The organism is Kitasatospora sp. NPDC051164 (assembly GCF_044455625.1).
Classification (GTDB): domain Bacteria; phylum Actinomycetota; class Actinomycetes; order Streptomycetales; family Streptomycetaceae; genus Kitasatospora.
Genome location: NZ_JBITFB010000009.1, coordinates 54647 through 167061, shown reverse-complemented (window position 1 = coordinate 167061; position 112415 = coordinate 54647). Strand labels below are relative to the sequence as shown.

The following is a 112415-nucleotide window of genomic DNA, read 5'->3' as shown; positions in this document are numbered from 1 at the left end:
GGGCGGCGGCCGCCGTGCTGGCCGATCCGGAGGCGTACGCGGAGGCGGTCCGCGAGGACGAGACGACGGCGAGCGCGATGGGGGCGACGGGCGTGCCGTTCTTCGTCCTGGACCGGCGGCTGGGCGTCTCGGGCGCGCAGCCTGCAGAAACGTTCACCCGCGCCCTGGAGCAGGCCTGGGAGAGCCGGGTCACCGTGCCACTGATGCCGCTCCCCTCGAAGGGGTGAGGTGCGGTGGAGCAGGAAGTCGGACATGCCGACTTCCTGCTCACTCGGCGCTCCAGTCGTGGGCGTAGGAGATGTGCAGACTGCCCGGAACGCCCCTGGCCGCACGGCCTGAGCCCCAGCCCCCATGGGTGAGCGTGAGGCAGTGGTGCCCATCGGGCCGCCGACCGGGCGCCTCCCGACCGAGCGCGTGGAGCCGGGAGCCCGTCCAGCGGAAGGCGGTCGGGCTGCCGGTGACCACCAGCGTGTGGGCGGCACCGGCGAAGCGGAGTTCGTCGCGCCAGCCCGCGAAGTGGTGGCGGTCGTAGTCGATGGCCTCCTCGGGCGGGAAGTCGCCGGCCGGGAGGTCGACGGTGTGCGGGACCCCGGCGCCCAGGCGGGCGCGGACCTCCTTCCAGCGGGACGGCGGGAAGCCGAGGCTGTGATGGACGAGCAGGAGGTCCAGTCGGTCCTCGGACGGGACGGGCCACAGGTCGGCCGGCCCGGTGTTGGCACGCAACGGCAGGTGGATCAGCGAGCGCCGGGAGCGGGCGGCCAGGGCCCAGAGGGTGGCGAGGTCCTCGGCCCCCTGCCGGTCGAGGTGCAGCTCCGTGGACCAGGCGTACGGGTCCGCGTAGAGGAAAGCGCCGGTGGCCTGCCGCTCCGGGGTGATCACCCGGTACTCGTCCCGGCCGAGTCGGACCCGGTGGATCCTCGTTCTCAGTCTCACGGGCTTGTCGTACCGGAGGGCGGGGTGGGCCGTCCTGCGGCGATCGGGGCGGCGTGGAGCAGGAAGTCGGGCGGGCCGACTTCCTGTGCAAGGGGGGTTGCAAGGGGAGTGGGGTGGTCGAGGGACACGAGGAACTCCGGCCGCAGCCGCCAGGGGCTGCCGTCCTCGGTCCGGACGTAGTAGACGGGCCCGACACGGCCGCCGTCCCGGTCGTCGGCCACGATGACGCATTCGAGGACCACACCCCGGGTGCCCACGATCTCCGCGCCCAGATGGCCGAGTTCGGCGCGCGGCGGGTCCGGAGTCGTCAGTTCGACCCGCTCGCCGCAGGCAAACGTGGCTTCGTCGGGCCAGGGATTCGTCACACCGGAAGGCTACGGGGCAGGTTTCAGTCGTAGAAGAACTGGCGGAGGTCCTCGACCGAGCCCGGGCCGGTGACGAAGGCCTCGAACCCGACGACCGCGCGGAGCGGCGGCGGCCCGTCGACGGGGAGCCGCCGCAGCCAGACCTCGCCCTGCTCACCCACCGCGTAGACGGCGGACAGCAGTTCGGCCATCCCCGCCGGTCGCGGCGGCGCCACTCCGACGACCGGCACGAGTTCCCAGCCGCCCGCCCGGGCGGCGAGCCGCAGCGCGCCCGCCCAGCAAGCGATGCGGCCGAGCCGGGTGTGCCAGGAGTCCGCGTCGGACGGGTACGGGTGTCCGACGGTCGCGGCGGCGAGATCGTCCATCACCCGCCGTTCGACGGCGGTGCGGACCCAACGGCCCTCCTGGGCGTCCTCGATGGCGGCGTCCCACCACTCCCAGGCGCCGTGCAGGCGGGTCGCGAACTCGTCCATCCGGCCAGGCTACGGACCTACGGGCCGCGCGGGTTGAGGCGGGTCGCGAGCCAGGGGGAGTTACGGCCGGCCGCCTCGCGGTAGGCGATGCGCTGGACGGCGAAGAGCAGCCGGTAGAGGTTGAGGGCGGCGTCGGAGTCGTCGGCGGCGAAGCCCAGGTTGAAGACGAACGATTCGAGGTCGGGCCAGTCGAAGTCGTCGGGCACCGGCGGGGTGACGGGATCGGTGGCGAGCGCGTTGAACGCGGCGGCGACGGCGTACTGCGTCGCGGCGAGGGCGTTCGCGAGCGGGTCGGGCATGTCAGGGCTCCTCTTCGTCGGGCCTTGCAACGTTGAGTGCAGTGATGACGCCCAGGGCGACGGTGGCCATCGCCAGGGCGAGGAGGGTAAGGAGAGCGGCGGCGATCAGGAACCGCACGAGCGCTCGCGGTTGCGGTCGCGGTCGGCATCGAGGAGGAGGGTCAGGAGGTTGAGGAGAGTCGAGGCGGGGGCGGTGTTGAAGCAGACCAGGACCCGGCCGTCGAGATTGCGGTCGATCGTGGCAGAGGGGAAGACCAGACCGAACTTCTTGCCACGCTCGTGGAGTTCGGCGAGGAGCGTGCGGACGTGGGCATCGGTGTAGGCCCGGATCCGGGGATCGGCGGGCTGCATCGGTCGACGGTTCACGCGGCGGCCTCCAGTTCGAACCAGACGACCTTGCCCAGCTTCCGGGGGTCGGCGCCGAAACGGTGGGTGAGAGCGCGGACGAGGAACAGACCACGACCGGAGAGGGCGAGCGGGTCGACGGGGACGCAGGGCTCGCTGGGAAGGACGGGGCTGTCGTCGCAGACCGAGACCCGGAGGCAGCGGCTGGAGAGGACGAGGGTGACGAGGGGAGCCGGGCTGCCGGCATGCCGCCAGGCGTTCACGAAGAGCTCGTGAAGGGCGAGTTCGGCATCGCCGATGAGAGAGGGCGACCACCCGGCGGTGGTGAGGAGGTCAGAGAGCTCGGCCCTAGCGGTGGACCAGTCGGGAGGGTTGCAGGCACGCATGAGAGACCCCAGGGAAGGGAGAAGGGGAATCGACGAAGGATGACACTCCGTCATGTGATCGGTGCAACACTGAGAGTAGGGTCAAGCTTGACAAGGTTGCAAGCCGATCGAGGAGACTCACTCGTTAGTGGCATCCCACATGGGTTGTGCGCGAGACTGCGCCGACAGGGAAGGGACGATCGTGGGGTACAAGGGACCAATCAGCCAGCGACAGCGCCGATTCGGCGAGGAACTTCAGCGCCTTCGCGCGGCCGCCGGGTTGTCCGCGCCCCAGGCCGGGGCGCTGGTCGGAATGAAAGGTCCGGCGGTGAGCCACACCGAAGCTGGCCGGATCACCTTGAATCCCGAACGGCTTGAGATCTGGCTTGACGCCTACGGCTGCACGGATCCGGCATACCGCAGGGGCCTGGCCGAGATGGGTCAGAGCAACGGCAAGGGCTGGTGGAGCGAGTACGAGGGCAAGGTCCCAATGCTGGCCCTGGACCTCGCGGAAGCAGAAGACCGATCTGAGTCCTTCTCCGTCTTTGATGCGCTGTACATCCCAGGGACGCTACAGATTCCAGGCTACGTCGAGGCCATCTACAAGAACGCCTACACGGATGGCCGCTGGGATACCGCGACGGCCATCGACTTCCGACTGCAACGTCAACGCATCATGACCGACAGCAAGCAACGGCAGTTCCACATCGTTATTCACGAGGCGGCCCTTCGAATGCAGTTCGCCGGCAAGTCCGTGATGCGGGACCAGCTCCTTCACATCGTTGACATGGCAGAACTTCCCAACGTCACAATCGAGATCCTGCCATTCGATTCCCCCGAGAAGGTTCCCCACTCGGGCGCGTTCCTGATCTGCAACCCCGGGTGCAGCGCCCTCTCAACCATCATCCTGGATGGACCGAAGCGTGCTATTCACCTCGGCGACCCTTCGGACGTGATCACCTATCACCAAAAGTTCCAAGAGGCCCGCGATCTCGCACTACCCGCCGTCGACACGAAGAAGCCCCGACGTGACACACTCGCTCGCGATTCATGGGGGATCCTCCAGCACATCCTCTACGGACTCCAGACCTGAAAGGCGCCCGATGTCCCACCTGGCATGGCAGAAGTCCTCGTTCAGCGATGCCGACGGCGGCAGCACCTGCCTTGAGGTGGCCGCTGGCGCCGACGACCTTCGCCTCCTCCGTGAGTCGGACGACCCTTCCGTCACCATCTCCACCTCGACCGCCACGCTCCGCGCCCTCATCCTCGGAGCCAAGGTCGGCGAGTTCGACCACCTCATCTGACCCGCACTCCTTCCCTCCCCGCCCGCCCGCTCGCCGCTTCGGCGGGCGGGCGGGGCGCTCCAACGATCTGTTTATCGTTTGTCTACCGCCATCGCCCACGATCGTCTCCACAGGGCACCCGACGCGATCGCGGGCGCCGACGCTGGAGAGAGGTAGTACGGGGCATGAAGGCGACGAAGACGTTGCGGCGCGCAGCAATCGGCATGGCTGCCGGGGTGATGGCGCTGGTCGGGACGATGGCGTCGGCAGGAACCGCGCAGGCCGCCACCGGGTATGGCGCGTCGCTGAGCGAGCCGGGGATCCTCTACCAGGCCGACTACCTCAGCAACGGCGACACCCGGCTGATCATGCAGGGCGACGGCAACCTCGTCCTGTACCGGGGCTACCCGTCGGCCCCGTACCCGGTGTGGTCCGCTCCGGGGTCCCTGGGCTGCGGCCAGAAGACGATCATGCAGGGCGACGGGAACGTCGTCGTCTACGGCGCCAACAACCGGGTCTGCTGGGCCAGCAACACGTTCAAGGACAACCCGAACGAGCTCGCCACCCTGGGGGTCGCCGACAGGGGCGGGCTCGTGGTCACCTTCGTCCAGCCCCCTCTGTCAGGCATCATCACGGCCACGCTCCGCAGCTCCGACCCGTACTAGGCCGCCCTCAGCCGCGCTCGGTGTACCACCTGACCAGGTCGGCCACCGACCACCGCGGCCGGGCCGCGAGCCGTTCCGCGGCCGCCCTCAGCAGGACCGGCAGGTTTCCGCAGAGGGCGGCCAGCTCGGCGACCGCGTCCGGCTCCTGCCGGATCCGCTCCGTGCCCGCGATCCGGGCCAGCAGCTCGTAGGCGTCGTGCGGCTCCAGCGGTCCCACCGCCAGCCGTACGACGTCGTTCCCGGGCAGCGCGCCCGGTTCCGCGCCTGCCACGACCGCCGCGCAGCCCGGCACTTCGGGCAGCAGCCGCGCGGGGTCGGGCACCCCGTCGAGCAGCACCAGCACCCGGCGTCCGGCGAGCGCCCCGCGGTAGCGCGCGGTCAGCTCGTCGAGGCCGGACGAGGAGCCGGGCCGCTCACCCAATGCGCGCAGGAACCCGGCGAGCACCACGTCCGCCTCGCCGCCGCTCGCGTACAGCTGCCCGTCCGGGAAGGCGTCCTGGACGACGTGCGCGATGTGCACCGCCAGCGCCGACGACCCGCTGCCGGCGGGGCCCGCCAGCCCGAGCACCGGTGCCCCGCCTGCCCGCAGCGCCTGCTCCCCCGCCCGGATCAGCGCCGCCCGGCCGACCAGGTCCGGGATGTCCGAGGGCAGTTGACACGGGCGTGGCAGCCGTCGCAGCAGCACGGGGGCCTCCCCGCGCCGGATCTTCTCGGCCAGCTCCACGACGGCCGGGGCCGGTTCGAGACCCAGTTCCCGGTCCAGCCGTTCCCGCAGGGCCTCGTACCCGGCCAGTGCCTCGGCCGTGCGGCCGCAGCGGTGCAGCGCCAGCAGGTGCAGCCGGTGCACCTCCTCGTCCTGCGGGTGGGCGGCCGCGAGTTCGGCCAGCGCCTCCACCGCGCCGGCGTGCCGCCCGAGTGTCAGGTCGAGGTCGAGCAGGGCCTTCACGGCCGCGAAGCGACCGGCCGCCAGCCGTTCCCGGGTTCGTTCGGCGAAGGCGCCCGGCGCGCCGTCCAGCGCGCGGTCCCCTTCCCACGACCCGAGCGCCGCCACCAGCAACTCCCTCGCCCGGACCGGGTCCTGGTGACGCAGCGCGACGGCTTCGGCCACCGTGCCCTCGTAGCGGAAGAGGTCCACGGCCTCGCGGGGCACCGCCAGCCGGTAGCCGCCGGCCGCCGCGACGAGCAGCCCGGACTCGCCGAGGGCACGGCGCAGCCGGTGCACATGGGTGCCGATCTGCCCGGCCGGATCCTTCGGCCAGCGGGTGTCGTCCTCCCCCCACAGGCCTTCGACCAGCCGCTCCGTCGGAACCAGCTGCCCCGGGGCGAGCAGCAGCGCGGCGAGCACGGCCCGCTGCTGCGGTCGGCCGAGGTCGATCTCACGGCCGTCGCACCGCGCGCGCAGCGGCCCCAGCACGTGGAATTCGAGCCGCACAGCCCACCTCTCGAATCCCAGAATCCGGTGCACAATCTGTGACAGAGCATAGGCCGCCAGGGATGGGGGCGCCGCTGTCCGGACGGAAGTGGCGAAATCCCGGCGCGGAACGACATTCGGGGACGGGACATGGATGACATCGGGGGATCCGGGCTGCGGTTCGGAATGCTGGGGCCGCTGCGGGCCTGGTACCAGGACCAGGAGCTGGAGTTGGGCCGGCCGCAGCAGCGGGCGGTGCTCGCCGTGCTGCTGGCCGCCGCCGGGCGGACGGTGGCCGTTCCGGTCCTGGTCGAGGGGGTGTGGGGCGGGGCCGAGCCCGCCGAACCGCGCAAGGCCGTCCAGCTCGCCGTCTCCCGGCTGCGCAGCGCGTTCCGGCCGTACACCGGGGACGATCCGGAGCGGCTGCCGCTGGTGCGGGTCGGCGACGGCTACGCGCTCAGGGTGCCCGGGGCCGAGGTGGACGCGGCCGCCTGGGAGGCGCTGCTGGCCGAGGCCGAACGGCTGCGCGACCGGCAGGCCCCGCCCCGGGAGGTCCGGGAGGTGGTGCGGAGCGCCCAGCGGCTGTGGGTCGGCGAGCCGCTCGCCGGGCTGCCCGGGCCGCACGCCGAAGCCGTCCGGGCCCGCCTCACCGAGCAGCGGATCTCGGCCAAGGAGACCCAGCTGGAGCTGGACGCCGAACTCGGCGACCGCACCGACCTGACGGCGGAGGCCGAGGCGCTCGCCCTGGAGCACACCGGGCGGCCCCGGCTCACCGCCGTCCTGATGCGCGCCCTCTACCAGTCGGGCCGCAAGGCCGAAGCGCTCGCTGTGTTCGAGGACGCCCGTCCGTCGCTGCCGCCGGACGAACGGGGCCCGGCCGAGATCCAGCTGCGCATCCTGCGCGAGGACGCCACCCTGCTGCCGGCCGGAGCCGTCCCCGAGCCCGCCGCCGGCGCCGGCCCCGACGCCTGGCAGGCGCCCGACCAACTCCCCTCCGGCCTGCCCGACTTCACCGGACGCGTCGAAGAAGTGGAATCCCTCGCGGACCGCCTCTCCGGCGCCGGCGGGCGCGCCGTCGTGGTCTCCGCCCTGGACGGCATGGGCGGCGTCGGCAAGACCACCCTCGCCGTGCACGTCGCCCGGCACATGCGCGAGCACTTCCCCGACGGGCAGCTCTTCGCCGACCTGCGCGGCGCCGACCGCACCCCGCCCGACCCGGGCACCGTGCTCGCCGGATTCCTGCGCGCCCTCGGCGTCGACCCCGCCGACATCCCACCGGACAGCGGCGAACGCAGCGCCCTCTACCGTTCGGCGCTGGCCGGGCGGCGCGTCCTGGTCGTCCTCGACAACGCCGCCGAGTCAGGCCACGTCGAACCGCTGCTGCCCGGCTCGGCCGGCTGCGCCGTCCTCATCACCAGCCGCCACCGGCTGGCCGGTCTCGCCGGGGCCCACCAGATGCGCCTGGACACCCTGTCGCCGGAGCAGGCGCTGGAACTGCTCGTCCGCATCGTCGGCGCCGAACGCGTCGCCGCCGAACCCGAAGCCGCCGAGGACGTCGTCCAGGCCTGCGGGCTGCTGCCGCTCGCCGTCCGCATCGTCGCCTCCCGGCTCGCCGCCGACCCCGCGCTCACCCTCGCGGCACTCGCCGACGGGCTGCGCCACGAGCACCGGCTGGCCGAACTCAGCGACGGCGAACGGACGGTGGAAGCCACCTTCGCGCTCTCCTACCACCGCCTGGACCCGGAACTCGCGCGCGCCTTCCGCCTGCTGTCCCTGCCCGACGCCCCCGACCTGCCGCTGCCCTGCGCCGCCGCCCTGCTCGGCCGCACCGAGGACGAGGCCGACCGGCTCCTCGAAGAACTCGTCGACCTCAACCTGCTGCACTCCCCCCGGTTCGGCCGCTACGGCTACCACGACCTCGTCCGCGCCTACGCCCGCGACCGCCTCGCCGACGAGGACACCCCCGCCGACCGCACCGCCGCCACCGACCGGCTGCTCGACTTCTGCCTCGCCACCGCCCGCAACGCCGACCTCGCCGCCCGCAAGGCCGAACCGGCCGAACTCAGCCTGCTCGGCGCGGCCGTGGCCTCCCCCGGCCGCACCATCGCCGACGGCGCGGAAGCCGTGCGCTGGATGCGCGACCAGGCCGAGGTGCACGCCGCCGCCATCGCGCTCGGCTGCGACGACCCGGCCCTGCCGCTCGACCGCGCCGCCGAACTCGCCGACCGGATGGGCGCCGTGCTCCCCGAACGCACCCAGACCGGCGTCATCGTCGACCTCGCCGAACGCATCGCCCGACAGGCCGCCGACCGAGGCGAGCACGGACCGCTCGCCCTCGCCCGCTACCTGCGCGGCAGCATGCTCTGGCACATCAACCGCTACGCCGAATCCCAGGAGGAGATCCGCCGGGCCGTCGCCCTGTCCGAGCGGGAGGAGAGAACCGAACGCGTCCTCGCCAAGGCCCTGATCACCCTCGGCAGCAACGCCCGCATGCACGGCCGCTACGCCGAGGCCGCCGAGCACGCCGGCCGCGCCGCCGACCTGTTCCACCGCCTCGGCGCCCAGCGCGCCGAGGGCAGCGCGCTCGGCGAGTTCGCGTTCAGCGCCGCCCAGACCGGGCGCCTCGACGAGGCCCGGGACGCCGCCGAACGCAGCGCCCGCCTGATGAGCGCCTCCGGCCCGGTCTCCGCCGCGATCGGCCGCTACTACCTCGCCCGGGTGCTGCGCCTGTGCGGCGACCCGGAGGCGGCCCTCGACCACGCCGTCGGCGCCCGCGAGGAGTTCACCGCCCTCCAGGTCACCGTCTTCGCCGCCGCGGCCGGCGACCTCGCCGCCCGCATCCACGCCGAGGCCGGCCGCTGGCTGCTCGCCGTCGACGCCGCCGAAGCCGTCCTCCCCCTCGCCCGCCGCACCAGCGCCGCCCTGGAAGCCGCCCTGCTGCGCACCCTCGGCACCGCGCTCACCGGCCTCGGCCGCCCGCGCCAGGCCCGGGCATGCCTGACGGACTCCCTGGAGGTGTACGAGCGGCTGGGGCTGGAGGAGGAGGCAGCGCAGGTCAGGGGGCTACTGACGGAGTAGGTACGGCATCGACACGACCACCGGCTACGCGCGTTGACCGGCCGTCTACCGCGTCCCCGGAACATCTCTCCCGTCAGGCCCCGGGCCGCCGCCGCAACGGTCGCGGCCCGGGGCGACACCACCGACGAGAGGCACGACACATGCCCACGCTCGTACGGAACGGCCAGGTGTGGACGCTCCGGTCGGCGAACGGAACGGTCGCCGACCTGCACTCCGGCCGCACCGACCCGGGCGCTCCGATCCAGTCCCGGGAGCGCAACGGCACCACCACCCAGGGCTGGGTCTTCTGGTCCATGGACGGCAACTGGGTGGTGGAGACCCAGCTGACCCGGGGACGGTACGCCCCCGGCCAGGCCATGGTCATGCACTACGACCACACCAGCCGCCGGACCTCACTGGCCGACCTGGACGGTCGGCCCGACCAGCGCTGGTGCCTGGAAGTCGTCGGCGACGACTGGCTCCGCATCCGCACGCTGAACACCGACGAGGGCGACCTCTTCCTCACCGCGTCCACCCCCGGCTCCCCGCTCACCCTGGCCCGGCAGAACCACACCGACCCGGCGCAGCGCTGGCAGCTCATCCCCGCCGGCCGGACCGCCGGCGGCCGGTGGCGGACGGCGCGGCGGCCCCAGCCCGCCGACGGTGACGTCCACACCGAGATGCTGACCGTCGTCAACACCGAACGCGCCCGCGCCGGTGCCCAGCCGCTCTGCCTGGACGAGCGGTTGAACGCCGCCGCCCAACGCCACGCCGACGACATGACGGCGCACGACCTCACCCAGGACCACGGCACCGACGGCAGCACACCGTGGCGCCGGGTGCGCGCCGCCGGCTTCGCCTTCCGCTTCTCCGCGGAGAACGTCGCCGCGGCCGACAACGTCCCGGAAGCGATGCGGATGTGGATGAACAGCCCCCACCACCGCGACACCATCCTCGACCCGCGCTTCAACCACATCGGTGTCGGCTCCGCGGTTCGCCAGCACGGCACCCGAGGGCGCTACGTCCAGACCTTCGGCCAGGTCTGACCCGCCCACCGGGCCCGGTCCCCGTCGGGAGGGCCGGGCCCGGAACCCCTTGGGGAGGCACCGACCACCTGGGCCTCAACGTCCGCACCGACAACGCCCCGGCGATCCGGCTCTACGAGCGGCTCGGCTTCGCCACCGTCGCCACCCACAACGAGCTGGTGCTCAACGCTTCCTGACCGCCCTGGTCGGAACACTCAGACGGTGCGCTCGATGGTGCCGTGCCAGGTGCGGCGGTAGCCCTCCGAGAGCGGGCCGCCGACCAGGTCGAGGACCTGCCGGGCCGCCTGCGCCAGCGGCTGCGGATCGCCGTCCCTGCACAGGCGCAGATGGCCGTCGACCAGGGCGGGGCCGAGCACCGGGTCGGCCTCCCGGAGGCGGCGCGGCAGCCACTTGCCGGCGCCGGTCCAGGCCCGGCAGTGGTCCCAGAGCAGGTCGGCGGCGGCGGTGAGCACCTCTCCGGCGATGGCCAGGCGCTCGGCGGCGCCCCCGGTGCCACGGGCGTCACGGGCATCCCCCACGTCACGGGCGTCCCCGGCGTCGGCCAGGTCGGCGAGGAGGTCGGTCAGGCCGTACCGCCGGGTCTCCACGGTCTCCGGGGCCAGTGCGGGCGGGCCCTGGCGCAGGTCGGCCTCGGCGCGCTCGCGGGCGCGGGCGCCGTGGCCGTCGGGGTCGGTCAGCAGGAGGCCGGTGGCGTACATGTTCTGGAGGACGGCCCGGCGGGAGGCGGCGTCGACGGCGAACAGTTCGGCGAGGCCGGTCCCGGTGTGGACGAAGAGCTCGACGACGCGGCCCTCGTGGCGGACCGTCTCCCGGTAGGTCCCGCCGCCGTCCGCGACCAGGACCGCGAGGTCGAGGTCGCTGGTGGCGGTGGCGGTGGCGGTCCCGGCCGCCGCGGACCCGGCCAGCAGCGCGGCGAGCGCGTCCGGGAATCGGTCGGCCACCAGCCGACGGGCCTGATCGATCATCCGTTCACTCATGCGGGCAAGAATCGCAGGTCACCGGCCCCGGCTCCGGATCCGAACGGAAAACCGAAGGCGCCCACCGCCCGCCCCTGGTAGACAATGTGACATGCTACAAGGCTCCCGTGTCACCCTCCGCGCCCGGCTGCAGAGCGACATACCCGTTCTCCAGGCCGAGTTGTACGACGACGTCGCCACCCGCACCCGAGCCGACAACCGCCCCTGGCGGCCTCTCCCGCCCGACTCCCCGCACTCCCCCTACCTCGTCGGCGCGCCCGCCGACGACGCCGCCTGCTTCTCCGTCGTCGAGCGGGACACCGGCGAACTCGCGGGCGAGGCCCTGGTCTGGGGCATCGACTCCCACAACCGCAGCGGCCACCTCGGCATCGCCCTGCGCCCCGGACACCGCGGCCGGGGGCTCGCCACCGACACCCTGCGCACGCTCTGCCGCTACGGCTTCCGCACGCTCGGCCTCCAACGGCTGCAGATGGAGACGCTCGCCGACAACGAGCCGATGCTGGGCGCCGCCCGACGCGCCGGATTCACCGTCGAGGGCACCCTGCGCGCCGGCCACTGGGCCGACGGGGCGTTCGTCGACCAGACCGTCCTCGGCCTGCTCGCCGGCGAATGGACACCGTGATCCGACGGCCCACTGCGGCTCCCCGCCCGCCGCTCCCCGACGGCCTGCCCTGCCCCGCCCGACCCCGCCCGGCCGATCACGACTCGATATCCCTTGTCACGGACCCGCGAGAGACTCGTCACAGACCGGTCAAAGGGAGGCCAAAGTCATGGCACCCGACCTCCGGACTGCGCTATGAACATCCCTCAGGAGGACCGCCGACGGCGGTCCGCAATGACGGGGGACGTCACATGAAGCCCATCCGCAGCAGTCGCCGCGCCCTCGCCCTGGCCGCGCTGACCGCGGTCGGCGCGCTGACCATGACCGCCTGCAACGACGACGCGTCGTCGTCCGACACCGCGACGACCCCGCCGGCTGCGCCGTCCGCACCGGCCGCGTCGTCCGCGCCGGGCACCGTCGCCCCGTCGCCGGGTGGCGGCGCCATCACCCCGGCCGCCCCGACCTCCGCCCCGGCGGGCGGCGCGGCCTCCGCTTCGGCTGCCGCGCCCGCACCGGCGGGCGGCACCCCGGCCGGCGGCACCACGGTCAAGGTCGGCAACGCCGTCACGATCCCGTTCAGCTCGGGCAGCACCAAGGGCACCATCGCGCTCGCGGTCACCTCGATCGAGAAGGGCGATCCGGCCGACCTCACCTCGCTCAACCTGGGCGACAAGGCCAAGGGCCTGGTGCCGTACTACATCCACTACAGCGTCACCAACGCCGGCAGCACCGACCTGTCCTTCACCAGCGTCGACCACATGAAGGGCCTGCTGGCGGACGGCACCGAGGCGCAGGACCTGATGATCATCGGGGCCTTCGCCAAGTGCAAGAGCGAGTCGCTGCCGAAGGGCTTCACCAACGGCCAGTCGGCCACCTCCTGCGCGGTGGCGTTGTCCCCGGAGGCCTCCAAGGTCGCGGGCGCCGAGTACTGGGGCGACCCGTACACCCTCGGTAAGGGCGTCAACTGGAAGTGATCCGTACGGACTCCGGGCGGGGGCGGCACTGTGCCGCCCCCGCCCGGGGTTCGGCCCCGCCCGGGATTCAGCCCCGGGCCGCCGGGCCGCCGTGGATCCGCAGGAAGGCGTCGACGCCGACCGCCGCGATCCGCTCGACCTCCTCGTCCGCCACCGGGACGGCGCCCCAGAAGGAGCGCTCGGCGATGCCGTGGAAGGTCAGCAGCGTGTACTGCTCGGCGGCCAGCGCGGCGTCCTCGACGGCCAGCAGTCCGCGCTCCGAGAGCGCCTCGAAGTGCGTCGCGAGGTCGCGCAGCGAGGCGATCGGGCCGGCCTCCAGCCAGGCCTCCAGAACGTCCGCCGGGATGTTGGCCACCTCGGCGCGGATCGCCCGGCCGAGCGCCCCGTGCTCCCCGGCGGACAGCACCGCGCGTGCCCGCTCGACCGCGAAGTCGACCAGGTCCTGGCGCAGGTCCACCACCCGGTCGAGGTACTTCGCCATCAAGTCCCGGATCTTCTCGGTCAGTTCCGCGGAGTTCTGCAGCGCCACCGACAGGAAGAGGGTCTCCTTGTCGGCGAAGTGGTTGTAGACCGTGCGCTTGGACACCCCGGCCTCGGCCGCGATCGCGTCCATGCTGGCCCGCACGTAGCCCTCGCGCCCGAACACCACCGTTGCGGCCTGCGTGATCGCCCTGCGCTTCTCCGGCCGTCCCGGTCCACCCGTCGTCGCCACGGTCCGCTCCTCCACTGCTCCGCCTGCGTAAATAAACTACTCGGTGCAGTGTATTCGCCTCACACCGAGCCGGGCCCGCCATCGAACACGCGCGCGCCACGCCGAGTAAGATCTACACCCGTGTAGACGCATTGCGTAAGTACCCGGCCCCGATCACGGGCTCCGCGGCCACGCACGGGAACCGGCCGACCGGCTCCAGCGTCCAGAAATGGCAGCGCCACGAACGAACGAACGTACGGACAGGCAACCGGCGCGGGCGCCGACGTGGCGCACGGAACACGGGAACACCGGGGGTGGGTGCGTGGCGGGGCAGCGAGGACGGTCGCCGGACCGGGGGCGGGCAGCCGACCAGGGGCGGGCAGCCGACCGGGGACGGTCGCCCGACGGGGGACGGGCAGCCGACCAGGGTGCACGGCGACGGGCGGCGGACAGGCCGGCGGACGGGTCGACCGTCAGACCGACCGACAGACCGACCGGCCGACAGACCGACAGGCCCGCGGCCCGACCGAAGCGCCCTTTCTCCGGCGGGCCCGCCCTGCCGGCGGTGGCCGCGGTCGGGCTGCCGGTGGTGGGCGCGGCGATCAGCGAACTCTCCGGCCCGGGCATGGGACTGGCGTTCTCGCTGACCGCGGTGCTGGGCACCGGCCTGGCCGCCGCACTGAGCACCCGCAACGGCTGGTGGTGGGTGCTCGCGGCCTCCCCGCCGGTCATCCTGGGCGTGACGGCCGCCGCCGAGCTGGCCGCCAACCGCGAGCTCTACCAGGGCAGGGGGCTGGCCACCGGCGCCGCGAAATGGGTGGTGCACGGCTTTCCCGTGATGGCTGAGGCCGCGGCAGCGGCTCTCCTGGTGATCGTGGTCCGGGTGGTCCGGGACCGGAGGAGGCACCGTGGCTGAGAACAGCGAGCAGCAGGAGGGCGGCCGCGCCGCCGCCCGCCGGGCCGCCGGAGCCCCGGCCCGCACCCGGTCCCCGCTGCTGATCGCGGGCCGGGTGGTGGCCTGCACCGTCGGACTGGCGGTGTTCGCCGCCAGCGGGGTGGTCTGGTACGAGTACAAGCAGCTCACCGACGGGATGACCACCTCCAACGTCATCGCCGAGACGAAGAAGGACGCTCCCAAGCACCTCGACAACTCGGTCAACCTGCTGCTGATCGGCCTGGACAGCCGCAAGAACATGGACGGCTCGGACCTGCCCCCGCAGTTCGTCCAGGACGAGCTGCACGCAGGCCACAGCTCCGACATCGGCGGCTACAACACCAACTCGCTGATCCTGCTGCACATCCCCGCGAACGGCGGCAAGGTGCAGGCCGTCTCCATACCGCGCGACGACTACGTCATGACCTACAACGCCGACGGCTCCCAGCTGGGCATGGCCAAGATCAAGGAGGCCTACGGCGCGGCCAAGGACAAGGCCGATCCGGGCCTGCGGGCCAAGGGCCTCAAGGGCGCCGACCTGGAGAAGGCGGGCCGCGACATCGGCCGTGCGGCCACCATCCGCACCGTGCAGAAGTTCCTCGACCAGCCCATCGACCACATCGCCGAGGTCAACCTGATGGGCTTCTACGACATCGCCAAGGCGGTCGAGCCGATCCAGGTCTGCCTCACCCACGACACCAAGGACCCGGCCATGGAGGGCCAGGGCTCCGGCGCCGACTTCAAGAAGGGCATCAACACCCTCAACGCCTCCCAGGCGCTCTCCTTCGTCCGCCAGCGCCACAACCTCGACGGCCCCGACGGCAACTCCGGCGACTTCGCCCGAACCCACCGCCAGCAGGCCTTCATCTCCGCCGTCGTGCACAACCTGAAGCAAAAGGGCATCGTCGGCGACCTCGGCAAGATGCAGGAGCTGATGGGCGTCATACAGAAGGACCTCGTCATCGACAACCAGTGGAACATCCTCGACTTCGCCCAGCAGGCCCCGGCCCTGACCGGCGGCAACGTCGAGTTCAACACCCTGACCTTCGACGGCTTCGGCACCCGGAACGGCCAGGACGTCAACCTGGTGACCCCGGCGAAGGTCCAGAAGGTGGTCAAGCAGCTGTTCGGTTACGCCGACGCCGCTGCCGCCCCCGTCGCCCCGGCCGACCCGGCCGGCGCCACCCCCGCGCCCACGGCCACCCAGCCGACCGCGAGCCCGACGCCGACGCCGACCGCCGCCAAGGCCGTCACCGTGGACGTCTTCAACGCCTCCTCGGCCACCGGGGTCTCCTCCACCGCCGAGTCCAAGGCCCTGGTCGCGATGGGCTTCAAGGAGGGCCGGACCGGCCCGGCGGGCACCAAGCCGAAGACCACCACCGTCACCTACGGCAAGGGCGCCAAGGACGCCGCCGACCAGATCGCCGCCCGCTACGGCGTGACCGCCACCGAGTCCGCCTCCGCCGGCGCGGACCACGTCGTGGTCACCCTCGGCACCGGCTTCACCGGCGTCGACGCCGACAAGCCCGCCGCCCCGACCGGCTCCGCGTCCGACCCGGCCGCCAACCTGCCGATGCAGGGCCCCGGCGTCGACGCCCAGTCCGACGGCGGCATCCCCTGCGTCTACTGACCCGCCCCGCCAGTCGTCCGGTGCCCCGCCGACCCCGGCGGGGCACCGCTCAGGACCACTCGAAGTACAGCGCGGGCCGCACCGGCCGCGGGCCGCGGGGTGCGAAGACGAACACCAGGTTCACCGTCGGTCCGGACGGCTCCTCCAGCCGCGGACCGCGGATGCTCAACCCGAACTCGTTGATCGGCCGCCCGGCCGCCAGCCCCGCCCGCACCTCGCGGTACCAGCCCTCCAGCGGCTCGACCGGCAGCTCCCAGTACAGTGCCAGCTCGCCCGACAACCGGTAGGCGTCATCCACCGTGGCGGCCGGGAAGGTCACGCTGACCAGGTCGAGCACCTCGCTCTCCGCGGTGGCCAACAGCTCGACCCTGCCGGTGAACCAGCGCCCGCCCGGCAGCGCGATGGTCGCGGCCACGGTGGGGATGCGCCAGCGGCGCCGCACGTTCTCGGGCCAGCCGACATCGCTGCGGCCATGGCTGCTGCGGAGGTTCCAGGTGACGGCCGTCGGCTGAACGGGCTGCTCGTACGACAACAGGGCCTCCGGGTCAGGGCGCGGTCGGGGTGGCGGACTGGGTGGCCTGGTCCTGGAGCGTGAGTCTCAGGTTCTCACCCCAGGCGAACTCGACATTGATGGTCGCCGGCTGACCGCTGTTGATGGTCTCGTACTTGAGACTGACGCCCACGAGCGGGCCCTGCGGAGTCAGCAGCTTGAAATCCGTCCCACCGTGCTCGCTTCCAAGACGCACCCGGTCGCCGTTTGCCAGGTCATCGAGGACACTCCGGTGGAACTCCTCGATCCTGTCGGTCTTCAGCCCGAACTGTCGGCAGAGTTCCAGGGACTTCCGGTAGGCCTTGTCGAGCGGCATTTCGGGGTACCAACCGACGAGTTCGTCCATATTCTCGGCGTCGTCGCGGGTGACCGCCACCATGAGCATCATCTCGTCAGCGTGGAAGCGCTGACCACCCGGCAGATCGATGTCCACCGGACCGAGGTTCTCGAAGTCGTGGCCGCTGTGCGGATTGAGCTGGACCCCCAGATCGGCGCCCCGGTGCGAGTTCCGGAGGTCCCAGTGGACGGCACGCTTCCTCCCGCCCACCAGGTAGCACCCGGCCGCCAGCAGAACCAGACAGAGCAGAGCTCCGAGGATCCGAATCCGCCACGCCCGCGTCACGGCAGAATCTCGTACTCATCGGCCCGGTCGAGTAGCGGGGTGTCAATGATCTTCTTCGCCTCCAACGGATTCGCCAGGAGCTGCTGGTACTTGGGCAGCATGTCCTTGCGGATCCAGTCCATCCGGTCGTTCGTGTCGGTCACGTACCGGTCGTCCCACCAGGTCGACCACTCGCCACCGTAGTAGCCGTTGAAGGACTTGCCGCCAGGAATCGGTGACTCGGTCATGGCCGACAGCACTTGGGCGAACGTGTCCCCGACCGGGCCGTGGTAGTTCTCCACCTCGCGGTACGACTTGGGAAGCACAACGGTCTGCTCACGTTCCAGCAGCGCGGCGTTCCCCGCTGCGACTCGTTTGGGGTCGCCCGAGTCGATGTCCCGCCAGGAATCGATCAGCTCCTTCGGGTACCTCTTCGAGTCCTGTTGCTGCAACGCCTCGATGCCGGCCATGCCGTACTGCTGGTACGCGGCGTGCATGGAGCCGACATCGGCGAAGATGTCCTTCTGCATGTTCAGGAACTTGTTCTGGAACCACTGCACTTCGTCCGTACTCATGGTGGACAACAACCCCACCCCCGGAATGGGGGTGACCAGCCCGCCGACATTCGCGCCCTTGATGAACTCGTTGAGGTCATGGATCCCCCCGTACACCGGTGCGCCGGCCAGCTTGGCCATTCCGGCCCACTGGAAATCCGGGTTCTCGTCCCACAGCTTCTGGTACCAGGCGTAGACCTTCTGCACGGTCTCGTCGTTGAAGTCCAGGCCCTTCTCGGGATCCCATTTCGACGGGTCGATCCCAGCTTTCCTCAGGGCGAGTTGCTTGTAGTACTCCTCCAACGTCGGCACACCGGGCAGGCCCTGGACCTTCCACGGCGCCGCGTCCAGGAACAGGTTCCGCTGGTCCGGCGACAGCCCACTCCACCAGGCGGCCCGGGCGGCCGGGTCCGCGGGGACGGCGTCCCCCTCGACGGTCCCGGCGAGCCGGGTGGCTTCGCCGAGGTCCTTGGCGGCGAGCTGGACCGCGCCCGCCAGGCCGGAGCGCCCGCTACCGTCCAGGAGCTTGGACTCCCCTGCCAGCTTGCCGAGTTCGGCCGCGCACTTGGCGTCCGCCTGGGTGGCGGCCTGGACGGCGGCGGCGATGTCGGCGGTGAGGGTCGCGGCGTAGGCGACCTCGGCCCGGTAGGAGTCGGCGGCCTCCTGGCGGAGCGCCGCGTTCTTGGGCAGTTGGTCCACCGGCGTCGGCGTCGCGGTGACCGTGCCGCTCGCGTCGACGGTGAGGCTGCGCCTGCTCGCCTCGGTGAGCGCGTACTGCAGTTCCTGCTGGGCGGTGGTCACCGCCTGGACGAAACCGTCCAACACCTTTTGGACCGCCTGGAGTTCCAGGGCGGCCACCTGCAGCTGCAGCTCCTGTTGGCCGAAGGAGTGCCGGGCGCCGGTCGCGGCGGGGCCGGTCCAGGTCCCGAGCGGCTTGAGCACCGACTCCTCGATGTGCTGCCGCGCTTGGTCGAACGCCTTGGCGACAGCCTGCCAGTCCTTGCCGGTCTCCGTCACCGACTCCAGTTTCACGTCGCGCAGGCGCGTGAAATCCACCACGGGAGCCCCCCCTTCCCCTGTTGTGCTACTGGAGCGCCCCGGCGTTCCCGTTGTCGGTCTTGCCGTAGTTGTCGGCCGCTTGGCGGAGCGACTCCTCGTCCGTGCCGAGCGCGCTGCGGATCTTCTCCACGCCCTGGGTCCACGCGGTCACCACGGCGGCCAGTTGCCCTGCCACCTGCCAGCCGCCCAAGGCTGTCTCGGCAGCCCCCGAGGCGGTTCCGGCGGTCTGGACCGGTGTTGCCAGACCGGCGGCGATGGACGAAGCGTTGGCCGCCGAGGACCTCAACTGCTCCGGCGAGACCTCGAATCCGGCTCCCGACATCGGATCGACCCCCCAATGCTCGATGCGATGTCCCGACCCTAACGGGACCGGGCGGTTCGCCGCCGGACTTTCTCGAACATGGACGCGATCAGTAGGCACGTCCCTGGCGCGATTCTCCGTACTATGTATAGTGTACTGCGTACGGGGTAATCGTACGGATGCCTCAGAAGTCGACGAGAGGGTTCCCGCCTTGCAGATCACCGCCACCACCGTCGCCCTGACCGTCGAGGACGTCACCGCCTCCGCCGCGTTCCTCCGGGAGCACTTCGGCTACGGCGAGGAGATGTCGGCCGACGGCTTCGTCTCGCTCAATCACCCGGGCGGCGGGGTCAACGTCGTCTACCTGCGGCGCGGCCTGGAGGTCCTGCCGGAGGAGCAGCGCCATCGGGTCGCGGACGGCGTGATCCTGGCGTTCGTCGTCGAGGACATCGCCGCCGAAGAGCGGCGGCTGCGCGAGGAGGGGGTCGCGATCACCCTGCCGCTGCGTGAGGAGCCGTGGGGCGAGAAGCTGTTCCAGGTCGCCGACCCGAACGGGGTCGTGATCGAACTGGTCGAGTGGGCCAAGCAGTAACCGCGAAACAACGGGCGCCCCTCGTCCCGGCCGGGACGAGGGGCGCCGACGCGCACGGGGACGGTCAGTCCACCGTCCAGGTGTCGTTGCCCGCCAGCAGCGTGGCCAGGTCGCCCGGGCCGCGGTGGGCGGCGGCGGTGGCCAGCTGGCTCGCCATCAACTCGTCGTAGACGGGCCGCTCGACGCTGCGCAGCACGCCGATCGGCGTGTGGTGCAGGGTGTCCGCGTCGGCGATCCGGGAGAGCGCGAAGGCGGTGGCCGGGCCGGCCGCGTGCGCGTCGTGGACCAGCACGTCCGTCTCGTTCGCCGCCGTGACCGGCGCGGTGAACAGTTCGCCGTCCGGGCCCCGGAACACGCCGTTGGCGCCCTCCGCGCCGAAGCGGATCGGCTGCCCGTGCTCCAGCCGGATCAGCGCCTCGTCCCGGGTGCCGGGCTCCTTCAGCACCTCGAAGGCGCCGTCGTTGAAGATGTTGCAGTTCTGGTAGATCTCGACCAGCGCCGTGCCCTCGTGCTCGGCCGCCGCCCGCAGCACCGACTGCAGGTGCCGGCGGTCGGAGTCGATGGTGCGCGCGACGAAGGTGGCCTCGGCGCCGAGCGCCAGCGACAGCGGGTTGAACGGCGCGTCCAGCGAGCCCATCGGCGTGGACTTGGTGATCTTGCCGAGTTCGCTGGTCGGCGAGTACTGGCCCTTGGTGAGGCCGTAGATCCGGTTGTTGAACAACAGGATCTTCAGATTGACGTTCCGCCGCAGGGCGTGGATCAGGTGGTTGCCGCCGATCGACAGCGCGTCACCGTCACCCGTCACCACCCACACGCTGAGGTCCTGGCGCGCGGTGGCCAGCCCGGTCGCGATGGCCGGCGCCCGCCCGTGGATCGAGTGCACCCCATAGGTGTTCATGTAGTACGGGAAACGCGAGGAGCAGCCGATGCCCGAGACGAAGACCGTGTTCTCCCGTCTGATGCCGAGCTCCGGCATGAAGGCCTGCACCGCCGCCAGGATCGCGTAGTCCCCGCAGCCGGGGCACCAGCGCACCTCCTGGTCGGTCTTGAAGTCCCGTGCGCTCTGCGGCGCTTCGTCCTTGGGCACCAGCCGCAGGGACGGGAAGCCTCGCTCGCTCCGCTCGCTCATCGGTGGTCCTCCTCGTCCAGGGTGCCGATCGCGGCCCACAGCACGTCCGCCAACTGGGCCGCCTTGAAGGGCAGTCCGCGCACCTGGTTGTAGGACTCGGCGTCCACCAGGTACTTCGCCCGCAGCAGCAGGGCGAGCTGCCCGAGGTTCATCTCGGGCACGATGACCTTCTCGTAACTCCTCAGCACCGCGCCCAGGTTGGCCGGGAAAGGGTTGAGGTTGCGCAGGTGCGCCTGGGCGACCTCGCCGCCGTCCGCACGCACCCGGCGCACCGCCGCGGTGATCGGCCCGTACGTCGAGCCCCAGCCGAGGACCAGCACCCGGGCGTCGCCGGTCGGGTCGTCCACCTCGACCGGCTTGACGGTGATGCCGTCGACCTTGGCCTGCCGGGTGCGGACCATGAAGTCGTGGTTGGCCGGGTCGTAGGAGATGTTCCCGGTGCCGTCCTGCTTCTCGATGCCGCCGATCCGGTGCTCCAGGCCGGGCGTGCCGGGCAGGGCCCAGGGCCGGGCCAGCGTCCGCGGGTCCCGCAGGTACGGCCAGAAGGCGCCGTCCTCGCGGTTCGGGCCGGTCGCGAACTGCGGGTCGATCTCAGGCAGTTCGTCGACGTCGGGGATCCGCCAGGGCTCCGAGCCGTTGGCCAGGTAGCCGTCGGAGAGCAGGAAGACCGGGGTGCGGTAGGTGACCGCGATCCGGGCCGCCTCCAGCGCCGCGTCGAAGCACTCCGCGGGCGTGGCCGGGGCGACGATCGGCACCGGCGCCTCGCCGTTGCGGCCGAACATGGCCTGCAGCAGGTCCGCCTGCTCGGTCTTGGTCGGCAGACCGGTGGACGGGCCGCCGCGCTGGATGTCCACGACCAGCAGCGGCAGTTCGAGCGAGACCGCCAGGCCGATCGTCTCGCTCTTGAGCGCCACGCCGGGCCCGGAGGTGGTGGTCACGCCGAGCGCCCCGCCGAAGGCGGCGCCGAGCGCGGCACCGATCCCGGCGATCTCGTCCTCCGCCTGGAAGGTGCGCACCCCGAAGTTCTTGTGCTTGCTCAGCTCGTGCAGGATGTCCGAGGCCGGGGTGATCGGGTACGAGCCCAGGTAAAGCGGCAGGCCCGAGCGCCGTCCGGCGGCGATCAGCCCGTAGGACAGGGCGAGGTTGCCGGAGATGTTCCGGTAGCGCCCGGCCGGGAGCTTGGCCGGCGACACCTCGTAGGAGACCGCGAAGGTCTCGGTGGTCTCGCCGAAGTTCCAGCCGGCCCGGAAGGCGTGGATGTTCGCCTCGGCGATCTGCGGCTTCTTCGCGAACTTGCTGCGCAGGAACGACTCGGTGCCGTGCGTGGGCCGGTGGTACATCCAGGACAGCAGGCCCAGGGCGAACATGTTCTTCGCCCGCTCCGCGTCCTTGCGCGCCAGACCGCTGTCCTTGAGCGCCTCCACGGTCAGCGTGGTCAGCGGCACCTTGTGCAGGTGGAAGCCGTCCAGCGACCCGTCGGTGAGCGGGTCGGCCGGGTAACCGACCTTCGCCAGCGCGCGCTTGGTGAACTCGTCGGTGTTGACGATGATCTCCGCGCCGCGCGGCAGGTCCGGCAGGTTCGCCTTCAGCGCGGCCGGGTTCATCGCGACCAGCACGTTCGGGGCGTCGCCCGGGGTCAGGATGTCGTGGTCGGCGAAGTGCAGCTGGAAGGACGACACGCCCGGGAGCGTGCCGGCGGGGGCACGGATCTCGGCGGGGAAGTTCGGCAGCGTGGACAGGTCGTTGCCGAAGGACGCCGTCTCCGAGGTGAACCGGTCACCGGTGAGCTGCATGCCGTCCCCGGAGTCGCCGGCGAAACGGATGATCACCCGGTCGAGTCTGCGGATCGGCTTGGCTCGGCCGGGTGCCGGGCCGCCCGAGGCGGGTGGGCCGGCGGGCACGCTCGGGCCGGGGCGCGCCTCGCCGCTCCCGGCACGAGCCTCGTCGCCGTCCGAGCCGTCCACTGCCTCTGACTGATCGACCTGACTGGTCACTGCCGCGGACCTCCTAGGGCACACCACCCGCGGGCGCGGCCCCGTGCCCCGTCCGCCTGGTGCACCTCCCGCATCCTATGCGGGTGGAGTCGGCCAAGGACGGAACTCCCGCGTGCGGCGGGAAATCACCGACCCGCGTCCGTACCGCACACGAGCAAGAACGTCCGACCGCCGGAGATCATTCCGAATCCGGCGGCCGTTCCCGGCGCTCCGGCGGCAGTCGGGGCTCCCGGCTAGGAGTTGAGGTACGTCAGTACGGCCAGTACCCGGCGGTGGTCCTCCGGGCTCTGGGCCAGGCCCAACTTGAGGAAGATGTTGCTGACGTGCTTCTCCACGGCTCCGTCGGAGACCACCAGCTGCTTGGCCACCGCGGCGTTGGTGCGGCCCTCGGCCATCAGTCCGAGCACCTCGCGCTCGCGCGGCGTGAGGTTGGCCAGCACATCGCCCTTGCGGCTGCGGCTGAGCAGTTGCTGCACCACCTCGGGGTCCAGCGCGGTGCCGCCCTCGGCGACCCGGACCACGGCGTCGGCGAACTCGCGCACCTCGGCGACCCGGTCCTTCAGCAGGTAGCCGACACCCCGGGTGGATCCGGCCAGCAGCTCCGAGGCGTAACGTTCCTCCACGAACTGCGACAGCACGAGCACGTTCAGCTGCGGGTAGCGGCCGCGCAGCTCGACACAGGCGCGCAGGCCCTCGTCGGTGTGGCTCGGAGGCATCCGCACGTCGGAGACCACGACGTCGGGCAGCGCGTCGGCCGCGGCCAGGTCGTGGATGGTCTTCACCAGGGCCTCGCCGTCCCCGACACCCGCGACCACCTCCAGACCGCGATCGGTGAGCAGCCGGGTCAGTCCCTCCCGCAGCAGTACGGAGTCCTCGGCGATGACGACGCGACGCATGGCGACCTTCCGGCTGGGTGAGCTGACACAGGCCAGTCTCCCCCATCCCGGGGGCCGGTCGTGCCCGGCCCGGAAACCCGGTCGCGCCCCTCCCGGAAGCCGGTTGTACCCAGCGCGGAAGCCGGTCGCGCCCGGCCCGGAAACCCGATCGGCCCGGCCCGCGGCTTCCGCCGAGGACCGGGCCGATGATGCCGGGAAGCCGCGTCACATGGTGCGGATGGCCACCGCGTCGCAGAGCCCTTCCAGGGCCGCCTTCGCCGGGCAGTCCGGCAGCGGGGCGAGCAGCGCCCGGGCCTCCTCGGCCCGGCGCAGCGTCTCGGCGCGGGCGCGCTCCAGCGCGGGGTGGGCCCGCATCAGGCGCAGCGCCTCGGCGTGAGGCTCGTCGTCCGAGAGGTCCTGGGTGAGCAGTTCACGCAGCCGGGTGTCGTCCGGGTCCGCCGGGTCGGCCGGCATCTGCTGCAGCAGCAGGGTCGGCAGGGTCGGCACGCCCTCGCGCAGGTCGATGCCGGGGGTCTTGCCGGACTCGTGGCCGTCGCTGGAGATGTCGAGCACGTCGTCGGCCAGTTGGAAGGCGATGCCGATCCGCTCGCCGAACTCGCCGAGGGTGTCCACCAGCGCGGGCTCGGCGCCGGCCATCAGCGCTCCTATCCGGCAGGAGACGGCGATCAGGGAGCCGGTCTTGCCCTCCAGCACGTCCAGGTAGTGCAGCAGGGGGTCCATCTCCGGGCCGGGGCCGCGGGTCTCCAGGATCTGGCCGGTGACCAGCCGCTCGAAGGCCTCGGCCTGCATCCGCACGGCCTCCGGGCCGAGGTCGGCCAGCACCTGGGAGGCGCGGGAGAACAGGAAGTCGCCGGTGAGGATGGCGACCGAGTTGTCCCAGCGGGAGTTGGCGCTGGGGGCGCCGCGGCGCACCGGGGCCTCGTCCATGACGTCGTCGTGGTACAGCGTGGCCAGGTGGGTCAGCTCGACGACGACGGCGGCCGGTACCACGCCGGGTGCGCCCGGGTCGCCGAACTGGGCGGCCAGCAGGAGGAGCAGCGGACGGAAGCGCTTGCCGCCGGCCTCGAGGAGGTGACTGGCGGTGACGGTGATGAAGGGGACGTCGCTCTTGACGGCCTCGCCGAGCGCCGCCTCCACCGCGTCCAGGCCGACCTGGATGTCCCGGGTCAGGTCGCGGTCCTGCACGCTGAGCCCGAAGGGTTCCACGACGGTCACGAAGACCACTCCTCTGTCCCTGGTCGATCTAGCGGCCTGGTCCCTGAGTGCCGCCGCTGGCCATACAGGCAGGGTATCCGGTCGCGAGTGGATCACTGCACGGGCGTGCGGATCCTGTCAGGATCGGGCCGGATGCCCTGGTCAGGGCGGCTGTGCGGGCCGTGCGGCGGTGGGGGTGAATTCGGGTGGAAATAAAAGGCGGGAGAGTCGCCGGGGCCGCTCCGGCGCCGGCGGGCGACAAAGACCCGTCCGGGCCGCGCGGGCGGGGCGCGGTCCGGACGGGCCCTGGTCGGGAGCGGTGGGCTCGGAAGGTCAGCGCACGAACAGTGAGGCCTTCGACGCGAGGTCGAGGAAGTACTGCGGCAGCAGACCGAGGCCCAGCGTGACCACGACCCCCATCCCGATCGCGGTCGCCGTGAAGGCGCTCGGGATCGCCACCGTGGGCCCGCCGGGCTGCGGGTCCGAGAAGAACATCAGCACGATGACCCGGATGTAGAAGAACGCGGCCACCGCCGAGCTCAGCACACCGACGATCACCAGCGGTGTCGCCCCGCCGCTCGCCGCGGCCTGGAAGACCGCGAACTTCCCGGTGAAGCCGGAGGTCAGCGGGATCCCGGCGAAGGCCAGCAGGAACAGCGCGAACACCGCGGCCACCAGCGGCGAGCGCCGCCCCAGCCCGGCCCAGCTGGACAGGTGGGTCGCCTCGCCCTTGGAGTCGCGCACCAGGGTGACCACCGCGAACGCGCCGAGCGTCACGAAGGAGTACGCCAGCAGGTAGAACAACACCGAGGAGATGCCCTGCTTGTTGACGGCGATCACACCGGTCAGGATGAAGCCGGCGTGCGCGATCGAGGAGTACGCCAGCAGCCGCTTCACGTCCTGCTGGGTCACCGCCAGCACCGCGCCCACCACCATGGTGAGGATGGCCACGCCCCACATCACCGGCCGCCAGTCCAGCCGCAGGCCCGGGAAGGCCACGTAGAACAGCCGTAGGAAGGCCCCGAAGGCCGCGACCTTGGTGGCCGCCGCCATGAAGCCGGTCACCGGGGTCGGCGCGCCCTGGTAGACGTCCGGGGTCCAGGAGTGGAAGGGCACCGCGGCGACCTTGAACAGCAGGCCGACCGCCAGCATCGCCAGGCCGGTCAGCACCAGCACGTCGCTCTGGGTGCTGCTCAGCTGCGCGGGGGTGGTCATCGCCTTGCCGGAGATGACGTCCCCGATGTCGCCGAGCTTCACGCTGCCGGCGTAGCCGTACAGCAGCGCGGTGCCGAACAGGAAGAACGCCGAGGCGAAGGAGCCGAGCAGGAAGTACTTGACCGCCGCCTCCTGGGAGAGCAGCCGGCGGCGCCGGGCCAGGGCGCACAGCAGGTACAGCGGCAGGGAGAAGACCTCCAGCGCCACGAACATGGTCAGCAGGTCGTTCGCGGCGGGGAACAGCAGCATGCCGCCGACCGCGAACATGGTGAGCGGGAAGACCTCGCTGGTGGCGAAGCCGGCCCGGACCGCCGCCCGCTCCTGCTCGCCGCCGGGGGTGGCGGCGGCCTGGGCGGCGAAGGCGTCGGCGGGCAGGCCGCCGGCCTTGGGCTCCAGCTTCCGCTCGGCGTAGGTGAGCACCGCGACCACCGAGGCCAGCAGGATCACGCCCTGGAGGAACAGTGCCGGGCCGTCCAGCGCGACCGACTCCATGGCCAGCAGGTCGATCCGGGTGAAGCCGTGGCTCTGCACGGCCAGCACCACCACGGCGACGAAGGCGCCGACCAGCCCGGCCAGCGCGAGCGTCACCTGCGTCCAGTGCCGGTACCGGCGGGGCACGAAGGCCTCCACCAGGATGCCGGCCACGGCGGCACCGAACACCACGAGCATCGGGGAGAGTTGACCGTACTCGATGTGCGGCGCCGGGATGCTGGGGGTGTTGCCGCCGGCGGCGGCGAGCACTGCGGTGGCGTTCACTTCTGCTCACCTCCTGGGGTGGCGGCGACCGGGTGGGCCGGTGCCGGGTCGGTCTCGTGGACCTGCGAGAGCGTCGCGTTCACCGAGGGGTTGACCAGGTCGGTGAGCGGCTTGGGGTAGACGCCGAACAGGACGGTCAGCGCCACCAGCGGGGCGACCACGGCGAGTTCGCGGGCCTTGAGGTCGGGGATCGCCCGCACGCCCTCCTTCACCGGGCCGGTCATGGTGCGCTGGTACAGCAGCAGGGCGTACAGCGCGGCCAGCACGATGCCGAAGGTCGCGATGATCCCGATCACCGGGTAGCGGGTGAAGGTGCCCACCAGCACCAGGAACTCGCTGACGAACGGGGCCAGGCCGGGCAGCGACAGGGTGGCCAGGCTGCCGATCAGGAAGGTCCCGGCGAGCACCGGGGCGACTTTCTGCACACCGCCGTAGTCGGCGATCAGCCGCGAGCCGCGGCGGGAGATCAGGAAACCGGCCACCAGCATCCACGCCGCCGTGGAGAGGCCGTGGTTGACCATGTAGAGGGTCGCGCCGCTCTGACCCTGGCTGGTCAGGGCGAAGATGCCCATGATGATGAAGCCGAAGTGCGAGATCGAGGCGTAGGCGACCAGCCGCTTGATGTCCTTCTGGCCGACCGCCAGCAGCGCGCCGTAGACGATCCCGATCAGCGCGAGGACCAGGATCGCCGGAGCGAAGGTCTTCGAGGCGTGCGGGAACAGCCCGAGGCAGAAGCGCAGCATCGCGAAGGTGCCGACCTTGTCCACCACCGCGGTGATCAGCACCGCGGTGCCGGCGGTGCTCTCGCCCATCGCGTTCGGCAGCCAGGTGTGCAGCGGCCACAGCGGGGCCTTCACTGCGAAGGCGAAGAAGAAGCCCAGGAACAGCCCCTTCTCGGCGGTGCCGGACAGCTGCAGCCTCCCGTCGGCGATCGCCGAGGTGAGGGTCTGCAGGTCGAAGGTGCCGAAGCCCTGGTCCTGCGCGATCACGTACAGGCCGATCACGGCGGCCAGCATCACCAGGCCGCCGAGCAGGTTGTAGAGCAGGAACTTCACGGCCGCGTACGAGCGCTGACGCGACGAATCGGGGCCGCCGGCCCGGTCGCCGAAGCCGCCGATCAGGAAGTACATCGGGATCAGCATGGCTTCGAAGAACACGTAGAACACGAAGACGTCGGTGGCGTAGAAGGAGACGATCACCATCGCCTCCACCGCCAGGATCAGGGCGAAGAAGGCCTGGGTGCGGCGCCTGTTCTCGAAGGTGCCGTCGGGCTTGGCCGGTCCCGGGTCGGCGTCGTGCCAGGAGGCGAGCATCACCATCGGCACCAGGACCGCGGTGAGCAGGGCGAGGACGGCGCCGATGCCGTCCACGCCGAGCGAGAAGGTGATGCCGAAGGAACGGATCCAGCTGTACGACTCGGTCAGCTGGTAGCGGTCGCCGTGCGGGTCGAACCGGGTCGCCGCCACGGCGGCCAGCACCAGGGTGACGGCCGAGACGCCCAGGGCGACGGCCTTGGTGGTCTTGCGCCGGGCCTCGGTCGACCCGGCGGGCAGGGCCGCGGTCAGCACCGCCCCGGCTGCCGGGACGGCACAGGTGGCACTCAACAACACGCTCATGACGGGACCCCCCAACGAGTATCAGGACGAGTCATTACACGGACCTCATCAGGAGAGTCATGGCGACCAGCACCAGCGTGCCGCCGAACATGGAGAGCGCGTACGAGCGGACGTAGCCGTTCTGGACCCGCCGCAGCCGGCCGGACAGGCCGCCGATCGTGGCGGCCAGGCCGTTGACGAGGCCGTCCAGGCCGCGGCTGTCGAAGAAGACCAGGGTCGCGGCGAGAGCCGAGCCCGGCCGTACCAGCACGGCGTGGTTGAAGTCGTCCTGCAGCAGGTCGCGGCGGGCGGCCCGGGTGAGCGGGGAGCCGACCGGCGGCACCACCGGGACCGGCGCGCGCCCGTACATCAGGTACGCGAGGGCGACGCCGGCCAGCATGCAGGCCGTGGTCAGCAGGGTGACGGTCAGCGGAGTGAGCGGCGAGTTGCCCTCCGCGTATCCGGTGACCGGCTCCAGCCACTTCAGGAACGAGTCGTTGTAGGCGAACAGCCCGCCCGCGAAGACCGAGCCGAAGGCCAGCAGGATCATCGGGATGGTCATGGTCTTCGGCGACTCGTGCGGGTGCGGGGCGTTGCCGTCCTCGTCCGGCTGCCAGCGCTTCTCGCCGAAGAAGGTCAGCACCATCACCCGGGTCATGTAGAACGCGGTGACGGCGGCGCCGACCAGGGTGCACAGGCCGAGGATCCAGCCCTCGGTGCCGCCCTTGGCGAAGGCCGCCTCGATGATCTTGTCCTTGGAGAAGAACCCGGACAGGCCCGGGAAGCCGATGATCGCCAGGTAGCCGAGGCCGAAGGTGACGAAGGTGACCGGCATGTACTTGCGCAGGCCGCCGTAGTGACGCATGTTCACCTCGTCGTTCATGCCGTGCATGACCGACCCGGCGCCGAGGAACAGCCCGGCCTTGAAGAAGCCGTGGGTCACCAGGTGCATGATCGCGAAGGCGTAGCCGATCGGGCCGAGCCCGGCCGCCAGCACCATGTAGCCGATCTGCGACATGGTCGAGCCGGCCAGCGCCTTCTTGATGTCGTCCTTGGCGCAACCGACGATCGCACCGAACAGCAGCGTGACCGCACCGACCACCACCACGGCGGTCTGGGCGTCCGGCGCCAGGTCGAAGATCGCCGAGGAGCGGGTGATCAGGTAGACGCCGGCGGTCACCATGGTGGCCGCGTGGATCAGCGCCGACACCGGGGTCGGGCCCTCCATGGCGTCGCCGAGCCAGGACTGCAGCGGCACCTGGGCCGACTTGCCGCAGGCTGCCAGCAGCAGCATCAGGCCGATCGCCGTCAGCTTGCCCTCGCTCGCCTGGTGCGCGCCGCCGACTGCGCCTTCCGAACCGAGGATCGGGCCGAAGGCGAAGGAGCCGAACTCGGCGAACATCAGCATGATCGCGATGGACAGGCCCATGTCGCCGACCCGGTTGACGATGAACGCCTTCTTGGCCGCCGTCGCCGCGCTCGGCTTGTGCTGCCAGAAGCCGATCAGCAGGTACGAGGCCAGGCCCACGCCCTCCCAACCGAAGTACAGCACCAGGTAGTTGTCGGCGACCACCAGCAGCAGCATGGCGGCCAGGAACAGGTTCAGGTACGCGAAGAAGCGGCGCCGGCGCTCGTCGTGCGCCATGTAACCGACCGAGTAGAGGTGGATCAGCGTGCCGACGCCGGTGATCAGCAGGACGAAGGTCATCGACAACTGGTCGAGCTGGAAGGTCATGTCGGCCTGGAAGCCGTTCACCGAGATCCAGCTGAACAGGTGCTTGGTGACCGCCCGGTGCTCGGCGTCACGGCCGAGCATGTCGGAGAAGAGCGCCAGGCCGAAGCCGAACGATAGCGCCGCGAGCGCGGTGGCCAGCCAGTGGCCGAACCGGTCCAGCGCCCGGCCGCCGAGCAGCAGCAGGGCGGCGCCGGCCAGCGGAGCCGCCACCAGCAGCGGAATGAGAGAGTTCACCGAGGGCCCTCCGCCTACAGCTTCATCAGGTTGCTGTCGTCGACCGAAGCGGAGTGCCTGGTCCGGAAGATGGAGACGATGATGGCGAGGCCGACCACGACCTCGGCCGCCGCGACCACCATCGTGAAGAACGCGATGATCTGACCGTCCAGGGTCCCGTGCATCCGGGAGAAGGTCACCAGCGCCAGGTTCGAGGCGTTCAGCATCAGCTCCACGCACATGAACAGCACGATCGCATTGCGCCGGATCAGCACCCCGGACGCGCCGATGGTGAACAACAGGGCCGACAGGTACAGATAGTTGACCGGGTTCACTCCGCGCCCTCCTGGTCCGTCCGGCCGTTCTCGCCGTTCGCCGCCTCGTGGTTGGGCACCGGCTCCAGCGACTTGCGCGGACCGGTCACCACCGGCCGCTCGGAGGACGGACGGCCCAGCCAGTCCGCCGTGCTGTTCTCCAGCTCCGCCATCCGCTGCACCATCGCCTGGCTGACGTCCCGGATCTGGCCGCGCTCGCGCAGCGTCGCCATCACCGAGTCCTCCGCGATCGTGCCGTCCGGCAGCAGACCCGGCACGTCCACCGCGTTGTGCCGCGCGTACACGCCCGGCGCCGGCAGCGGCGGCAGCTGGATGTTGTCCATGACCCGCTGCGCCGCCAACTCGCGCTGCGTCTTCGGCGCCTTCACGTGCTCGCGGTGGGTCAGCACCATCGCGCCGATAGCCGCGGTGATCAGCAGCGCGCCGGTGACCTCGAAGGCCCACACGTAGCGGGTGAAGATCAGCCGGGCCAGGCCCGGCACGTTGCCCTCGGCGTTCGCCTCGGCCAGCCCGGTGAAGTGGTCCAGCTTGGCGTTGGCGATCCCGGCGATCAGCAGCACGCCGAAGCCCAGCCCGCACAGCACCGCGGCGAACCGCTGGCCCTTCAGCTGCTCCTTGAGGGAGTCCTCGCTGGTGACGCCGACCAGCATCACCACGAACAGGAACAGCATCATGATCGCGCCGGTGTAGACCACGATCTGCACCACGCCCAGGAACACCGCACCCTGGGCCATGTAACAGACCGCCAGCGCCATCATGGTGGCCGCCAGGCACAGCGCGCTGTGCACGGCCTTCCTCATCAGCAGCATGCCGAGCGCGCCGCCGACCGCGATCACCGCGAGCACCCAGAACTGGACGGCCTCGCCGGTGGAGGTCGTCCCCGTCGCCGCCAGGGTCCTACCGGTTTCGAGGATCAGGGACCCGTTCACTGCTGCGCCTCCTTCTCCCGGTCGGTGCGCTCCTGCTGCACCGTCCCCGGCGCGGCCGCGGTGATCTCGCCCCGGTAGTACGCGCCCTCGTCGGTGCCCGGGAAGATCGCGTGCGGGGTGTCGACCATGCCCTCGGACAGGCCCACCAGCAGCTGCTCCTTGGTGAAGATCAGGTCCCGCCGGGAGGAGTCGGCCAGCTCGTACTCGTTGGTCATGGTGAGCGCGCGGGTCGGGCAGGCCTCGATGCACAGCCCGCACAGGATGCAGCGGGCGTAGTTGATCTGGTAGACCGCGCCGTAGCGCTCGCCCGGCGAGTAGCGCTCCTCGTCCCGGTTGTCCGCGCCCTCCACGTAGATCGCATCGGCCGGGCACGCCCACGCGCACAGCTCGCAGCCGACGCACTTCTCCAGGCCGTCCGGGTGCCGGTTCAGCTGGTGGCGGCCGTGGAAGCGCGGAGCGGTGGGCTTCTTCTGCTCCGGGTACTGCTCGGTGAGCCGCTTCTTGAACATGGCCTTGAAGGTCACGCCGAAGCCGGCGGCCGGACCGAGGATCGACGGCCGGTCGGCCCGCTCGGGCCGGTCCGTACGGTCGGACTGGTCAGACTGGTCGGACTTGTCGGACGACATCGCGGTTCAGCTCCCTTCGGAATGGTCGGCCCCGTTGAGGGCGTCCTGGAGTTGCTTCGGGGCGCGGCTACGCCTGCGCGGTACCGGCGGGAGCACCTGGCCCGGCAGCGGCGGGACCGGATAGCCACCCTCCATCGGGTCGAACTCGCCCTTCGGCGGGGCCTCTTCGGGCTCCGGCTGCTTCCTCAGGAAGTCCCACAGCAGCGCCAGCAACAGGACCGCCCCGACCGGGGCGCCCACGTACAGCACCACCTCGCCGAAGCCGTAGCCCTCGTTGCGCAGCGCCCGCACGCTCGCGATCAGCACCAGCCACACCAGCGAGACCGGGATCAGCACCTTCCAGCCCAGCTTCATGAACTGGTCGTAGCGGAGCCGGGGCAGCGTGCCGCGCAGCCAGATGAAGAAGAACAGCAGCAGCTGGATCTTCAGCGTGATCCACAGCATCGGCCACCAGCCGTGGTTGGCTCCCTCCCAGAAGGTCGAGACCGGCCACGGGGCCCGCCAGCCGCCCAGGAAGAGGGTCGAGGCCACCGCCGAGACCGTCACCATGTTCACGTACTCGGCCAGCATGAACATCGCGAACTTCAGCGAGGAGTACTCGGTGTTGAAGCCGCCGACCAGCTCGCCCTCGGCCTCCGGGAGGTCGAACGGCGCCCGGTTGGTCTCCCCGACCATCGAGATGATGTAGACGATGAACGACACCGGCAGCAGCGCCGCGAACCAGGTCGTCTGCTGGTGCGCCACGATCTCCGAGGTCGACATCGAGCCCGAGTAGATGAACACCGCCGCGAAGGACAGGCCCATCGCGATCTCGTAGCTGATCATCTGCGCGGACGAGCGCAGCCCGCCCAGCAGCGGGTACGTCGAACCGGAGGACCAGCCGGCCAGCACGATGCCGTAGATGCCCACCGAGGCCGTCGCCAGGATGTACAGCAGGGCCACCGGGAGGTCGGTCAGCTGCAGCGGCGTCCGGGTGCCGAAGATCGACACCTCGTTGCCGGCCGGGCCGAACGGGATCACCGCGAAGGCCATGAAGGCCGGGATGGCACAGACGATCGGGGCCAGGATGTAGACCACCTTGTCCGAGCCCTTGACCACCAGGTCTTCCTTCAGCGCCAGCTTCACGCCGTCCGCCAGCGACTGCAGCAGGCCCCACGGCCCGTGCCGGTTCGGCCCGATGCGCAGCTGCATCCAGGCCACCACCTTGCGCTCCCAGACGATCGCGATCAGCACCGTCAGGACCAGGAAGGCGAAGCAGAACACCGCCTTCAGCAGGACCAGCCACCACGGGTCCTGGCCGAAGAAGTGGAGCGTCTCGTACGGCTGCGGAGTCATCGGTCCTCCCCTTCGCCCGCGGTCGTGTCGGCTTCATCCGCGGTCGTGTCGGCCGGGGCCTGTGCCACCGGGGCCTGTGCCACCGGGGCCTGTGCCACCGGGGCCTGTGCCGCCTGGGCCCGTGCCACCGGGGCCTGTGCCGCCTGGGCCCGTGCCGCCGGTTCGGGTTCGACCTCGGCCGCGGCGATCGTGACCAGGTGGCCGACAGTGGTGCCGAGCGCGCGGTGGGCGCCGCCCGGCGTGGAGTCGAGCGGGATCCAGACCGTACGGTCCGGGATCGAGTCGGTGACCTCCAGCGGCAGGGTCAGCGAGCCGGCCGGGCCGGTCAGCCGCAGCCCGGCAGCCGCCTCGGCGCCGACCTCCTTCGCCGTCTCGGCGGAGATCCGGGCCACCGCCCGGTGCCGGGTGCCCGCCAGGTGCGGATCGCCCTGCTGCAGCACGCCGTTGTCCAGCAGGTAACGCCAACCCGCCAGCACCGCCTGGCCGGTGGCCGGACGGGGCAGCAGGCCCGGGTGCGCCGCCGGGTCCGCCGCGCGGTCGCCCTCCCAGGGGGTGAAACCGTCCAGCTCCAGCCGCGCCGCCCGAACGTCGGGCAGGCCCAGCCGGTGGCCCAGCGCGTCCGCCAGCATGCTCAGCACCCGCAGGTCCGACTGCAGGTGCCGGCCCATCTGCTGGTCCGGTTTGAGCGCCGCCTCGAACATCCGCACCCGGCCCTCCCAGTCCAGGAAGGTGCCGGCCTTCTCCGCCACCGCCGCCACCGGCAGCACCACGTCCGCGCGCGCCGTCACCGCGGAGGGCCGCAGCTCCAGCGACACCACGAACGGGACCGCCGCCAGCGCCTCGTCGGCCAGCGCCGGGTCAGGCAGGTCGTCCGGGTCCACGCCGCCGACCAGCAGCGCGTCCAACTCACCCTGCGCGGCCGCCGCCAGCATCTGGTCGGTGGAGCGGCCCGGCTTGGAGGGCAGCTCCACCACGCCCCACAGCGCGGCCGCCTCGGCCCGCGCCCCCGGAGCGGCCAGCGGACGGCCACCGGGCAGCAGGCCCGGCAGCGCACCCGCCTCCACGGCCCCGCGCTCACCCGCGCGGCGCGGCACCCACGCCAGCCGCGCGCCGGTCGCGTGCGCCAGCCGCAGCACCGCCGTCAACGCGCCCGGCACAGCGGCCAGCCGCTCGCCCACCATGATCACCGCGCCGGGCGTGCGCAGCAGTTCGGCCGCCCGGCCCGCGTCGTCGCTCAGCGGCTCGTCCGCCGCCAGCGCCGCAAGCCACTCCGGCTCGGTGCCCGGCGCGGCCGGCAGCAGCGCGCCGCGCAGCTTGGCCAGGCCCCGGGAGCCGAACGCGGCCACCGAGAACACCTTCTGGCCTCGGCCGCGGACCGCCTTGCGCAGCCGCAGGAAGACGATCGGCGACTCCTCCTCCGGCTCGAAGCCCGCCAGCAGCACCGCCGGCGCCTGCTCCAACAGCTCGTAGGTCAGGCCGTCGCCGTCCACGTCGATGCCCCGCCCGGCCACGGCCGCGGCCAGGAATTCCGCCTCCTCGCCACTGTGCGGGCGGACCCGGAAGTCCACGTCGTTGGTGCCCAGCACCACCCGCGCGAACTTGGCGTACGCGTACGCGTCCTCGACCGTGACCCGGCCGCCGGCCAGCACGCCCGTCCGGGCACCGCGCAGGCCCTCGGCGGCCTTCGCCAGCGCCTCCGGCCATGAGGCCGGCACCAGTTCGCCGTCCACCCGCACCAGCGGGGTGGTCAGCCGGTCCCGCTGCTGGGCGTACCGGAAGGCGAAGCGGCCCTTGTCGCAGTTCCACTCCTCGTTCACCGCCGGGTCCTCGCCCGCCAGCCGGCGCAGCACCTTTCCGCGCCGGTGGTCGGTGCGCTGCGCGCAGCCCGCCGAGCAGTGCTCGCACACGCTCGGCGAGGACACCAGGTCGAAGGGGCGCGAGCGGAACCGGTAGGCCGCCGAGGTCAGCGCACCCACCGGGCAGATCTGGATGGTGTTCCCGGAGAAGTACGACTCGAAGTCGTCCCCCTCACCGGTGCCGACCTGCTGCAGCGCCCCACGCTCCACCAGGTCGATGAACGGGTCCCCGGCGATCTGCTGCGAGAAACGGGTGCAACGCGCGCACAGCACGCAGCGCTCGCGGTCCAGCAGCACCTGGCTGCTGATCGGCACCGGCTTCTCGTAGGTGCGCTTCATGCCCTCGAAGCGGGAGTCGGCGGCGCCGCTGCTCATCGCCTGGTTCTGCAGCGGGCACTCGCCGCCCTTGTCGCAGACCGGGCAGTCCAGCGGGTGGTTGATCAGCAGCAGCTCCATCACGCCGCGCTGCGCCTTCTCCGCCACCGGCGAGCTGAGCTGGGTGCGCACCACCATGCCCTCGGCCACCGGGATCGTGCAGGAGGCGACCGGCTTGCGCTGGCCCTCGATCTCGACGATGCACTGGCGGCAGGCGCCGGCCGGGTCGAGCAGCGGGTGGTCGCAGAAGCGCGGGATCTGGGTGCCGACGGTCTCGGCCGCCCGGATCACCAACGTCCCCTTGGGGACCTGCACTTCGACGCCGTCGATGGTGAGCGTGACCAGTTCGACCGCGGGCTTGTCTCCCGTGGAGGCGGTTGGCTCTGTGATCGTCACGCGTGCACCTCCCTTTCGGTGGCGGACTGGTGGCCGGGGCGGGGGCCGTCGGCCCAGACGGTGGAGGCGGCCGGGTCGAACGGGCAGCGGCGCTCGGCCAAGTGCTGCTCGTACTCGGCCCGGAAGTGCTGCAGCGAGGAGACGATCGGGCTGGCCGCACCGTCGCCCAGCGCGCAGAAGGACTTGCCGTTGATGTTGTCCGCGATGTCGAGGAGCTTCTCCAAGTCCCCCTCGACACCCTCGCCCGCCTCGACCCGCTTGAGCAGCTGGACCAGCCAGTAGGTGCCCTCCCGGCAGGGGGTGCACTTGCCGCAGGACTCGTGGGCGTAGAACTCCGTCCAGCGGGTGACCGCCCGCACCACGCAGGTGGTCTCGTCGAAGACCTGCAGCGCCTTGGTGCCGAGCATCGAGCCGGCCGCGCCGACGCCCTCGTAGTCCAGCGGGACGTCGAGGTGCTCGTCGGTGAACATCGGGGTGGACGAGCCGCCCGGGGTCCAGAACTTCAGCCGGTGCCCGGCGCGAATGCCGCCGCTGAGGTCGAGCAACTGGCGCAGCGTGACGCCCAGCGGGGCCTCGTACTGGCCGGGGTTGGTGACGTGCCCGGAGAGCGAGTAGAGCGTGAAGCCGGGGGACTTCTCGGTGCCCAGGCCCTTGAACCACTCCTTGCCGCGGGCCAGGATCGGCGGCACCGAGGCGATCGACTCGACGTTGTTGACCACCGTCGGGCAGGCGTACAGGCCGGCGATCGCCGGGAACGGGGGCCGCAGCCGGGGCTGGCCGCGGCGGCCCTCCAGCGAGTCCAGCAGCGCCGTCTCCTCGCCGCAGATGTACGCGCCGGCGCCGGCGTGCACGGTGATGTCGAGGTCGACGCCGGAGCCGAGGATGTTCCGGCCGAGCAGGCCCGCCCGGTACGCCTCGGCGACCGCCGCGTGCAGTCGGCGCAGCACCGGGACGACCTCGCCGCGCAGGTAGATGAACGCGTGGTCGCAGCGGATCGCGTAGGAGGCGATGATCATTCCCTCGATGAGGGAGTGCGGGTTCGCGAACAGCAGCGGGATGTCCTTGCAGGTGCCCGGCTCGGACTCGTCGGCGTTGACCACCAGGTAGTGCGGCTTGCCGTCGTTCTGCGGGATGAACTGCCACTTCATGCCGGTGGGGAAGCCGGCGCCGCCGCGGCCGCGCAGACCGGAGTCCTTGACCAGGGCGATCACGTCGTCCGGGGGCATGGCGAGGGCGGCCTTGAGGCCCTCGTAGCCGTGGTGGCGGCGGTAGGTGTCGAGCGTCCAGGGGCGGCTGTCGTCCCAGGAGTCGGACAGGACGGGGGTGAGCAGCTTCTCGGCCGGCTCGGCGGAGGTCATCACGCCTCGCTCCCTTCCTGGCCGGTGCCCTCGGTGCGGGGCGCGTCGGTGTGCGGCAGCTCGTCGCGGGACTCGCCGGTGTGCGGCGGTTCCTCGCGGGACGCCTCGGTGTGCGGCGGTTCCTCGCGGGATGCCTCGGTGTGCGGCGGTTCCTCGCGGGGCGGTTCGTGGCGGGGTGAGACGACCCTGGTGCCGGGGGTGCCGGGCAGGGCCTCGCCGCGGGCCAGCCGCAGACCGGCCAGGGAGGGTGCCCCGCCGGCGCCGGACTCGTCGTTGGCGCCCGGGCGCTCGTCCGGGAAGCCGGCCAGGATCCGGGCGGTCTCCTTGAAGCCGCACAGCCGGGCGCCGCGGGTGGGTCGGATCTCACGGCCGGCGCGCAGGTCGTCGACCAGCTGCCGGGCGCTCTCCGGGGACTGGTTGTCGAAGAACTCCCAGTTGACCATCACCACGGGCGCGTAGTCGCAGGCCGCGTTGCACTCGATGTGCTCGATCGAGAGCTCGCCGTCCTCGGTGGTCTCGTTGTTGCCGATGCCCAGGTGCTCCTGGAGCTCGGCGAAGATCTGGTCGCCGCCGAGCACCGCGCACAGGGTGTTGGTGCAGACCCCGACGTGGTACTTCCCGGCCGGGCGCCGCCGGTACATGGTGTAGAAGGTCGCGACGGCGGTGACCTCGGCGGTGGTGAGGTCCAACTGCTCGGCGCAGAACCGGATCCCGGTCCGACTGACGAAGCCCTCCTCCGCCTGCACCAGGTGCAGCAGCGGCAGCAGCGCCGAGCGGGACTGCGGGTAGCGGGCGATCAGCTCGGCGGCGTCGGCGGCCAGCCGGGCGTGCACCTCCTCGGGGTACGGTGCGGCCGGCAGCGCCGGCAGTCCGAGTTCGACGTTGGTCACCGGTCCACGCCTCCCATCACCGGGTCGATCCCGGCCACCGCGACGATCACGTCGGCCACCTGGCCGCCCTCGCACATCGCCGCCATCGTCTGCAGATTGGTGAACGACGGGTCCCGGAAGTGGACCCGGTACGGGCGCGTCCCGCCGTCGCTGACCACGTGTACGCCCAGCTCGCCCTTGGGCGACTCGACCGCCGCGTACGCCTGGCCGACCGGGACCCGGAAGCCCTCGGTGACCAGCTTGAAGTGGTGGATCAGGGCCTCCATCGAGGTGCCCATGATCTTGCGGATGTGGTCGAGGGAGTTACCCATCCCGTCCGGGCCGACGGCCAGTTGGGCGGGCCACGCGATCTTCCTGTCGGCCACCATCACCGGCCCCGGGCGCAGCCGGTCCAGGCACTGCTCGACGATCCGCAGCGACTGCTTCATCTCCTCCAGGCGGATCAGGAAGCGCCCGTAGGAGTCCGCACTGTCGGCGACCGCGACCTCGAAGTCGTAGTCCTCGTAGCCGCAGTACGGGTCGGTCTTGCGCAGGTCGTGCGGCAGGCCGGTGGCGCGCAGGATCGGGCCGGTGGCGCCGAGGGCCAGGCACCCGGGCAGGTCCAGGAAGCCGACATCGACCAGCCGGGCCTTGAACACCGGGTTGCCGGTGGCGAGTTTGTCGTACTCGTGCATCCTGGAGCGGAAGACCTTGACCGCCTCGCGGATCTGGTCGACGGCGCCGGGCGGCAGGTCCTGGGCGAGGCCGCCGGGGCGCACGTACGCGTGGTTCATGCGCAGGCCGGTGACCAGCTCGAAGACGTCCAGGATCAGCTCGCGGTCCCGGAAGCCGTAGATCATCAGGGTGGTGGAGCCGATCTCCATGCCGCCGGTGGCCAGGCAGACCAGGTGCGAGGCGATCCGGTTGAGCTCCATCATCATCACGCGGATGACGTTGGCCCGGTCCGGGACGTCGCCGGTGATGCCGAGCAGTTTCTCGACCGCCAGGCAGTAGGCGGTCTCGTTGAACAGCGGGGTCAGGTAGTCCATGCGGGTCACGAAGGTGGTGCCCTGGACCCAGTTGCGGAACTCCATGTTCTTCTCGATGCCGGTGTGGAGGTAGCCGATGCCGCAGCGGGCCTCCTTCACCGTCTCGCCGTCGATCTCCAGGATCAGCCGCAGCACGCCGTGGGTGGACGGGTGCTGGGGGCCCATGTTGACGATGATGCGTTCGTCGTCGGCCCGGCCGATCGCCTCGACCACCTCGCCCCAGTCGCCGCCGGTGACGGTGAAGACCCGGCCCTCGGTGGTCTCGCGGGCGTCTGCTTCCTCGTAGTGCTGAGTGTCCATCAGCTGTACGACCTCCGCTGGTCGGGAGCCGGGATCTGGGCGCCCTTGTACTCGACGGGGATGCCGCCGAGCGGGTAGTCCTTGCGCTGCGGGTGGCCCAGCCAGTCGTCCGGCATCATGATCCGGGTGAGCGCCGGGTGGCCGTCGAAGACCAGACCGAAGAAGTCGTAGACCTCGCGCTCGTGCCAGTCGTTGGTCGGGTAGACGCTCACCACGGAGGGGACGCGCGGGTCGGCGTCGGGCGCGGTGACCTCCAGCCGGATCAGCCGACCGTGGGTGATCGACCGCAGGTGGTAGACCGCGTGCAGCTCGCGGCCCTTGTCCCCGGGGTAGTGCACGCCGCTCACGCCCAGGCACAGTTCGAAGCGCAGTGCCGGGTCGTCGCGCAGGACGCGGACGGTCTTCAGCAGGTGGGCGCGGTCCACGTGGAAGGTGAGTTCACCGCGGTCGACCACGGTCTTCTCGATCACCTCGACCGGGTCCAGGCCCTGCTCCTCCAGGGCGCCCTCCAGCTCGTCGGCGACCTCGTCGAACCAGCCGCCGTACGGGCGTTCGCTCGGGCCGGGCAGCACGATCGGGGCCGCCAGACCGCCGAAGCCGGAGGTGTCGCCGCTGTCCGTGGCGCCGAACATGCCCTGACGGCGGCCGACCACCTCCACCGGGATCTCGCGGACCGGCTGCTCCCGGCGGGTCTCGGGTACCTGCTCGTTCATTGCAGCTGCCCCCGCATCTCGCTGATCGGGGTGGCCTGAAGGGCGAGCGCCTCGCCGAGCTCCTCGGCCCGGCGCCGGTTCACGCCCAGCGGCTCGTGCTGGATCTTGTCGTGCAGCTTCAGGATCGCGTCCATCAGCATCTCCGGACGGGGCGGACAGCCGGGCAGGTAGATGTCCACCGGGACGATGTGGTCCACGCCCTGCACGATCGCGTAGTTGTTGAACATCCCGCCGGAGGAGGCGCAGACGCCCATCGAGATCACCCACTTGGGGTTGGGCATCTGGTCGTACACCTGGCGCAGCACCGGTGCCATCTTCTGGCTCACCCGGCCCGCCACGATCATCAGATCGGCCTGCCGGGGTGAGCCCCGGAAGACCTCCATGCCGAACCGGGCCAGGTCGTAGCGGCCGGCACCGGTGGTCATCATCTCGATCGCGCAGCAGGCCAGACCGAAGGTGGCCGGGAAGAGTGACGCCTTGCGCACCCAGCCGGCGGCCGTCTCCACGGTCGTGAGCAGAAAGCCGCTCGGCAGCTTCTCCTCGATTCCCATCAGATCCCTCTCAATGCCCTCAAGTCCTCTGGTACGTCCGCCCGTTCGGGCTTGTCCGCTCGTTCACAAGGGCGGCGGCCACCCCGCGCTCAGTCCCACTCCAGACCGCCGCGGCGCCAGACGTAGGCGTACGCGACGAAGACGGTGGCGATGAAGAGCAGCATCTCGACCAACCCGAAGATCCCCAGGGCGTCGAAGGTCACGGCCCAGGGGTAGAGGAAGACGATCTCGATATCGAAGACGATGAAGAGCATCGCCGTCAGGTAGTACTTGATCGGGAACCGACCACCGCCCACGGGCTGCGGGGTCGGCTCGATGCCGCACTCGTACGCCTCCAACTTGGCCCGGTTGTAGCGCTTGGGGCCGGTGAGTGAGGCCATCACGACGGAGCCGACCGCGAACGCCGCCGCGATGGCACCGAGTACGAGGATCGGCGCGTAGGCATTCATAGCCCCCGCTCCCTCCGTCCAGTCGTCCTTGACTGCAGATCGGAACCGGCGGGTCACGCTGCGGTGAACCCGCCTTCCGGTTCCCGGGATCCACCTCATGTGAGGCAGTTCACAAAGCCTGGAACGAGCGCATCCTATGCCCGTCCGCTTGTGATCTGCGACACGCAGTTCACCGCGATCTTTGTGATCTACGACACCATGTGAATGGTGGCGAATGTGAACATGCCCAGATTTGTCAACGCAAAGGAGTCAAATGATCACAACCAGTCGCATTTACTTGTGAAGGGGCTGGTCAGGGGCGTATTCCTATATCAACTATGCGCCGACGCGAGCAAATTTCAGGGCGCCATGTTGACGTGTTATAGCGGCTCACTCGCAGGGGTGGCGGGGGGCCGAACGCCCGCTTGACCCTTCGTTCACAAGCGCGCGCAGTCGGCGTCCGTCGGCTACCTCTTGCCGGCCGCCTGCTCCCACACCCAGGCCGCGATGCCCACCCGGTTACGGGCACCGAGCTTGCGCTGGACGCTGGCGAGGTGGTTCTTCACCGTCCCCGGGGAGATGAACAGCCCCGCACCGATCTCCGCGTTGGTCGCCCCGTCCGCCACCTGCTCGGCGATCTCCCTTTCCCGCGCGGTCAGTTCCTCCACCGGGCCGGCCACCAGCGGCCCCGCCGTCCGCGCACCGGCCACCGGCCCGGGCTTCGGCTCCGCGCCCGGAAGTGCCATGTGCCGCAGGAGCCGCACGGTGACCTGCGGGCTGATCAACGCGTCCCCGGCCATCGCCGCCCTGATCGCCTCGATCAGCAACACCGGCCCCGAGCGCTTCAGCAGGAATCCCGCCGCTCCGTGCCGCAGCGCCGTGTGCACGTACTCGTCCAGGTCGAAGGTGGTCACCACGATCACCTTGCACTGGCCGGCCAACTGCCGGGTGACCTCCAGACCATCCAGCTTCGGCATCCGGATGTCCGCGAGCACCACGTCCGGCCGCAGCCTCCTCGCCTCCTCCACCGCCGCGGCACCGTCCGCCGCCTCGGCCACCACCGTCATGTCCGGCTGGACGTCCAGGATCATCCGGAACGCGCTACGGACGTCCGCCTGGTCGTCCGCGATCAGGATCCGAACCGGCCCCGTGCCACTGCTCATCCCCGCACCTCCCCCATGCCGACCCGCGTCGGCCTCTGTGATCGTTCCGGCCCGCCGACAGTCGCGTCCAGCGGCAGCACCGCCGTCACCCGCCAGCCCTTCCGCTCGTACGGACCGGCCTCCAGCGAGCCGCCGAGGGCTTCCACCCGGGCCGCCAGCCCAGGGAGCCCGCTCCCGCCGCCGCCACGCGGCCGCCCGCCCGGGGCCGGCGGCCCGCCATCGTCCGTCACGGTCAACTCCAGCCGTCCGTCGCTCTGACGGGCCCGGACCTCGACCACTCGGGCGGCCGGAGCGTGCCGCCGGACGTTGGTCAGGGACTCGACCACGATCCGGTGCACGGTGCCCTCCACCTCACGCGGCACCAGCCCCTCCGGCAACTCCACCCGGACCTCGGCGCCGCCCGAGGCGGTGAACCGATCGGCCACCTGCGCGAGTTCGGCGAGACCGGGCTGCGGACCGCGACCGGCCGCCTCCTCGCTGCGCAGCAGTTGCACCGTCCGGTCCAGCGAGGCCAGCGCCCGCTGCCCGGCCTGCTCTATCCGCTCGAACATCTCGGCCGCCCGCGCCGGGTCGATGGCCGCCAGATACGCCCCCGCCTGGGCCTGGGCGACCATGCCGCTGACGTCGTGCGCGACGAAGTCGTGTAGGTCGTGGGCCAGTTCGAGCCGCTGGGCACGTTTGGCCTCGGCCACCGCGCGGGCCCGGCCGTCGTCCAGGCCGCGCAGGTAGAGCCCGATCAGCACGGCCGGCAGGGACAGCGTCGATCCGAAGCCGAAGAGCGTGAGCGCGTCGGCGGGCCCATCGAACCGGGACGGCCAGAGGGCCACCGCTCCGCCCGCCGTCCAGGCCGCCGCCGCGCACCGCGGGCCGTCCTCGGCGCGCAGGCTGAGGACCACCGCCAGCAGCAGCCCGGCCAGTTCGACCAGGCCGACCAGCCCGGTCCAACGCGCCGCCTCCGTCCAGTGGCCGGTGACCCAGACGACGACCGAGACCGTCGCCGACACCGCACCGAGCACGGTCGTCACGGCGGCCGTGCCGTGGCGCTCGCGGACCATCCAGGCCGGCACCAGCAGGACCGGGACGACCAGCGACAGCACCTGAATCATCGTCACCACCTCTCATCGACTGCCGTCACATTACGACGCGGTCCGGGCGGTGCGCTTGTGCCGATCGGCATATTTCACAGGCCGGTTGAGCAGGGAGAACAGCCCGATCGGCACTGCCGCGGACCCCTGTCGGACCTCGAGTCTTGAGTCATCGCACCGGCCGATGGGGCCGGACAGGATGGGAGTCCACCATGTCGAAGCTCGTGATCAACTCTCGGGGCACCGCCCGCCAGACCGACCCGGCCGTACCGGACATCCAGGACGCCCCGCCCGCCCCGGGCGTCCCGGACGCCCCGCGCTGGGCCCAGCTGGCAGCCAAGGCCGCCGCCTTGAGCACCGTCCCCTCGGGGGTGTGGCGGATCGCCTTCGGCTTCGGCGTCCCGGTCGGCTTCACCGGGGCCACGGCCGCGGCCTTCGACGCGCACCAGCCGGGTTGGGGCACCGTCTACTGCGTGGCGCTGAGCGCCCTGGCCGAGACACTGGCCTTCCTGACCGTCGGCCTGGTCCGCCCCTGGGGCCTGGCGGCACCCGGCTGGATCCCACTGATCGGCGGTCGACGGGTCCGGCCGCTCGCCGCGATCGTCCCGGCGCTGCTGGGCTCGGCGCTGCTCACCTTCCTCGGCATGGAGGCGCTGTTCGGCGGCTGGGCCCACAACCTGGCCGAGCCGGATTCGCCGCGCGGCTTCGCCGCCGTGGTGATGACCCTCGCCTACCTGCCCCTGGTCGCCTGGGGCCCGCTGCTCGGCGCGGTCACCCTCGACTACGCCCGCCGGACGCTGCGGCGGCGCCGGTGACCACGACCACGGATCACGCCGGGGCCGGCTCCCGCTTCTGCTCTCCGGCCCCTGCGTCCGCCCCCGGATCCGCCCCGGCACCTGCCCCGCCCTCTGCCCGGGCCGGGCGCGGCGCGGGAGCGGTGCGACGGCCCCACTCGGTGGCGACCAGCACCAGGGCTCCGCCGACCAGGGCGAGCGGGCCCATCCGGTTCCCGGCCAGGGTGATCCCGAAGACGGCGGCCCACAGCGGTTCGGTGCCGAGCAGCAGGCTGACGCGGGAGGGCGAAGTGGCCCGCACGGCCCACATCTGGACGAAGAAGGCGAACAGCGTGCAGAACAAGGACAGGTGCAGCAGCCAGGCCCACTGGCCGGCCCCGTACGAGCGGGCCACAGTCCACGGCGCCGGCCCCACGGACAGCGCGACGACGGCGAACACTCCGGTGGCCGTGGCGAGTTGCACCCAGGTCACGGCGAGCATGTCGGTGTCGCGCAGAGTCCGGGCGCGGGCCATGGCGAGGACGTACGCCGAGCGGACGAGGGCGGCACCCAGCACCAGCAGATCACCGAGCGAGGGAGCGCGCAGCCCGCCGTCGCCGGTGAGCAGGGCGACGCCGAGGACGGCCAGCCCGGCGGCCCCCAGGAAGGCCCGCGGTGGTGCGGTCCGGCCGAGGGCGCTCTCGCCGAGCGGGGTGAGCACCATCGCGAGGCTGATGATCAGCCCGGCGTTGGTCGCGGAGGTGTGCACAGCTCCGTAGGTCTCCAGCAGGAAGATCCCGCTGAGCACCAGTCCCAGTGCGGCGCCGCCGAGCCACTCGGCACGGCTCAGCCTCCGCAGAGCCCGCCAGGCGACCACCCCGAGCAGCGGCAGCACCAGCCCGAAGCGCAGGACGAGCATCGCCACGACGGTCCCCGGCTCGGCCACCCGCTGGACGGCGAGGAAGCTCGACCCCCACACCACCGCCACGAGCAGCACCGGAAGATCACGAAGGACCGAGGGGGAGGAGTCCTTGGACTGGGAGGCAGGCATGACGAGGATCCCTCCGAGCGAACGGAACCGACGGGCGCGAGGACCGTACGGCGTCGGACGGACCCAGGAGCCGGGCGGAAGGCCCGGCGGTGGACGGGGCACTGCGCGGAAACGAGGGGCCGCCATCCTCGCTCACCGGACGGCCGGTGATCAATGTCGTTCCGGACACCGGATGGTCAGCCGTCGATCAGTCCGTTCGCCACGGCGATCGCCTCGATGTCGGTCGGCGTTCCGGACATGATGACGCGCACGTGCTCGGTGACGAGCTCGACCGGCCAGTCCCACCAGGCCGCGCGGAGCAAGCACTCGATGTCGGCGTCGTCGAAGCGCCGCCTGATCGGCCGAGCGGGGTTGCCGCCGACGATGGTGTAGGGCTCGACGTCGGCGGTGACCATCGCACCTGCCGCGACGATCGCGCCGTCGCCGATCCGGACTCCGGGCAGCACGGTGGCCCCGAAGCCGAACCAGACATCGTTGCCGATCACGGTGTCGCCCCGGCTGGGCAGGTCCGTGACGATGTCGAGAGTCCGCTCGGTCCAGCTGCCGCCGAACATCGTGAAGGGGAAGGTGGAGACGCCGATGGTCGGGTGGGCGGCACCGGCCATCAGGAAGCGGGTCCCGGTGGCGATCGCGCAGTACTTCCCGATCACCAGGCGCTCGGGGCCGTACGCATAGAGGACGTTGCGCTCCTCGAAGCGGGTGGCGCCGTCGGGGTCGTCGAAGTAGGTGTACTCGCCGACCTCGATCCGCGGGTCGGTCACGAGCGGTCGCAACAGGACGACACGATCGTGGCCGGTGAGCGGGTGGAGCACGGTGGAATCGGGGATGGCGGTCGCAGTCACTCAGGCTCCTCTCGTAATGCGACTAGAGTCGCATTACGATGAGCATGGCACGCCACCACCCCCGCAGCAAGCCTTAATGCGACTGGAGTCGACTTTGACCGGAGCCACCCACCCCGAGCAGCCACCCCATGCCCGCGCCCCCCGCCCGGGCGGCCGCAGCGCACGGGTCCGGGCGGACGTGGTCACCGCCACGCTCGCCGAGGTCACGGAGAAGGGGTACGACGGCCTCACCGTCGAGGCGGTCGCTACCCGCTCCGGCGTCCACAAGGCGACCCTGTATCGACGGTGGGGCGGCGTGGACGGGCTGGTCGCCGATGCCCTGACCGCCTCCGCCGACCAGCCCTGGCCGCTGCCCGACACCGGCGACCTCCGACAGGACCTCCGACGGATCACCCAGGAGGTGTTCAGCGTCTTCACCGACCCGGAGCTGGGCCCCACGCCCACCGCACTGATCTCCGCGGCCCAGCGCTCCGACACCGGCGCGGCCGCCCTGCGCGCCTTCTTCGCCGCCCGCCACCGACAGGCCGCCGAGGTGGCCGAACGGGCGGTCACCCGCGGCGAGTTGCCTGCCGGAACGGACGGCGCCGAGGTGGTCCGGGCCGCCACCGCCCCGCTCTACTACCGCCTGTTCGTCTCCGGCGAGCCACTGGACGCCCGCACGGCCGAGCGGGCCGCCGACGCCGCCGCCCTCGCCGCCCGCGCCGGGCTCTTCACCTCCGCCGAGGAGGACTCCGCCGGCCCGGCCACCGCCGCCACCCCGCCCACCCTCGCCCCACCGGCAACATAGGCAACACTCGTCACACCGGCAACACCCGTAGCACGACCGCCATCGAGCGCGACAGCACCGACGGAATCTCCACCCCCCAGGCCCATCTGACCGCCCATCACACCCCCCGGGCCCCGGGGAACCACGGCCGTCCCGCCCCCTACCGCATCCCCACCCTGCCGTGGATGATTCCTCCATGACAATCCAGCCGTCCACCACCCCCCGGAAGGCCCGTCACGTGAAGCGCACGCACTGGGCGCTGGTCGCCGCCGCCACCGTCCTCCCGCTCGTGGCGAGCACCGGCACCGCCGTCGCGGGCACCTCCGCCCCCGCGGCCACCACACCCACCGCCGGCTGCACCTACACACCGGCCGTACCGGCCGACAATTTCAAGGGAATCCCGGTCTTCGACGCGAAGAAGGCGGCCCAGCCCTACCGCGCGACGCTGCGGACCAGCCAGGGCGCGATCACCTTCGAGGCGCTGACCGACAAGGCACCCTGCACCACCTTCTCGTTCCGCTTCCTCGCCGAGCACGACTACTTCGACCGCAGCCACTGCCACCGCCTCACCACCCAGCGGATCTACGTCCTGCAGTGCGGCGACCCGACCGGGACGGGCAGCGGCGGGCCCGGCTACTCCTTCCCGGACGAGAACCTGACCGGCGCCACCTACCCGGCCGGCACCGTCGCCATGGCCAACGCCGGCCCGAACACCAACGGCAGCCAGTTCTTCTTTGTCTGGAAGGACACCAAGCTCTCCCCTGCCTACACCCCGTTCGGCCGGATCACGGCGGGCCTGGACGTCCTGCAAAAGATCGCCGCCGGCGGCGAGGACGACCAGAACAACCCCGGCGACGGCTTTCCCAACCTCCCCGTGAACATCCGCCACGTGAAGCTCAGCACCCGCTGACCGAAGGCGGGCCGGGCAGCCCGGGCCGACCCGGGGCGACCCCGGCCCGCCGCCGACCGCCCGCCGACCCGACCGTCGCGCCGACCGACCGCCGCACCGCACCGCGCCGCTCCCGTACGGTGGCAGCACCAACCACACCGCAGGGGAGCAGCGCCGCATGGACAGCCGGATCTGGGAGAGCGTCGACCACCTGGTCGCATGGCTGGACGGGCAGAGCACGCAGTCGCCCCAGGAGGAGCGCCTGCTGCGAATCCTCAAGCTCTCCGAGGAGGTCGGCGAGGTCGGCGCGGCCGTGATCGGCGCCACCGGCCAGAACCCGCGCAAGGGGGTGACCCACAGCTGGGAGGACGTCCAGCACGAGCTCTGCGACGTCGTCTTCACCGCCCTCGTCGCCCTGCGGACGCTCACCCCCGACGCAGCCCGGGTCTTCGCCGACCGGCTGGCCTACGTCGAACAGCGCTCCGCCGCCTCCCGGCGCCCGGTCGACGGGCCCCCGGAGACGGCGGCGGAGCCGGGCTAGCGGCTCGGCGCCGCATGCCGGCCTAGGCGTTCGGCGCGACCCGGGCGAGCCCGTTGATGACGCGGTCCATCGCGTCGCCGCCCTGCGGGTCGGTCAGGTTGGCGAGCAGCTTGAGGGTGAAGCGCATCAGCATCGGGTGGGTGAGGCCGCGCTGGGCGGCGATCTGCATCACCTTCGGGTTACCGATGAGCTTCACGAAGGCGCGGCCCAGCGTGTAGTAGCCGCCGTACACGTCCTTGAGGGTGCGCGGGTAGGCGTGGAGGGCGCGCTCCCGGCCGCCGTCGGTGACCCGGGCGAGGGCCTGCACGATGACCCCGGCGGCGATCTGGCCGGATTCCATCGCATAGGCGATGCCCTCGCCGTTGAACGGGTTGACCATGCCGCCCGCGTCGCCGACGAGCAGCAGGCCGCGGGTGTAGTGCGGCTGCCGGTTGAAGGCCATCGGCAGCGCGGCGCCGCGGATCGGCTCGGTCATGTTGTCGGGGGTGCAGCCCCACTCCTCCGGCATGCCGGCGCACCAGGCCTTGAGCACCTCGCGCCAGTCCAGTTCGCCGAAGGCCGGCGAGGAGTTGAGGATGCCGAGGCCGACGTTGGAGGTGCCGTCGCCCATGCCGAAGACCCAGCCGTAGCCGGGCAGCAGCTTGCGCTGCCCCTCGCGGGTGTCCCACAGCTCCAGCCAGGACTCCAGGTAGTCGTCGTCGTGGCGCGGCGAGGTGAAGTAGGTGCGGTAGGCGACGCCCATCGGGCGGTCCTCGCGCCGGTGCAGGCCCATGGCGAGCGAGAGCCTGGTCGAGTTGCCGTCGGCGGCGACCACCAGCGGGGCGCGGAAGGTGACCGGCCGCTTCTCGTCGCCGAGCTTGGCGGTGACGCCGACGATCCGCCCGGTGCGCTCGTCCAGGACCGGCCCGCTGACGTTGCAGCGCTCGTAGAGCCGCGCGCCGGCCTTCTCGGCCTGACGGGCCAGCAGCTCGTCGAAGTCGGCGCGCTTGCGGACCAGGCCGTAGTCGGGGAAGGAGGACAGCTCGGGCCAGTCCAGCTCGAGGCGGACGCCGCCGCCGATGATGCGCAGGCCCTTGTTGTGCAGCCAGCCGTTCTCGGTGGAGACGTCGATGCCCATGTCCACCAGCTGCTTGGTGGCGCGCGGGGTGAGGCCGTCGCCGCAGACCTTCTCGCGGGGGAAGGCGGTCTTCTCCAGCAGCAGCACGTCCAGCCCGGCCTGGGCCAGGTAGTAGGCGGTGGTGGATCCGGCCGGGCCCGCGCCGACCACGATGACGTCGGCCGTGCTCTCCACCGGGGCGTCCGGCTTCGTCAGATCGGCTGCGGTCTCGGACACGTGGACACACTCCTGGAGCTGCGGCGGGGGACGGCGGCTTTTGTCTCCGGCAGTCTAGTTCCGCTCACGCCGCCGGAAGCGCCCGCGCCCCGGGAGCGCGGCCGCGACACCGTCCCGGCCGACCGACCGCCCGGCCCCGGCGACTACGCGGTCTTGTACGCCCGGTGCAGCGCGACGATCCCGCCGGTGAGGTTCCGCCAGGCGACCTTCGACCAGCCGCTCTCCTGCAGCTTGGCGGCCAGGCCCGGCTGGTCCGGCCAGCTCCGGATGGACTCGGCGAGGTAGACGTACGCCTCCGGGTTGCTGCTGACGGCCGTGGCGACCGGCGGCAGCGCGCGCATCAGGTACTCGGTGTAGACCGTCCGGAACGGCGTCCAGGTCGGCGTGGAGAACTCGCAGATCACCAGCTTGCCGCCGGGCTTGGTGACCCGCAGCATCTCGCGCAGCGCCTCGTCGGTGTCCTGGACGTTGCGCAGCGCGAAGGAGATCGTCACCGAGTCGAAGGTGCCGTCGGCGAACGGCAGCCGGGTGGCGTCCCCGGCGGTGAGCGCCAGCTCGGGGTGGCGGGCCTTGCCCTCGGTGAGCATGCCGACCGAGAAGTCGCACGGGACGACCTGGGCCCCGGCCTCGACGAAGGGCAGCGAGGAGGTACCGGTGCCGGCCCCGAGGTCGAGCACGAGGTCCCCCGGTCCGGCGGCCACCGCCTCGGCCACCGCCCGGCGCCAGGCGCGGGCCTGGCCGAGGGAGAGCACGTCGTTGGTGCGGTCGTACTTGGCCGCGACGTCGTCGAACATGGCGGCGACTTCGTGCGGCTGCTTGTCCAGAGAGGCTCGGGTCACGCCCCCATTGTTCACCCTTCCACGGACACCCCGACCAACGGGGCGTGCCGACGGGCCTCCGACGGGGCGCACCAGCGGGTCACCAACAGGTCCCCGACGGGTCGCCGACGGGCCGCCGAGGGTCACCCCGCGTCCGACGGGGCGCACCCACCGGCCGCCGAGCCGCTCCCTCAGTGCTGCCCGCGCCGCCCGCCCGCGCGCCGCTTCCGGCGGGAGCGCTTGCCGTGCGTTATCGCGGGCATCCCGTCCGCCAGCGCCTCCGTCGCCAGGGCGAGGTTGGCGGCCAGCCGCCCCTGCCCGGCGCGGATCGCGACGGCCTTCCGGTAGCGCCAGATGCGCAGCACGCAGATCACGAAGAGCACCACGGCGACCGGCACGCTGAACCGGGCCAGGCCCACGCCGACTGGCTGCGGGTAGGTGTCGCCGCAGATCCGCACCGCGCCCGCGTCGTCGGCCGCGTGCTCCAGGCAGACCGGGTCGCCGATCTTGATGCCGTCCGCGAGCGGCAGCGCGGCCGCGGTGTGCGGCTGCCCGCCGACCCGGTAGCTGACAGCGCTGTAGGTGCCGCCGCCGGTCGGGAGCTGGGTGACGACGCCCTCGACTCTCACCGGGTGCGCCTCGATCCGGTCGGCCTGGTCGGCCTGACGCCAACCCAGCAGGCACATGCTGACGGCCAGCACGGCGCTGAGCAGGGCGGCGAGGTACCAACCACGGCCCAACCGCGGGACGCGCGGCGGGGGAACGGTCGCGGTTCGCATGGTTCCTGTCCTGGCTTGCCTTCGGGACCGGGGACGCGGCCCCGCCGCCCGCGGGCACGGGCGGTGATGTGGTGCGGGTGCGGATGTGAGCTGTCCGGGATCGTATCCGCTGGCGGGCCCTCAGGTCACGGCGAAGGGACAATCACTCCCCGTCACCGGCGCCGGAGTTCGGGTGCACACGAAGAAAGTCCGTTGTGCCGCAAGGAAATCCGACTACTGACGAGTACGTCACACTGGCGCCGCCGACGCCCGCAGCTCCCCCCGAAGGCCCCCGCCGGACCGGCTCAGCGCCGCCGGTACACCAACCGCCCGCCCAGCACCGTGGCCAGGCACCCGCCCGCCACCGGCTCGGCACGCCCCTCCCCCGCCGCCGGGACCACAGCCGCGACCACAGTCGGGACCCCTGCCGAGACCGAGACCGAGGCCGAGACCGCGAACACCGCGAAGTCCGCCCGGCCCCCGGCCGCCACCCGCCCGTACACGGCCTCCGCGAACGGCAGCACGGCCAGCGGATCCAACGGCCCCGCACCGGCACCGCTCGAAACACCCGAGGAACCCGAGGAACCCGGCAGCCCCGCCAGCCCGGACCGCGCCACCGCCGTCCGCACCGACGCCCGTTCGAACGGCCCGGCCACCGCCGTCACCCCGAACCCGAGCATCCGCTGCAGCCCGCGCCGCGCGCTCGCCCCGCACCGCACCTCGTCCGTGGATCCGACCAACCCGTCCGCCACCGGCTCGACGCCGATCTCCTCCCGCGGATCCGGGTGGTAGGCCCGCTCCAACAGCCAGTGCCCGTACGGGTTGCGCAGCCCGGGCGCGAGCAGCGCCGAGCCCCAGTCCCGTACCCGCGCGCCCGGGTGGGCCGCCACCAGATCCTCGTACGGCCCGACCGCCTCGACGTGCTCGCCACGCACCACCACCGCCCCGTCCGCGATGGACGGGGCGGCGGGATCGGCCGGGTCGGGCAGCACGAACGCGGCCCGGTGCAGGGTCAGCACGGCGGGGGGAGCATCCTCAGTTGTTGTTCAGGATCTTCAGTTCGGGGTGCGCCGTGCCGCCCTCGATCGCCGTGGAGGCGATGTGCGAGGCGACCCGCGGGTCGACCGGGTCGTCGGCCGGGTCGACCAGCACCCGCAGGTGCTCGTACGTGGTCGAGCGCTGCGCCGGGACGCGGTCGGCGGCCCGGATCAGGTGGATCAGCTCGGTGAGGTTGGAGCGGTGCTTGGCACCGGCCGCCGAGACGACGTTCTCCTCCAGCATGACCGAGCCGAGGTCGTCCGCGCCGTAGTGCAGGGACAGCTGGCCCGCTTCCTTGCCGGTGGTGAGCCAGGAGCCCTGGATGTGGGCGATGTTGTCGAGGAACAGGCGGGCAATGGCGATCATCCGCAGGTACTCGAAGACGGTGGCCTGGGTCGAGCCCTTCAGGTGGTTGTTCTGCGGCTGGTAGGTGTAGGGGATGAAGGCCCGGAAGCCGCCGGTGCGGTCCTGCACGTCGCGGATCATCCGCAGGTGCTCGATCCGCTCGGCGTTGGTCTCGCCGGTGCCCATCAGCATGGTGGAGGTGGACTCCACGCCGAGGCCGTGGGCGGCCTCCATGATCTCCAGCCAGCGCTCGCCGGACTCCTTCAGCGGGGCGATCGCCTTGCGCGGACGCTCCGGCAGCAGCTCGGCGCCGGCGCCGGCGAAGGAGTCCAGGCCCGCCTTGTGGATCCGGGTGATCGCCTCCTCGATGGAGACGCCGGAGATCCGGGACATGTGCTCGACCTCGGAGGCGCCCAGCGAGTGGATCACCAGCTGCGGGAAGTCGGCCTTGATCGCCGAGAACGCGCGCTCGTAGTACTCCACGCCGTAGTCCGGGTGGTGGCCGCCCTGGAACATGATCTGGGTGCCGCCCAGCTCGACGGTCTCGGCGCAGCGGCGCAGGATCTCGTCGAGCTCGCGGGACCAGCCCTTGTCGCTCTTCGGCGGCACGTAGAAGGCGCAGAACTTGCACGCCGTCACGCAGACGTTGGTGTAGTTGATGTTCCGCTCGATGATGTACGTCGCGATGTGCTCGGTACCGGCGTAGCGGCGGCGGCGCACCGCGTCGGCGGCGGAGCCGAGCGCGTGCAGCGGCGCCGAGCGGTAGAGCTCCAGCGCCTCTTCCGGAGTGATCCGGCCGCCGGCGGCGGCCCGGTCGAGCACGGCCTGCAGGTCGGTGCTGGACGCATCGAGGGTGGTCGCTGCGAGCTCGGTCACCTGACGGCCTTCTCTCTACTCGGGTGGTACGCGGGTGGCGCTCGGGTGGTGCTGCTGCCTGCGCCGCCGACACGGACAACGGGGCGTCCGGGTACGGCCGAACCAGCCTACGCCAGCGGATTCCGCCGCCCGCGTCAGCCCGCTTTCCGCAACACGCCGGCCTGTGTCGTGGTGGTGCCGTCGGTGATGTCGTAGCGGAGGGTGCCGTCCGGCAGGAGGGTGAGCATGCGGGGGACGGCGACGTTCTGGCACGCCCCGGCGCTCGACGTGGCCACCAGCCGCGAGGTGTACACGACTTTCGTCGCCGAGACCAGCCGAAGCGTCCAGGCGCCTTCGCACACCGGCCCGGTGGGGCCGTCGATCCGGGTCGTGGTGCTCTCGTCCCCGATCCCGCCCTGGCCGACAGCGACGGTGATGACGCCGATGACGCCGCCGCCGACCACGCTGACATCGCCGCGCCAGGTGCCGAGGAACGCCGCCGGTACGAGGTTCCGCCCGACGGCGCCGGGAACCGTCGGCGCGACCAGCGGCGCGACCAGCGGCGGCGCCGTGTGGTCGCCGGAGGCGGTCGTCCGGTCGGCCTCGGCCGCCAGGAACCGCAGGAACACCGTGCCGACCACGGCCAGGGCCAGCACGACCAGCACGACCAGCACGACCACCGGCACCACCCACCGACGCCGCCTGCCCCGGCGCGGGCCCCGCATCGGCACCGTCCTCGGCGGCGGCCCGAATCCCGGGGGCGCGGCCGCCCCGGCCGACGGCGGCACGAACGACGACGCGTTGGGAGGCGCTGAGGAAGGCGCCGAGGAAGGCTTCGGCGGCGCGGAGGGCCGCAGCGGCGGAGGCGGCGAAGTCGGCGGCGCCGCGGCGGCCCCCGCCGAACGCTTCCCCGCCGAAGGCCTTCCCGCCGGCCGCGGCGGCACCGGCCCGCCCGCCGCGGACCCCGCGGGGCCCCCTTCCGCGTCAAGGTCCAGCAGCTGGACCGCACTGCGCCCCACCGCCGCCGCGAGCCCGGCGGGCAGCCACTCGCCCTGTTCCAGCCGCGCGGCCACCGTCCTGTCGTCGTCCAGCCAGGCACCTAGCCGCCGGGGCGTCGGGCGGGCATCCGGGTCCTTGGCCAGGCAGTCGAGCAGGATCCAGCGCAGCGATTCGCTCGTCCCGGACAGTTCCGGGTACTCGTACACCATCCGGTAGACCATCACCGCCGGCACCGCTTCCCGCCCGAAGGGGAGCGTCCCGCTCGCCGCGTACGCGAGCACCGCGCCGAGCGAGAACACGTCGGTGGCCGCCCCGACCTTCTCTCCCCGCGCCTGCTCCGGTGACATGAAGCCGGGCGAGCCGATCGCGTTGCCGGTCCCGGTGAGACTGCTGGTCCCGTCCAGTGCGCGGGTGATGCCGAAGTCGATCAGCCGGGGGCCGTCGAGGGTGAGCAGCACGTTGGACGGTTTGACGTCCCGGTGCACCAGACCGAGCCCGTGCACGTGGGCCAGCGCCTCGGCCAGCCCGACACCGAGGGCTCGTACGGTCGGCTCGGGCAGCGGCCCGAACTCCCGGACGGCGGCCCCCAGCGAGGGGCCGGCGACGTAGCCGGTGGCCACCCAGGGCTGGGCGCTCTCGGTGTCCGCGTCCAGTACGGGCGCCGTCCACTCCCCACCGACCTTGCGGGCGGCGTCCACCTCCTGCCGGAAGCGGGCGCGGAACCGGGCGTCCACGGCGAGTTCCCGGCGGACCGTCTTGACGGCCACGGTGCGTCCGCCCGCCGTCCGCCCGAGGTAGACCCGGCCCATGCCGCCGGCCCCGAGCCGCCCCAGTAACCGGTAGTCGCCCACCTCGCGCGGATCGTCCGGTTCCAGCGGCTGCATCCTGCACGCTCCCCTCGGCGGGCTCACTGCCCGTGCCGAACCGTACCGGCCGGGTTCCCCGGGGGGACCCCGTTCTCGTCACGGTTCGGACACCGCGCACCCGCGCCCGGGAGCGCCCGCTCAGCCCACCGACTCCTCAGCCCTTCGGCGGCCGGGCCGACTCCTCACCCCACCGGCAGCCGGGCCGGCTCCAGCAGCCGCACCGCCACGTCCGGCGCGAAGCCGCTGTCGTGCGCGACCCGTCGGGCGAAGTCGGCGACGCCGGCCAACTGCCGCTCGCCGAGGGAGAAGTCGAGCGCCTCGCTGAAGTACCGCTCCAGTACGTCCGCCTCGAAGGTCTCCCAACGGGCGGCCTGCTCGGCGACCTTGGCGGCCTCCACCAGCGACAGGTCGCGGGACTCCAGGAAGGCCCGGTGCACGGCCGCGGTCAGCTCCGGGCAGCGCTGGGCGAACTCGCGGCGCACCGCCCAGACCGCGAAGACGAACGGCAGGCCGGTCCACTCCTTCCACATCTCGCCGAGGTCGTGGACGGTCAGCCCGAGGTCGGCGGCCTGCCCGAGGTAGGCGCGCAGTGCCGGGTCGCCGATCAGGACGGCGGCGTCGGCTTCGACGAGCATCGCGCTGAGGTCCGGCGGGCAGCTGAAGTAGTCCGGGTGCACGCCCTCGCGCTCCTCCAGGAGCAGTCGGGCGAGCCGGACCGAGGTGCGGCTGGTGGAGCCGAGGGCGACCCGGCGGCCGTCGAGGTCGGCGAGCGGCACCTTGCTCACGATCAGGCAGGACATCACCGGGCCGTCGCTGCCGACGGCGATGTCGGGCAGGACCAGCAGGTCGTCGGCGTTGCGCAGGTACTCGACGCAGGTGATCGGACCGATGTCCAGGGCTCCGGCGACGAGCTGGTCGCTGAGCTTCTCCGGGGTGTCCTTGGTGAGGTCCAGATCGAGCAGATTGCCGGTCCTGGCGAGTCCCCAGTAGAGGGGGACGCAGTTCAGGAACTGAATATGGCCGACCCGAGGCCTGACCGGGGTGTTGTCCCCGCCCGGGGTGTTCTGGGGCTCCCGCGTTCGCGCGTCCGGTGTTTGTGCGTCCGGTGCTGCCACTGCGCCGCTCCCTTGCTGTTCGTACGCCTTCCCGCAGCGTATGCCCGCCGTTCACGACGGCTCGCACCGGCCACCCGACACGCCCTCACACGTCCCCAACGCCCCTTTCCACGCCCGCTCCAGCCCTTCCGACACGCCTCCTCGGCGCCGTAAGTGACCTCTGGTCGTCACAGCTGCCGCATGCTAGCGTTGCCCTCAGTTGCAGTTTGATTCCCCTTGCAGTACTTGAAGCCTGCGGAGCATGTAACCGCAGGCTTTTTGTAGTTTTTCAGCAATATCGAAAAACTTCGGACTCGTCCGGAGGCAGGGCGATCAGCGCAGCGGACCGGGCGTCACACGGTGTGGCCCCCGACACGCATCGCAAGGAGAACGGCATGGCCACGGGAACCGTCAAGTGGTTCAACGCTGAGAAGGGCTTCGGCTTCATCGCCCAGGAGGGCGGCGGCCCGGACGTCTTCGTTCACTACTCCGCCATCAACGCGAACGGCTTCCGTTCGCTGGAGGAGAACCAGACGGTCACCTTCGACGTCACCCAGGGTCCGAAGGGCCCGCAGGCGGAGAACGTCACCGCTGTCTGACCATCCTCTGATGATCTGATCGCTCGGGACCCCGACGGGTCCATCGACGGCTGGCAGCCGTCACCATGAGCACACAAGAGCAGTACCCAAGGGGGCCCGCCTTTCGGTGGGCCCCCTGCCTTTGGGGCCGGGCCCGAAAGGCAGCAGAGCACGCGGAAGGGCCCTCTCCCCACCCGGGGAAAGGGCCCTTCCGTTGGTACGCCGTGCGCGCCGTGCGCGCCGTGAAACGTCAGGCGGCGACGGCAGCCTTGGCCGAGGCCTGCGCCGGGGCGCCGGCCGGCTCGTCCAGCAGGTCGCCCTGCGGGTTGTTGTACGCGGCGACGTCGAGGATCTTCTCCCGCGCGGCGACCACGACCGGCACCAGAACCTGGCCGGCGACGTTGGTCGCGGTGCGCATCATGTCCAGGATCGGGTCGATGGCGAGCAGCAGGCCGACGCCCTCCAGCGGCAGGCCCAGGGTGGACAGGGTCAGCGTCAGCATGACGATCGCGCCGGTGAGGCCCGCGGTGGCGGCCGAGCCGACCACCGAGACGAACGCGATCAGGATGTAGTCCTTGATGCCGAGCTCGATGTTGTAGACCTGGGCGACGAAGATCGCGGCGATCGCCGGGTAGATCGCGGCGCAGCCGTCCATCTTGGTGGTGGCGCCGAACGGCACCGAGAAGGACGCGTACTCGCTCGGGACGCCGAGGCGCTCGGTGACGCGGCGGGTCACCGGCAGGGTGCCGACCGAGGAGCGCGAGACGAAGGCCAGCTGGATCGCGGGCCAGGCGCCCTTGAAGAAGTGCAGCGGGTTGAGGCCGGCGGCGAAGCGCAGCAACAGCGAGTAGACGACGAACAGGACCAGCGCGCAGCCGACGTAGATGTCGAGGGTCAGCGTGGCGAAGGGCTTGAGCAGGTCCCAGCCGTACTTGGCGACGGACTTGCCGATCAGGCCGAGGGTGCCGAGCGGGGAGAGCCGGATGACCCACCACAGTGCGGTCTGGGTCAGCTCGAGCACGGACTCGCTGAGCTTGAGGACCGGCTCGGCCTTGGCGCCGAGCTTGATGATCGCCGCGCCGACCACGACCGCCATGAAGACGATCTGCAGCACGTTGACCTTGGCGAAGGCGTCGACGATGTTGGTCGGGAAGATCCCGGTCAGGAAGTCGATCCAGGTGCCCTTGGAGTCGAGCGCCTTGAGGCCCTCGGTCTTGAGGTTGGTGCCCTTGCCGGGGTTGGTCAGCAGGCCCAGGCCCAGGCCGATGCCGACCGCGATCAGCGAGGTGATCATGAACCAGAGCAGCGTGCGGGTGGCCAGCCGGGCCGCGTTGGTGACGTTGCGCAGGTTGGCGACGCTCACCACGATCGCGGTGAACACCAGCGGCGGGACGGCCAGCTTGAGCAGCTGGACGAAGATCTTGCCGATGGTCTCCAGGGTGGTGGCCAGCCAGGAGATGTCGGCGGCCCGGGCCAGGTAGCCGAGGCCGACGCCGAGCACGAGGCCGGCGACGATCTGCACCCAGAACGGTGTCTTGCGGATACGGGCGAGCACGGACGGCGACGAGGTCGCCTCGGGCGCTGTGGACATGGGGGAGCGTCTCCGGGGGAGGGCGTTGCTGACGATGAGGTGTGGGGTGGAGCAGGCGGCACGGCGCGGGGCCGGACGGGAAGGGGTCGGGCCCCCGGTCAGGGGCGTGCCGCCGCGATACAGCTCGGGGACGTACAGCTCAGGGCAGTACAGCTCATGGCGCGACAACGGCGCGGGCTGTCCACAGCACCGGTCAGAGCGCACGGGCGGGCGGCGCCGGGCAGCGGGCCCGGGCCGTGCATCCGCAGTGCGTCTGAGGCTGACATGGCCGATACGTTAGCAGTAAAGGTTTGAGATGTTCAAAGTACTTGTTTGAGATAGCGCCCAACCCCCTCCCCCTCACACCCCACGCCGGACCCGCACTCCGGACACGAACGAGACTGATGCCCCATCAGCCCCGAATGGCGGTCCGATTGACCGCCGAGTAGTTATACGTATAACTTTGACGACGTCCCCGCCCCCGCCTGCCCAGACCGGAGAAGACGCCGATGGGCTACCTCGCCCTGCTCCGCGCCCCCCACGTCACCCGCCTGCTCCTCGGCACCCTGCTCGGCCGCCTGCCCGCCGGCATGACCGCCCTGGTGATCGCCCTCGCCTTGCGCGAGGCCGGCGCGCCGTACGGGCGGATCGGGCTGGCCACCGCCGCGTACGCGATCTCGGCGGCCGTCGGCGGGCCGGTGCTCGGACGGATCGTGGACCGCACCGGGCAGCCGCGCGTCCTGCTCGTCGCGGCCGCGGTGGCCGGCGGCGGGTACGCCCTGCTCGCCCTCGCCCCCGGCTCCCCGCTCGCCGCTCCCGTCGGCGCCGCGATCGCCGGCCTCGCCATGCCCCCGCTGGAGCCCTGCCTGCGCTCGCTCTGGCCGGACGTCGTCGAGGAGGAGCAGCTCGACACCGCCTACGCCTTCGACTCCGCCTCCCAGCAGATCCTCTACGTCGCCGGGCCGCTGGCCGTCGCCGGGATCGCCGGCCTGTTCAGCCCGGTGGTCGCGCTCTGGGTGGCCGCCGGGCTGGGCCTGGCCGGCGCGCTGATCGTGGCCACCGCCGCACCGGCCAAGGCCTGGCGCGCCCCGGTCCGCGAGCACTGCGCCGGACTGCTCGGACCGCTGCGCTCCCCCGGCCTGGTGCTGCTGCTGGTCGGACTGGCCGGGGCCGGCTGGGCGGTCGGCGCACAGAACGTGCTGTTCATCGCCTACGCCGAGCACCACACCGGCGCGCTCCCGGGCGGCGCGGGCACCCTGCTGGCGCTGGCCGCGCTCGGCGGACTGCTCGGCGCGCTCGCCTACGGCGCGGTCAAGTGGCGCCAGACCACCGCCACCCGCACCTGGGTGATGGCGCTCGCGATGGCCGCCTCCTACCTGCCGCTGGTCGCCCTGCCCGGGCCGTACCCGATGGCCGCGCTGGCCTTCCTGTCCGGGGTCATGCTGGCGCCCCTGCTCGCGGCGGCGTTCGTCCTGGTCGCCGAGCTCGCGCCGACCGGCACCGTCACCGAGGCCTTCGCCTGGCTGGTGACGCTGTTCGCCACCGGCAACTCGCTCGGCTACGCGGTCTCCGGCAACCTGGCCGAGGACTCGCTGCGCCCGGTCGCGCTGTGCGCGGCGGGCGGGATCGCGCTCGGCGGACTGCTGCTGCTCGGCGCCCGGCGCTGGTTCCACCCGGTGCCCGCCGCGCCCCGTCCGGCCCAGCCTGTCCCGGTGGGCTGAGGCCCACCCCGGTGGGCCGAGCCCACCCCCACGGCGATGTCGACGGTCGCGTCCGGGGTCCAGCCGACGAACTCCATCCCGGCGGGGAGCGTGTCGGTGATCCGGCCCGTTGGTGCAGTCGGTCACCGAGCAGGTGTAGCGCAGGGTGTAGGTGACGTTCTCGCCGGGCGCCACCCTGGCCTTGTCGACCGCTTTGGTGAAGGTGACGGCGGCCTCGGCGGGCGGGGCGGTGAGGGTGCCGGTGAGCAGGTGGCCGCGAAGAGGCCGAAGGCCGCGGACAGTCGGGCCGCTCTGGGCAGGCGTGGGGTTCGTGGTCGGGACGTCCGCATGGCGGAATCTCATCGTCCGCCGTTTCTCCCGAGCCTGCGACGCGAGAGGGACCGACCAGTAACCGCCTGTTCAGACTAATCCGACAAGATGGATGCACTGGTGACGTCAGGTCAGGTACGTCGGGTACGTCAGGTAGGTCAAGTGGGTCAGGTGGCGACGGGCCAGGCCGACGCGGTCGAGGCCCGCAGCACCAGCGAGGTGGCCAGCGGCGCCACCGGCTCCACCCGCTCCCCGCGCAGCAGGCCCGCCAGCGCGGCCGCGCCCGCCCGGCCCAGCTCCTCGCCGGGCAGGTCGACGGTGGTCAGCGGCGGGGCGAGCAGCGCTGACACCGCGACGTTGTCCATGCCGACCACGGACAGGTCCTCCGGCACCCGCAACCCCAGCTCGGCGGCGGCCTGGTAGACCCCGGAGGCGACCACGTCGTCGTCGCAGATCACCGCGTGCGGCCGGTCCGCCCGGGCCAGCAGCCGGTCCGCCACGGTCCGCGCGGCCCGGTGCCCCTCGTTCAGGCTCACGCCCAACTCCACGACGTCCAGGCCGAGTTCCCGTACCGCCCGCTCGAAGGCGGCCTGCCGCACCCGGAAGGTGTACGCGGCGTGGGTGGAGCGCAGCCGGCCGATCCGGCGGTGCCCGAGGGCGGCCAGGTGCTCGACGGCGGCGCGCATCCCGCCGGCCACGTCGAGCTCGACGGTCGGACGGGCGCGGTCGGTGCCCGGGTCGGCGTCCAGGAAGACGGCGGGGGTGTCGGCGGGCAGCTCGCCGAGCTGGCTGTCGTCCGGGGAGCAGATCAGCAGGCCGTCGAAGCGGCCGGCGGTGGCGGCCTCGGCGAGGGTGGCGCTGCCCCAGCCCGAACTGACCACGACCGCCAGGCCGTTACGGCCGGCCTCCTGGTGGACGCCCTCCAGCACCCGGCCGAAGAACGGGCCCTGGAGGTTCGGCACCGCGAGCAGGATCATCCCGCTGCGGCCCAGCCGCAGCTGCCGGCCGGCCGCCTGCGGACGGTAGCCGAGGCTGCGGGCGGCCTCGCGGACCCGCTGCCGGGTGGCCTCGGAGACCCGGCGGCCGGCCTCGGCACCGGAGAAGACCAGCGACACGGTGGCCTGGGAGACCCCGGCGAGCCGGGCCACGTCCCGCCCGGTGGGCCGACGGACGGGGGCCGGCCAGGTCCCGAGCGCACTCTCTGCGGGCACCTGATCAGGCGCGTGACCGGACGGCTGATCGGACAGCTGGCCGGACCGCCGCCCAGGCTGCTGCCCGGGCGGCGCGGAGTCTGGGGTGGCGGGCACGGCGGCTGCGGCGGGGTCGGCGGTCGAGAGTGTGGCCGGGGTCAGCTCTGCCCGGCGGTCGCCGCGCGGGCGGCGTCGTCGGCGGCGTCCTCCTCGGCGTTCTGCGCGGCGATCCGCTCGGCGGTACGGCTGCGCATCCCGGAGACCTTGCCGCTGATCTGCGCGGACATCTCGTCGCGCTGCCTGCTCAGCAGCGCGTAGCTGAGCGGCGCGGAGGCGACCGCAGCCAGCAGGAACAGGAAGATCATGCCCGCCTCGCCGCTGACCGGGATGACCCGGAAGTGACCGAGCAGCAGGGCCACCAGCAGGCAGCCGAGGAAGATGCTGACCCGCATGGAGGTGTAGCGGAGCGTGGCGTGCGACTTCTCCGGGCCGGTGCTGCTCACTGGGACACATCCTTCTCGTTGCGCGGGGGCGGGCCGGGCGGGGGCGGTCCTCCAGTCAAGCATGCCTGACGGCCGGCGTAGGGCATGGGTCACCCGCCCCGGCTGTTCTCACCCGTCCGTGGCGGGTCGGCGCAGGTCGAGCCACATCGTGATGTCGTCGCGGTCGTCCCCGGGGGCGACCCGGATCGCGGCCGGCACCCGGCCGACCTCGCGGTAGCCACTGCGGGCGTAGAAGCGCTCCAGCCCCAGACCGCCGCGCGCGGTGAGCCGCAGCGACTGCAGGCCCCACTGCCTGGCGATCCGCTCGGCCTCGGCGAGCAGCTCGGCGCCGTAGCCGCGGCCCTGGCAGCCGGGGTGCACCATGACCCGCTTGAGCATCCGCCAGTGCTCCATGGGGCCGAAGCGCATCGACTGGAAGAACAGCACGCCCACCAGCCGGCCGGTGTCGCCGTCGTGCGCGGCCAGCAGCCGGTCCGGGCCGTCCGGCCCGACCTCGGCGAACTGGCGGTCGGCGGTGTCCCACACCTCGTCCTCGGTGACCGGCGCCACGAAGCCGACCGCGCCGCCGGCGTTGGTGACGTCGGTCCAGAGCCGGACCATGTCCGTCCGCAGGTCGGGGTCGAGCTTCGGGTCCAGGGTGAAGGTGAGCGCCATGAGGCGGAGCCTAGTTCTCCGGCCCGATAGTCCTACGGGAGGACCGGTACCGCCCGGTCGGTCCGTCCGGTGCGCAGGGCCAGGCAGAGCCCGACCGCGACCGCACACAGCCCGCCGGCGCCGTACCAGGTCAGGTCGTAGTTCCCGAGCGCGTCGCGGGCCAGGCCGGCCAGTCCGGCGACGACCGCCGCGCCGATCTGGTGGCTGGCCAGCACCCAGCCGAAGACGATCGGGGCGTCCTCGCCGAAGTTCCGGCGGCACAGCGCGACGGTCGGCGGCACGGTGGCGACCCAGTCGAGGCCGTAGAAGACCACGAAGGCGAGGATCGGCGGGTGCAGCGAGCCGGCCAGCAGCTGCGGCAGCAGGAGCAGGGACAGGCCGCGCAGCCCGTAGTAGACCGTCAGCAGCACCCGGGAGTCGACCCGGTCGGTGAGCCAGCCGCTGAAGATCGTGCCGAGCACGTCGAAGACGCCGATCAGGGCGAGCAGGCTCGCGGCGGTGGTGACCGGCATGCCGTGGTCGTGCGCGGCCGGGATGAAGTGGGTGCCGACCAGGCCGGCGGTGGTGGCGCCGCAGATCGCGAAGGAGCCGGCCAGCAGCCAGAACGCCCGGGTGCGGGCGGCATCGCGCAGCACCCGCACCGAGCGGGCCAGCGCGCGGCCGTCGGTGACCGGCGGGGGCGGCTCCTCGGTCGCGCCGTACGGGAGCAGGCCGAGGTCGGCGGGCCGCTCGCGCATCAGCAGCAGGACCGGGACGGCGACGGCGCTGGCGGCGAGCGAGACCACGACCACGGCCGAACGCCAGCCGTGCTGTTCGACCAGCCAGGCGCCGACCGGCAGGAAGACCAGGTTGCCGGCCGCACCGGCGGCGGTCAGCACACCGGTGACCAGGCCCTGGCGGTCCCGGAACCAGCGGCCGGTGATGGTGGTGGCGAAGGCGCCGGCCATCGAGCCGCTGCCGAGGCCGACCAGCACGCCCCAGCAGAGCACCAGTTGCCAGGGCTCGCGCATCAGCATGGTGAGCCCGGAGCCGACCGAGATGGTCAGCAGCGCGCAGACCACCACCAGGCGCACCCCGAACCGGTCCATCAGGGCGGCGGCGAAGGGGGCGGTGAGGCCGTAGAGGGTCAGGTTGACGGAGGTGGCGAGGGAGATCGTCCCGAGCGACCAGCCGAACTCGTTGTGCAGGGCGTCCATCATCAGGCTCGGCGTGGACCGGAAGCCGGCCGAGCCGAGCAGGACGAGCAGGGCGACGCCGGCCACCACCCAGGCGTAGTGCACCCGGGGGCGCTCGGTCGGTGCGGGCCCGCCAACCGGATCGGGGGCGGTCGGATCGGGGGCGGGTACGGGGGTGAGGGTGCTGCGTTCGGTCACACGAGGAGTGTTCCGGGCCGCCGCGGCCCGGACGAGTGGCCTGAATGACAGCTTTCGCAAGAATCGGGCCATAGCCCCGCGTACGCTGACCCGGACCCACCGACACCTGAGGGGACGACATGGCGCACCTGGTCGCGGTACTCGCCCTGGAGGGCGTGATCGCCTTCGAACTCGGCATCCCGGCCCGTATCTTCGGCGGCGCCAAGGACCCGGCCGGGCAGGCGCTCTACGAGGTCGCCACCTGCACCCTGGACGGGCGGCCGGTCGCCACCAGCGCCGACTTCCGGGTCGCCGTCGACCACGGGCCCGAACTCCTGGCGCGGGCCGACACGGTGGTGATCCCGGCCTCCGCCGACTCCGGCCCCGCGGTCGCCGACGCCTGCTTCACCCCGACGATCGCCGCCGCCCTGGCCCGGATCCGGCCCGGCACCCGGCTGATGTCGATCTGCACCGGCTCCTTCATCCTGGCCGCCGCCGGACTGCTGGACGGCCGCCCGGCCACCACCCACTGGCGCTACACCGAGCGCTTCGCCCGGCTGTTCCCCCGGGTGCGGCTCGACCCCGACGTGCTCTACACCGACGACGGCGACATCCTCACCTCCGGCGGGGTCGCCGCCGGGGTGGACCTCTGCCTGCACGTGGTGCGCCGCGACCACGGCAGCGCGGTGGCCAACGCGGTGGCCCGCAACTGCCTGGTGCCGCCGTGGCGCGAGGGCGGCCAGAAACAGTACGTGGAGGCCCCGAGCCCGGTGGACGCCGACGGCCACGGCACCGCCGCGGTGCGCGCATGGGCGCTGGAGCACCTGGACCAGCCGCTCGCGCTGCGCCGGCTCGCCGACCGGGCGGGCATGAGCGTCCGGACCTTCACCCGGCGCTTCCGCGAGGAGACCGGCGCCAGCCCGGGCCAGTGGATCACCACCCAGCGCACCGAGCGGGCCCGCCAGCTGCTGGAACGCACCGATCTGACGATCGACCAGATCGCCCGGGAGTCCGGCTTCGGCACCGCCGCCTCACTGCGGCTGCAACTGCGCGGCCGGCTCGACGTGGCGCCGAGCGCCTACCGGCGCACCTTCCGCGCGGCGCCCCGGGAGGTCCTCGGACAGGTCCTCGGGTAGGTCCTCGGATTCCGGCGGTCGTGCAACACCGACGAGTGGCCGGATTCCGCCGCTCCCCGGTGGCGTATTGGATGGCGGCAGGCCGAGCGCACCCCGAGCGCGGCACGGCACGCCGCCATCCAATCGCGATGCGCGGGCCCTGAACCCGCGCCGTGGCCTCCGCACTCGCCGAGGAGCGGCCCGTGACCGACAGTCCGCGGCCCCCTCGCTGACACGATCCCCCTGGACAGCGGCACCGCGGCGGTGGACGGACGACCCCTCGGCGTCCCCTCGCAACGGAGAGCCGCACCCAAGCGTGATCAGTCGGATACGTCACGTCAATGGGTAGTCCGAAATTCGGAATGGTTGCGTCACCTTTCGGCCGGTGATCGCCAACGGTGATCGGCAGCGGTGATCGCCCCCGTGATCGCCACGCTTCCCGGGCCGCCGGGGAAGCCGCTATTGCGCCAAAGCCGCCCAGTCCACGTCGGCCAGCGGATCGGCCGGCCGGGCGTCGGAACCGATCTCGCACCAGACCCGCTTGCCCGAGCCGTCCGGGTACCAGCCCCAGCGCTCGCAGAGCAGCTCGACCAGCTCCAGGCCGCGCCCGTTGGTCGCGTCCTCGTCCGGCCCGGCGTGCCGCGGCGCCGGGGCGGCCTGGCTCGCGTCGGCGACCTCCACCCGCAGCGGGCCGGCCGCCCGGGCCTCCTCCTCGGGGTTCTCGGTCACCGGCAGGCAGAGCCGCAGCACGGCCGGACAGCCGGTGTGCACCACGGCGTTGGTCACCAGCTCCGAGACCACCAGCACCACCGTCTCCGCCATCGGCGCGTCCGGGTCCACCCCGTGGTTCAACAGCCGCGAGCGCACCCACCGACGAGCCCGGCCGACCTCGGCGGGGTCCGCCTGCACCGCAAGCTGTACCTGAAGAACCTGCACCGCTCCACCACCTGCACTCGCAGTTCGGCCTAAGTCCCGATCGGGCCGGATCGACCGGCCGACGGGCCCTCGCACTCCGCCCGGCGCCACCCGAGCCGCACCCGGGCGATCGCCCGGTCCGTCCACCCGCGCCCACTCGTCCGCGCCGACCCGTCGGTCGCGCACCGGCCGCGACACGAATACGCCTCAGGATGGGCGGACGGACGGACCGCAGCAAGCGCTTCCGGCATATTCCGGCGATCGGGGGACAGGGCAGTGCATACTGTCCCGCTCACTCTCGCGAGCCTCGTACCGGCGCTCGTCCGGCCCGGGCCGACCCGCCGGTCCCGCAGTCGGGAACCTACCTCCGGACGACCCCGGCACCCCGGCCGCCACTCGCGAACCACCCGTGCGACATATGTCCAGCGGCTCTCGAACAGCGGCGACGACGGACGGTCCCACCAGCCGACCGTCGCACCATGTGAAGATCCCCGCCGAGCCGGCGCTCCACGCCCACCCGGCGATCCACCGACACAAGGAAACCGCGAAACAGCGATCCGCGAGGACGGGTTCCGTTCTTGCCGGATTCCCTCCCGCCGTGGACCGGCCGCAAGATACCGTTGGGTAAGCCAGCGACCCCGGGCAGGAGGGTGGATCCCGATGGCCACCCCGGAGCGGACCCCGCGCTGGGACGAGCAGTTGCAGCGCCGCCTCGCCCGCGGCGAGGAGACCGCGCTCGGCGAACTCTACGACCAACTCGCACCGATGGTGCACGGCCTGGCCGGGCGGATACTCGCCGACCAGACCGCCGCCGTCCAGCTCACCCGGGAGATCTTCGCCCACGTCTGGGAGCACCCCGAGGACTTCGACCCCGCCCGGGGCACGCTCCGCTCCTGGCTCGGCGCACTCACCCACCGCCGCGCCGTCGAACGGCTGCGGGCACGGCGGGCCACCGAACTCGTGCCGGGCGGCGACACCCGGGGCACCGAGGCGGAGATCCGCGCCGTGGCCACCGCCGCGCGTGTCCAGTACGTGGTCGACTCCCTGCCCCAACCCCTGCGTGAGACCATCGCGGTGACGTACTACGACGGCCGCACCTACCGGGAGACGGCCCGGCTGCTCGGCATCAGCGAGCAGGCCGCCAAGCAGCGGATGCGGCTCGGACTGGAGCTGCTGGCCACCGAACTGGCCGAGGAACGCGCCCGCCAGGACGAAGCCGGGGACGGGGAGACGTGAGCAGCACGGAGGAGCAGCACGACGCCCTGCGCTCGCTGCTCGGCGCCTGGGCCCTCGGCGCCTGCCCGGCCCGCGACGCCGCCGACCTGGAACAGCACCTGCGCGCCTGCCCGGAGTGCGCCGACGAGGCGGCCCGGCTGCGCGACGCGGCCGGCTGGCTCTCCCTGGAGGAGCCGCTGGACCAGCCCGGCTCGCTGCGCCAACAGGTGCTCGACTGGTGCCTGGCCCGCCGCCCGGCCCAACTGCCCCTCCCCGCCTGGGGCATGCCGTACACCGCGGAGACCGCCAAGCTCGACGCGCTGCTGCGCGACCTCGGCCCGGAGGAGTGGCAGGAGGTCGCCGAACTGCCGTGGCACGGCGGCACCGAGCGGCTGCGCCCGGCCGAGGTGCTCGGCCGGCTGACCGCCGTGGACGGCTTCCTGGCGCTCGCCCTCGGCCTGCCCGACCCGGTGCCGACCGCCCCGGGCGTCCCCGCCCCGGCCGCCGAACGGCGGGTGCCGCCGCAGGACCCGGCCGGGCCGCCCGCCGCGCCGCGCGTCCCGCCACAGGGCGGCCCGTACGGCGCGATCACCGCGCGCACCGCCCGGATGCTCGCCGACCAGGGCGCCCTGCCGCCGCAGTCGGTGCGCTCCCGGTGGCGGCGACAGACCCACGACTTGGTGCGCAGCGCCGCGCTCGCCCCGCAGGGCAACACCCCGGTCGACTACGGCTGCGCGGTGCTGCCGCTGCGCGACGCCTTCGTGGACCGCGCCCTGGAGTGCTACGTGCACGGCGAGGACGTGGCCCGCGCGGTCGCCTACCCGTACGACCCGCCGGCGCCGCAGCACCTGCGGCAGATGGTGGAGTTGGTGGTCCGGCTGCTCCCCCGGGCGCTGGCCGGCCTGCGCGCCGCCCGTCCCGAGCACGCCGGGGCGCCGGCCGCGCCGGACGGCGGGGGCCGGACCACCCGGCGGCTGCGGCTGGTGGTCGACGGCCCGGCGGGCGGCGAGTGGCTGGTCCCGCTGGACGGGGGCGAAGGCACGAACGGCTCGGCCGGCCCGGACGCGGGGCCGCCCGGCGGGGAGCCGGTGGCCTCGATGGTGCTGAACGGCCTGGAGCTCTGCCAGTTGGCCGCCGCGCACCGCGACCCGGACCGGCTGCCGGTCGGCGAGCACGGGGACCGGGCCGCGGTCCGCGAGGTGCTGCACGCGCTCCCGTTGCTGTCGCGGCCGTAAACGCCCCTTACACGGCTTACGCGGCGGCTTGGGCGCGGTTTACGCGAAGACGACCGTACGGGCGCCGTCGAGCAGCACCCGGTGCTCGCTGTGCCACTTCACCGCGCGGGCCAGCGCCTGGCACTCGACGTCCCGGCCGAGCGCGACCAGCTGGTCCGGGCTGACGTCGTGGGTGACCCGGGCCACCTCCTGCTCGATGATCGGGCCCTCGTCCAGGTCGGCGGTGACGTAGTGCGCGGTGGCGCCGATCAGCTTCACGCCGCGGGCGTGTGCCTGGTGGTACGGCTTGGCGCCCTTGAAGCTCGGCAGGAAGGAGTGGTGGATGTTGATCACGCGGCCGGACAGCTCGGTGCACAGCTGGTCGGAGAGCACCTGCATGTAGCGGGCCAGCACGACCAGTTCGACGTCCTCCTTGGCGACCAGGTCCAGCAGCCGCTGCTCGGCCTCAGCCTTGGTGTCCCTGGTGACGGGGATGTGGTGGAAGGGGATCCCGTAGCTCTCGGTCAGGTCCCGCAGGTCGGTGTGGTTGGAGACCACCGCGACGATCTCCACCGGCAGGGCGCCGATCCGGGTGCGGTACAGCAGGTCGTTCAGGCAGTGCCCGAACTTGCTGACCATGAGGACGATCCGCATCCGCTCCTCGGACTGGTGGATCTGCCAGTCCATCGCGAAGGAGGCACCGATCGCGGCGAAGCTGGCCCGCAGCTTGTCCGCGGTGACCGGCTCGGGGGCGGAGAAGTGCACCCGCATGAAGAAGAGCCCGCTGTCGCCGTCCCCGAACTGCTGGCTGTCGATGATGTTGCAGCCGGTCATGAAGAGGTAACTGGACACGGCGTGGACGATGCCCTGCTTGTCCGGGCAGGACAGCGTGAGGACGTACTGGGCGCCGGCCGGCTGCTGTTCCACTGGGGGTATCCCGTTCTGAGTTCGTGACGTGCGTGGACGGTCCAGCGTGTCACATCCTGGACAGCCGCCGCCCCGCTGCCCGTACTGCGGGACGGCACCGTCCGGCCGGAGCCCGGCCGGGGTCGGACCGGGGTCTCAGACCTGGGTGAGGATGCGCAGCACGTCCAGCGACTTGGGCGTCGCGTCCGGGTCGTCCCCGTCGTTGGCGGCCAGCAGCACGTGCGCCTCGCGGGCGGCCCGGACGGCCTCCGGCCAGCCGGGGTGGCCGAGGTAGGCGGAGGCCGGGGCGTCCGCGCCGACCTCGTGCAGCATCTGCACCGCCCGCAGCACCGCGACGTCGACCACCGCGGCCTCGGCGGAGTCCCGGAAGATCGTGCCCACGTACTTCTCGGCGGACCAGCGGTCCAGCCAGGTGTCCTCGACCAGCCGGTACACGGCGTCGGTCACGTCCCCGTACCCCTCCCGGCCGGTCAGCCAGGCCTCCTGCTGGAAACCGGGGTCGGACAGCATGTGCAGCGCCGAGCGGAGTCGGGCTCGCCAGCGCCACCAGGGCAGATCGTTGAGCATGCCGCCCATCGTGCTGGAGCGGTGGCCCGGACGAGAAGGGTTTCGGGCGGACCGGTGCGAAGAATCTGTGCTGACGGACATGGTGAACGATCGTACGTTCCCCGTCTGTTCGTACTCCACTCGCGATCTACACGCGTACCGATCCGGATTTCAGCCGCCGTTTGCCGACCGTTCGCACTTCTGCCCTCTCGGCGTGTGGCACCGGGGCTTGGCTGGATCCGGTGCGCCGGAGTGCGCCCAGAGAGAGGGAAGATCGATGACCAGCCGAAGGGACTCGTTCCAGGGCCCTCCCCCGATCGTGCGGCGTCGCCGCCGACGCCCGATCGCCGCCGCCGCGACCGCCGCGGCGCTGCTCCCCACCCTCCTCTCGGCCTCCGCGTGCGGCGGACCGGCCGATGCCGCCGGCGGCGACGACCTGACGGTCATGACCTGGGCCCCGTCCGGCACCCGCTCCGCCGACCGGCCGGGCATGACCGCGCTCGCCTCCGCCATCGGCCAGGACGTCAACATCAAGGGCGGCCTGAACGGCCACCGGCTGCGGGTGATCACCTGCAACGAGCACAACAGCGTCGAGGGCGCCCGTGCCTGCGCCCAGCAGGCGGCGGACGCCAAGGCCGTCGCCGTGATCGGCTCCTACAGCCAGTGGGGCGAGGCCTTCATGCCGGTGCTGGAGCGCGCCGGCATCCCGCTGATCGGCGGGTACGGGCTCTCCCAGCCCGAGTTCTCCAGCCCGCTGTCCTACCCGGTGGACGGCGGCCTGCCGGCGCTGATCGCGGGCAACGGCCGTCAGCTGGTCGAGGCCGGCTGCAAGGCCGTGGCGCTGGTCCGCCCGGACACCCCCGCCGGTGACAACCTGCTCGGCTACCTCGGCGGCGCGCTGCGGCCGGCCGGGATCAAGCTGCTGGACGTCAAGGCGCCCGAGCAGTCCTCCGACTACACCCCGGTGGCCCGCAAGGCGCTCGGCAAGGACGAGCCGGGCAACTGCGTCACCAGCGCGCTGGCCGCCGAGCCGACCGGCAACCTGCTGGACTCCTACCGGCGGCTGAACCCGAAGAACACCCGGATCGCCTCGGTGATCGGCAGCGTGCAGCAGTCGGTGGTCGACTCCACCGGCGGCGACCCCGGCCCGCTCGGCGGCGCCTACGTCACCAGCTGGTACCCGCCGGAGTCGGCGAAGATCTGGGACGGGCTGCGCTCGGTGGTGCGTGCCGACACCACCGGCGGGAACACCATCGACGTCTCCGACCCCGGGGTGCAGACCACCTGGGTCTCGTACGAGGTCTTCCGGACGGTGGCGCAGAAGCTGGCGGAGGCCGGCAAGCCGGTCACCTCGAAGACGGTCACCGGGCTGCTGGACGCCGGAGAGGGCATCGACACCGGCGTCACCCCGCCGCTGAGCTGGGGCACCACCAACATGCTGCCCAGCACCGAGTCGCCGCGGCTGGTGAACACCTGGGTCACCTACCAGGTGGTCAAGAACGGCCGGATGACCCTGCAGCAGCCGGGCTTCGTGGACGTCCGCTGGGTGCTCACCGGGGGCCGTCCGCCGGCGTGACGCGAGGGGCGGGCCCGTCGCGGCCCGCCCCGATTCGGTCCGTCCGGCGTCTCCCGCGGCTCGGGTGCCTCCCGCGACTCCCGCGAGTCCCGCCGGTCCCGGACTCCCACGACTCCCGGGTTACAGGTCGCCGTCGCCGCGGTTGGGCAGGCCGGTCTGGCCGGCGATCGTGTTCCAGAGCGTGGAGGCCTGCTTCTTCGCGGTGGTCGCGGTGCCGCTGGCCTGGACGGCGTTCTTGTAGTGCTGGTTGTCCTGCTTCTTCGCGTCGCAGGAGGCCTGCGCGTCCTGCGCCCAGGCCGCGTACTCGTCGTCGGCCTGGGCCGAGGCGGTCCACGCCGCGTTCAGCTGCTCGACCAGCTGCTGGCCGCCGGGCAGCTTGTCCGTCTTCAGCTGGCCCAGCTTGGTCTGCAGCTCGCGGCGCTTGCCGGCCGCGGCGGTGAGGGCCTGCTGCGACTCGGGCAGCTTGTCGCACTTCTGCACCGAGGCGACCGCGGAGACCACCGAGGTGCGGCTGTCGCTCGCGGTGCCCAGCAGGTCCGACAGCGGCTGCGCCTGCGCCTTGACGTCCGGGTCGACGGCGGCGCCGGAGCCGCTCCCGCTCGCCGTGCCGGGGACGCCGGTGGTGGTGGCGGCCACCGGGGTGGTCTTCGTGCCGTCCTTGGTGTCGGTGCCGCCGCTCATCAGGACGGCGACCAGGATGCCGGCCGCCGCGCAGCCCGCCACCACCCCGCCGATGATCAGCTTGTTGGACGGGCGACCGCCGCGCCCCGACCCGCCGGCCTGGGTCGCGTCGAAGCCCTGCCCGCGATCCGGGGCATAGCCCTGGCGCTGGTCCTGGCCGTAGTCCTGCGCCGGGTAGGGCGGCTGGGCCTGCGCGGCCGGCGGGTACGCCTGGTAGCCGGGCGCGGGCTGCTGCTGCGGGAAGCCGGGCTGGGCCTGCGGCACCGGGTAGCCGCCCCCCTGCGGGTCACCGGCCGGGTACGGCGGCAGGTACTGGGTCTCCGGGGCCGGGTCGGCCTGCGGGACGCCGTACCCGGGCTGCGGCGCACCCCACGGGGCCCCGGGCACGGGCGTCGGCTGGCCCGGCATCGCCTGGCCGGGCATCGGCTGCGCGGGCACGGCCTGGGTCGGCAGCGCGTGCCCGCCCTCCCCGAGGTACTCCGGCTGCCCGGACGGCTGCCCCACCGGCGGCACCGCGGAGTGGCCCTGCGGCTGCCCCGGGAACTGCTGCTGGCCCTGCGGCTGGCTCGACTGGCCCGGCGGCTGGCCGGGCTCGGGGCGGAACAGGTCGTCCAGGTTGAAGTCACCCGAGTTGGGGTACGAGCGGCGCTGACTCAACGCGATTCCTCACCTGTGCAGGACCGCGCGCTGACGGCGGACCACATCTCGTCGGTTCTTGGGAGCATCACAGTTCCTTGGACGTCGCGCCCACGCTACCGGTTCACCTCACCGGGTGACCACGCGGGCGGGACATCCGTCACGCTCCCTGCACAGACGATCCGTGGCCGCCGCCGGATCAGGCCGCCGCCGGGTCAGGCCGCCTCCGCGTCCGCCCTGGCGTGGAACTCGCGGACCACCCGCTGTTCCCGGTAGGGCTCCAGCCGGCGCCGGAACTCGTCCAGGTACTCCACGCCCCGGTTGGAGCGCAGCCCGCTCAGCAGCCGGACCGCCTGGGTGCCCGTCTCGCAGGCGCGTTCCAGGTCCCGCTGCTGCAACTGGGCGGTGGCCAGCAGCACCAGGTCCACCGCGCGGCGCCGGACCCGGGTCGGCGGGTGCAGGTCGAGCGCCCGGCGGGCGTAGTGCTCGGCCGGGCCGGCCTGTTCCAGGTCCCGGTGGCAGTGGGCCAGCTCGTCGGCGAGGTAGGCGTCGTCGAAGTGGACGATCCAGTCCGGGTCGTCCTCCGGGCGGCGCTTCTCCATCATCTCCAGCGCCCTGGCCGACACCGCCTCGCAGGAGCGGGCGTCGCCGAGCAGGGCGTGGCCGCGGGCCTCGGCGGCGTAGAACATCGCCATCGCCGTCGGGGTGGCCACCGACCGGGCGCCCTCCTGGGCGGCACGGGCGAGTTGGGCGATCTCCCGCGGGTTGCCGAGGGTGGCCGCCAGGTGGCTCATCGAGGCGGCCAGCACGTAGCCGCCGTAGCCGCGGTCGTCGGCCGCCTGGGCGAGCCGGAGCGCCTGGATGTAGTAGCGCTGGGCCAGCCCCGGCTGGCCGGTGTCCACCGCCATGTAGCCGGCCAGTTCGGTCAACCTCGCCACCGCGGCGAAGAGTTGACGGCCGGTCTCCTCCCGGTAGGCGCCGCCGAGCAGGCCGGAGACCACCGAGTTGAGGTAGTGCACCACCACCGGGCGCACGTGCCCGCTGCCGAATCGGTGGTCCAGGTCGACCAGCATCGCGGTGGTCGCCTTGATCGCGGCCACGTCGGTCGGGCCGACCCTGGGGCCGCCGGTGCGCGCCACCACCGGGTCCGGCGGGGTGATCAGCCAGTCCCGGCTGGGCTCCACCAGCGCCGAGGCGGCGACCGTCGCCCCGGTCAGGAAGTCCCGCCGGCCGACGTCGCTGCGCCAGAGCTCGCAGACCTGCTCCAGGGCGGCGCCCAGCGTCGGCGCGAACTGCAGCCCGATGCCCGAGCTCAGGTTCTTGCCGTCCGCCATGCCGATCTCCTCGACCGACACGCTGCGGCCGAGCTTGCGGCCCAGGGCCTCGGCGATCACCGCCGGCGCCTGCCCGCGCGGCTGCTGACCGCGAAGCCAGCGGGCGACGGAGGTCTTGTCGTACCTCAGGTCCAGACCGTGCTCGGCACCGCAGAGGTTGACCCTCCGGGCCAGGCCGGCGTTGGAGCAGCTGGCCTCCTGGATCAGTTGCTGCAGACGCTCGTTGGGCTGTCGTGCGACGAGTGGTCTCGCGGCCATTGGGCTTCGCCTCCCCACACCCTCCGGTCCCGGCCGGCGGGCGACGATTCTGCTGATCTGTTGCCGACTGTCCGACCGTCCAAGGAATCTGACACCAGGTTAGCGATCAGCAACGCCAGCGGGATACCCACGGTGACGATCCGCACCCCCCTTGCGCCCTGGGAAATGCTCCCGTGCGCCCCCGCTGCGCCCGCCCTCGGCCGCCCCAACTCGGTCGAGTAACCGGAACGGGTGACATTGCCGGGATGCGCCCAACCGGGCACCGTCGGGCCGTAACCAGGCTCACACACGGTAGTTGAGCAGCGCGTGGAAGACATCCCCGACGCCTCCGGCCAGGACAAGAACGCCGGTCTGCCCCCGCTGCTCATCGAAGCCGTCGGCTACGCCGAGAACCGCCACTGGGAGGTGGCCCCGGGTGCCTGGCTGATCGACGGCGACGGGCCCGCCCGCTGCTCCTGCGCCGACCCGCGCTGCACGCTGCCGGGCGCCCACCCGATGGACGCGGACTGGGCCCGCAAGGCGAGCGCCGGGCCGGGCGCGGTGCGGCGCTGGTGGACCGAGCGGCCCCAGGCCTCGATCCTGCTGCCCACCGGCCGCTCCTTCGACGTCCTGGACGTGCCGGAGACGGCCGGCTGCCTGGCGCTGGCCCGGATGGAGCGGATGGACCTCCAGCTCGGCCCGGTGGCGGTGCTGCCCGCCGCACCCGGGCGGATCGGCCGTCGGCTGCACTTCCTGGTACTGCCCGGGGTCGCGGCCAAGCTCCCGGAGATGCTCCGCAAGCTCGGCTGGCCGCCCGGCCGACTGGACCTGGTCGCCCGCGGCGAGGGGGACTGGACGGTCGCCCCGCCGTCCCGGATCGGCTCCACCGGGTACGCCCAGTGGGCCCGCTCCCCCTCCGCGCTCAACCGCTGGCTGCCCGACGCCGCCGAGCTGATCAGCCCGCTCGCGTACGCCTGCGGCCGCGAGTCGCCCGCCCACCACGGCGCGCAGGCCGCCCAGCCGGCGGTGGTGGGCTGAGCGGGGCCGCTCCCCGGCCGGTTCACCTCCCCCGAACGGCCGCCCTGCGCCTATCGGGCGAGGGCGTGCACCGCGCGACACAACGCGCGCGAGTGACGGGCCTTGTCTCCCACCGGAGGCAGGGCCCGTCATATGTATGTCCGGATGGCGCGCGTCCGGACGGCACCTGCCCGGATGACACCTGCCCCGACGACGCGATTCCGGATTGCGCAAGTCCGGATAAGGCTTCGGTGTACCCGCTGGTCAACCGCAGAAGCCCCTCGTACGAGTGACAGCGCTCAAGGATTGCCATGATCGGCCGAGGGGAGGAATTGCGGTGCGGGGGGATGCCGGAAGGGGCGCTCGGACGGGGAAGCCGGGCGAGGCGCCGGAGGGGAACCCCGGGAGGGAGCAGGGAGGGAGCAGGGAGGGAGCGGAGGGGAGCAGGGAGGGACGGGGAGGACGAGTCGGGGGCGCGGCCGGGGGGGGGGGGGGGCCCCCCCGGCGCGCGGGGGGGGCGGCGCCGGGGGGGGGGGGGGCGGGGGGTGGGGGGGGGGGGGGGGGGGCGGGGGGGGCCCGGCGGCGGGCCCCCCCCCCCCCCCACTCGGCCGTACGGTGTCGGCGCCTCAGGGCTGGGCGACGAAGACGTGCTGGGCGATGTCCTTGCCCAGCTCCGCCGCGGTGTCCCCGGTGCCGACCAGCAGACCGGCGACGCCGGCATTCACCTTGACCGTGGAACCCGGCCGGACGCCGGCCCGGCGCAGGGTGCTCATCAGCGCGCTGTCGGTCTGGATCGGCTCGCCGATCCGGCGGACCACCACGTCGGCCCCGGCCTCGCCCGGCTTGACGGTGTCCAGCGGGACGAGCCCGGCGTCGAAGCCCTCGCCCTCGGCCTTGGTGTCACCCAGCTCGTCCAGGCCCGGGATCGGGTTGCCGTACGGGGACTGGGTGGGGTGGCCGAGCATGGCGAGCACCTTGCGCTCGACCGTCTCGCTCATCACGTGCTCCCAGCGGCACGCCTCCTCGTGCACCTGCTCCCACTCCAGGCCGATCACGTCGACCAGCAGGCACTCCGCGATGCGGTGCTTGCGCATGACGCGCACCGCGAGGCGGCGGCCGTCCTCGGTGAGTTCGAGGTGACGGTCCCCGGCAACCTGGAGCAGGCCGTCGCGCTCCATCCGGCCGACCGTCTGGCTGACCGTGGGACCGCTCTGTTCCAGGCGCTCCGCGATCCGGGCGCGCATCGGGACGATGCCTTCCTCCTCCAGCTCCAGGATGGTGCGAAGGTACATCTCAGTGGTGTCGATCAGCCCAGACATCGCCGCTGGCTCCGTTCTTCGGTGTCCTCATCGCCAATTCTGACGTACCGAGGCGACAACCGGGGCCGCCCGGGGGCTTCGGGTACGGGATTTCGTTCCTGTTGACAGCGGTACGGCCGGGACGCGACCGTGCTGGCCGTAGCTTTCTCCACCGGCGGTCTGGACCACCAGGACCGCCCCACCCGGCCGGCTCCCTCACCGGCAGAGAGCGGAGGCACCCGATGAACGACCTGGTCGGCAGGTACTTCGACGCCGCGATCGCCCACCTCCAGCGGGTGCGCGAGGAGGAGGCCGACACCATCGAGGCCGCCGCCGCGCTGCTGGCGGAGGCGATGACCGAGGGTCGCCGGGTCTTCACCTTCGGTGCCGGACATTCCTCGCTGCCGGCCCAGGACGTGGTCTACCGGGCCGGCGGGCTGGTCCCGATGAATCTGCTGAACGTGCCCGGGACGACCGGGGTGACGGTGATGCCCGCTCCCCTGTCCAGCGCCCTGGAGCGGGTCTCCGGGCTGGCCACCGCGACCCTGGACCTGACCCCGGCGAGCACCGGCGACCTGCTGTTCGTGATCTCGCTGTCCGGCCGCCAGGTCATGCCGGTCGAGCTGGCCCGGTACGCCCGGGACCGCGGCCTGAAGGTGATCGGGGTGACCTCGCTGGCCTACCCGGAGGAGGTGCCCTCGGCCCACCCCTCCGGCACCTACCTGAAGGACCACTGCGACGTGGTGCTGGACAGCAAGATCGCGGTCGGCGACGGAGAGCTGACCCACCCGGGCGCCGAGACCACCTTCGGCCCGGTCTCCACCATCGTGACCAGCGCACTGATGCAGGCCGTGGTCGCCTCGGCGGTCGGCCGGCTCGCCGACCGGGCGGCCGCCGGGGAGGCCCCCGCCCCGCCGCTGTTCCGCTCCGGCAACGTCCCGGGCGGCACCGAGTGGAACACCCGGCAGATGGCCGACAACGCCGAGCGGGTCCTCTACACCTACTGAGCCGCACCCGCCGAGCCCCGGGGCGCCGCGCACGCTCGGTACCGGAACGAACACGGGGAGTCCCGGACAATCCACCGGGCCTTCCCGGCCATTGCGGGCCGCCCCCGGCCGCGCCAGGCGTACCGGGAAGCCGCCCGGGGCAGGAGAGCGGTGCGACCGGAGCGACGGGTGGGGGCCGAACATGGCGTCTGGTGCGGGACGAACCGGCTGGGTGCGCGAGCGGGACCTGCTGCCCGAGTTCTTCTGGGCCGCCGACGCGGCCTCGCTGCGCGGCCAGCGGCGCTCGGTGCTGCTCTCCGCCTGGGAGCTGGTCCTGCTGGTGGTCGCCGCCGCGACCGGCTCGGCCGACGGCGAGCCCTGGGCCTGGCCGGCCGCCGGCGCCTACCTCGGCGCGGTCGCGCTGGCGGTGGTGATCAGCCGGCAGAACCCGCAGGGCCTCTGGTACGAGGGCAGGGCGGCCGCCGAGTCGGTGAAGACCCTGGTCTGGAAGTACGCCGTCCGGGCCGACGCCTACCAGCCGCCGCCGCGCACCCTGCCGGACGCCGAGGGCCTGTACCGCTTCCAGCTCGGCCGGGTGCTCGGCGCCTTCCGGGACAGCCCGGTGGCCGTGCCGGGGAGCGGGGCCGGGAGCGGGACGGGGAGCGAGGCGGGGGGCGAGGCCGGGAGCGCGGCGGAGATCACCGCGGCGATGCGCGACCTGCGCGAGCAGCCGCTGGCGGTGCGCCGCGAGGTGTACCTGGGCGAGCGGATCCAGGTGCAGCACGACTGGTACCGCGCCAAGGCCCGCTACTGCGCCCGGGCCGGCCACTGGGCCGGGGTGCTGGGCGTGCTGCTGCCCGCGCTCGGGCTGGTGCTCGCGCTGCTGCGGGCGCTCGGCGCGTTCACCTACGACGCGCTGGGCACCGTCTCGGCGGTGGCCGCCTCGGTCACCGCCTGGGCACAACTGCGCCAGTACCGGCCGCTGGCCGCCGCGTACGGGCTGGCCGCCGAGGAGCTGGCCCAGATCCAGCGCCAACTCGCCGAGCTGGACCTCGACGCGCCGGAGGCCGAGGAGATCTGGGCCCGGCTGGCCCGGGACGCCGAGGACGCGATCTCCCGCGAGCACACCACCTGGCAGGCCCGCCGGGAGGTCCGCACCACCACCGACCGGGAGGACGAGAACGACCGGGAGGACGAGGACCACCGGGAGCACGAGCACCACCGGGGGCAGGGGACCGACCCGGAGCACCGACCCGCCCCGGAGCACCGAATCGACCGGGAACACTGAGGAGGCCGCAGGTGTCGTTACGGATGGTCAAGACCGCGGACGACCGCGCCCTCGCGGTCGAGTCCCTCGGCGACCCACGCGGCCGACCGGTGTTCCTGCTGCACGGCATGCCCGGCAGCCGGGTCGGCCCGCACCCGCGCAGCACCGTGCTGTACCGGCTGGGCGTGCGGCTGATCTCGTACGACCGGCCCGGCTACGGCGACTCGACCCGGCTGTTCGGCCGCCGGGTGAACGCGGCGGCGGCCGATGTACGGGCCATCGCGGACGAGTTCGGGCTGGACAGCTTCGCGGTGCTCGGCCGCTCCGGCGGCGGCCCGCACGCGCTGGCCTGCGCCGCGCTGCTGCCGGAGCGGGTCAGCCGGGTCGCGGTCCTGGTGGGCCTCGCGCCGCGCGACGCGGCCGGCCTGGACTGGTACGCGGGGATGACCCCGTCCAACGTCCGCGCGTACCAGGAGGCCGAGCGCGGACACGGCCGGATCGCCGACGCGATGGAGTTCCGCTCCCGGCAGATCAAGGACGACCCGGTCCGGCTGCTGAACGGGCTGCGCACCGAACTCTCCCCCGCCGACCGGGCGGTGGTGGCCGACAGCGGACTGCGGCGGATGCTGCAGAGCAACTACCGGGAGGCGTTCCGGCACGGCGCGGACGGCTGGATCGACGACGTGCTGGCCTTCACCGCCGACTGGGGCTTCGACGTCGGGTCCGTCCGGGTGCCGACCTGGCTCTGGCACGGCGCCGACGACCAGTTCTCCCCGGTCGACCACTCCCGCTGGCTGGCCGACCACATCCCGGACGCCGAGCTCTTCCTGGAACCCGGCGCCGCGCACTTCGGAGCCTTCCGGGTGATGACCACCGCCCTGGCCTGGGCAGCGGGTTAGCCCTACCGGCTCAGGGCCGCACCGGGGTGACCGGCGGTTCGCCGTCGAGCACTGCCAGGATGTTGTCCACCGCCAGGCCGCCCATCGCCTGTCGGGTGGCGACGGTGGCGCTGCCCAGGTGCGGGGCCAGGACCGCGCGCTCCTGGGCGAGCAGCGCGGACGGGACGGCGGGCTCGTGCTCGAAGTTGTCGACGGCGGCGGCGAACAGTGCGCCGGACTCCAGCGCGGCGGCCAGCGCCTCCTCGTCCACCACGCCGGCGGTCATGCTGACGACCACCGCTCCGTGCGGCAGCAGGGCCAGCCTGCGGGCGTCCAGCAGGTGCCGGGTGGCGTCGCCGAGCGGGCAGGTGACGACCAGCACGGTGGAGGTGGCGAGCAGGTCCTCCAGCGGCTTCCAGTCGGCGCCCTCGGCCTGCTCGGGCGGCAGTTCGCGGCGGTTGTGGTAGCTGACCGGCATGTCGAAGGCGCGGGCCCGGCGGGCGACCGCCTGGCCGATCCGGCCCATGCCGAGCACGCCGAGCGGGGTCCCGGCCAGTTCCAGGCCGAGCAGGAAGGTGGGCGCCCAGGTCCAGGGCGTGCCGGAGCGCAGCAGCCGTTCGCCCTCGCCGAGGCGGCGGGTGGCGGCCAGCAGCAGGGCCCAGGCCATGTCGGCGGTGGCGGTGGTGAGCACGCCGGGGGTGTGGGAGACCAGCACGCCGCGCTCGGCGCAGGCGGCCAGGTCGACGTTGTGGTAGCCGACCGCGTGGTTGGCGACGATCCGCAGGCCGGGGCCGGCCGCGTCGAGGAACTCGCCGTCGACCCGGTCGTCCAGGGTGGTGAGCACGGCCTGCCGGCCGCGGACGGCGGCGAGCAGCTCGGCCCGGTCCATCGCCTGGTCGGAGTCGTGGCGGGTGACGGCGTGGCGGGCGGTGAGCCGTTCGATGACACCGGGCGCGAGGCGCCGGGTGACCAGGACCGGAGGCGGGGTGGTGGCCATGGCTCGGCAGCGTACCCCGCCCCGGTCCCGGGAGGTCTTACACCGGCTGCGGCTCCAGGTCGCGGTTGATCCGCTTCCACCCGCGCGCCGACACCGTGTTGGGGTGCTCCTCGCCGAACTGCCGGATCAGCTCGGCGATCGACCGCGCCCGCAGCTCGGCGGCCTGGGTGTGCCGGCCGGCCGTCCGCAGGGTGACGGCCAGGTTGGCTTCGCAGGCCACCGCGTCCGGGTGCTGCCCCGAGTAGCGCTCGCACAGACCTTGGTGGGCGGCCCTGCCGAGCTGTTCGGCGAGCGCCAGCTGCCCGTCATCGCCGTAGGCGTTGGCCAGGTTGATCATCGCGTTGAGGGTGTAGGGGTGTTCCGGTCCGACCGAGCGGGTCAGTCCCTCGACGGTGAGCCGGCCGCGCTCGATGGCGCCCTGGACGTCGCCGCTGCCGCGCAGGTAGATGCCGAGGTTGTTGGCGCAGGCCAGGGTGAACGGGTGTTCGTCGCCGAACAGCCGCCGGTGGCCTTCGAAGACGGTGGAGCAGAGGTCGCGGGCGGCTTCCTTGTCGCCCGAGGCGCTGTGGTCGGCGGCCAGGTTGAGCGCGCAGGCGAGGGCGTCGGGGGCGTCGGCGCCGTAGCGCTCCAGGTAGCGCTCGTAGGTCTCCTTGGTGATCCGGCGGGCCTCGGCGAGCTGGCCGATGCGGCGCAGCGAGACGGCCAGCGACTTGGCGTTGCGCAGGTTCTCCGGGAGGTCCGGGTCGAGGACGTCGCCGAGGTCGGAGGTGACTTCCTGCAGCAGGTCCACCGAGCCCCGGTAGTCGCCGAGTTCGCGCAGGTCGCGGGCCAGGTTGGACTTGGTGGACAGGGTGTAGGGGTGTTTGGGGCCGAGGACGGCGGTGCGCCGGTCGAGGGTCTCCTGGTCGAGTTCGCGGGCGGCCTCGCTGTCGCCGACCAGCCGGTAGTCGATCGCCAGGTTGTTCGCCATGGAGAGCGTGCGCGGGTTGTCGTCGCCGAACAACTCGCGGAACTGGTCGAGGATTTCGCGGTCGAGGTCGAGTGCGGCCTGGAACCGGCCGAGGGCCCGGCGGTCGGCGCCGAGCGAGCCGGCCGTCATCAGGGTGTACGGGTGGTGCTCGCCGAGCAGCGCCTGCTGGCGTTCCAGGGTGGACTCGTCCAGGGCCAGCGCCTCGGCGTAGTTGCCTTGGGAGCGCAGCACGTTGGCGAGCTGGAAGCGCAGCAGCAGGGTCTGCCGGTCGTCCTCGCCGAGTTTGCTGGTCCACTCCGCGTCGAGGGCGTGGCCGAGGTCGCGGGCGCGGTCGAGTTCGCCGCGCTTCCACAGGTAGCGGACCCGGTCGATGAGCAGCTGGCGGGTGTCGGCCTCGTCGCAGTTGTGGGCCCTGGACGGCGACAGGTGTGGCCAGATCTCGTCGAAGGCGGGCCAGTTGGCCGGGTCGTCGGTGTCGCCGAGGACGGGTCGGGCGCCGGTGAGGATGCGGTGCACCTCGTGGACGGCGATCTCCTGCTCGTCGGCGGTCATGCCGGCCCGGATCACCGCCTGGACCAGGCGGTGCACCTGGAAGCTGTTGCTGCCGGCGTCGACCTTGGCCAGCGCGTACCGGCCGATCGCCTGGATGACCTTGCCCAGCATGAACTTGTCGCTGAGGTCGGCGTCGTACTTCACCAGCGCCCGGATCATCTGGTCGCTGTAGAAGAGGTTCATCGAGATCGGCTCGGGCGCGAAGAACGCGCACAGTTGCAGCAGTCGCACCGCTGCCGGGGACTGCTGGCGCAGCCGTCCGATGGAGACGTTCCAGGTCGCGGCGACCGGGGTGGGGTAGTCGGCGGGGCGGCCGACGGCGAGTGCGCGGGCGGCTTCGGCGTGCAGTTGGGCGACGTAGGTCTCCACCGGGGTGCCGGTGGTGTCCAGCCAGGCGGCGGCCACCTCGACGGCGAGCGGCAGGTCGCCGACGGCTTCGGCGACCCGGTCGGCGTCGGGCCGGGAGAGGCTGCGGGCGCGTCGGCACAGGTGTTCGACGCTCTCGCCGCGGGTGAAGACGTCGACTTCCAGGGCCTCGGCGTGCCCGGTCCAGGCCTGGTTGCGGGAGGTGACCAGGATGTGGCCGGAGCCGCCGGGGAAGAAGCGGCGGATCTCGGCGGGTTCGTCGGCGTTGTCGAAGATCAGCAGCCAGCGCGAGGTGGGTACGCCGCGGCGCAGTGCCTCGCGGGCGGCCTCGGCGGCCTCGGTCACCGAGTCGCCGACCCGCAGGCCGAGCCGGCGGGCGAGTTCGGCGAGGGCCGGGGCGACCAGCTCGGTCTGTTCGGCGTCGATCCACCAGACCAGGTCGTAGTCGGACATGAAGCGGTGGGCGTACTCCAGCGCCACCTGGGTCTTGCCGACGCCGCCGAGCCCGTACAGGGTCTGCGGGGTCGGCAGGACGGCCGCCATGCCGCCGCGCAGCTGGTTGCGCAGCTGTTCCAGGACGGCGGCGCGGCCGGTGAAGGAGGGGTTGCGCGGCGGGACGTCCCACACCGACGGCTTGCTGCCGGGGAAGCGCGGCCCACCGTTGGGCGCGTCTTCGAGCGGGACGTCGCCGCGGCCGAGGGCGCGCAGCAGGCTCTGGATCGACTGCGTCTCGTCACGGCCGACCAGGTCGACCGGGTTGCGGTTGCTGAACGGCGCGGTGAGCCGCACGTCCCCGACCCGGACGGGCAGCAGCTGGCGCCTGGTCCCGGACGGGTCGGAGCTGACCACCGACTCCCACAGCGCCCGGGCCTGCGGGGAACGCTGGTAGGCGGGCGAGAGCACGGCGACCGTCCGGAACGCCGAGTCGATGCCGCGCTCGGTCTCCTCGCGCGGGTCGGTGCCGGCGCTGAGGTCGCGGGGCAGCACCCGGAAGCCCGCCCGGGTGAGGACGGACTCAATCCAGTCCGCCCACATCCGGTCCTCGGGGACGTAGGAGAGGTAGAGGTCGGCCGGGACGGACGGGCGGCGGCGGGTGAACGCGTCCACGTAGCGCAGCCGGACCGCCTCGTCCATCGGCGGCAGGCCGGGGGCCCGGCCGTCGGTGAGCATGGAGGTCAGCCGCTCACAGGCGGCCAGCATCGAGGTCGGGGTGCCGGTCTGGTCGCCGAAGGTCGCGAGGATCTCCTCGTAGGCGTAGAACGGCCGGTACGGGATCTCCACCGAGCCCCAGTACGCGGCAAGTTCCTCGCCGTTGAAGCCGGCGGGCAGGCCGTCGAAGCGGACCCGGGCGAGTGCCCGGCCCGCGTCCGCCTTCTCCTTCTCGCCCTCGTCGATGCGCATCGGGACGGGCAGGATGCGGATGCCGCGCTCGCGGTAGCGGTCGTGGATGTGCTGGGCGATCCGGGAGGCGCCGTCGATCGACTGGTCGCTCAGGGTGAAGCAGACCACCAGGTCGTCGGGCATCTGCACGGTGCAGATCTCGGCGATGTCGGACAGGCCGGTGCGGGAGTCGATCAGCACGTAGTCGTAGCGCTTGGCCATGTCGGCCTTGAGGGCGTCGAAGAACTGCCCGCCGTCGAAGCGGTCGTAGAAGATGTCCCAGTCGAGGTGGGTGACGGCCTCGGAGTAGTCCCGGTTGAACTGGCCCGCGGAGAGGAAGTCCAGGCTGCCGGTGGACGGGAAGTGCGGCCAGGTGAGCGACAGCGCGTGCGGGTGCACCCGGGCGAAGTCCAGGTGCCAGCCCTCGGCGTGCTCGACCGGCCGCAGCGCCTCCTCGCGGTACTCGGCGATCAGGTCCATCATCCCGGTGGTGCCGGCGAGGGAGGCCGGGTCGAGGAAGGGGTGGAAGAACTTGGCGAGGCCCGGCGCCTCCAGGTCCCAGTCCACGGTGAGCACCCGGAAGCCGTTGGCGGCCAGGATCCACGCGGTGTTGGCGAGGGCCATGGTGCGGCCGGTGCCGCCCTTGTACGAGTAGAAGGTGATGATCCGGCCGTTGCGGTCCTGCTCCGCGGCCCGCCGCTCGGCCTCGCGCTGGGCGACCAGATCGGCGGCGGTGAGGCCTCCGAGGCGGAGGTTCCTGGTGCGGTTCTCGGTCATCGGTTTCCTCGTCCTCCCAGGGGCGCCATCCCGTCATCGGGGTCATCGCCGTCGTCGCGGTACGGGTCGTGCTCGCGGTACGGGTCACCGCCGTTGTTCCGGTCGCGCCCGCGGTGCGGGTCGCCGCCGTTGTTCCGGTCGCCGCCGTTGTTCTCGTCCTGGGCGAAGGGGTCCTCGCCCGAGCCGTCCGGCCCCGGCCCGCCTCCCCCGCGCCGGAACGCGTCCCGCAGACTCGGCCGGGGCGGCGGAGGTTCCTCCGGCTCGGCCCTGGTACGGCCCTCGAAGGCGTACTTGGCCTTCATCGCGGCCCGGGGCAGCGCGTCGTCGAAGTCCTCCAGCGAATGCAGCCCGGTCGCGCGGGCCGGGCCGGTCGCGCCGAGGAAGCTCGGACGGCCCGCCCGCCGGGTGATGCGCAGCGTGTCGTCGCTCAGGTCGCCCAGCTCGCCCGCGCTTTCCTGGCACTCCGGGTCGTCGGCGTTCCACGGCTCCAGCACGCTCACCCAGGTGGCGTCCGAGCGGTCGAAGCGCCGCACCAGTTCGCGCCGGCGCGGATCGCGCAGCGCCCACCGGTCGAGCAGCAGCAGGCCGGGGGCCTCGGCGTTGCCCTCGATGATCGACGCGGCCTCGTCGTCGAACTCGTGCACGGTCGGTTGGAACCCCAACTGCCGTGCCAGCCGCACCGCGTGCTGCGCGATGGGCGAGCCGACCGGCCGGTACGGATGCCAGTCGGTGCGCCGCTCGCCGTAGTAGTCGGGATTGCGGCCATCCGGCAACTCGCCCTGGTGGTAGGCGAGTACCGAGATCCGCAGCTGCCTGGTCGGGGCGGTCACATTGAACGCACTGGGGAGGGAGTTGAATTCGAGACGCCGCCCGACCGGGATCACCGTCTCCTCCGCCACCTGCACGATCCGGGCCGCCAGGCGGTGCACGGCCAGCTCGTACGCGGAACGGAAGTAGGTGAGCTTCATCAGCGCGTACAGGCCCTCGGTGGCGTAGTCGGGCCCGAAACTCGCGTGGTTGAACTGGAGTTCACTGGCCACCTTCGGCAGCCGGTAACGGCTCATCGGCGCCCACAGCACCGGGACGATGCCGCTGGTGCGCTCCGAGTCGAGGTTCGCCGGATAGACCGGACGACGGGTGAAGGCGTGCCATTCCTGACCGCACGGCACGCTGTTGAAGTACCGGGGGGAGTACAGCGGGACGAACACCCGGCAGCTCGCCAACTCGTCGGACAGCCGATCGGCCCACAACTCGCCCTGGTGCATGGACTCGTCCATGAAGCCCACCGGCACCCCGTCCGGGGCGGTGGTCAGCTGGAGCACCGCCTCGCAGAGGTCCCGGTACAGCTGCCGGACCCAGTGGTTCGGGTCGCCGGCGCCACGCGCACCGGCTTTCGGGGTGTGCGCGTAGGAGAGGAAGAAGTACGGCCGGGTGTCGTCCTCGTCCCAGCCCCGGTCAGTCACACGCGCCTCCCCCGGGCCCGTCGGCAACCTGCCTCCCGCAGCCCCCGTGCGGCGGGGCTTCAGTGTAGGAACGACTGACACCCCAATGGAATAGCACAACGACTCGCACGAATTGACATGACCGAAACGATGCCGCCGCGGCAGTCGACCGACGGCCGGTTGACGAGGCCGATCGGGCCGACGGTCAACCGAACCGCCCGATCCGTTCGGCGTAGACCGCATGGCTCCTGCGGGACATGACCGTGAGCCGATGGGACGGCCCCAGGACGCGCGCCCGGTCGGCCGCCACCCGCTCCAGCAGACCGGCCGCCTCCAGGTGGCGCCCCGCCTCGCCCAGGTTGCACGCGTGGTTGTGGCGGGCCGTGAGCGTGTGCGGATGATCAGGACCCAGGACACGCGCTCGGTCGGCCACCACCCCTTCCAGCAGCACCGCCGCCCGAGCATGCTGCCCTGCCTGACCCAAGTAGTAGGCCTGGTTGTGGCGGGCCGTGAGCGTGTGCGGATGATCAGGACCCAGGACGCGCGCCCGGTCGGCCACCACCCGCTCCAGCAGCGCCGCCGCCTCCAGGTGGCGCCCTGCCTCACCCAGGTTGTACGCGCGGTTGTGCCGAGCCTTGATGGTGTCCGGGTGGTCGGCGCCCAGGACGCGAGCACGGTCCGCCGCCAACCCGTCCAGCAACGCCGCCGCCTCCCCGTGGCGCCCCAGCCGACCGAGGGAATTGGCCAGGTCGTAAGTCACGGTCAGTTCCCCCGCGGTGGGGAGCCGGTCGTCGGTGGCGCCCGCGAGGGCCTCGGCGGCAGCGAGCGCCGACGGGGGGCGGCCGGCCGGGCTCTTCGCGAGGAGCTGGAGCAGTAACCGGTCGAGGCCGTGGGGCAGGTCGGGCCGGTGCTGCCGCAGCGGCACGGGCGGCTCGTACATGTGGGCGGCCGCGAGGGCCGCCGGATTCGCATGGATGCCGAACGGCGGCGCACCAGTGAGGAGTTCGTACAGCACACAGCCGAGCGCGTACAGGTCCGCACGGCCGTCGACGCTCTCGCGCCTGGCCTGCTCGGGGGCCATGTAGGCGGCAGTGCCGATCATGTATCCGTCAGGGGTGAGCTGGGTGTGGTTCCCCTGCAGGTAGGCCGCGATGCCGAAGTCGAGGACGACGACAGCCTCGGTACCGTCGACACGGCGGGTGAGGAAGAGGTTGGCGGGCTTGATGTCGCGGTGCACGACGCCCTCGCGGTGCGCCACAGCCAGCGCCCCGCAGACCTGCATGCCCCAGTCCACGACTTCCGCGACGCCAGGACGCCGGCCAGACTTCAGCAGCGCGGCGAGCGACTGCCCGGCGAGGAGGTCCATGACCACGAAAGGCATCGGCAGCCCGGCCTCCAGGTGGATCCCGCAATCGTGGACACCGACGATGTTCGGATGGTGGAGCCGGGCGGTGAGCCGCGCCTCCCGCTGGAAGCGGGCCTGCTCCGCACTGTCGTCCATGCCGTCGAAGCGCGGCAGGATCAGCTTGACGGCGACATCCCGGGCCAGCCTGGTGTCGTGGGCACTCCAGATTTCGCCCATGCCGCCCGACCCGATGCGCTCGCCCATCCGGTAGCGCCCACCGATCACCGCGCCCTGCATCGACAACCCCCGCCGCCGTGTGATGTCCGGGTAAACCGTAGTGGCTTCCCAATCCCATGCCGCTCTGCTCGCGGATATTGTCAGCACGTCCACCACAGGACCCGAGGAAGGCAACCGTGGAACACCTTGAGTGGCAGAGGTCCAGCACCAGCGGCGACCAAGCCAACTACCTGGAGATCGCCTCCGACGGCGACCTCGTCTACATCCGCGAATCGAACAACCCCACCCACATCGTCACCACCACCCGCGTCAAGTTCGACGCCTGGGTCCGGGGCGCCAAGGCCGGCGAGTTCGACCACTTCGTCGCCTGAGGATCACCCCGGATAGCGGGCGGCCAGTGCCCGTACCGTCGCGGCGACGCGGTCGCGAAGTTCGGCCGGTTCCAGTACCTCGACGTCGGCGCCGAGCCGCAGGAACTCGCCGTGCGCGTGGTCGACCGACTCGATGGGCACCCGGGCCTCCGTCCAACCGTCGTCCGCGGGTGTCACGCCGAGGCGGCGGGCGCCCTCCGGGGTGAGCCGGACCAGCGCCTCGCCGGTGTGCAGCCGGGCCCGGAAGTCGGCGAGGTAGGCCGTCCAGTACGAGGCGAGGTCGAAGTCGCCCTGGGCTTCGAACTCATGCTCCGTCATGGCGAGTTCGATGATCTGGTCAACGCGGTAGGTCCGCATCCCGGACGGCCCGCCGGCGACCAGGTACCAGCGCCCGGCCTTGAGCACCAGACCGTACGGCTCCACCCGCCGCTCGACCTCCTCCGGCGCCCGCCAGCGCCGGTACCGCAGGACCACCGCCCGCCGCGCCCACACCGCTGCGGCGACGGCGGCCAGGTGCGGGGTGTCGTCCGGGTCGCCGTACCAGCCCGGGGCGTCGAGCAGGAAGCGCTCCTGGATCCGCCCGGCCTGCTCGCGCAGCTCGGCCGGAAAAGCGGCCCTCAGCTTGAGCTGGGCGGCGGCGAGCGCCTCACCGAGTCCGAGTTCGGCGGCCGTGCCCGGGAGCGCGGCAAGGAAGGCGGCCTGCGCCTCGTCGGCGGTCAGCCCGGTGAGGCGGGTGCGGTAGCCGTCGACCAGCCGGTAGCCGCCGGCGTGTCCGGCGTCGCCGTACAGCGGGATGCCGGCGGCGGCGAGCGCCTGGACGTCCCGGTAGACCGTACGGACCGAGACCTCCAGCTCGCCGGCCAGCTGCTCGGCCGTCATCCGGCCCCGGTTCTGGAGCAGCAGGAGCAGGGTGACCAGCCGACTCGCGCGCATGCCGCCCAGTATCCCCGGGTCCACTGACAGTGGATGTCAGTGGAGTGCCCCTAACCTGCGGCTCATGAACGACTTCGACTTCCTGCACGGCACCTGGAACGTGGCCAACCGCCGCCTCACCACCCCGCTCGGCGGCCCCGGCACGGGCACGGGCACGGGAACCTGGGAGGAGTTCCCCGGCCATGCGGTGATCCGGCCGCTGTTCGGGGGCGCCGGGAACATCGACGAGATCACCTTCCCCACCCTCGGCCGCCGGGGCGTCACCCTGCGGCTCTTCGACCGCGAGACGGAGCAGTGGTCGATCCACTGGTCGGACAGCCGGACCGGCCGCCTGGACCCTCCGGTGGTCGGCGGCTTCACGGGCGACCGCGGCGACTTCCACGGCGAGGACACCTACCAGGGCCGCCCGATCCGGGTGCACTTCACCTGGCACCGGCTCGGCCCGGACACCGCCCGCTGGGAGCAGGAGTTCTCCGCCGACGGCGGCCGCACCTGGGAGCACAACTGGACCATGGACTTCACCCGCACCGGACCGGCCCTGGGCGGCCTCGGCGACCTCGGCGGTCTCGGCGGTCTCGACGCATGAGCATCGTCGAACTGCGCCAGTACACCCTGCGCCCCGGCGCCCGGGAAACCCTGATCGAGCTCTTCGAGCGCGAGTTCGTGACCGGACAGGAGGCGGTCGGCATCGCCGTCGGCGGCCGCTTCCGCGACCTGGACGACCCGGACCGCTTCGTCTGGCTGCGGGCCTTCCCCTCCATGTCCGAGCGCCGCCGCTCGCTGGAGGCCTTCTACTACGGCCCGGTCTGGCGGGAGCACCGCGAGGCGGCCAACGCCACCATGGTCGACAGCGACGACGTCCTGCTGCTGCGCGGCCCCGGCTTCACCCCGCGTCCGGGCGCGCGCGAGGTGCTCGCCACCGTCTGCCACCCCGCCGACGCGGCCGCCTTCGACGCCTACGCCGCCCGGCACCTCGCCCCGGCCCACGCGTTGCACCGCACCGAACACGCCGAGAACGACTTCCCCGCCCTGCCCGTCCGCACCGGCGAGGACGTCCGCCTCTGGTTCGGCCCCGCCCTACCGGCCCCCTGGCCGTTCCGGCGGCTGCGACTGAAGCCCGTATAGCGTTCATCCTCACGCCATTGCAATGAACAAGACGCATGACGTTGCGTTAGCTGCAGGTCTATTGCAATGATTTCCCGGCAACTACCTGCAGCGATGCATATTTTGCGCAACGAATGCGTTGCCTGATCATCGAACGCAACGTAGCTTTTCCATCGTCAGAAACGGCGGGCGCACGGAGCGCCCGCCGCCTCACGAAGGAGAGCACGATGCAGAAGTTCGACACCCCCGCCGCGATCACCGCCGTCCTGGACATCCCGGCCGGCCGCGTCCAGCTCATCGCCGCCGACCGCACCGACACCACCGTCGAGATCCGGCCCGCCGACCCCGCCAACAACCGCGACGTCCGGACCGCCGAGCAGACCACCGCCTCCTACGCCGACGGCCTCCTGCGGATCCACACCCCCGAGGCCAAGAACCCGCTCTTCGGCGCCGGCTCGGTCGAGGTCACCGTCCAACTGCCCGCCGGCTCCCACGTCGAGGCCACGACCGAAGCCTGCGAACTGCGCGTCGTCGGCCGCCTCGGCGACCTCGCCTTCGACGGCGCCTACCGCCAGATCAAGATCGACGAAGCCGAGAGCGTCCGCCTCACCGCCATCGACGGCGACATCGAGATCGGCCGCCTGGGCGGCCCCGCCGAGATCACCACCGCACGCGGCGACATCCGCATCACCCAGGCCACGCGCGGCACCGTCACCCTCGACACCCAATCCGGCTCCATCACCGTCGGCGCCGCCCCCGGCGTCTCCGCCGCCCTCGACGCCGCCACCGGCTACGGCCGCATCGGCAACGCCCTGCGCAACGACGGCACCACCACCCTCGACATCCGCGCCACCACCCCGCACGGCGACATCACCGCCCGCAGCCTCTGAGCCCCCGAACCCCGGAAAGGAACGCCATGAGCATCAAGCACCCCTCCTGGACCGGCAAGGTCCCGGTCGACGACACCGCCCTCGCCGTGACCGACACCGGCGGCCCGGGCCAGGCGATCGTGTATCTCAACGGCTCCTACGCCGACCAGTCGCACTGGAAGCACGTCATCGCCGAACTGGGTGACGGTTACCGGCACATCACCTTCGACGAACGCGCCCGCGGCAAGTCCGGGACCTCCTCCGACTACTCCTTCGAGTCGTCCGTCCGCAGCCTCGACGCCGTCCTCACGGCGCGGGGAATCGAGCGGCCGATCCTGGTCGGCTGGTCCTACGGCGCCATGCTCGCGATCCAGTGGGCCGCCCGGCACCCCGACCGTGTGTCGGCGGTGGTGTCCGTGGACGGCGCGATGGCGCACGAGTGGCTCGACGACGCCACCAGGGCCCGGATCCGCACGCTGTTCCGCCGCCTGAGCCCGCTGTTCCCGCTCTGCCGCCGGCTCGGCATGGCGGCGCGGATGAGCGCCGCCCAGCACGCCGAGATCAACATCGAACTCAACGAACTCTGCGCGCCCGCCCTCCTCGACCCGGTCTTCGACCGCGTCGCCGTACCGACCCGGTACGTCCTCGCCACCGGCGGCAACCTGGGCGGCGACCCCAAGGTGATGGAGGGGATCCGCGCCGGCCTCGACCCGGTGCTCGCCCGCAACCCGAACATCAAGGTCAGCGCGAAGGTCCCGAGCAACCACTCCAAGATCCTGCGCAAGGACTTCGCCGCCATCGCCACCACGGTCCGCGAACTCGCGGCGGCCTGAGCGCCTCACCCCCGGTGGCGCTTTGAACTCGCGCCCCTCGGTGCGGATTTCCACGATCGGTGCGGTGATGTCCCGACCGGCGAGCCGCCCCGGGGCCGGATCGGCCGGGTGGATCGGGTGGAGCGCGTTCACACGACGCCGTCCGGCTCGAGCCAGACCCGCCTGCCCGACTTCTGCGGCTCCGCACCCCGGCGGCGAGTCCGACGACCCCACCGCCGTCGTCACCACCACCCGCCGCAAGCCCGGCGCCTGGATCAGCGGTGCCAACGCCGGCGCGTTCGACCACCTCGTCTCCTGACCACACACCTCAGCACCCGGACCAGAGATCGGCTGAATCCTTTTCGGCGGCCCGTGCCTCTTATGGACGTGCCGACAAACGTCGGGCACGGGATCCGGAGGTAGTCGTGGTCATCGGAATCGGTATCGCCATTGCCCTGGTGCTGCTCTGTACCTGCATGCTCGTCGTGAAGCGCAAGCGAGCCGGGCGTGGCTGACTCGTCCTGGCCGGGTGAGCAGCTGATCGCCGCAGCGCAGGGCGGCGACGTCGACTCGATCGCCGCGTTGGTGTCGGGCTCGCACCCGAACGTGCAGCGGTTCGCCCGTTCCCTCTGCGCCTCCCCGGAGGACGCGGAGGACGCGGCGCAGGAGGCCCTGATCATCCTGTACCGCAAGATCGGGATGCTGCGGGCGTCCGGTGCCCTGGCCTCGTGGATGTTCCGCATCGTGCGCAACGAGTGCCTCCGGCGGGCGCGGGCCCGGTTGCGGGACCACACCGCGCCCTTGCCGCAGGACACCCCCGTGGCCTCGGCCGAGGACGAGGTCCTGCACCGCCTGGAAGCGGGCAGGGTGGCGGCTGCGGTCGCCGCCCTGCCCCTGGACCAGCGCCGTGTGCTGATCATGCGGGACGTCCAGGGCTACAGCGGCCGGATGACCGCCGATGCGCTGGGCCTCAGCACGGCGGCGATGAAGTCTCGCCTGCACCGGGCCCGTGCGGCGGTTCACCACGCACTGCGGGGCACCCCCGAACCAGTCCTTGGAGGGAACGATGACGAAAACGAAGCATGACGTCGGCACCGGGCCCGGGGGACCCGACTTCGCGAGCAAGTCCCTGCCCGAGCACATCGTGCGCGGTGTGGTGGGGTTCGGCTCGCTGGTCGGCTCGGTCGTCCTCCTGCCGCTGGTCGGGCCGCTCAGCCTGGTTCTCCTGCCGGTCGGTCTGCTCGCCCTGCGCGGCTGCCCGATGTGCTGGGCGATCGGACTGGTGCAGACCGTCTCGCGGGGCCGCCTCCAGCGCTCCTGCGAGGACGGCCAGTGCAAACTGACCGTGGCCGGCCACGACAAGCAGCTCATCGGACCACGCACGTAGCTCCCCGAGCGGGACGAGGTGCCCGTGGCCTGACCGCCCGGGCGCGGGGTGCCTACCCGGCACCCGCCAGTTCCTCGCGAACGCGGCCCCACTGCCCGGCGGTCAGCGGATGGCCGGAGAGGACGGGGAGGACGAGCCGGGCAGGGTCGGGGTCGAAGCTCCACGGCCAGCCGGCACCGGGAAAGGAAAGCCCCGGCGACGCCCACGGAGCGTGGTTGCCATCGCGGACGACGACACGACCGCCGAGTCGGCCTGGCCGACTTCCCGCGCACGGCGGTTCGGGGCGACGGGCGACCGGGCGGATTCAGGTGGTGCGGGTGCGACGGAGGACCTGCTCCGCCAGGTCGACGGCCTCCCGGACCGGGACGAGGCGGCAGGTGGCGCCGCCGATGTGGGCGGTGGTGATGCCGTGGGCGAGGCGCAGGACCTCGGCGCCCAGCCCGGCGAAGTGGAGGTCGTCCAAGTCCGGTGCCTTGAAGACCGTCCAGCCGTCCTCCCCCACGCAGCGGTACTCGCGGACGGGGACGTCGGGCAGCCGCAGGTCGGCGAGGTGGAAGGCGGTGAAGCGGTCGATCGGGACGCCGATCATCAGGACCCGGGCGTCCAGGTCGTAGAGCCGACCCAGGGGGGAGTCGAGGCCCAGGTGGCATTCGTCGGGGTGTCGGCCGGTGATCTCCTGCGCGTGGCGGCCGAGCGCCGCCCAGGAGGTCTGCGGGTGGCGGCTGCGGAGCGCGCCGGGGTGGGTGCGGATGGCCTCCGACAGGGCGCCCATGGTGGGCGACGCCGGGGTGGTGGACGGGTCGAAGCGCGGCATCCGGGCCTGGTAGTCGGCGACTTCCTCCGGGGAGCGTCCGGCCACCGCGGCCTGGTGGATGCGTGAGGTGGCGGAGTTCTCGGGGGTGGCCGTGTAGGCGACCAGGGTGCCGTCGGGGCCCAGGATGTCCAACAGGGCGTCGATCACGCCGGCGGCCCCGCCCGGCACCGGGCCGAGGGTGCGCAGGGACGCCTGGACGTGCAGCACCATGCCCGGGCGGACCCCGAGGTCGGCGAATGCGCGGCGCAGGGGGCGGACGTGGGAGCGGACAGGGTCGGCGACGGCGACGTCTGCGACGGCGACGCTGCCGACACGGGGTTCGGTGAGGATGACGGTTCCCCGGGGTTGAGGGCCCCGGGCGAGGGAGGTCCCGGGGCGGGCGGAGTGGGAGATCAGACCCCGGCCCGTTCGTGTCGTGCCCGGTCGGCCGCGTGCTCGGCGGCGGCGGGCAGCGACAGGGCGAGCCAGGGTGTGACGGTGGCACGCATGCCGTCGGCGAAGCGCAAGCCGGTCCCGGTCAGGGCTCCGGACTCGGCGAGCCGTTCCACGGCTTCGGCGGTGTACTGCCGCCAGAGCGCGAATTGTGCGCGCGTCCGGTCGGCGGCTTCGCCGGGCAGGCCGTCGTACGCGAGGGTGCGGGTGCCCCAGTACTCGGTGACGGCCAGGTGGGCGTACGTGCCTTGGAGCAGCCCTTCGAGCGGCCGGGGGTCGGGCCGCCAGGGCGCGAAGTACAGCGTGGTGTCGTCGCGGTCGTACAGGTCCGTGAGGTCCAGTACGGCGCCGAGTTTGACGTGTTGGAATTCGTGCGCGAGCAGGAGCGCGAGGGTGGGCGCGGTGGCCGGCCGGGCGATGCCGACGGCGCCGTACGCCTGCCGGGCCGCCGAGCTGACGTCCCGGCCTGCCGGGCCCGGCCGCAACGGGGTGACCGTCGCCAGTCCGGTCCGGATGCCTTCCGCGTACGCGGGCAGGTCCCGCCCGAGCAGTTCCCAGGCTTCGCGCAACGCGCCGGTCCAGTCGAGCAGTTCGCCGCCGGGCAGCCGGTCCGCGACCGGGTGGTCGTGGCAGTCGCGCAGCGGGTCGGTGTCCTCCAGGGCGAGGGTCCACCCGCCGGCCAGCCGGATCCGCCGCAGCGGCTCGTCCAGCCCCGTGCGCACCGAGCCGTCGCAGGCCCGTACCTCGAAGCCGTCCGCCCGACCGGTGACCACCACCTCCCCGTCCGGTACGGCGATCCGCCCGAGCGTCGGCAGGTGCAGCCACCCGCCTCGCACGGGCACCGGCACCGCGTCCCCCCGCCCGGCCCGCACCGCCGCGGCTGCGGCCAGCGCGGCCAGCGGGCCGAGCCCGACCGGGAGGTCGCCGGCGAGCCGCCGGGCCGCCCAGGCCCGGGCGTACGGGTGGGTGAGGACGGCGTCGACAGCGGCGGGGGCTTCGACGTCCAGTGCGGACAGCAGGGCCCACGCCTCGGGCCGCCCCTGTCCGGAGGCGTCCCAGGCGGCGGCCAGCATCGCCCGGGTGAGGGCGAGTTGGGAGCGGCCGAGTGCGGCGACGGTGTCCGCGCCGCCGTACCCGCGCGCGAGTTCGTCGAGTTGCGACGACGTGAGCGCGCCCGGCAGCAACGGCTCGACACCGGGTGGCAACAACTCGGCTGCGGGCAGTGGCGGTTCACCCGCCCGTACCGGCACGGCAGCCGAAGGGCCGCTCCCCGCGAGACCGTTGATGAGCGCCATGAGATCACCGCAGTAGACGGAGGGATGGTCGAAGCTGTCTCCCCCATCGTCGCTCCGGAAGCGGTGGGCGTACAGCCCGCCACCGCAGGAGCGGACCACGGAGCAGGCGCGGCAGGCCTCGCTCAGTCCGGCCAGGCCGGACTGACGGGCGGCGATGCCGGGGTGGCGGGCGAGGTCGTCGAGGCTGTGCGCGAAAACGTTCATCCCGGTGGCGGGCGCGCCGTCGTACGCGGTCTTCAGGCTGTCGGCCTGCTCGAAGGTGCCGTCGGTCTCAAGGACCGCCAGGTCCGAGGGCTCCAGCCCGAGCGACTCGGTGAGGCTGGAGAGTCCGCGCAGGGTGCGGTGCACGGATTCGAAGGTCCGTACGGCGAACGGGCGGCCGTCCGCTTCCCACAGCCGGTGGACGGTCAGCAGCCAGTCGGCGTACGGGGTGGCGCCCAGGGCTTCGGGGCGTTTGGGCGGCTCGACCCAGGTGGCATGGGGGAGTAGGAAGTCCACGGCGGGCGGGCGGAGTTCGGCCAGCGCCCGGTACACGGCCACCGGGTCGTTCTCGACGTCCATCGTGCAGAGCAGCCCGGCGAAGAGGTGCCGGTACTCGGGTTTGTTCAGCAGTGCGACGGCCCGCAGCACCTGCGGATGGCTGGTGCGGCCGTCGGCGAAGCGCCGGTGGCGGTCGTTGGCGGCCCTGTCGCCGTCCAGCGAGATGCCGACCTTGAGGTCCAGCTCCGCGAACAGCGTGCAGAAGGCGCGACTCAGCAGCACGCCGTTGGTGTGGATGCGCAGGTCGAGCGCGCAGCCGGGCGGGAGCGCCGCGCGGAACGCCTCGGCGGCGCGGCGCAAGCGGTCCGGGCCGGCGAGCAGGGGTTCTCCCCCGTGCAGGACGACCCGGACGGCGGGCAGCCGGTGGGCGGCCGCGTGCTCGCCGATGCGTTCGGCGGCCTTGGCCAGGATCCCGTCCGCGAGGACCTTCGGGCGGGAGCTCCAGCTGCGATCCGCGTGCTCGTAGACGTAGCAGTGGTCGCAGGCGAGATCGCACCTGCTGTGCATCTTGACCACGAACTGCGTCAGGGGCAGCGGAATTGACGTCGTCATGGAACTGTTCGGAGATCCGTTCGGATCGGCTCGGTCTGGGTGCGGCTCGGTGGTCCGGGCCGGGTCAGATCGAGGAGTTGAAGGCCGCTACCGGCACGAGGCCGGAATCCGCGCCGGGGAGCGCGCGCTGGAGGCGGGAGGCGAGTTCCCCCGCTCCGAGGGCGGCGAGGTCGGCGAGGGACGGGCGTTCCGGCGTCTCCTGAGTGTCAGTGAGCTTGCCGGCCGGCTTGGTGCTGATTACCGGTGTCATATTCGTTTCCTTAGGCGCGGTTAGGACCTGCCGAGGGCGGGTAAGCCCACCCGATTGAGACCAAATGTAGTGCCCGCGAAGACTCCGCGCGGCACCTTGCGGACTCAAGTTGGGCTCCCCGGGCGGCCGACGTCGCACGACGGCCCGCAGAACCCCCGAGAATTCACCCGTTCAGCGGTCGCGCACTTCGCCGTGGCGCGCGCCGAAGCGTGTCGCCGGGCCGAGCGCCAGGGCCGCCACCCGGGTCAGCGTACGAATCCCCCGGTTGATTCCCCTCATCCACACCCGCCGGGGCGCGACGGCCCTCCCCCGAACGGCTCAACCACGCCGCCCCCCACCACCCAGTTCGCGGACGGAACGAACCAACTCCTCCGTGAACTCCCTCCCCTGCGCCGTCAGTTCGCCACACTCCAGCAGGGTTCCGGCGGCCGCCAGGGTGTGCGCCCGCCAGCGCACGAACTCCCGCTCCGCACGACCCGCCCCACCCGCACCGGCGGCAGCCTCCGCGCACCAGAAGTCCGCGACGCCCAGGTGCGCGTACGTGCCCTGCAACAGCGCGCCCGCCGGACGCAGGTCGGGCCGCCAGGGGGCGTGGTAGACGGCCGGGCCGTTGGGCCGGTGCAGCGGCACCAGGTCCAGCAGCGCGCCGAGTTGGACGTGCAGGAACTCGTGGACCAACGCCAGCGCCAGCAATACCGGATCGTCCGGCAGCGAGGCCGCCACCGCCCCGTACGCCCGCCGGGCCGCCGCACTGACCGCCTCCCCACCGGGGGCCGGGCGCAGCGGGACGACCGTGGCGACGCAGGCCGCCACGGCCTCGGCGTGGCGCCGGTGGCGGCGCACCAGGATCCGCCAGGCCTCGGACAACCGCTCCTCCCAGCAGGCGAGTTCGGCCTCCGACAACGGCCCGGCCGGAGGGCGCCCGTAGTCCACCCGGCGCGGCCCCGCATGGTCGACGGAGGGCGCCCAGCGCAGCCCGTCACACTCCAGCACCAGCGCCCGGCCGCCATCCGCCCGGAGAAACTCCCCCAGGCCGCCCAACTCACCAGCCCTTCCCGACGGACCGTCCGTGCCACCCGCGACAGCACGCAGGCAGTCAGCCGCCCAGGCGTCCAACTCCGGCCGCAGCAGCACCTCCTCCCACCGCGCCCGGTCCTCGAGCCGCAGCACCCGCACCCGCCCGTACGCCTCGCGGTAACCCTCGTGCTCCGGCGCCGCCCGGAGCAGCGCGAGCAGCAGCAGCGCGCGCTTGCTCAACTGCCCGGCGCGCAGCACCCGGACGGCCTCCGGCCCGCCGCGCGCGCCGGCGATCGCCCGGAACGTCGCCCGATCCACGCCATGCCGGGGCAGCCCGTCCACCCCACGCGCGCCGGGAACCCCGGCCGCCACCGCCTCGCCCGTACCCGCCACCGCTCCTCCTCCATGCCGCCCGCATCCGCCCCGCAGTCTCCCCCCGGCGTACCGAACAATCCGGCCAACGACCGCGCATGACCCAAACGGACGACCCCCCACCCCCACCCCCACCCCCAGCAACACCCACACCCACACCCCCCTCCCCCTCCCCTCCTCCCCCCTCCACCAGCGAGAGGGACGCGCTGCGGGAGGGGCGGCGCAGGGGGTGGCCCGGAGAGGGGCGTTGCGGGTGATTTTCAGACTGCCAACGGCGATCAGCACCCCACCCACAGAGTCGGCAGTCGGAAAATCATCCAGCCCCCGGAGCGGCCACCCCCGGAGCCGCCCCGCACCCACCCTCCCGGGAGCCCCACCCCCGGAGCCCCTCCCGCAGTCGCCCCCCCATGTGCCGGACCAGCCGGTCCAGGTCCGCGCAGTACACCGACGGGTGCCCGAAGCCCCCGCCCGCACCGTCCCCCGCCCACCGGTGCGCGTACAGCCCGCCGCCGCAGACCCGGGCCAGCGGACACCCGGCGCAGACCGGTCCGAGCCCGGCGAGGCCGCGCTGGCGGGCCCGGAAGGCGGGGTGCGCGGCCGCCTCCGCGAAGCCGTGCCGCCACACGTCCAGGCCGGTCCCCGGGGCGCCGTCGTACGCCGCTTTGAGGCTGTCCGCCTGCTCGATGGTGCCGTCCGCCTCGATCACCACCAGGTCGACCGGGGTCAGTCCGACCGCTTCGCTGGCGGCCCGGCCGCCGAGCAGCAGGACGGCCAGCTCCTCGAACAGCCGCACTCCGGTCTCCCGCCGCGGCGCGCCGTACCAGCGGTCGAAGGCGGCGATCAGCCACTCCCCGTACGGCGCCGGGTCCGCGCCGGACGGTGGCGCGCCGGGCACGGGCCGTGCGCGCAGTCCGGGTGGCGGGGCGAGCCAGGTCCCGTGGGGCAGCAGCAGGTCGAGTCGGGGCGGTGCGAACTCCAGGAGCGCTTCGTAGGTGTCCACCGGGTCGGCCGCCAGGTCGACGACGCACAGCAGGCCGGCGAACAGTTCCCGGTGCCGGTCCGTGCCGAGCAGCCGCACCGCCTCGGCGGTCCGTGCCCAGCTGCCCACGCCGGAGGGCAGCCGGCGGTGCCGGTCGTGGTCGGCCCGGGTGCCGTCGAGGGACACCCCGACCGCGACCCGGTGCCGGTGCAGGACGTCGAGGAGTGAGGGCTCCTCCAGCAGCCGCAGCCCGTTGGTCTGCAGGCTGAACCGCACCCGCGGGCCGCCCGCCACCGCGCCGCTCAACTCGCCGAGCAGTGCGTCCAGATGGCCTGTTCCGACGAGCAGCGGCTCGCCGCCGTGGAGCACCACGGAGATCTCGTCCAGCCCGTGTTCGGCGGCGTGTTCGGCGATCCGCCGGGCGGTGCGGCGGACCGTCGCGAGTTCCATCCGCCGGGGCCGCCGGCGCCAGCTCTGGTCCGCGCTCTCGTACACGTAGCAGTAGTCGCAGGCCAGGTTGCACCGACTGTGGATCTTCAGCAGGAACTGCCGGAACGGCACCATGCCCGTGAGCCTAGCGCCGCCCGACAAGCCTCCCGACCCGCCGTCTCCTGACGTGCCGTCACACGTGCGGCGGCTCCACGTCCGAGTCCAGTCGCGCTCCCGCCCGCACCGCCACCGTCGTGGGGTGCTCCTCTCCCAGTGTCACCTGCGCCCGCCGGATGCAGTCCGCCCGCAGCTCGGCGGCGCGTTCGGCCTGTCCGGAGGCGGCCAGCGACAGCGAGAGGTTGGACTTGATGCCGATGGAGTCGTAGTGGTCGGGGCCGAGGGCTTCGGACATCAGTGGCGCGGCCTCCAGTTCCAGGTCGAGCGCGGCCTGGGTCCGGCCGGACAGCGCCAGGTCGTTGGCGTGGTTCATCATCGCGATCGGGATGTAGAGGTGGTGGGCGCCGAGGACGGCCCGGAACTGCGTCAGGGTGCGCCCGGACAGCTCCAGCGCCTCCTGGGTGCGTCCCGCCAGCCGCAGGTAGACCGACAGGTTGTTGGCGCCGGCCAGCGTCACCGGGTGGTTCTCGCCCAGGTAGTCGCGGTACCGCGCGAGCGCCCGTTCGGCCAGCGGGATGGCCCGGGTGGTGTCGCCGAGGGCACTGAGGTCGCTGGCGAGGTTGGTGGCGGCGGCCAGGGTGTCGGGGTGCTCGGCGCCGTTGATGTCCAGGTAGCGCTGGTAGATGTCCTCGTCTATCTCCAGGGCTTCGTGGTAGCGGCCGGCCCGGCGCAGTGCCACGGCGAGGTTCTTGCGGGCGCGCAGGGTGTCGGTGTGGCCGTCGCCGATGGTCTGCTGGTAGATCCGGACGGTCTCCTCCAGCAGGTCCAGGGCCTCCCGCAGCCGCCCGGTCTCGCGCAGGTCGCGGGCGTAGTTGGAGGCGGAGGACAGCGCGTAGAGGCTGTGCGCGCCGAGCGCGTCGCGCTGCTGGAGGTAGTTGCTGCGGTGCCGTTCCAGGGCGGCCCGGCGGTCGCCGGCCAGGTAGTCGGAGACGGCGAGGTTGTTGGTGATCATCAGGGTGCGCGGGTGGTCGGGGCCCAGGGTGCGCCGGGCGGCGTCCAGGGTCCGGCGGTCGAGCGCCCGGGCCTCGTCGTAGCGGCCGAGGAAGCGCAGGTCGGCGCCGAGGCTGTTGGCGACGGCGAGGGTGTGCGAGTGCTCGGGGCCCAGGGTCGCGGTGAAGCGGTCCAGGATGTCCCGGTCCATCTCGTAGGCCTCCTGGAGGGCGCCCTGGGAGCGGCGGATGTTGCTCAGCTGGGTGCGCAGCATGAGCGTCTGGGCGTCGTTGTCGGCGTCGAAGCCGGGGCCGCCGTAGCCGTCCTGGCGCCAGTGTTCCAGGGTCCGTTCGGCCAGTTCGCGGCCGGACTCGTGCAGGCTGCGCTTCCACTGGTAGCGGACCGAGTCGATGATCCACTGCCGGACGTCCTCGTCGGCGCTGTCGACGGCCCCGGACGGCCAGAGGTGGGGCAGGAGTTCGGCGTACTCGGACCAGTTGGCGGGGACGTCCGGGTCGCCGGGGTTGGCGGTCGCGAGTGCGGCGTGGACGACGCCGCGCAGTTCGGCCCGCCGCTCCTCCTCGACCTGGTCCCGGAGGACGGCCTGGACCAGCCGGTGCACGGTGATGGTCTCGCTGCCCTGGTCGGTGCGGGCGAGCCCGAACCGGTTGATGGCGCGCAGGAATTCGCCGATCGCGAGCTTGTCGCGGGGCGCGCGCGGGGGCAGCCGCAGGGCGCGGGTGACGGCCCGGCTGTAGAGCAGTCGCATCGGGATGGCGTCGGGGCCGAAGAAGGCGCAGATCTCCAGGATCTGGGCGGCCGGGGCGTTCATCCGGCGGAGTTCCTCGACGGAGATGCGCCAGGTCGCGGCGGCCGAGTGCGGGTAGTCGGCGGTGCGCAGCCGGGTGCGCTCCAGCATCTCGGTGAGCTCCTCGTCGAGGAGCTCGAGGTAGGTGGCGATCGGCATCGACGTCTCCTGGAGCCAGACGGCGGCCTGGCCGACGGCGAGCGGCAGGTCGCCGAGGCGTTGCGCGACCTGGTCGGCGTCCTCCGGGGAGAGGCCGCTGTTGAAGCGGCGCAGCAGCCGGACGCTCTCCTCGCGGAGGAAGACGTCGACCTCCACCAGGCCGGCGTGCCGGGCCCAGCCCTGGTTGCGGGAGGTGATCAGCACATGCCCGCCGGAGGAGCCGGCCGGCTGCCAGGGGGCGAGTTCCTCGGGGGTGCCGGCGTTGTCGAAGACGAGCAGCCAGCGGCGGTACGGCTGGCCGCGGCGCAGCGCGTCGAGGACGGCGGCGGCGGTGTGGGCGACGTCGTCGCTGGTGGGCACGCCGAGCCGGGGGGCGAGTTCGGCGAGCTTCTGCGGGATGTTGGCGGGCTCCTCGGCGGGCACCCACCAGACCACGTCGTAAGCGGCCTTGAAGCGGTGCGCGTACTCGGCGGCGATCTGGGACTTGCCGGCGCCGCCGAAGCCGTAGAGCACCTGGCTGAGCACGGCGGCGGGGCCGCCGGTGAAGCGGTTGCGGAGCAGTTCGAGCAGTCGGCCGCGGCCGATGAAGGCGGCGTTGCGCGAGGGCGCTTCCTGGACCTGCGGCGCGGTGCCGGGGAAGCGTGCGGGTGCGATGATCTCGCCGCTGTCGGTGTCGAGTTGGCGGGTGCTGCCGGGTGGCGGGCCGAGTTCGCCGTACAGCTGGGACTCGGCGCCCGCCGCGGCGGAGCGGACCAGGTCGGGGGCGGCCTGTCCGGAGAACGGGCGGGGCACCGGCTCGTCCGAGTCCTGCAGCCGCAGGGCGACCAACGCCGGTGAGCCGGAGACGAGTTCCCGGCCCTGCAGGAGCTGCCAGACCTCGGCGGCACGGGGCAGGGCGGTGTACTCGGGCGAGAGCAGGGCGAGCAGCCGGCCCTGGCCTTCGAGCGGTCCGGCGACCTCCGGCGGCCGGGGGCCGGTGTACGGATCGGCGGCGTTGTGCAGGGAGGTCTGGTAGCCGAAGCGGGTGAGGGTGCCGGCGGCCCACTCGGCCCACATCCGGTCCTCGGGCGCGTAGCTCACGAAGACCTGGCGCGGCACCGCGCGGGCGGAGCGCAGGTAGGCGCCGTAGAGCCGGCGGCGGGTCTCGGAGGTGAGTGGGCGCAGGGTGCGGACCCGACCGTCGGTGATCCAACCGGCCAGCCGTTCGAAGGCGTTGAGCAGGCTGCGGGCCTCCTGCGGCCGGTCGGCGACGGTGGCGGGGACCTCCTCGTAGGCGTAGAACGGCTTGTACGGCACCTCGACGTCGGCCCAGTAGGCGGCCCGCCGGTCGCCGGGCAGCCAGCGGCCGAGGTAGGGCGCGAAGGCCTCGCGGGCGTAGTCGCGGCCGGCCTCCAGACGCTCCTGCTCCGCGTCCTCGACCCGCATCGGGACCGGGAGCACCCGGATCGCCCGTTCCTCGGCCTCGGCGATGGCCCGGGCGGCGTCGACGCCGCCGCGGATGTTCTGGGCGCTGAAGGTGAAGCAGTCCACGACGGTGTCGGGCATCAGGACGGTGCAGATGCCGGAGGTGTCGCTGACGCCGGTACGGCTGTCGATGAGCACGTAGTCGTACCCGCGCGCCCAGCGTTCGCGCAGTTCGCGCAGGAACTCGCCGCCGCGGATGTCCCGGCCGTGGTAGAAGCTGCGCCAGTTGAAGCTGGTGACGGCGGCGGCGTAGGCGGCGTTCTGGCGGCCGGCGGGCAGGAAGTCGAGCCGGCCGCCGGGCGGCAGGTCGAGGGCGAGGCCGCAGAGGTAGCCGTCGAGGCGGCCGGGTTCGTCCAGCCAGGCGGCCGGGGAGAGGCCGACCGGGCCGGTGGCGGAGGGCAGCGCCTGTTTGACGTAGGAGCGCAGCAGGTCGATCAGGCCGTCGGTGGAGTGCAGTTCGGGGTCGACCAGGAGCGGGTGGTAGTACCGGTGGAGGCCGGGGGCCTCCAGGTCCCAGTCGACGACCAGGACGCGCAGGCCCCGGCTGGCGAGGATCCAGCCGACGTTGGCCAGGGCCATGGTCCGGCCGGTGCCGCCCTTGAAGGAGTAGAACGTGACGACCGAACCCGGTCCGCCGCGCTCCGACTCTGCGCCGGGCTCAGTGGTCATCGTCCTGGTCTCCCCTCAACGGGACAGCGTTGTCCTTGCCACGACTCTGGTGCGGGAGGTCCGTGCGGCCCGGGCTCGGATCGAGGCGCGCGGGCGGGCCCTGGCGGGGTCCGGGCGGGCCGGCCGGGATGGACAGCCCTGGCATGGCCGGGCCGCCGCCGGGGCCGAAGCCGAAAGCGTCGCTGCCATCGTCCCCCCAATCCAGGTTGTCGTCCATGAGCTTGTTCTGAGCGACCGTCACCATGATGGTGAGGTCGTTGTCGAAGCTCTCCCGGCTCACTTTGACCCGGAACAAGTGCTCCATGTCGCTCCGGCGCAGCCAGTTGCGCCGGAACACGTCGCGTACGCCCGCCCACAGGGTGTCGCGCTCCGGCCCGTCGGCCGGGTCGGCGCTGCCGGTGGGCACCATCACGCCGGTGACGGGGTGGTTCTGGTCGTCGTACTCGCGCAGCGCGGAGCGGTAGCGCTCGCCGCCGGCCACCCACGGGTCCACCAGCAGGATGCTGACCTGGCTGTCCTCGCGGGCCTGGTCGAGCTTCCCGCCGAGGCCGCCGTCGACCTCCTCCAACGTGGTGGTGTGCCCGGCGGCGGTGATCACCTGCTGGGCGCGCGCCACCAGCGACGGGTTGGTGGGCGGATGGTAGGGCGCCCAGTGCCACGGCTTGGCGCCGTACCAGCCGCCCGCGCACGAGCCGCCCTCGGCGGCGGCCTCCGAGGCGCGCCCGGCCGCGATGAACAGCCGCACCATGCCGGGGGCGGAGACCACCTCCGGCGCCGCCGGGGGCGGGAAGTAGCCGCGCACCGTGCCGAGGTCGAACTCGGGCAGCTCGCCGAGCCGGCGCGCGGCCGCCTCCCGGACCCGCTCGGCGACCACCCGGACGACCTGTTCGTACGCCTCGCTCTGCGCGGTGCGCAGCAGGGCCCGCAGGCCGTACCGGGCGTAGGCCTCGCCCATGTCCGGCTGGGCCCACTGGATCTTGGTCACCTCGTCGGCCAGCTCGCCGGGCACGACGGGCTCCCAGAGCACCGGGATCAGGGCCGGGATGAGCTCCCCGCTGTCCTCGTGGTGGCGCCGGACCCGGCCGCGGAAGGCGGTCCACTCCTTGCCGCAGTACAGGCTGGTGAAGTAGGCCGGGGAGTAGAGCGCGATCATGGTCCGGCTGCGGCCCAGCATCGTCGCCAGCTTCTCGGCCCAGTCGTCGCCGAGCCGCAGCTGCTCGGTGTCGCGGTAGGCGAGTTCCTCGACGCGTACACCCGTCCCGACGAGCCGGCCGAGTTCGTCGCGCAGGTCGTTGAAGAACTGGTTGACGAAGGCGTCCTCGGCCTCGAAGTCACGACGCGCGTAGCTGAAGAAGAAGTACGGCCGTTGCTGTTCCTGCTCCATCACCCGTTCCCCCCGTGCCCGACGGTGCCGCGACGGCGCTGGTTTCATACCCCAGCATGTCGTGAACTCCACCGGCCGCGCTGGCGAGTTGGCGGATTCGGCCGCCCCGGTGGTTTAGCCGGTGATCAGGCGCACGCCCGCAGCCGAGCGCCGCTCCGGCGCCCGGGGGCGCACCGATGGGGGCATGGGCGCGCCGATGGGGGCGTGGGCGCGCCGAAGGAGTCGCGGGCGCCGGAGCCGCGCTACCGGCTACCGTCGAGCGACGACTGGAAGGCGGCGAGCGGCTCCGCGCCGGGAGTCAGGGCGTCCGCCACCACCCGGCGCAGCAGGTCACCCAGGACGGTGTCGGGCAGGGCGTCGAGCTCTTCGAGCGACAGGGCGGCGACGTCGACCAGGTCAGAGTCGAGTCCAGCGGCGGCTTCCGCACCGGTGACGCTCATCAGTCCCTCACTCGATCGTGCCGGCACAGCGCGTTGCTGGCCGGATGTGCCTCGACCCAGGTCCGCGACGGGCATCCTACACCCGAGGCGTGACGGTCCATCAGCTTCACGCCGCCGCCGCGCCCGGACCGACCCGGTCGGCCCACCGGGCTCGCGAGGCCCCCGGAACCCGCAACGCCCGCAACGCCCGCGGGCCCCGTCGCACTCACGGGCAGAGCCGTTCGACCCGCCACCCCGTCGGGCTCGCCGGGTCGGCGAGGTAGCGGAGCCGGTCGTGCAGGCGGTTCTCGCGGCCCTGCCAGAATTCGACGCTCTCCGGGACCACCCGGTACCCGCCCCAGAAGGGGGGGACGGGCACGCCCTCGCCCTCCGGGTAGCGGCGTTCCAGTTCGGCGTAGCGCTGTTCGAGGACCTCGCGCCCGCCGACCGGGCTGGACTGCTCGCTGGCCCAGGCGCCCAGCTGGGAGCCGTGCGGGCGGGTACGGAAGTAGGCGGCGGTCTCGTCGCGGCCGACCTTCTCCACCCGGCCCTGGACGGTCACCTGGCGGGCCAGGGCGATCCACGGGAACAGCAGCGCGGCGTACGGGTTGGCGGCGAGCTCGGAGCCCTTGCGGGAGCCGTAATTGGTGAAGAACACGAAGCCGCGCAGGTCGTAGCCCTTGAGCAGGACGGTACGGGAGCTGGGCCGCCCCTCGGCGTCGGCGGTGGAGAGCACCATGGCGTTGGGCTCCGTGACCCCGGCGTCGTCCGCCTCGTGGAACCAGCGGGTGAACTGGCCGATCGGCTCGGGCGCGAGCTGCTCCTCGACCAGGCCCTCGTGGACGTAGTGCTTGCGCATCACGGTGAGGTCCGGGCCGGGGCGGGCCTCGTCGGCCAGGGTCCGGGTGACGGGGCTCGGGGGTGTCGACTGGGCGGGTTCCGGGGTCTGCACGCCAACATCATCCCGTACGACAAGCAACGGGCACCGCTACCTCCGGACAAACCCCGGTGGGAGATAAGGTGTCTCGCCACCGCTTGGCCGCCCGTCGTGCGGAGAATTGTCCGGAACCGGGGGTTTGGTTCCGGGTTTCTCCCGGGCACGACCGACCCTCGACGGGAGAGTCGAGCGGGCCTACGGCAAACATCACCACGGTGGTGTATGGCGCAATGCACCCCGTGCCTGTCACTCTGGCACCGAGTGCCAACCACGATTCGGTCACTGGTATGCCGCCCCACCACGGCGGAGCGCCGAACACAGAACTGAAGGAGCCGTCGCATGTCCGATTTCGTACCCGGGCTTGAGGGAGTCGTCGCGTTCGAGAGCGAGATCGCCGAGCCCGACCGGGAAGGCGGCGCCCTGCGGTACCGCGGTGTCGACATCGACGACCTGGTCGGCAACGTCTCCTTCGGGCACGTCTGGGGCCTGTTGGTGGACGGCAAGTTCAACCCCGGCCTGCCGGCCGCCGAGCCGTTCCCGATCCCGGTGCACTCCGGCGACATCCGGGTCGACGTGCAGTCGGCGCTCGCCATGCTCGCCCCGGTCTGGGGCCTCAAGCCGCTGCTGGACATCTCCGCCGAGCAGGCCCGCGACGACCTCGCCCGCGCCGCCGTGATGGCGCTGTCCTACGTCGCCCAGTCGGCTCGCGGCCAGGGCCTGCCGATGGTCCCGCAGAGCGAGATCGACAAGGCCGAGACGGTCGTCGAGCGGTTCATGATCCGCTGGCGGGGCGAGCCGGACCCGAAGCACGTCAAGGCCGTCGACGCCTACTGGACCTCGGCCGCCGAGCACGGCATGAACGCCTCCACCTTCACCGCCCGGGTCATCGCCTCCACCGGCGCCGACGTCGCGGCCGCCCTCTCCGGCGCGGTCGGCGCGATGTCGGGCCCGCTGCACGGCGGCGCCCCCTCCCGCGTGCTCGGCATGATCGAGGAGATCGAGCGCACCGGCGACGCCACCGCCTGGGTCAAGAACGCCCTGGACAAGGGCGAGCGCCTGATGGGCTTCGGCCACCGCGTCTACCGCGCCGAGGACCCGCGCGCCCGCGTGCTGCGCCGCACCGCCAAGGAGCTCGGCGCGCCGCGCTTCGAGGTCGCCGAGGCACTGGAGAAGGCCGCGCTGGAGGAGCTGCACAACCGCCGCCCCGACCGTGTGCTGGCCACCAACGTCGAGTTCTGGGCCGCCATCATGCTGGACTTCGCCGAGGTTCCGGCCCACATGTTCACCTCGATGTTCACCTGCGCCCGCACCGCCGGCTGGTCGGCGCACATCCTGGAGCAGAAGCGCACGGGCCGGCTCGTGCGCCCCTCCGCGCGCTACATCGGCCCCGGCCCGCGCCGTCCCGAGGCGATCGAGGGCTGGGACGCCATCGCCCGCTGACCGCACCGGACGACCGTCCGCACAGTGCCCCTGACCAGCGGGTCCGGCCTCGGCCGGGCCCGCTGTCGGCATCTCTGAGCAGCGAAGATCACAGTCTCAGCGGGCGGACGACCGTACCCCCGCCCGGCCCCCGGCCGGTAGGCTGCGCGCGTGGCTCAGATCCAGATCCCCGCTGACATCAAGCCCGCAGACGGCCGTTTCGGCTGCGGACCGTCCAAGGTGCGCCCCGAGGCCCTGAGTGCCCTCGCCGCCACCCAGACCTCCCTGCTCGGCACCTCCCACCGCCAGGCCCCGGTCAAGAACCTGGTCAAGCGCGTACGCGAGGGCGTGAGCAGCCTCTTCTCGCTGCCCGAGGGCTACCAGGTCGTCCTCGGCAACGGCGGCTCCACCGCCTTCTGGGACATCGCCGCCTTCGGCCTGGTGCGGGAGAAGTCCCAGCACCTGGACTTCGGCGAGTTCTCCTCGAAGTTCGGCGCCTCGGTCAAGGCCGCGCCGTGGCTCGCCGAGCCGAGCGTGATCAAGACCGCCCCGGGCACCCACCCGCTGCCGGTCGCCGAGGCCGGTGTGGACGTCTACGGACTCACCCACAACGAGACCTCGACCGGCGTCGCGATGCCGATCAAGCGCCCGGCCGGCGCGGACGAGGGCTCGCTGGTCCTGGTGGACGCCACCTCGGGCGCCGGCGGCCTGCCGGTCGACATCACCGAGACGGACGTCTACTACTTCGCCCCGCAGAAGTCCTTCGCCTCCGAGGGCGGCCTGTGGCTGGCCACCTTCTCCCCGGCCGCCCTGGAGCGCGCCGCCGAGATCGCCGCCTCCGGCCGCTACATCCCGCCGTTCTTCTCGCTGCCGACGGCCATCGACAACTCGTCGAAGGACCAGACGTACAACACCCCGTCGATCGCCACGCTCTTCCTGCTGGCCGACCAGCTGGAGTGGCTGAACGGCAACGGCGGGCTGGACTGGGCCGTCGCCCGGACCGCCGACTCCTCCTCCCGGCTGTACGCCTGGGCCGAGAAGTCCTCCTTCGCCACCCCCTTCGTGGCGAACCCGGCCGAGCGCTCCCAGGTGGTCGGCACCATCGACTTCGACGAGTCGGTGGACGCCGCCGCGGTCGCCAAGGCACTGCGTGCCAACGGCATCGTGGACACCGAGCCGTACCGCAAGCTGGGCCGCAACCAGCTGCGCATCGCGATGTTCCCGGCGATCGACCCGGCGGACGTCGAGGCGCTCACCCAGTGCATCGACTACGTGGTCGAGCAGCTCTGAGCACCAGCTGAGCACCCGCTGAGGCGTGCGTGAGGGCCACCACCCACCCGGGTGGTGGCCCTCACAGCCGTTTCCGGTCTACCGGCCGGCCAGTGAGCTGATCAGCACGACGACCAGCAGCAGCACCAGGGTGCCGGAGACGATACGCATACGAGTCTTGGGATCCACGGTCAACGAGCGTACCTCCGCCCCACACCCGGACGGAGCAGAGGTCCCGGTAGCTCCGCGCAGCCCGACGCTAGCTCCAGTCCGCCAGGGCCCAGGAACCCAGCGACTCGTAGTGCGCCAAGCCGCCGTCCGGGTCGCTGTTCATCAGGTGCAGCTCGGTGGCCTCCCACTCCGGCCCCCGGTAGTCCGCCAGCGCCGCCGCCAGACCGTCCAGCTCGGCCGCCGCGAGCCGCTGGACGGCCCGCCGGTGGCCGCGGTGGGAGCCGGCCCGGGCGAGGGTGAGGTGCGGGTGGAAGGCGAAGGTGTCGGCCGTCTCCCCGACCGCCTCGGCGGTGACCTCGGTGACGGCCTCGGCCAGCCGGCGCAGCGCCCAGGTCTGGCCCTCGACGCCGGCCCAGAGCACCCGGTCGCCGAACCGCCCGGCGCCCGCGATCCGCAGCCGGTGGACCTCGTGCACCTCGGCCACCGCCGCCAGGCCCGCGGCCAGCTCGGGCAGCCGCTCCGCCGGCACCGCGCCGAGGAAGGCCAGGGTCAGGTGCCAGCCCTCGACGGTGGTCCAGCGCAGCCGGTCCGCCCCGGGCAGCCCGCGCACCGGCGCGACCGCGTCGGAGAGCCCCTGCAGCGCCTCGACCGGCGGGAGCACCGCCACGAAAAGCCTCATGGGCTCATCTTCCCTCGCGGGACGCCCCGGCAGCTTCCCGCGCCGGTGCCCGGGTGTCTTCCCGCGCACGCGACTTTGGGCTAGAACGGGTTCATGATCGATTCCAGCGGCATGAAGATCCGCACCGGAGGACCCGAGGACATCCCCGACATCCTCGCCCTGCTCGACGGCGCCGTGGCCTGGCTGGCCGACCGGGGCCGCACCGGCCAGTGGGGCGACCAGCCGTTCAGCGCCACGCCCGCCCGGGTCGAGCACATCGGGCAGTACGCCCGCGAGCCGTTCCTGATCCGCCTCGCCGTGGACGACGAGGGCCGTACGGTCGGCTCCTGCGTGCTGTCCGAGGAACGCGGGTCGTACGTCCCCGCCGTGGACGAGCGCGAGCTGTTCGTCCGCAACCTGGTCACCGACCGCACCCGCAAGGGCGCGGGCATCGGCGCCGCGCTGATCGCCGACGCCGTCGAGGAGGCCCGCCGGCGCGGCATCGGCCTGCTGCGGGTGGACTGCTACGCGGGCGCCGACCGCAAGCTGGTCGCCCAGTACCGGGCGCTCGGCTTCACCGAGACCGAGAGCTTCGAGGTCGAGCAGCCGAACGGCGTCTGGCCCGGCCAGGTCCTCGCCATCCGGCTCTGACGCCACGAACCCCCCGAGGCGAACCCTCGGGGGGACTGACGCATCGGACCGCCAGTCAGCAGGCGGCAGCCAGCTCCGACTTGCGCGTCGGAGCGGTCCGCGGCACGACGGCCACGACCCGGCCGCCGCGGCCCGGGTGCAGGTCGAACCGCACCCGCAGGTCCGCGCCGCGGGCCAGCACCAGGCCGACCGCACCGGCCGCCAGCGCGGACACCAGTCCGCAGGCCAGCAGGCCGAGCCGGGGCCCGTACGAGGCGGTCACCCAGCCGACGATCGGGGCACCGATCGGCGTGCCGCCGGTGAAGACCAGCACCAGCAGGCCCATCACCCGGCCGCGCATCTCGGGGTCGGTGGCCAGCTGCAGCATGGAGTTGACCGAGGTGTTGAAGCTCAGCCCGAACACCCCGATCAGCATCAGCAGCAGCGCGAAGGTCCAGTAGTCGGGCGCGAAGGCGGCGACCACCTCGAGCGTCCCGAAGGCCAGCGCCGCGCCGACCAGCCGGCGCAGCCTCGGCGCGCCCCGGCGGGCGGCGAGCAGCGCGCCGGCCAGCGAGCCGACCGCCATCGCGGTGTTCAGCAGGCCGTACTGG

The 112415-nt window shown here is 72.5% G+C and carries 104 protein-coding genes and 1 pseudogene (2 of these 105 running past the window's edge); 36 read left to right on the top strand and 69 right to left on the bottom strand.

Annotated elements, in window-relative coordinates:
• Window positions 1-227, top strand: partial view of a DsbA family oxidoreductase gene (locus tag ACIBEC_RS15875; RefSeq protein ID WP_360494400.1) — the end only. The gene continues 445 nt to the left of window position 1, outside the view; the window shows 227 of its 672 coding nt (coding positions 446-672); its start codon lies beyond the left edge, outside the window; its stop codon occupies window positions 225-227.
• Between the two features lie 40 nt (window positions 228-267).
• On the opposite strand, the gene ACIBEC_RS15870 is transcribed toward ACIBEC_RS15875, so the two are convergent.
• The 6 genes from ACIBEC_RS15870 to ACIBEC_RS15845 form a co-directional block, all read right to left on the bottom strand.
• Window positions 268-933: a hypothetical protein gene (locus ACIBEC_RS15870; protein WP_360494402.1), complete on the bottom strand. Its 666-nt coding sequence runs from the start codon at window positions 931-933 to the stop codon at window positions 268-270.
• Complete coding sequence (locus ACIBEC_RS15865) at window positions 930-1298, bottom strand: hypothetical protein (protein ID WP_360494405.1); 369 nt, start codon at window positions 1296-1298, stop codon at window positions 930-932. The genes ACIBEC_RS15870 and ACIBEC_RS15865 overlap by 4 nt, the downstream gene beginning before the upstream one ends.
• 23 nt (window positions 1299-1321) lie before the next feature.
• A complete protein-coding gene (locus ACIBEC_RS15860; RefSeq protein WP_360494408.1) occupies window positions 1322-1771 on the bottom strand; it encodes a hypothetical protein in 450 nt (149 codons plus the stop codon).
• A gap of 17 nt (window positions 1772-1788) precedes the next feature.
• A complete protein-coding gene (locus tag ACIBEC_RS15855; RefSeq protein ID WP_360494411.1) occupies window positions 1789-2070 on the bottom strand; it encodes a hypothetical protein in 282 nt (93 codons plus the stop codon).
• Window positions 2071-2175: 105 nt separating this feature from the next.
• Window positions 2176-2421, bottom strand: a complete 246-nt coding sequence (locus ACIBEC_RS15850; protein ID WP_396287945.1) for a hypothetical protein — start codon at window positions 2419-2421, stop codon at window positions 2176-2178.
• Between the two features lie 11 nt (window positions 2422-2432).
• The gene (locus tag ACIBEC_RS15845; RefSeq protein ID WP_360494417.1) at window positions 2433-2801 is read right to left on the bottom strand and encodes an ATP-binding protein; all 369 of its coding nucleotides are present in this window, start codon (window positions 2799-2801) and stop codon (window positions 2433-2435) included.
• A gap of 181 nt (window positions 2802-2982) precedes the next feature.
• On the opposite strand from ACIBEC_RS15845, the gene ACIBEC_RS15840 reads away from it, so the two are divergent.
• From ACIBEC_RS15840 to ACIBEC_RS15830, 3 genes are all read left to right on the top strand, one after another.
• Window positions 2983-3873: a helix-turn-helix transcriptional regulator gene (locus ACIBEC_RS15840; protein WP_360494420.1), complete on the top strand. Its 891-nt coding sequence runs from the start codon at window positions 2983-2985 to the stop codon at window positions 3871-3873.
• A gap of 10 nt (window positions 3874-3883) precedes the next feature.
• Complete coding sequence (locus tag ACIBEC_RS15835) at window positions 3884-4084, top strand: DUF397 domain-containing protein (protein ID WP_360494423.1); 201 nt, start codon at window positions 3884-3886, stop codon at window positions 4082-4084.
• Window positions 4085-4248: 164 nt separating this feature from the next.
• A complete protein-coding gene (locus ACIBEC_RS15830; protein ID WP_360494426.1) occupies window positions 4249-4728 on the top strand; it encodes a hypothetical protein in 480 nt (159 codons plus the stop codon).
• A 7-nt stretch (window positions 4729-4735) separates the two neighbouring features.
• Here ACIBEC_RS15830 and ACIBEC_RS15825 read toward each other — a convergent pair whose 3' ends face one another.
• On the bottom strand, window positions 4736-6160 hold the full coding sequence (locus ACIBEC_RS15825; RefSeq protein ID WP_360494429.1) for a BTAD domain-containing putative transcriptional regulator: 1425 nt from the start codon (window positions 6158-6160) through the stop codon (window positions 4736-4738).
• Window positions 6161-6289: 129 nt separating this feature from the next.
• Between ACIBEC_RS15825 and ACIBEC_RS15820 the strand changes: the two genes are divergently transcribed.
• Together ACIBEC_RS15820 and ACIBEC_RS15815 are read left to right on the top strand one after the other, a co-directional pair.
• Window positions 6290-9217 (top strand): BTAD domain-containing putative transcriptional regulator, encoded by a 2928-nt coding sequence (locus tag ACIBEC_RS15820; protein ID WP_360494432.1) that lies wholly within the window; start codon window positions 6290-6292, stop codon window positions 9215-9217.
• Window positions 9218-9357: 140 nt separating this feature from the next.
• The gene (locus ACIBEC_RS15815) at window positions 9358-10242 is read left to right on the top strand and encodes a CAP domain-containing protein (RefSeq protein ID WP_360494435.1); all 885 of its coding nucleotides are present in this window, start codon (window positions 9358-9360) and stop codon (window positions 10240-10242) included.
• A gap of 194 nt (window positions 10243-10436) precedes the next feature.
• Here ACIBEC_RS15815 and ACIBEC_RS15810 read toward each other — a convergent pair whose 3' ends face one another.
• Window positions 10437-11219, bottom strand: coding sequence for a nucleotidyltransferase domain-containing protein (locus tag ACIBEC_RS15810; protein ID WP_360494438.1), 783 nt, complete (start codon window positions 11217-11219; stop codon window positions 10437-10439).
• A 91-nt stretch (window positions 11220-11310) separates the two neighbouring features.
• On the opposite strand from ACIBEC_RS15810, the gene ACIBEC_RS15805 reads away from it, so the two are divergent.
• Window positions 11311-11841, top strand: coding sequence for a GNAT family protein (locus ACIBEC_RS15805; RefSeq protein ID WP_360494441.1), 531 nt, complete (start codon window positions 11311-11313; stop codon window positions 11839-11841).
• Window positions 11842-12071: 230 nt separating this feature from the next.
• Window positions 12072-12794, top strand: coding sequence for a hypothetical protein (locus tag ACIBEC_RS15800; protein WP_360494444.1), 723 nt, complete (start codon window positions 12072-12074; stop codon window positions 12792-12794).
• A gap of 67 nt (window positions 12795-12861) precedes the next feature.
• Here ACIBEC_RS15800 and ACIBEC_RS15795 read toward each other — a convergent pair whose 3' ends face one another.
• Complete coding sequence (locus tag ACIBEC_RS15795; protein ID WP_360494447.1) at window positions 12862-13506, bottom strand: TetR/AcrR family transcriptional regulator; 645 nt, start codon at window positions 13504-13506, stop codon at window positions 12862-12864.
• 544 nt (window positions 13507-14050) lie between these two features.
• On the opposite strand from ACIBEC_RS15795, the gene ACIBEC_RS15790 reads away from it, so the two are divergent.
• A complete protein-coding gene (locus ACIBEC_RS15790; protein ID WP_360494450.1) occupies window positions 14051-14401 on the top strand; it encodes a DUF6542 domain-containing protein in 351 nt (116 codons plus the stop codon).
• On the top strand, window positions 14394-16049 hold the full coding sequence (locus ACIBEC_RS15785; protein WP_360494453.1) for an LCP family protein: 1656 nt from the start codon (window positions 14394-14396) through the stop codon (window positions 16047-16049). Before ACIBEC_RS15790 ends, ACIBEC_RS15785 begins: the two co-directional genes overlap by 8 nt.
• A 49-nt stretch (window positions 16050-16098) precedes the next feature.
• On the opposite strand, the gene ACIBEC_RS15780 is transcribed toward ACIBEC_RS15785, so the two are convergent.
• From ACIBEC_RS15780 to ACIBEC_RS15765, 4 genes are all read right to left on the bottom strand, one after another.
• Complete coding sequence (locus tag ACIBEC_RS15780; RefSeq protein ID WP_360494456.1) at window positions 16099-16581, bottom strand: hypothetical protein; 483 nt, start codon at window positions 16579-16581, stop codon at window positions 16099-16101.
• A gap of 13 nt (window positions 16582-16594) precedes the next feature.
• Window positions 16595-17032: a hypothetical protein gene (locus ACIBEC_RS15775; protein WP_360494459.1), complete on the bottom strand. Its 438-nt coding sequence runs from the start codon at window positions 17030-17032 to the stop codon at window positions 16595-16597.
• A gap of 185 nt (window positions 17033-17217) precedes the next feature.
• On the bottom strand, window positions 17218-18813 hold the full coding sequence (locus ACIBEC_RS15770) for a DUF2515 family protein (protein ID WP_360494462.1): 1596 nt from the start codon (window positions 18811-18813) through the stop codon (window positions 17218-17220).
• Between the two features lie 25 nt (window positions 18814-18838).
• Window positions 18839-19135, bottom strand: a complete 297-nt coding sequence (locus ACIBEC_RS15765; protein WP_360494465.1) for a type VII secretion target — start codon at window positions 19133-19135, stop codon at window positions 18839-18841.
• Between the two features lie 190 nt (window positions 19136-19325).
• Here ACIBEC_RS15765 and ACIBEC_RS15760 point away from each other — a divergent pair, with 190 nt between their 5' ends.
• Complete coding sequence (locus ACIBEC_RS15760) at window positions 19326-19706, top strand: VOC family protein (RefSeq protein WP_360494468.1); 381 nt, start codon at window positions 19326-19328, stop codon at window positions 19704-19706.
• Between the two features lie 64 nt (window positions 19707-19770).
• Here the strand turns inward: ACIBEC_RS15760 and ACIBEC_RS15755 are convergent, their stop codons facing one another.
• The 20 genes and pseudogenes from ACIBEC_RS15755 to ACIBEC_RS15660 form a co-directional block, all read right to left on the bottom strand.
• The gene (locus ACIBEC_RS15755; protein ID WP_360494471.1) at window positions 19771-20835 is read right to left on the bottom strand and encodes a thiamine pyrophosphate-dependent enzyme; all 1065 of its coding nucleotides are present in this window, start codon (window positions 20833-20835) and stop codon (window positions 19771-19773) included.
• A complete protein-coding gene (locus ACIBEC_RS15750) occupies window positions 20832-22829 on the bottom strand; it encodes a 2-oxoacid:acceptor oxidoreductase subunit alpha (protein WP_396287944.1) in 1998 nt (665 codons plus the stop codon). The genes ACIBEC_RS15755 and ACIBEC_RS15750 overlap by 4 nt, the downstream gene beginning before the upstream one ends.
• Window positions 22830-23062: 233 nt before the next feature.
• Window positions 23063-23725, bottom strand: a complete 663-nt coding sequence (locus ACIBEC_RS15745; protein ID WP_360494474.1) for a response regulator transcription factor — start codon at window positions 23723-23725, stop codon at window positions 23063-23065.
• 204 nt (window positions 23726-23929) lie between these two features.
• Entirely contained in the window at window positions 23930-24940 is a 1011-nt protein-coding gene (locus ACIBEC_RS15740; RefSeq protein ID WP_360494477.1) for a polyprenyl synthetase family protein, read from the bottom strand.
• A gap of 312 nt (window positions 24941-25252) precedes the next feature.
• Window positions 25253-26890: an NADH-quinone oxidoreductase subunit NuoN gene (gene nuoN / locus ACIBEC_RS15735; RefSeq protein ID WP_360494480.1), complete on the bottom strand. Its 1638-nt coding sequence runs from the start codon at window positions 26888-26890 to the stop codon at window positions 25253-25255.
• Window positions 26887-28506, bottom strand: coding sequence for an NADH-quinone oxidoreductase subunit M (locus tag ACIBEC_RS15730; RefSeq protein WP_360494483.1), 1620 nt, complete (start codon window positions 28504-28506; stop codon window positions 26887-26889). The genes nuoN and ACIBEC_RS15730 overlap by 4 nt, the downstream gene beginning before the upstream one ends.
• A gap of 34 nt (window positions 28507-28540) precedes the next feature.
• Window positions 28541-30454, bottom strand: a complete 1914-nt coding sequence (gene nuoL, locus ACIBEC_RS15725) for an NADH-quinone oxidoreductase subunit L (protein WP_360494486.1) — start codon at window positions 30452-30454, stop codon at window positions 28541-28543.
• 14 nt (window positions 30455-30468) lie between these two features.
• Window positions 30469-30768 carry an NADH-quinone oxidoreductase subunit NuoK gene (gene nuoK, locus ACIBEC_RS15720; protein WP_030235394.1) on the bottom strand — a complete coding sequence of 100 codons (300 nt, stop codon included), beginning with the start codon at window positions 30766-30768 and terminating at the stop codon, window positions 30469-30471.
• Window positions 30765-31697, bottom strand: coding sequence for an NADH-quinone oxidoreductase subunit J (locus ACIBEC_RS15715; protein ID WP_360494489.1), 933 nt, complete (start codon window positions 31695-31697; stop codon window positions 30765-30767). The genes nuoK and ACIBEC_RS15715 overlap by 4 nt, the downstream gene beginning before the upstream one ends.
• Window positions 31694-32323 (bottom strand): NADH-quinone oxidoreductase subunit NuoI, encoded by a 630-nt coding sequence (nuoI, locus tag ACIBEC_RS15710; protein WP_360494492.1) that lies wholly within the window; start codon window positions 32321-32323, stop codon window positions 31694-31696. Before nuoI ends, ACIBEC_RS15715 begins: the two co-directional genes overlap by 4 nt.
• 6 nt (window positions 32324-32329) lie before the next feature.
• Window positions 32330-33658, bottom strand: coding sequence for an NADH-quinone oxidoreductase subunit NuoH (gene nuoH / locus ACIBEC_RS15705; RefSeq protein WP_360494495.1), 1329 nt, complete (start codon window positions 33656-33658; stop codon window positions 32330-32332).
• A gap of 131 nt (window positions 33659-33789) precedes the next feature.
• Window positions 33790-36285, bottom strand: a pseudogene (locus tag ACIBEC_RS15700) (NADH-quinone oxidoreductase subunit G); the annotation flags it as partial.
• Window positions 36282-37643 (bottom strand): NADH-quinone oxidoreductase subunit NuoF, encoded by a 1362-nt coding sequence (gene nuoF, locus ACIBEC_RS15695; RefSeq protein WP_360494498.1) that lies wholly within the window; start codon window positions 37641-37643, stop codon window positions 36282-36284. The gene nuoF and the pseudogene ACIBEC_RS15700, both read right to left, overlap by 4 nt.
• Complete coding sequence (nuoE, locus tag ACIBEC_RS15690) at window positions 37643-38512, bottom strand: NADH-quinone oxidoreductase subunit NuoE (RefSeq protein ID WP_360494820.1); 870 nt, start codon at window positions 38510-38512, stop codon at window positions 37643-37645. The genes nuoF and nuoE overlap by 1 nt, the downstream gene beginning before the upstream one ends.
• A 17-nt stretch (window positions 38513-38529) precedes the next feature.
• Window positions 38530-39861 carry an NADH-quinone oxidoreductase subunit D gene (locus ACIBEC_RS15685; protein WP_360494501.1) on the bottom strand — a complete coding sequence of 444 codons (1332 nt, stop codon included), beginning with the start codon at window positions 39859-39861 and terminating at the stop codon, window positions 38530-38532.
• On the bottom strand, window positions 39861-40574 hold the full coding sequence (locus ACIBEC_RS15680; RefSeq protein WP_360494504.1) for an NADH-quinone oxidoreductase subunit C: 714 nt from the start codon (window positions 40572-40574) through the stop codon (window positions 39861-39863). Before ACIBEC_RS15680 ends, ACIBEC_RS15685 begins: the two co-directional genes overlap by 1 nt.
• Complete coding sequence (locus tag ACIBEC_RS15675) at window positions 40571-41125, bottom strand: NADH-quinone oxidoreductase subunit B family protein (protein WP_360494507.1); 555 nt, start codon at window positions 41123-41125, stop codon at window positions 40571-40573. The genes ACIBEC_RS15680 and ACIBEC_RS15675 overlap by 4 nt, the downstream gene beginning before the upstream one ends.
• Before the next feature lie 89 nt (window positions 41126-41214).
• Entirely contained in the window at window positions 41215-41574 is a 360-nt protein-coding gene (locus ACIBEC_RS15670; protein WP_030060100.1) for an NADH-quinone oxidoreductase subunit A, read from the bottom strand.
• A gap of 446 nt (window positions 41575-42020) precedes the next feature.
• On the bottom strand, window positions 42021-42716 hold the full coding sequence (locus tag ACIBEC_RS15665; protein ID WP_360494510.1) for a response regulator transcription factor: 696 nt from the start codon (window positions 42714-42716) through the stop codon (window positions 42021-42023).
• The gene (locus ACIBEC_RS15660; protein ID WP_360494823.1) at window positions 42713-43822 is read right to left on the bottom strand and encodes a histidine kinase; all 1110 of its coding nucleotides are present in this window, start codon (window positions 43820-43822) and stop codon (window positions 42713-42715) included. Before ACIBEC_RS15660 ends, ACIBEC_RS15665 begins: the two co-directional genes overlap by 4 nt.
• Window positions 43823-44013: 191 nt before the next feature.
• On the opposite strand from ACIBEC_RS15660, the gene ACIBEC_RS15655 reads away from it, so the two are divergent.
• Entirely contained in the window at window positions 44014-44616 is a 603-nt protein-coding gene (locus tag ACIBEC_RS15655) for a hypothetical protein (protein ID WP_360494513.1), read from the top strand.
• 13 nt (window positions 44617-44629) lie between these two features.
• On the opposite strand, the gene ACIBEC_RS15650 is transcribed toward ACIBEC_RS15655, so the two are convergent.
• Both ACIBEC_RS15650 and ACIBEC_RS15645 read right to left on the bottom strand, forming a co-directional pair.
• Window positions 44630-45625: a DMT family transporter gene (locus ACIBEC_RS15650; RefSeq protein ID WP_360494516.1), complete on the bottom strand. Its 996-nt coding sequence runs from the start codon at window positions 45623-45625 to the stop codon at window positions 44630-44632.
• A 176-nt stretch (window positions 45626-45801) separates the two neighbouring features.
• Window positions 45802-46467, bottom strand: coding sequence for a CatB-related O-acetyltransferase (locus ACIBEC_RS15645; RefSeq protein WP_360494519.1), 666 nt, complete (start codon window positions 46465-46467; stop codon window positions 45802-45804).
• 94 nt (window positions 46468-46561) lie between these two features.
• On the opposite strand from ACIBEC_RS15645, the gene ACIBEC_RS15640 reads away from it, so the two are divergent.
• From ACIBEC_RS15640 to ACIBEC_RS15630, 3 genes are all read left to right on the top strand, one after another.
• Complete coding sequence (locus ACIBEC_RS15640) at window positions 46562-47254, top strand: TetR/AcrR family transcriptional regulator (protein ID WP_360494522.1); 693 nt, start codon at window positions 46562-46564, stop codon at window positions 47252-47254.
• A 175-nt stretch (window positions 47255-47429) separates the two neighbouring features.
• Window positions 47430-48143, top strand: a complete 714-nt coding sequence (locus ACIBEC_RS15635) for a peptidylprolyl isomerase (protein ID WP_360494525.1) — start codon at window positions 47430-47432, stop codon at window positions 48141-48143.
• 157 nt (window positions 48144-48300) lie between these two features.
• Window positions 48301-48663, top strand: a complete 363-nt coding sequence (locus tag ACIBEC_RS15630) for a MazG-like family protein (RefSeq protein ID WP_360494528.1) — start codon at window positions 48301-48303, stop codon at window positions 48661-48663.
• A 22-nt stretch (window positions 48664-48685) separates the two neighbouring features.
• On the opposite strand, the gene ACIBEC_RS15625 is transcribed toward ACIBEC_RS15630, so the two are convergent.
• From ACIBEC_RS15625 to ACIBEC_RS15595, 7 genes are all read right to left on the bottom strand, one after another.
• Window positions 48686-49996, bottom strand: coding sequence for a geranylgeranyl reductase family protein (locus ACIBEC_RS15625; RefSeq protein WP_360494531.1), 1311 nt, complete (start codon window positions 49994-49996; stop codon window positions 48686-48688).
• A 143-nt stretch (window positions 49997-50139) separates the two neighbouring features.
• On the bottom strand, window positions 50140-50835 hold the full coding sequence (locus tag ACIBEC_RS15620; RefSeq protein WP_360494534.1) for a demethylmenaquinone methyltransferase: 696 nt from the start codon (window positions 50833-50835) through the stop codon (window positions 50140-50142).
• Window positions 50836-51005: 170 nt separating this feature from the next.
• Window positions 51006-51593, bottom strand: a complete 588-nt coding sequence (locus tag ACIBEC_RS15615; protein WP_360494537.1) for a hypothetical protein — start codon at window positions 51591-51593, stop codon at window positions 51006-51008.
• A 284-nt stretch (window positions 51594-51877) separates the two neighbouring features.
• On the bottom strand, window positions 51878-52591 hold the full coding sequence (locus ACIBEC_RS15610) for an imidazolonepropionase-like domain-containing protein (protein WP_360494540.1): 714 nt from the start codon (window positions 52589-52591) through the stop codon (window positions 51878-51880).
• A 16-nt stretch (window positions 52592-52607) separates the two neighbouring features.
• Window positions 52608-53831, bottom strand: coding sequence for a cyclic dehypoxanthinyl futalosine synthase (mqnC, locus tag ACIBEC_RS15605; protein WP_360494543.1), 1224 nt, complete (start codon window positions 53829-53831; stop codon window positions 52608-52610).
• Window positions 53832-53965: 134 nt separating this feature from the next.
• Entirely contained in the window at window positions 53966-55693 is a 1728-nt protein-coding gene (locus ACIBEC_RS15600; RefSeq protein ID WP_360494546.1) for a serine/threonine-protein kinase, read from the bottom strand.
• Between the two features lie 164 nt (window positions 55694-55857).
• On the bottom strand, window positions 55858-56790 hold the full coding sequence (locus tag ACIBEC_RS15595) for a menaquinone biosynthetic enzyme MqnA/MqnD family protein (RefSeq protein ID WP_396287943.1): 933 nt from the start codon (window positions 56788-56790) through the stop codon (window positions 55858-55860).
• 374 nt (window positions 56791-57164) lie between these two features.
• Between ACIBEC_RS15595 and ACIBEC_RS15590 the strand changes: the two genes are divergently transcribed.
• Window positions 57165-57368 carry a cold-shock protein gene (locus tag ACIBEC_RS15590; RefSeq protein WP_097236595.1) on the top strand — a complete coding sequence of 68 codons (204 nt, stop codon included), beginning with the start codon at window positions 57165-57167 and terminating at the stop codon, window positions 57366-57368.
• A 229-nt stretch (window positions 57369-57597) separates the two neighbouring features.
• Here the strand turns inward: ACIBEC_RS15590 and ACIBEC_RS15585 are convergent, their stop codons facing one another.
• Window positions 57598-58938: a dicarboxylate/amino acid:cation symporter gene (locus ACIBEC_RS15585; protein ID WP_360494550.1), complete on the bottom strand. Its 1341-nt coding sequence runs from the start codon at window positions 58936-58938 to the stop codon at window positions 57598-57600.
• 488 nt (window positions 58939-59426) lie between these two features.
• Here ACIBEC_RS15585 and ACIBEC_RS15580 point away from each other — a divergent pair, with 488 nt between their 5' ends.
• Window positions 59427-60638, top strand: coding sequence for an MFS transporter (locus ACIBEC_RS15580; protein WP_360494553.1), 1212 nt, complete (start codon window positions 59427-59429; stop codon window positions 60636-60638).
• A 476-nt stretch (window positions 60639-61114) separates the two neighbouring features.
• Here ACIBEC_RS15580 and ACIBEC_RS15575 read toward each other — a convergent pair whose 3' ends face one another.
• From ACIBEC_RS15575 to ACIBEC_RS15560, 4 genes are all read right to left on the bottom strand, one after another.
• Window positions 61115-62158 carry a LacI family DNA-binding transcriptional regulator gene (locus tag ACIBEC_RS15575; protein ID WP_360494556.1) on the bottom strand — a complete coding sequence of 348 codons (1044 nt, stop codon included), beginning with the start codon at window positions 62156-62158 and terminating at the stop codon, window positions 61115-61117.
• A gap of 137 nt (window positions 62159-62295) precedes the next feature.
• Complete coding sequence (locus tag ACIBEC_RS15570; RefSeq protein WP_360494559.1) at window positions 62296-62640, bottom strand: DUF4229 domain-containing protein; 345 nt, start codon at window positions 62638-62640, stop codon at window positions 62296-62298.
• Between the two features lie 108 nt (window positions 62641-62748).
• On the bottom strand, window positions 62749-63294 hold the full coding sequence (locus ACIBEC_RS15565; protein ID WP_360494562.1) for a GNAT family N-acetyltransferase: 546 nt from the start codon (window positions 63292-63294) through the stop codon (window positions 62749-62751).
• Window positions 63295-63326: 32 nt separating this feature from the next.
• Window positions 63327-64667 (bottom strand): MFS transporter, encoded by a 1341-nt coding sequence (locus ACIBEC_RS15560; RefSeq protein ID WP_360494565.1) that lies wholly within the window; start codon window positions 64665-64667, stop codon window positions 63327-63329.
• 119 nt (window positions 64668-64786) lie between these two features.
• On the opposite strand from ACIBEC_RS15560, the gene ACIBEC_RS15555 reads away from it, so the two are divergent.
• Window positions 64787-65782, top strand: a complete 996-nt coding sequence (locus ACIBEC_RS15555) for a helix-turn-helix domain-containing protein (RefSeq protein ID WP_360494568.1) — start codon at window positions 64787-64789, stop codon at window positions 65780-65782.
• Between the two features lie 438 nt (window positions 65783-66220).
• Here the strand turns inward: ACIBEC_RS15555 and ACIBEC_RS15550 are convergent, their stop codons facing one another.
• Window positions 66221-66697 carry an ATP-binding protein gene (locus ACIBEC_RS15550; protein WP_360494571.1) on the bottom strand — a complete coding sequence of 159 codons (477 nt, stop codon included), beginning with the start codon at window positions 66695-66697 and terminating at the stop codon, window positions 66221-66223.
• Window positions 66698-67336: 639 nt separating this feature from the next.
• On the opposite strand from ACIBEC_RS15550, the gene ACIBEC_RS15545 reads away from it, so the two are divergent.
• A complete protein-coding gene (locus tag ACIBEC_RS15545; RefSeq protein ID WP_360494574.1) occupies window positions 67337-67912 on the top strand; it encodes a sigma-70 family RNA polymerase sigma factor in 576 nt (191 codons plus the stop codon).
• The gene (locus ACIBEC_RS15540; protein ID WP_360494577.1) at window positions 67909-69126 is read left to right on the top strand and encodes a zf-HC2 domain-containing protein; all 1218 of its coding nucleotides are present in this window, start codon (window positions 67909-67911) and stop codon (window positions 69124-69126) included. The genes ACIBEC_RS15545 and ACIBEC_RS15540 overlap by 4 nt, the downstream gene beginning before the upstream one ends.
• A 39-nt stretch (window positions 69127-69165) precedes the next feature.
• Here the strand turns inward: ACIBEC_RS15540 and purU are convergent, their stop codons facing one another.
• On the bottom strand, window positions 69166-70032 hold the full coding sequence (gene purU / locus ACIBEC_RS15535; RefSeq protein WP_396287942.1) for a formyltetrahydrofolate deformylase: 867 nt from the start codon (window positions 70030-70032) through the stop codon (window positions 69166-69168).
• A 135-nt stretch (window positions 70033-70167) separates the two neighbouring features.
• Window positions 70168-70680 (bottom strand): hypothetical protein, encoded by a 513-nt coding sequence (locus tag ACIBEC_RS15530; RefSeq protein WP_360494580.1) that lies wholly within the window; start codon window positions 70678-70680, stop codon window positions 70168-70170.
• 175 nt (window positions 70681-70855) lie between these two features.
• On the opposite strand from ACIBEC_RS15530, the gene ACIBEC_RS15525 reads away from it, so the two are divergent.
• Window positions 70856-72154: an ABC transporter substrate-binding protein gene (locus ACIBEC_RS15525; RefSeq protein ID WP_360494583.1), complete on the top strand. Its 1299-nt coding sequence runs from the start codon at window positions 70856-70858 to the stop codon at window positions 72152-72154.
• A 120-nt stretch (window positions 72155-72274) separates the two neighbouring features.
• Here the strand turns inward: ACIBEC_RS15525 and ACIBEC_RS15520 are convergent, their stop codons facing one another.
• Together ACIBEC_RS15520 and ACIBEC_RS15515 are read right to left on the bottom strand one after the other, a co-directional pair.
• Window positions 72275-73492 carry a hypothetical protein gene (locus tag ACIBEC_RS15520; protein WP_360494586.1) on the bottom strand — a complete coding sequence of 406 codons (1218 nt, stop codon included), beginning with the start codon at window positions 73490-73492 and terminating at the stop codon, window positions 72275-72277.
• A 194-nt stretch (window positions 73493-73686) separates the two neighbouring features.
• Complete coding sequence (locus ACIBEC_RS15515) at window positions 73687-75063, bottom strand: transcriptional regulator (protein WP_360494589.1); 1377 nt, start codon at window positions 75061-75063, stop codon at window positions 73687-73689.
• A 315-nt stretch (window positions 75064-75378) separates the two neighbouring features.
• Between ACIBEC_RS15515 and ACIBEC_RS15510 the strand changes: the two genes are divergently transcribed.
• A complete protein-coding gene (locus ACIBEC_RS15510) occupies window positions 75379-76080 on the top strand; it encodes a bifunctional DNA primase/polymerase (RefSeq protein ID WP_360494832.1) in 702 nt (233 codons plus the stop codon).
• A 605-nt stretch (window positions 76081-76685) separates the two neighbouring features.
• Here ACIBEC_RS15510 and ACIBEC_RS15505 read toward each other — a convergent pair.
• Window positions 76686-77378, bottom strand: coding sequence for a metal-dependent transcriptional regulator (locus ACIBEC_RS15505; RefSeq protein ID WP_360494591.1), 693 nt, complete (start codon window positions 77376-77378; stop codon window positions 76686-76688).
• A 221-nt stretch (window positions 77379-77599) separates the two neighbouring features.
• Between ACIBEC_RS15505 and ACIBEC_RS15500 the strand changes: the two genes are divergently transcribed.
• The 3 genes from ACIBEC_RS15500 to ACIBEC_RS15490 all read left to right on the top strand — a co-directional run bounded on the left by ACIBEC_RS15500 (window position 77600) and on the right by ACIBEC_RS15490 (window position 80509).
• Window positions 77600-78364, top strand: coding sequence for an SIS domain-containing protein (locus ACIBEC_RS15500; protein ID WP_360494594.1), 765 nt, complete (start codon window positions 77600-77602; stop codon window positions 78362-78364).
• Between the two features lie 181 nt (window positions 78365-78545).
• On the top strand, window positions 78546-79631 hold the full coding sequence (locus tag ACIBEC_RS15495) for a DUF4231 domain-containing protein (RefSeq protein WP_360494597.1): 1086 nt from the start codon (window positions 78546-78548) through the stop codon (window positions 79629-79631).
• Between the two features lie 23 nt (window positions 79632-79654).
• Window positions 79655-80509 (top strand): alpha/beta hydrolase, encoded by an 855-nt coding sequence (locus tag ACIBEC_RS15490; RefSeq protein WP_360494600.1) that lies wholly within the window; start codon window positions 79655-79657, stop codon window positions 80507-80509.
• 10 nt (window positions 80510-80519) lie between these two features.
• Here ACIBEC_RS15490 and ACIBEC_RS15485 read toward each other — a convergent pair whose 3' ends face one another.
• From ACIBEC_RS15485 to ACIBEC_RS15470, 4 genes are all read right to left on the bottom strand, one after another.
• On the bottom strand, window positions 80520-81485 hold the full coding sequence (locus tag ACIBEC_RS15485; RefSeq protein ID WP_360494603.1) for a D-glycerate dehydrogenase: 966 nt from the start codon (window positions 81483-81485) through the stop codon (window positions 80520-80522).
• 37 nt (window positions 81486-81522) lie between these two features.
• Window positions 81523-85530 carry an FxSxx-COOH system tetratricopeptide repeat protein gene (gene fxsT / locus ACIBEC_RS15480; protein ID WP_396287941.1) on the bottom strand — a complete coding sequence of 1336 codons (4008 nt, stop codon included), beginning with the start codon at window positions 85528-85530 and terminating at the stop codon, window positions 81523-81525.
• Window positions 85527-86993, bottom strand: coding sequence for a TIR-like protein FxsC (locus tag ACIBEC_RS15475; protein WP_360494606.1), 1467 nt, complete (start codon window positions 86991-86993; stop codon window positions 85527-85529). Before ACIBEC_RS15475 ends, fxsT (ACIBEC_RS15480) begins: the two co-directional genes overlap by 4 nt.
• Window positions 86994-87177: 184 nt before the next feature.
• Window positions 87178-88707, bottom strand: coding sequence for a serine/threonine-protein kinase (locus ACIBEC_RS15470; protein ID WP_360494609.1), 1530 nt, complete (start codon window positions 88705-88707; stop codon window positions 87178-87180).
• Between the two features lie 23 nt (window positions 88708-88730).
• Between ACIBEC_RS15470 and ACIBEC_RS15465 the strand changes: the two genes are divergently transcribed.
• Window positions 88731-88925, top strand: a complete 195-nt coding sequence (locus ACIBEC_RS15465) for a DUF397 domain-containing protein (protein ID WP_360494612.1) — start codon at window positions 88731-88733, stop codon at window positions 88923-88925.
• Between the two features lie 3 nt (window positions 88926-88928).
• Here ACIBEC_RS15465 and ACIBEC_RS15460 read toward each other — a convergent pair whose 3' ends face one another.
• The gene (locus tag ACIBEC_RS15460; RefSeq protein WP_360494615.1) at window positions 88929-89858 is read right to left on the bottom strand and encodes a WYL domain-containing protein; all 930 of its coding nucleotides are present in this window, start codon (window positions 89856-89858) and stop codon (window positions 88929-88931) included.
• 64 nt (window positions 89859-89922) lie between these two features.
• On the opposite strand from ACIBEC_RS15460, the gene ACIBEC_RS15455 reads away from it, so the two are divergent.
• The 7 genes from ACIBEC_RS15455 (at window position 89923) to ACIBEC_RS15425 (ending at window position 94030) form a co-directional block, all read left to right on the top strand.
• The gene (locus ACIBEC_RS15455; protein ID WP_360494618.1) at window positions 89923-90444 is read left to right on the top strand and encodes a hypothetical protein; all 522 of its coding nucleotides are present in this window, start codon (window positions 89923-89925) and stop codon (window positions 90442-90444) included.
• Complete coding sequence (locus ACIBEC_RS15450) at window positions 90441-90983, top strand: NIPSNAP family protein (RefSeq protein ID WP_360494621.1); 543 nt, start codon at window positions 90441-90443, stop codon at window positions 90981-90983. Before ACIBEC_RS15455 ends, ACIBEC_RS15450 begins: the two co-directional genes overlap by 4 nt.
• Window positions 90984-91189: 206 nt before the next feature.
• Window positions 91190-91852 carry a DUF4097 family beta strand repeat-containing protein gene (locus tag ACIBEC_RS15445; protein WP_360494624.1) on the top strand — a complete coding sequence of 221 codons (663 nt, stop codon included), beginning with the start codon at window positions 91190-91192 and terminating at the stop codon, window positions 91850-91852.
• A 26-nt stretch (window positions 91853-91878) separates the two neighbouring features.
• Entirely contained in the window at window positions 91879-92664 is a 786-nt protein-coding gene (locus tag ACIBEC_RS15440; protein ID WP_360494627.1) for an alpha/beta hydrolase, read from the top strand.
• A 67-nt stretch (window positions 92665-92731) separates the two neighbouring features.
• Window positions 92732-92962: a hypothetical protein gene (locus ACIBEC_RS15435; RefSeq protein ID WP_360494630.1), complete on the top strand. Its 231-nt coding sequence runs from the start codon at window positions 92732-92734 to the stop codon at window positions 92960-92962.
• A gap of 188 nt (window positions 92963-93150) precedes the next feature.
• On the top strand, window positions 93151-93729 hold the full coding sequence (locus ACIBEC_RS15430) for an RNA polymerase sigma factor (RefSeq protein ID WP_360494633.1): 579 nt from the start codon (window positions 93151-93153) through the stop codon (window positions 93727-93729).
• On the top strand, window positions 93710-94030 hold the full coding sequence (locus ACIBEC_RS15425) for a hypothetical protein (RefSeq protein WP_360494636.1): 321 nt from the start codon (window positions 93710-93712) through the stop codon (window positions 94028-94030). Before ACIBEC_RS15430 ends, ACIBEC_RS15425 begins: the two co-directional genes overlap by 20 nt.
• Window positions 94031-94334: 304 nt before the next feature.
• Here ACIBEC_RS15425 and ACIBEC_RS15420 read toward each other — a convergent pair whose 3' ends face one another.
• The 9 genes from ACIBEC_RS15420 to pdxH all read right to left on the bottom strand — a co-directional run bounded on the left by ACIBEC_RS15420 (window position 94335) and on the right by pdxH (window position 107579).
• Window positions 94335-95054 carry an AAC(3) family N-acetyltransferase gene (locus ACIBEC_RS15420; protein ID WP_360494639.1) on the bottom strand — a complete coding sequence of 240 codons (720 nt, stop codon included), beginning with the start codon at window positions 95052-95054 and terminating at the stop codon, window positions 94335-94337.
• 182 nt (window positions 95055-95236) lie between these two features.
• On the bottom strand, window positions 95237-97663 hold the full coding sequence (locus tag ACIBEC_RS15415) for an FxsB family cyclophane-forming radical SAM/SPASM peptide maturase (RefSeq protein ID WP_360494641.1): 2427 nt from the start codon (window positions 97661-97663) through the stop codon (window positions 95237-95239).
• A gap of 64 nt (window positions 97664-97727) precedes the next feature.
• Complete coding sequence (locus ACIBEC_RS15410; protein ID WP_360494643.1) at window positions 97728-97913, bottom strand: hypothetical protein; 186 nt, start codon at window positions 97911-97913, stop codon at window positions 97728-97730.
• A 318-nt stretch (window positions 97914-98231) separates the two neighbouring features.
• Complete coding sequence (locus ACIBEC_RS15405; protein WP_360494646.1) at window positions 98232-99323, bottom strand: aKG-HExxH-type peptide beta-hydroxylase; 1092 nt, start codon at window positions 99321-99323, stop codon at window positions 98232-98234.
• Window positions 99324-99615: 292 nt separating this feature from the next.
• Window positions 99616-100845, bottom strand: a complete 1230-nt coding sequence (locus ACIBEC_RS15400) for an FxsB family cyclophane-forming radical SAM/SPASM peptide maturase (RefSeq protein WP_360494649.1) — start codon at window positions 100843-100845, stop codon at window positions 99616-99618.
• 58 nt (window positions 100846-100903) lie between these two features.
• Window positions 100904-104917: an FxSxx-COOH system tetratricopeptide repeat protein gene (gene fxsT / locus ACIBEC_RS15395; RefSeq protein ID WP_360494652.1), complete on the bottom strand. Its 4014-nt coding sequence runs from the start codon at window positions 104915-104917 to the stop codon at window positions 100904-100906.
• Window positions 104907-106301 (bottom strand): TIR-like protein FxsC, encoded by a 1395-nt coding sequence (locus ACIBEC_RS15390; protein WP_360494655.1) that lies wholly within the window; start codon window positions 106299-106301, stop codon window positions 104907-104909. Before ACIBEC_RS15390 ends, fxsT (ACIBEC_RS15395) begins: the two co-directional genes overlap by 11 nt.
• Window positions 106302-106543: 242 nt before the next feature.
• Complete coding sequence (gene fxsA / locus ACIBEC_RS15385) at window positions 106544-106741, bottom strand: FxSxx-COOH cyclophane-containing RiPP peptide (protein ID WP_360494658.1); 198 nt, start codon at window positions 106739-106741, stop codon at window positions 106544-106546.
• A 205-nt stretch (window positions 106742-106946) separates the two neighbouring features.
• Window positions 106947-107579, bottom strand: coding sequence for a pyridoxamine 5'-phosphate oxidase (pdxH, locus tag ACIBEC_RS15380; RefSeq protein WP_360494838.1), 633 nt, complete (start codon window positions 107577-107579; stop codon window positions 106947-106949).
• Window positions 107580-107996: 417 nt separating this feature from the next.
• Between pdxH and ACIBEC_RS15375 the strand changes: the two genes are divergently transcribed.
• A complete protein-coding gene (locus tag ACIBEC_RS15375) occupies window positions 107997-109097 on the top strand; it encodes a citrate synthase 2 (protein WP_360494660.1) in 1101 nt (366 codons plus the stop codon).
• A 150-nt stretch (window positions 109098-109247) separates the two neighbouring features.
• A complete protein-coding gene (serC, locus tag ACIBEC_RS15370) occupies window positions 109248-110366 on the top strand; it encodes a phosphoserine transaminase (protein WP_360494663.1) in 1119 nt (372 codons plus the stop codon).
• A gap of 238 nt (window positions 110367-110604) precedes the next feature.
• Here the strand turns inward: serC and thpR are convergent, their stop codons facing one another.
• Window positions 110605-111195 carry an RNA 2',3'-cyclic phosphodiesterase gene (gene thpR, locus ACIBEC_RS15365; RefSeq protein ID WP_360494666.1) on the bottom strand — a complete coding sequence of 197 codons (591 nt, stop codon included), beginning with the start codon at window positions 111193-111195 and terminating at the stop codon, window positions 110605-110607.
• Window positions 111196-111288: 93 nt separating this feature from the next.
• Between thpR and ACIBEC_RS15360 the strand changes: the two genes are divergently transcribed.
• Window positions 111289-111825 carry a GNAT family N-acetyltransferase gene (locus ACIBEC_RS15360; RefSeq protein WP_360494669.1) on the top strand — a complete coding sequence of 179 codons (537 nt, stop codon included), beginning with the start codon at window positions 111289-111291 and terminating at the stop codon, window positions 111823-111825.
• A gap of 55 nt (window positions 111826-111880) precedes the next feature.
• On the opposite strand, the gene ACIBEC_RS15355 is transcribed toward ACIBEC_RS15360, so the two are convergent.
• On the bottom strand, window positions 111881-112415 hold the 3' portion of the coding sequence (locus ACIBEC_RS15355) for an MFS transporter (RefSeq protein ID WP_396287940.1). 1166 nt of this gene lie beyond the right edge of the window; 535 of the gene's 1701 nt are visible here — the last part of the coding sequence; its start codon lies beyond the right edge, outside the window; its stop codon occupies window positions 111881-111883.

What these genes read in the sequence shown, in the direction of transcription:
- ACIBEC_RS15755 (WP_360494471.1), bottom strand. Translation starts at nt 20,835, where the DNA reads ATGAGCGAGCGGAGCGAGCGAGGCTTCCCGTCCCTGCGGCTGGTGCCC.
- ACIBEC_RS15530 (WP_360494580.1), bottom strand. Translation starts at nt 70,680, where the DNA reads ATGTCCGTCAGCACAGATTCTTCGCACCGGTCCGCCCGAAACCCTTCT.
- ACIBEC_RS15500 (WP_360494594.1), top strand. Translation starts at nt 77,600, where the DNA reads ATGAACGACCTGGTCGGCAGGTACTTCGACGCCGCGATCGCCCACCTC.
- nuoH (WP_360494495.1), bottom strand. Translation starts at nt 33,658, where the DNA reads ATGACTCCGCAGCCGTACGAGACGCTCCACTTCTTCGGCCAGGACCCG.
- ACIBEC_RS15600 (WP_360494546.1), bottom strand. Translation starts at nt 55,693, where the DNA reads ATGCAGCCGCTGGAACCGGACGATCCGCGCGAGGTGGGCGACTACCGG.
- ACIBEC_RS15830 (WP_360494426.1), top strand. Translation starts at nt 4,249, where the DNA reads ATGAAGGCGACGAAGACGTTGCGGCGCGCAGCAATCGGCATGGCTGCC.
- ACIBEC_RS15670 (WP_030060100.1), bottom strand. Translation starts at nt 41,574, where the DNA reads ATGAATGCCTACGCGCCGATCCTCGTACTCGGTGCCATCGCGGCGGCG.
- ACIBEC_RS15650 (WP_360494516.1), bottom strand. Translation starts at nt 45,625, where the DNA reads ATGCCTGCCTCCCAGTCCAAGGACTCCTCCCCCTCGGTCCTTCGTGAT.
- ACIBEC_RS15360 (WP_360494669.1), top strand. Translation starts at nt 111,289, where the DNA reads ATGATCGATTCCAGCGGCATGAAGATCCGCACCGGAGGACCCGAGGAC.
- ACIBEC_RS15440 (WP_360494627.1), top strand. Translation starts at nt 91,879, where the DNA reads ATGAGCATCAAGCACCCCTCCTGGACCGGCAAGGTCCCGGTCGACGAC.
- ACIBEC_RS15485 (WP_360494603.1), bottom strand. Translation starts at nt 81,485, where the DNA reads ATGGCCACCACCCCGCCTCCGGTCCTGGTCACCCGGCGCCTCGCGCCC.
- ACIBEC_RS15505 (WP_360494591.1), bottom strand. Translation starts at nt 77,378, where the DNA reads ATGTCTGGGCTGATCGACACCACTGAGATGTACCTTCGCACCATCCTG.
- ACIBEC_RS15615 (WP_360494537.1), bottom strand. Translation starts at nt 51,593, where the DNA reads ATGCGAACCGCGACCGTTCCCCCGCCGCGCGTCCCGCGGTTGGGCCGT.
- ACIBEC_RS15515 (WP_360494589.1), bottom strand. Translation starts at nt 75,063, where the DNA reads ATGGCCGCGAGACCACTCGTCGCACGACAGCCCAACGAGCGTCTGCAG.
- ACIBEC_RS15680 (WP_360494504.1), bottom strand. Translation starts at nt 40,574, where the DNA reads ATGAACGAGCAGGTACCCGAGACCCGCCGGGAGCAGCCGGTCCGCGAG.
- ACIBEC_RS15545 (WP_360494574.1), top strand. Translation starts at nt 67,337, where the DNA reads ATGGCCACCCCGGAGCGGACCCCGCGCTGGGACGAGCAGTTGCAGCGC.
- ACIBEC_RS15460 (WP_360494615.1), bottom strand. Translation starts at nt 89,858, where the DNA reads ATGCGCGCGAGTCGGCTGGTCACCCTGCTCCTGCTGCTCCAGAACCGG.
- ACIBEC_RS15450 (WP_360494621.1), top strand. Translation starts at nt 90,441, where the DNA reads ATGAGCATCGTCGAACTGCGCCAGTACACCCTGCGCCCCGGCGCCCGG.
- ACIBEC_RS15675 (WP_360494507.1), bottom strand. Translation starts at nt 41,125, where the DNA reads ATGGGAATCGAGGAGAAGCTGCCGAGCGGCTTTCTGCTCACGACCGTG.
- ACIBEC_RS15590 (WP_097236595.1), top strand. Translation starts at nt 57,165, where the DNA reads ATGGCCACGGGAACCGTCAAGTGGTTCAACGCTGAGAAGGGCTTCGGC.
- ACIBEC_RS15730 (WP_360494483.1), bottom strand. Translation starts at nt 28,506, where the DNA reads ATGAGCGTGTTGTTGAGTGCCACCTGTGCCGTCCCGGCAGCCGGGGCG.
- ACIBEC_RS15655 (WP_360494513.1), top strand. Translation starts at nt 44,014, where the DNA reads ATGTCGAAGCTCGTGATCAACTCTCGGGGCACCGCCCGCCAGACCGAC.
- pdxH (WP_360494838.1), bottom strand. Translation starts at nt 107,579, where the DNA reads ATGCGCAAGCACTACGTCCACGAGGGCCTGGTCGAGGAGCAGCTCGCG.
- fxsA (WP_360494658.1), bottom strand. Translation starts at nt 106,741, where the DNA reads ATGAGCGTCACCGGTGCGGAAGCCGCCGCTGGACTCGACTCTGACCTG.
- ACIBEC_RS15665 (WP_360494510.1), bottom strand. Translation starts at nt 42,716, where the DNA reads ATGAGCAGTGGCACGGGGCCGGTTCGGATCCTGATCGCGGACGACCAG.
- nuoF (WP_360494498.1), bottom strand. Translation starts at nt 37,643, where the DNA reads ATGACCTCCGCCGAGCCGGCCGAGAAGCTGCTCACCCCCGTCCTGTCC.
- ACIBEC_RS15390 (WP_360494655.1), bottom strand. Translation starts at nt 106,301, where the DNA reads ATGGAGCAGGAACAGCAACGGCCGTACTTCTTCTTCAGCTACGCGCGT.
- ACIBEC_RS15745 (WP_360494474.1), bottom strand. Translation starts at nt 23,725, where the DNA reads ATGCGTCGCGTCGTCATCGCCGAGGACTCCGTACTGCTGCGGGAGGGA.
- ACIBEC_RS15415 (WP_360494641.1), bottom strand. Translation starts at nt 97,663, where the DNA reads ATGACGACGTCAATTCCGCTGCCCCTGACGCAGTTCGTGGTCAAGATG.
- ACIBEC_RS15400 (WP_360494649.1), bottom strand. Translation starts at nt 100,845, where the DNA reads ATGGTGCCGTTCCGGCAGTTCCTGCTGAAGATCCACAGTCGGTGCAAC.
- ACIBEC_RS15525 (WP_360494583.1), top strand. Translation starts at nt 70,856, where the DNA reads ATGACCAGCCGAAGGGACTCGTTCCAGGGCCCTCCCCCGATCGTGCGG.
- ACIBEC_RS15410 (WP_360494643.1), bottom strand. Translation starts at nt 97,913, where the DNA reads ATGACACCGGTAATCAGCACCAAGCCGGCCGGCAAGCTCACTGACACT.
- ACIBEC_RS15845 (WP_360494417.1), bottom strand. Translation starts at nt 2,801, where the DNA reads ATGCGTGCCTGCAACCCTCCCGACTGGTCCACCGCTAGGGCCGAGCTC.
- ACIBEC_RS15850 (WP_396287945.1), bottom strand. Translation starts at nt 2,421, where the DNA reads ATGCAGCCCGCCGATCCCCGGATCCGGGCCTACACCGATGCCCACGTC.
- ACIBEC_RS15420 (WP_360494639.1), bottom strand. Translation starts at nt 95,054, where the DNA reads ATGGTGCTGCACGTCCAGGCGTCCCTGCGCACCCTCGGCCCGGTGCCG.
- ACIBEC_RS15765 (WP_360494465.1), bottom strand. Translation starts at nt 19,135, where the DNA reads ATGTCGGGAGCCGGATTCGAGGTCTCGCCGGAGCAGTTGAGGTCCTCG.
- ACIBEC_RS15435 (WP_360494630.1), top strand. Translation starts at nt 92,732, where the DNA reads ATGTCCCGACCGGCGAGCCGCCCCGGGGCCGGATCGGCCGGGTGGATC.
- fxsT (WP_360494652.1), bottom strand. Translation starts at nt 104,917, where the DNA reads ATGACCACTGAGCCCGGCGCAGAGTCGGAGCGCGGCGGACCGGGTTCG.
- ACIBEC_RS15635 (WP_360494525.1), top strand. Translation starts at nt 47,430, where the DNA reads ATGACAATCCAGCCGTCCACCACCCCCCGGAAGGCCCGTCACGTGAAG.
- ACIBEC_RS15835 (WP_360494423.1), top strand. Translation starts at nt 3,884, where the DNA reads ATGTCCCACCTGGCATGGCAGAAGTCCTCGTTCAGCGATGCCGACGGC.
- ACIBEC_RS15565 (WP_360494562.1), bottom strand. Translation starts at nt 63,294, where the DNA reads ATGGCGCTCACCTTCACCCTGGACCCGAAGCTCGACCCCGACCTGCGG.
- ACIBEC_RS15860 (WP_360494408.1), bottom strand. Translation starts at nt 1,771, where the DNA reads ATGGACGAGTTCGCGACCCGCCTGCACGGCGCCTGGGAGTGGTGGGAC.
- ACIBEC_RS15585 (WP_360494550.1), bottom strand. Translation starts at nt 58,938, where the DNA reads ATGTCCACAGCGCCCGAGGCGACCTCGTCGCCGTCCGTGCTCGCCCGT.
- ACIBEC_RS15805 (WP_360494441.1), top strand. Translation starts at nt 11,311, where the DNA reads ATGCTACAAGGCTCCCGTGTCACCCTCCGCGCCCGGCTGCAGAGCGAC.
- ACIBEC_RS15815 (WP_360494435.1), top strand. Translation starts at nt 9,358, where the DNA reads ATGCCCACGCTCGTACGGAACGGCCAGGTGTGGACGCTCCGGTCGGCG.
- ACIBEC_RS15820 (WP_360494432.1), top strand. Translation starts at nt 6,290, where the DNA reads ATGGATGACATCGGGGGATCCGGGCTGCGGTTCGGAATGCTGGGGCCG.
- ACIBEC_RS15490 (WP_360494600.1), top strand. Translation starts at nt 79,655, where the DNA reads ATGGTCAAGACCGCGGACGACCGCGCCCTCGCGGTCGAGTCCCTCGGC.
- ACIBEC_RS15455 (WP_360494618.1), top strand. Translation starts at nt 89,923, where the DNA reads ATGAACGACTTCGACTTCCTGCACGGCACCTGGAACGTGGCCAACCGC.
- ACIBEC_RS15810 (WP_360494438.1), bottom strand. Translation starts at nt 11,219, where the DNA reads ATGAGTGAACGGATGATCGATCAGGCCCGTCGGCTGGTGGCCGACCGA.
- ACIBEC_RS15855 (WP_360494411.1), bottom strand. Translation starts at nt 2,070, where the DNA reads ATGCCCGACCCGCTCGCGAACGCCCTCGCCGCGACGCAGTACGCCGTC.
- ACIBEC_RS15555 (WP_360494568.1), top strand. Translation starts at nt 64,787, where the DNA reads ATGGCGCACCTGGTCGCGGTACTCGCCCTGGAGGGCGTGATCGCCTTC.
- fxsT (WP_396287941.1), bottom strand. Translation starts at nt 85,530, where the DNA reads ATGACCGAGAACCGCACCAGGAACCTCCGCCTCGGAGGCCTCACCGCC.
- thpR (WP_360494666.1), bottom strand. Translation starts at nt 111,195, where the DNA reads ATGAGGCTTTTCGTGGCGGTGCTCCCGCCGGTCGAGGCGCTGCAGGGG.
- ACIBEC_RS15425 (WP_360494636.1), top strand. Translation starts at nt 93,710, where the DNA reads ATGACGAAAACGAAGCATGACGTCGGCACCGGGCCCGGGGGACCCGAC.
- ACIBEC_RS15580 (WP_360494553.1), top strand. Translation starts at nt 59,427, where the DNA reads ATGGGCTACCTCGCCCTGCTCCGCGCCCCCCACGTCACCCGCCTGCTC.
- ACIBEC_RS15630 (WP_360494528.1), top strand. Translation starts at nt 48,301, where the DNA reads ATGGACAGCCGGATCTGGGAGAGCGTCGACCACCTGGTCGCATGGCTG.
- ACIBEC_RS15375 (WP_360494660.1), top strand. Translation starts at nt 107,997, where the DNA reads ATGTCCGATTTCGTACCCGGGCTTGAGGGAGTCGTCGCGTTCGAGAGC.
- ACIBEC_RS15660 (WP_360494823.1), bottom strand. Translation starts at nt 43,822, where the DNA reads ATGATTCAGGTGCTGTCGCTGGTCGTCCCGGTCCTGCTGGTGCCGGCC.
- ACIBEC_RS15685 (WP_360494501.1), bottom strand. Translation starts at nt 39,861, where the DNA reads ATGGACACTCAGCACTACGAGGAAGCAGACGCCCGCGAGACCACCGAG.
- ACIBEC_RS15495 (WP_360494597.1), top strand. Translation starts at nt 78,546, where the DNA reads ATGGCGTCTGGTGCGGGACGAACCGGCTGGGTGCGCGAGCGGGACCTG.
- ACIBEC_RS15445 (WP_360494624.1), top strand. Translation starts at nt 91,190, where the DNA reads ATGCAGAAGTTCGACACCCCCGCCGCGATCACCGCCGTCCTGGACATC.
- nuoI (WP_360494492.1), bottom strand. Translation starts at nt 32,323, where the DNA reads ATGTCGTCCGACAAGTCCGACCAGTCTGACCAGTCCGACCGTACGGAC.
- ACIBEC_RS15800 (WP_360494444.1), top strand. Translation starts at nt 12,072, where the DNA reads ATGAAGCCCATCCGCAGCAGTCGCCGCGCCCTCGCCCTGGCCGCGCTG.